The organism is Burkholderia sp. HI2714 (genome assembly GCF_002223085.1).
GTDB lineage: Bacteria > Pseudomonadota > Gammaproteobacteria > Burkholderiales > Burkholderiaceae > Burkholderia > Burkholderia lata_D.
In genome coordinates this window covers 1-112,657 of the sequence record NZ_NKFM01000066.1, presented here as the reverse complement: position 1 = coordinate 112,657, position 112,657 = coordinate 1, and the positions used below count along the sequence as shown (strand labels likewise).

108 protein-coding genes (1 of these 108 cut by a window edge) are annotated in these 112,657 nt (G+C 67.8%); 64 read left to right on the top strand and 44 right to left on the bottom strand.

Translation table 11 applies throughout. The features are described 5' to 3' along the window. The 5 genes from moaD to fdhD all read right to left on the bottom strand — a co-directional run. On the bottom strand, positions 1-77 hold the 5' portion of the coding sequence (gene moaD, locus CFB82_RS36620) for a molybdopterin converting factor subunit 1 (RefSeq protein WP_069249441.1). It extends 181 nt beyond the left edge of the window; the window shows 77 of its 258 coding nt (coding positions 1-77); the start codon lies at positions 75-77; its stop codon lies beyond the left edge, outside the window. Between the two features lie 51 nt (positions 78-128). After that, positions 129-698, bottom strand: coding sequence for a molybdenum cofactor biosynthesis protein MoaE (locus CFB82_RS36615; protein WP_089487223.1), 570 nt, complete (start codon positions 696-698; stop codon positions 129-131). Between the two features lie 46 nt (positions 699-744). Next, positions 745-1,869, bottom strand: a complete 1,125-nt coding sequence (gene moaA, locus CFB82_RS36610; protein WP_089487222.1) for a GTP 3',8-cyclase MoaA — start codon at positions 1,867-1,869, stop codon at positions 745-747. 211 nt (positions 1,870-2,080) lie between these two features. After that, entirely contained in the window at positions 2,081-3,295 is a 1,215-nt protein-coding gene (locus CFB82_RS36600; protein WP_089487221.1) for a molybdopterin molybdotransferase MoeA, read from the bottom strand. Beyond that, positions 3,295-4,173 carry a formate dehydrogenase accessory sulfurtransferase FdhD gene (gene fdhD, locus CFB82_RS36595; RefSeq protein WP_089487220.1) on the bottom strand — a complete coding sequence of 293 codons (879 nt, stop codon included), beginning with the start codon at positions 4,171-4,173 and terminating at the stop codon, positions 3,295-3,297. Before fdhD ends, CFB82_RS36600 begins: the two co-directional genes overlap by 1 nt. Positions 4,174-4,598: 425 nt before the next feature. Here fdhD and CFB82_RS36590 point away from each other — a divergent pair, with 425 nt between their 5' ends. From CFB82_RS36590 to CFB82_RS36565, 6 genes are all read left to right on the top strand, one after another. Then, the gene (locus CFB82_RS36590; RefSeq protein ID WP_089487219.1) at positions 4,599-5,999 is read left to right on the top strand and encodes a cytochrome ubiquinol oxidase subunit I; all 1,401 of its coding nucleotides are present in this window, start codon (positions 4,599-4,601) and stop codon (positions 5,997-5,999) included. A gap of 2 nt (positions 6,000-6,001) precedes the next feature. Further along, entirely contained in the window at positions 6,002-7,009 is a 1,008-nt protein-coding gene (gene cydB / locus CFB82_RS36585; RefSeq protein ID WP_089433623.1) for a cytochrome d ubiquinol oxidase subunit II, read from the top strand. Between the two features lie 160 nt (positions 7,010-7,169). Beyond that, positions 7,170-8,090 (top strand): bestrophin family protein, encoded by a 921-nt coding sequence (locus CFB82_RS36580; protein ID WP_089487218.1) that lies wholly within the window; start codon positions 7,170-7,172, stop codon positions 8,088-8,090. A 78-nt stretch (positions 8,091-8,168) separates the two neighbouring features. After that, positions 8,169-8,762: an SMI1/KNR4 family protein gene (locus CFB82_RS36575; RefSeq protein ID WP_089487217.1), complete on the top strand. Its 594-nt coding sequence runs from the start codon at positions 8,169-8,171 to the stop codon at positions 8,760-8,762. Between the two features lie 37 nt (positions 8,763-8,799). Beyond that, positions 8,800-9,186: a VOC family protein gene (locus CFB82_RS36570; RefSeq protein ID WP_089487216.1), complete on the top strand. Its 387-nt coding sequence runs from the start codon at positions 8,800-8,802 to the stop codon at positions 9,184-9,186. Positions 9,187-9,382: 196 nt separating this feature from the next. After that, positions 9,383-9,793, top strand: a complete 411-nt coding sequence (locus tag CFB82_RS36565; RefSeq protein ID WP_089487215.1) for a VOC family protein — start codon at positions 9,383-9,385, stop codon at positions 9,791-9,793. A gap of 106 nt (positions 9,794-9,899) precedes the next feature. Here the strand turns inward: CFB82_RS36565 and trpS are convergent, their stop codons facing one another. Then, positions 9,900-10,910: a tryptophan--tRNA ligase gene (gene trpS, locus CFB82_RS36560; RefSeq protein ID WP_089487214.1), complete on the bottom strand. Its 1,011-nt coding sequence runs from the start codon at positions 10,908-10,910 to the stop codon at positions 9,900-9,902. 208 nt (positions 10,911-11,118) lie between these two features. Beyond that, a complete protein-coding gene (locus CFB82_RS43510; RefSeq protein WP_166890929.1) occupies positions 11,119-11,274 on the bottom strand; it encodes a hypothetical protein in 156 nt (51 codons plus the stop codon). Between the two features lie 1,170 nt (positions 11,275-12,444). Between CFB82_RS43510 and CFB82_RS36555 the strand changes: the two genes are divergently transcribed. The 3 genes from CFB82_RS36555 (at position 12,445) to CFB82_RS36545 (ending at position 15,363) form a co-directional block, all read left to right on the top strand. After that, complete coding sequence (locus CFB82_RS36555) at positions 12,445-14,073, top strand: tyrosinase family protein (protein ID WP_089487213.1); 1,629 nt, start codon at positions 12,445-12,447, stop codon at positions 14,071-14,073. A gap of 87 nt (positions 14,074-14,160) precedes the next feature. Next, positions 14,161-14,592: a hypothetical protein gene (locus CFB82_RS36550; RefSeq protein ID WP_089487212.1), complete on the top strand. Its 432-nt coding sequence runs from the start codon at positions 14,161-14,163 to the stop codon at positions 14,590-14,592. A gap of 6 nt (positions 14,593-14,598) precedes the next feature. Beyond that, complete coding sequence (locus tag CFB82_RS36545; protein ID WP_143751027.1) at positions 14,599-15,363, top strand: hypothetical protein; 765 nt, start codon at positions 14,599-14,601, stop codon at positions 15,361-15,363. A 468-nt stretch (positions 15,364-15,831) separates the two neighbouring features. Here the strand turns inward: CFB82_RS36545 and CFB82_RS36540 are convergent, their stop codons facing one another. After that, on the bottom strand, positions 15,832-16,131 hold the full coding sequence (locus tag CFB82_RS36540; RefSeq protein ID WP_089487251.1) for a hypothetical protein: 300 nt from the start codon (positions 16,129-16,131) through the stop codon (positions 15,832-15,834). A 296-nt stretch (positions 16,132-16,427) separates the two neighbouring features. Between CFB82_RS36540 and CFB82_RS36535 the strand changes: the two genes are divergently transcribed. The 4 genes from CFB82_RS36535 (at position 16,428) to argE (ending at position 20,141) form a co-directional block, all read left to right on the top strand. Continuing rightward, the gene (locus CFB82_RS36535; protein WP_089487210.1) at positions 16,428-17,786 is read left to right on the top strand and encodes a flavin-containing monooxygenase; all 1,359 of its coding nucleotides are present in this window, start codon (positions 16,428-16,430) and stop codon (positions 17,784-17,786) included. A gap of 75 nt (positions 17,787-17,861) precedes the next feature. Next, positions 17,862-18,299 carry a RidA family protein gene (locus tag CFB82_RS36530; protein ID WP_089487209.1) on the top strand — a complete coding sequence of 146 codons (438 nt, stop codon included), beginning with the start codon at positions 17,862-17,864 and terminating at the stop codon, positions 18,297-18,299. Positions 18,300-18,307: 8 nt separating this feature from the next. Beyond that, the gene (locus CFB82_RS36525) at positions 18,308-18,985 is read left to right on the top strand and encodes a DUF1028 domain-containing protein (protein WP_069249466.1); all 678 of its coding nucleotides are present in this window, start codon (positions 18,308-18,310) and stop codon (positions 18,983-18,985) included. Further along, positions 18,978-20,141, top strand: a complete 1,164-nt coding sequence (gene argE, locus CFB82_RS36520) for an acetylornithine deacetylase (RefSeq protein WP_089487208.1) — start codon at positions 18,978-18,980, stop codon at positions 20,139-20,141. Before CFB82_RS36525 ends, argE begins: the two co-directional genes overlap by 8 nt. An 80-nt stretch (positions 20,142-20,221) precedes the next feature. Here argE and CFB82_RS36515 read toward each other — a convergent pair whose 3' ends face one another. Continuing rightward, positions 20,222-21,145, bottom strand: coding sequence for a LysR substrate-binding domain-containing protein (locus tag CFB82_RS36515; RefSeq protein WP_069249468.1), 924 nt, complete (start codon positions 21,143-21,145; stop codon positions 20,222-20,224). Between the two features lie 394 nt (positions 21,146-21,539). Between CFB82_RS36515 and CFB82_RS36510 the strand changes: the two genes are divergently transcribed. Beyond that, positions 21,540-22,961, top strand: coding sequence for a purine-cytosine permease family protein (locus CFB82_RS36510; RefSeq protein ID WP_089487207.1), 1,422 nt, complete (start codon positions 21,540-21,542; stop codon positions 22,959-22,961). Positions 22,962-23,018: 57 nt separating this feature from the next. Here CFB82_RS36510 and CFB82_RS36505 read toward each other — a convergent pair whose 3' ends face one another. The 5 genes from CFB82_RS36505 to CFB82_RS36485 form a co-directional block, all read right to left on the bottom strand. Continuing rightward, on the bottom strand, positions 23,019-25,298 hold the full coding sequence (locus CFB82_RS36505; protein WP_089449425.1) for an FdhF/YdeP family oxidoreductase: 2,280 nt from the start codon (positions 25,296-25,298) through the stop codon (positions 23,019-23,021). Positions 25,299-25,423: 125 nt separating this feature from the next. Beyond that, positions 25,424-28,270, bottom strand: coding sequence for an ATP-dependent Clp protease ATP-binding subunit (locus tag CFB82_RS36500; protein ID WP_089487206.1), 2,847 nt, complete (start codon positions 28,268-28,270; stop codon positions 25,424-25,426). Between the two features lie 621 nt (positions 28,271-28,891). Next, positions 28,892-29,161 (bottom strand): hypothetical protein, encoded by a 270-nt coding sequence (locus CFB82_RS36495; RefSeq protein WP_089487205.1) that lies wholly within the window; start codon positions 29,159-29,161, stop codon positions 28,892-28,894. Positions 29,162-29,265: 104 nt separating this feature from the next. Then, on the bottom strand, positions 29,266-30,081 hold the full coding sequence (locus CFB82_RS36490; protein WP_089487204.1) for a family 1 encapsulin nanocompartment shell protein: 816 nt from the start codon (positions 30,079-30,081) through the stop codon (positions 29,266-29,268). Positions 30,082-30,555: 474 nt separating this feature from the next. Further along, on the bottom strand, positions 30,556-31,617 hold the full coding sequence (locus CFB82_RS36485) for a Dyp-type peroxidase (RefSeq protein WP_089487203.1): 1,062 nt from the start codon (positions 31,615-31,617) through the stop codon (positions 30,556-30,558). Between the two features lie 364 nt (positions 31,618-31,981). Here CFB82_RS36485 and CFB82_RS36480 point away from each other — a divergent pair, with 364 nt between their 5' ends. From CFB82_RS36480 to CFB82_RS36455, 6 genes are all read left to right on the top strand, one after another. Further along, entirely contained in the window at positions 31,982-32,362 is a 381-nt protein-coding gene (locus tag CFB82_RS36480; protein WP_089487202.1) for a LysR family transcriptional regulator, read from the top strand. Continuing rightward, positions 32,359-32,808: a phosphate-starvation-inducible protein PsiE gene (locus tag CFB82_RS36475; protein ID WP_089487201.1), complete on the top strand. Its 450-nt coding sequence runs from the start codon at positions 32,359-32,361 to the stop codon at positions 32,806-32,808. The genes CFB82_RS36480 and CFB82_RS36475 overlap by 4 nt, the downstream gene beginning before the upstream one ends. A gap of 54 nt (positions 32,809-32,862) precedes the next feature. Continuing rightward, positions 32,863-33,060 (top strand): hypothetical protein, encoded by a 198-nt coding sequence (locus CFB82_RS36470; protein ID WP_089487200.1) that lies wholly within the window; start codon positions 32,863-32,865, stop codon positions 33,058-33,060. A gap of 68 nt (positions 33,061-33,128) precedes the next feature. Continuing rightward, on the top strand, positions 33,129-33,584 hold the full coding sequence (locus CFB82_RS36465; RefSeq protein ID WP_089487199.1) for a DUF1269 domain-containing protein: 456 nt from the start codon (positions 33,129-33,131) through the stop codon (positions 33,582-33,584). Positions 33,585-33,618: 34 nt separating this feature from the next. Continuing rightward, entirely contained in the window at positions 33,619-33,873 is a 255-nt protein-coding gene (locus CFB82_RS36460) for a hypothetical protein (protein ID WP_089487198.1), read from the top strand. A gap of 393 nt (positions 33,874-34,266) precedes the next feature. Continuing rightward, the gene (locus tag CFB82_RS36455) at positions 34,267-35,691 is read left to right on the top strand and encodes an aminotransferase-like domain-containing protein (protein ID WP_069249479.1); all 1,425 of its coding nucleotides are present in this window, start codon (positions 34,267-34,269) and stop codon (positions 35,689-35,691) included. 50 nt (positions 35,692-35,741) lie between these two features. On the opposite strand, the gene CFB82_RS36450 is transcribed toward CFB82_RS36455, so the two are convergent. Next, the gene (locus CFB82_RS36450) at positions 35,742-36,902 is read right to left on the bottom strand and encodes an NAD-dependent formate dehydrogenase (RefSeq protein ID WP_089487197.1); all 1,161 of its coding nucleotides are present in this window, start codon (positions 36,900-36,902) and stop codon (positions 35,742-35,744) included. A gap of 234 nt (positions 36,903-37,136) precedes the next feature. Between CFB82_RS36450 and CFB82_RS36445 the strand changes: the two genes are divergently transcribed. Next, positions 37,137-38,669, top strand: a complete 1,533-nt coding sequence (locus CFB82_RS36445) for an FAD-dependent oxidoreductase (RefSeq protein ID WP_089487196.1) — start codon at positions 37,137-37,139, stop codon at positions 38,667-38,669. A 37-nt stretch (positions 38,670-38,706) separates the two neighbouring features. Beyond that, positions 38,707-39,084: a DUF5594 family protein gene (locus CFB82_RS36440; protein ID WP_089449437.1), complete on the top strand. Its 378-nt coding sequence runs from the start codon at positions 38,707-38,709 to the stop codon at positions 39,082-39,084. A gap of 38 nt (positions 39,085-39,122) precedes the next feature. On the opposite strand, the gene CFB82_RS36435 is transcribed toward CFB82_RS36440, so the two are convergent. Then, positions 39,123-39,341: a DUF6566 family protein gene (locus CFB82_RS36435; protein WP_027810598.1), complete on the bottom strand. Its 219-nt coding sequence runs from the start codon at positions 39,339-39,341 to the stop codon at positions 39,123-39,125. Between the two features lie 134 nt (positions 39,342-39,475). Here CFB82_RS36435 and CFB82_RS36430 point away from each other — a divergent pair, with 134 nt between their 5' ends. The 4 genes from CFB82_RS36430 (at position 39,476) to CFB82_RS36415 (ending at position 44,793) form a co-directional block, all read left to right on the top strand. Continuing rightward, entirely contained in the window at positions 39,476-40,114 is a 639-nt protein-coding gene (locus tag CFB82_RS36430) for a MarC family protein (RefSeq protein ID WP_089487250.1), read from the top strand. Positions 40,115-40,159: 45 nt separating this feature from the next. Further along, complete coding sequence (locus CFB82_RS36425) at positions 40,160-40,624, top strand: DUF1269 domain-containing protein (RefSeq protein WP_089487195.1); 465 nt, start codon at positions 40,160-40,162, stop codon at positions 40,622-40,624. A gap of 457 nt (positions 40,625-41,081) precedes the next feature. Then, positions 41,082-42,449 carry a sigma-54-dependent transcriptional regulator gene (locus CFB82_RS36420; protein ID WP_089487194.1) on the top strand — a complete coding sequence of 456 codons (1,368 nt, stop codon included), beginning with the start codon at positions 41,082-41,084 and terminating at the stop codon, positions 42,447-42,449. Positions 42,450-42,486: 37 nt separating this feature from the next. Beyond that, positions 42,487-44,793 (top strand): PAS domain-containing hybrid sensor histidine kinase/response regulator, encoded by a 2,307-nt coding sequence (locus CFB82_RS36415; protein ID WP_089487193.1) that lies wholly within the window; start codon positions 42,487-42,489, stop codon positions 44,791-44,793. 109 nt (positions 44,794-44,902) lie between these two features. Here CFB82_RS36415 and CFB82_RS36410 read toward each other — a convergent pair whose 3' ends face one another. Then, positions 44,903-45,334, bottom strand: coding sequence for a CBS domain-containing protein (locus tag CFB82_RS36410; RefSeq protein WP_089487192.1), 432 nt, complete (start codon positions 45,332-45,334; stop codon positions 44,903-44,905). A 491-nt stretch (positions 45,335-45,825) separates the two neighbouring features. On the opposite strand from CFB82_RS36410, the gene CFB82_RS36400 reads away from it, so the two are divergent. The 6 genes from CFB82_RS36400 to CFB82_RS36375 all read left to right on the top strand — a co-directional run bounded on the left by CFB82_RS36400 (position 45,826) and on the right by CFB82_RS36375 (position 49,130). Next, complete coding sequence (locus tag CFB82_RS36400; protein ID WP_069249488.1) at positions 45,826-46,131, top strand: hypothetical protein; 306 nt, start codon at positions 45,826-45,828, stop codon at positions 46,129-46,131. A gap of 160 nt (positions 46,132-46,291) precedes the next feature. Next, positions 46,292-46,600, top strand: a complete 309-nt coding sequence (locus tag CFB82_RS36395) for a hypothetical protein (protein WP_069249489.1) — start codon at positions 46,292-46,294, stop codon at positions 46,598-46,600. Between the two features lie 212 nt (positions 46,601-46,812). Continuing rightward, on the top strand, positions 46,813-48,273 hold the full coding sequence (locus CFB82_RS36390) for an RNA polymerase factor sigma-54 (RefSeq protein ID WP_089487191.1): 1,461 nt from the start codon (positions 46,813-46,815) through the stop codon (positions 48,271-48,273). A 77-nt stretch (positions 48,274-48,350) separates the two neighbouring features. Further along, a complete protein-coding gene (locus CFB82_RS36385; RefSeq protein ID WP_089487249.1) occupies positions 48,351-48,539 on the top strand; it encodes a DUF3008 family protein in 189 nt (62 codons plus the stop codon). 46 nt (positions 48,540-48,585) lie between these two features. Next, complete coding sequence (locus CFB82_RS36380) at positions 48,586-48,747, top strand: DUF1328 domain-containing protein (RefSeq protein ID WP_011349711.1); 162 nt, start codon at positions 48,586-48,588, stop codon at positions 48,745-48,747. Next, complete coding sequence (locus CFB82_RS36375) at positions 48,744-49,130, top strand: DUF3022 domain-containing protein (protein WP_089449447.1); 387 nt, start codon at positions 48,744-48,746, stop codon at positions 49,128-49,130. The genes CFB82_RS36380 and CFB82_RS36375 overlap by 4 nt, the downstream gene beginning before the upstream one ends. Before the next feature lie 153 nt (positions 49,131-49,283). Here the strand turns inward: CFB82_RS36375 and CFB82_RS36370 are convergent, their stop codons facing one another. Beyond that, positions 49,284-50,603 carry a cation:proton antiporter domain-containing protein gene (locus tag CFB82_RS36370; RefSeq protein WP_089487190.1) on the bottom strand — a complete coding sequence of 440 codons (1,320 nt, stop codon included), beginning with the start codon at positions 50,601-50,603 and terminating at the stop codon, positions 49,284-49,286. 40 nt (positions 50,604-50,643) lie between these two features. Next, positions 50,644-51,000 (bottom strand): DUF3175 domain-containing protein, encoded by a 357-nt coding sequence (locus CFB82_RS36365; protein WP_069249493.1) that lies wholly within the window; start codon positions 50,998-51,000, stop codon positions 50,644-50,646. Between the two features lie 185 nt (positions 51,001-51,185). Between CFB82_RS36365 and CFB82_RS36360 the strand changes: the two genes are divergently transcribed. The 3 genes from CFB82_RS36360 (at position 51,186) to CFB82_RS36350 (ending at position 52,562) form a co-directional block, all read left to right on the top strand. Beyond that, on the top strand, positions 51,186-51,557 hold the full coding sequence (locus CFB82_RS36360) for a DUF3022 domain-containing protein (RefSeq protein WP_089487189.1): 372 nt from the start codon (positions 51,186-51,188) through the stop codon (positions 51,555-51,557). 207 nt (positions 51,558-51,764) lie between these two features. Continuing rightward, positions 51,765-52,106 (top strand): DUF1488 domain-containing protein, encoded by a 342-nt coding sequence (locus CFB82_RS36355; RefSeq protein WP_089487188.1) that lies wholly within the window; start codon positions 51,765-51,767, stop codon positions 52,104-52,106. Positions 52,107-52,334: 228 nt separating this feature from the next. Further along, positions 52,335-52,562 carry a hypothetical protein gene (locus CFB82_RS36350; RefSeq protein WP_089487187.1) on the top strand — a complete coding sequence of 76 codons (228 nt, stop codon included), beginning with the start codon at positions 52,335-52,337 and terminating at the stop codon, positions 52,560-52,562. On the opposite strand, the gene treY is transcribed toward CFB82_RS36350, so the two are convergent. From treY to CFB82_RS36305, 10 genes are all read right to left on the bottom strand, one after another. Further along, on the bottom strand, positions 52,549-55,323 hold the full coding sequence (treY, locus tag CFB82_RS36345) for a malto-oligosyltrehalose synthase (RefSeq protein WP_089487186.1): 2,775 nt from the start codon (positions 55,321-55,323) through the stop codon (positions 52,549-52,551). The genes CFB82_RS36350 and treY overlap by 14 nt on opposite strands. Next, the gene (gene malQ / locus CFB82_RS36340) at positions 55,320-57,548 is read right to left on the bottom strand and encodes a 4-alpha-glucanotransferase (protein WP_089487185.1); all 2,229 of its coding nucleotides are present in this window, start codon (positions 57,546-57,548) and stop codon (positions 55,320-55,322) included. The genes treY and malQ overlap by 4 nt, the downstream gene beginning before the upstream one ends. Further along, positions 57,545-59,416: a malto-oligosyltrehalose trehalohydrolase gene (gene treZ / locus CFB82_RS36335; RefSeq protein ID WP_089487184.1), complete on the bottom strand. Its 1,872-nt coding sequence runs from the start codon at positions 59,414-59,416 to the stop codon at positions 57,545-57,547. Before treZ ends, malQ begins: the two co-directional genes overlap by 4 nt. Further along, on the bottom strand, positions 59,413-61,539 hold the full coding sequence (gene glgX, locus CFB82_RS36330; protein ID WP_089487183.1) for a glycogen debranching protein GlgX: 2,127 nt from the start codon (positions 61,537-61,539) through the stop codon (positions 59,413-59,415). The genes treZ and glgX overlap by 4 nt, the downstream gene beginning before the upstream one ends. Positions 61,540-61,571: 32 nt before the next feature. Next, a complete protein-coding gene (gene glgB / locus CFB82_RS36325; protein ID WP_089487182.1) occupies positions 61,572-63,779 on the bottom strand; it encodes a 1,4-alpha-glucan branching protein GlgB in 2,208 nt (735 codons plus the stop codon). Continuing rightward, positions 63,776-67,189, bottom strand: coding sequence for a maltose alpha-D-glucosyltransferase (gene treS, locus CFB82_RS36320; protein WP_089487248.1), 3,414 nt, complete (start codon positions 67,187-67,189; stop codon positions 63,776-63,778). Before treS ends, glgB begins: the two co-directional genes overlap by 4 nt. Next, the gene (locus CFB82_RS36315; protein ID WP_089487181.1) at positions 67,189-70,581 is read right to left on the bottom strand and encodes a maltotransferase domain-containing protein; all 3,393 of its coding nucleotides are present in this window, start codon (positions 70,579-70,581) and stop codon (positions 67,189-67,191) included. The genes treS and CFB82_RS36315 overlap by 1 nt, the downstream gene beginning before the upstream one ends. A gap of 148 nt (positions 70,582-70,729) precedes the next feature. After that, positions 70,730-71,218 carry a phage protein NinX family protein gene (locus CFB82_RS36310; protein WP_089487180.1) on the bottom strand — a complete coding sequence of 163 codons (489 nt, stop codon included), beginning with the start codon at positions 71,216-71,218 and terminating at the stop codon, positions 70,730-70,732. 28 nt (positions 71,219-71,246) lie between these two features. Further along, positions 71,247-71,381, bottom strand: a complete 135-nt coding sequence (locus CFB82_RS44275; protein ID WP_256990639.1) for a hypothetical protein — start codon at positions 71,379-71,381, stop codon at positions 71,247-71,249. Positions 71,382-71,472: 91 nt separating this feature from the next. Further along, complete coding sequence (locus CFB82_RS36305; RefSeq protein WP_089487247.1) at positions 71,473-71,757, bottom strand: hypothetical protein; 285 nt, start codon at positions 71,755-71,757, stop codon at positions 71,473-71,475. Positions 71,758-72,102: 345 nt separating this feature from the next. On the opposite strand from CFB82_RS36305, the gene CFB82_RS36300 reads away from it, so the two are divergent. Beyond that, positions 72,103-72,345, top strand: coding sequence for a DUF6566 family protein (locus tag CFB82_RS36300; RefSeq protein WP_089487179.1), 243 nt, complete (start codon positions 72,103-72,105; stop codon positions 72,343-72,345). Positions 72,346-72,454: 109 nt separating this feature from the next. Here CFB82_RS36300 and CFB82_RS36295 read toward each other — a convergent pair whose 3' ends face one another. Continuing rightward, a complete protein-coding gene (locus CFB82_RS36295) occupies positions 72,455-73,129 on the bottom strand; it encodes an HAD family hydrolase (protein WP_089433660.1) in 675 nt (224 codons plus the stop codon). Between the two features lie 214 nt (positions 73,130-73,343). Between CFB82_RS36295 and CFB82_RS36290 the strand changes: the two genes are divergently transcribed. Further along, positions 73,344-74,528, top strand: a complete 1,185-nt coding sequence (locus CFB82_RS36290) for a sugar transporter (RefSeq protein WP_089487178.1) — start codon at positions 73,344-73,346, stop codon at positions 74,526-74,528. Positions 74,529-74,565: 37 nt separating this feature from the next. Here the strand turns inward: CFB82_RS36290 and CFB82_RS36285 are convergent, their stop codons facing one another. Continuing rightward, positions 74,566-75,342 carry an SDR family NAD(P)-dependent oxidoreductase gene (locus tag CFB82_RS36285; RefSeq protein WP_089487177.1) on the bottom strand — a complete coding sequence of 259 codons (777 nt, stop codon included), beginning with the start codon at positions 75,340-75,342 and terminating at the stop codon, positions 74,566-74,568. 184 nt (positions 75,343-75,526) lie between these two features. Between CFB82_RS36285 and CFB82_RS36280 the strand changes: the two genes are divergently transcribed. The 14 genes from CFB82_RS36280 to CFB82_RS36215 all read left to right on the top strand — a co-directional run bounded on the left by CFB82_RS36280 (position 75,527) and on the right by CFB82_RS36215 (position 89,546). Continuing rightward, the gene (locus CFB82_RS36280) at positions 75,527-76,429 is read left to right on the top strand and encodes a LysR family transcriptional regulator (protein WP_089487176.1); all 903 of its coding nucleotides are present in this window, start codon (positions 75,527-75,529) and stop codon (positions 76,427-76,429) included. A 234-nt stretch (positions 76,430-76,663) separates the two neighbouring features. Continuing rightward, a complete protein-coding gene (locus tag CFB82_RS36275) occupies positions 76,664-77,101 on the top strand; it encodes a hypothetical protein (RefSeq protein ID WP_143751026.1) in 438 nt (145 codons plus the stop codon). Positions 77,102-77,406: 305 nt separating this feature from the next. Further along, a complete protein-coding gene (locus CFB82_RS36270; protein WP_089449571.1) occupies positions 77,407-78,120 on the top strand; it encodes a helix-turn-helix transcriptional regulator in 714 nt (237 codons plus the stop codon). Positions 78,121-78,222: 102 nt separating this feature from the next. After that, positions 78,223-79,707 carry an indoleacetamide hydrolase gene (gene iaaH, locus CFB82_RS36265; RefSeq protein ID WP_089487174.1) on the top strand — a complete coding sequence of 495 codons (1,485 nt, stop codon included), beginning with the start codon at positions 78,223-78,225 and terminating at the stop codon, positions 79,705-79,707. A 421-nt stretch (positions 79,708-80,128) separates the two neighbouring features. Next, entirely contained in the window at positions 80,129-81,265 is a 1,137-nt protein-coding gene (locus CFB82_RS36260) for a muconate/chloromuconate family cycloisomerase (protein ID WP_089487173.1), read from the top strand. A gap of 53 nt (positions 81,266-81,318) precedes the next feature. After that, positions 81,319-82,263, top strand: a complete 945-nt coding sequence (catA, locus tag CFB82_RS36255; RefSeq protein ID WP_089487172.1) for a catechol 1,2-dioxygenase — start codon at positions 81,319-81,321, stop codon at positions 82,261-82,263. A gap of 114 nt (positions 82,264-82,377) precedes the next feature. After that, positions 82,378-83,736, top strand: a complete 1,359-nt coding sequence (locus CFB82_RS36250; protein ID WP_089487171.1) for a Rieske 2Fe-2S domain-containing protein — start codon at positions 82,378-82,380, stop codon at positions 83,734-83,736. Next, positions 83,733-84,221 (top strand): benzoate 1,2-dioxygenase small subunit, encoded by a 489-nt coding sequence (gene benB / locus CFB82_RS36245; protein WP_089487170.1) that lies wholly within the window; start codon positions 83,733-83,735, stop codon positions 84,219-84,221. The genes CFB82_RS36250 and benB overlap by 4 nt, the downstream gene beginning before the upstream one ends. Before the next feature lie 45 nt (positions 84,222-84,266). Continuing rightward, on the top strand, positions 84,267-85,289 hold the full coding sequence (benC, locus tag CFB82_RS36240; RefSeq protein WP_089487169.1) for a benzoate 1,2-dioxygenase electron transfer component BenC: 1,023 nt from the start codon (positions 84,267-84,269) through the stop codon (positions 85,287-85,289). A gap of 2 nt (positions 85,290-85,291) precedes the next feature. Beyond that, entirely contained in the window at positions 85,292-86,062 is a 771-nt protein-coding gene (gene benD, locus CFB82_RS36235) for a benzoate diol dehydrogenase BenD (protein WP_089487246.1), read from the top strand. A gap of 101 nt (positions 86,063-86,163) precedes the next feature. Continuing rightward, on the top strand, positions 86,164-86,562 hold the full coding sequence (locus CFB82_RS36230) for a RidA family protein (protein WP_089487245.1): 399 nt from the start codon (positions 86,164-86,166) through the stop codon (positions 86,560-86,562). A 231-nt stretch (positions 86,563-86,793) separates the two neighbouring features. Further along, a complete protein-coding gene (locus CFB82_RS36225; RefSeq protein ID WP_089487168.1) occupies positions 86,794-87,606 on the top strand; it encodes a creatininase family protein in 813 nt (270 codons plus the stop codon). Positions 87,607-87,667: 61 nt separating this feature from the next. Beyond that, a complete protein-coding gene (locus tag CFB82_RS36220) occupies positions 87,668-88,843 on the top strand; it encodes a YncE family protein (protein ID WP_179255502.1) in 1,176 nt (391 codons plus the stop codon). A gap of 220 nt (positions 88,844-89,063) precedes the next feature. After that, on the top strand, positions 89,064-89,546 hold the full coding sequence (locus tag CFB82_RS36215) for a hypothetical protein (protein ID WP_089487167.1): 483 nt from the start codon (positions 89,064-89,066) through the stop codon (positions 89,544-89,546). A gap of 1,095 nt (positions 89,547-90,641) precedes the next feature. Here the strand turns inward: CFB82_RS36215 and CFB82_RS36210 are convergent. Next, on the bottom strand, positions 90,642-91,352 hold the full coding sequence (locus CFB82_RS36210; protein WP_089487166.1) for a response regulator: 711 nt from the start codon (positions 91,350-91,352) through the stop codon (positions 90,642-90,644). A gap of 634 nt (positions 91,353-91,986) precedes the next feature. On the opposite strand from CFB82_RS36210, the gene CFB82_RS36205 reads away from it, so the two are divergent. Together CFB82_RS36205 and CFB82_RS36200 are read left to right on the top strand one after the other, a co-directional pair. Further along, complete coding sequence (locus CFB82_RS36205) at positions 91,987-92,352, top strand: hypothetical protein (RefSeq protein WP_256990637.1); 366 nt, start codon at positions 91,987-91,989, stop codon at positions 92,350-92,352. Positions 92,353-92,365: 13 nt separating this feature from the next. After that, complete coding sequence (locus tag CFB82_RS36200) at positions 92,366-92,626, top strand: hypothetical protein (RefSeq protein ID WP_256990636.1); 261 nt, start codon at positions 92,366-92,368, stop codon at positions 92,624-92,626. 66 nt (positions 92,627-92,692) lie between these two features. On the opposite strand, the gene CFB82_RS36195 is transcribed toward CFB82_RS36200, so the two are convergent. Genes CFB82_RS36195 through CFB82_RS36170 form a run of 6 tightly spaced genes read right to left on the bottom strand, consistent with a single transcriptional unit; the run spans position 92,693 to position 98,473 of the window. After that, a complete protein-coding gene (locus tag CFB82_RS36195; RefSeq protein ID WP_089487164.1) occupies positions 92,693-93,232 on the bottom strand; it encodes a GNAT family N-acetyltransferase in 540 nt (179 codons plus the stop codon). A 33-nt stretch (positions 93,233-93,265) separates the two neighbouring features. After that, on the bottom strand, positions 93,266-94,078 hold the full coding sequence (locus CFB82_RS36190; RefSeq protein WP_235986515.1) for a DeoR/GlpR family DNA-binding transcription regulator: 813 nt from the start codon (positions 94,076-94,078) through the stop codon (positions 93,266-93,268). A 34-nt stretch (positions 94,079-94,112) separates the two neighbouring features. Next, complete coding sequence (locus CFB82_RS36185; protein WP_069249523.1) at positions 94,113-95,087, bottom strand: N-acetylglucosamine kinase; 975 nt, start codon at positions 95,085-95,087, stop codon at positions 94,113-94,115. Continuing rightward, complete coding sequence (locus CFB82_RS36180) at positions 95,084-96,256, bottom strand: SIS domain-containing protein (RefSeq protein ID WP_089487163.1); 1,173 nt, start codon at positions 96,254-96,256, stop codon at positions 95,084-95,086. Before CFB82_RS36180 ends, CFB82_RS36185 begins: the two co-directional genes overlap by 4 nt. 22 nt (positions 96,257-96,278) lie before the next feature. After that, positions 96,279-97,574, bottom strand: a complete 1,296-nt coding sequence (locus CFB82_RS36175; protein WP_089487162.1) for a D-tagatose-bisphosphate aldolase, class II, non-catalytic subunit — start codon at positions 97,572-97,574, stop codon at positions 96,279-96,281. Beyond that, a complete protein-coding gene (locus tag CFB82_RS36170) occupies positions 97,571-98,473 on the bottom strand; it encodes a DMT family transporter (protein WP_069249526.1) in 903 nt (300 codons plus the stop codon). The genes CFB82_RS36175 and CFB82_RS36170 overlap by 4 nt, the downstream gene beginning before the upstream one ends. A gap of 362 nt (positions 98,474-98,835) precedes the next feature. Here CFB82_RS36170 and CFB82_RS36165 point away from each other — a divergent pair, with 362 nt between their 5' ends. From CFB82_RS36165 to CFB82_RS36155, 3 genes are all read left to right on the top strand, one after another. Further along, a complete protein-coding gene (locus CFB82_RS36165) occupies positions 98,836-100,971 on the top strand; it encodes a glycoside hydrolase family 36 protein (protein ID WP_089487161.1) in 2,136 nt (711 codons plus the stop codon). A gap of 116 nt (positions 100,972-101,087) precedes the next feature. Beyond that, positions 101,088-101,969 (top strand): endo alpha-1,4 polygalactosaminidase, encoded by an 882-nt coding sequence (locus CFB82_RS36160; RefSeq protein WP_089487160.1) that lies wholly within the window; start codon positions 101,088-101,090, stop codon positions 101,967-101,969. 194 nt (positions 101,970-102,163) lie between these two features. Continuing rightward, positions 102,164-103,279 (top strand): porin, encoded by a 1,116-nt coding sequence (locus CFB82_RS36155; protein ID WP_256990634.1) that lies wholly within the window; start codon positions 102,164-102,166, stop codon positions 103,277-103,279. 33 nt (positions 103,280-103,312) lie between these two features. Here the strand turns inward: CFB82_RS36155 and CFB82_RS36150 are convergent, their stop codons facing one another. Continuing rightward, positions 103,313-103,534 carry a hypothetical protein gene (locus tag CFB82_RS36150; RefSeq protein WP_069249529.1) on the bottom strand — a complete coding sequence of 74 codons (222 nt, stop codon included), beginning with the start codon at positions 103,532-103,534 and terminating at the stop codon, positions 103,313-103,315. Between the two features lie 63 nt (positions 103,535-103,597). Next, positions 103,598-103,861 carry an HPr family phosphocarrier protein gene (locus CFB82_RS36145; protein ID WP_174944072.1) on the bottom strand — a complete coding sequence of 88 codons (264 nt, stop codon included), beginning with the start codon at positions 103,859-103,861 and terminating at the stop codon, positions 103,598-103,600. A gap of 91 nt (positions 103,862-103,952) precedes the next feature. On the opposite strand from CFB82_RS36145, the gene CFB82_RS42675 reads away from it, so the two are divergent. Genes CFB82_RS42675 through CFB82_RS36135 form a run of 3 tightly spaced genes read left to right on the top strand, consistent with a single transcriptional unit; the run spans position 103,953 to position 105,449 of the window. Beyond that, positions 103,953-104,228 carry a hypothetical protein gene (locus CFB82_RS42675; RefSeq protein ID WP_143751025.1) on the top strand — a complete coding sequence of 92 codons (276 nt, stop codon included), beginning with the start codon at positions 103,953-103,955 and terminating at the stop codon, positions 104,226-104,228. Beyond that, entirely contained in the window at positions 104,225-104,569 is a 345-nt protein-coding gene (locus CFB82_RS36140; protein WP_021158207.1) for a zinc ribbon domain-containing protein YjdM, read from the top strand. The genes CFB82_RS42675 and CFB82_RS36140 overlap by 4 nt, the downstream gene beginning before the upstream one ends. Before the next feature lie 43 nt (positions 104,570-104,612). Continuing rightward, entirely contained in the window at positions 104,613-105,449 is an 837-nt protein-coding gene (locus CFB82_RS36135; protein ID WP_089487159.1) for a spermidine synthase, read from the top strand. 44 nt (positions 105,450-105,493) lie between these two features. Here CFB82_RS36135 and CFB82_RS36130 read toward each other — a convergent pair whose 3' ends face one another. Together CFB82_RS36130 and CFB82_RS36125 are read right to left on the bottom strand one after the other, a co-directional pair. Continuing rightward, entirely contained in the window at positions 105,494-105,679 is a 186-nt protein-coding gene (locus CFB82_RS36130) for a ribbon-helix-helix protein, CopG family (protein ID WP_021158209.1), read from the bottom strand. Between the two features lie 87 nt (positions 105,680-105,766). Next, on the bottom strand, positions 105,767-106,525 hold the full coding sequence (locus CFB82_RS36125) for a YoaK family protein (RefSeq protein ID WP_089487158.1): 759 nt from the start codon (positions 106,523-106,525) through the stop codon (positions 105,767-105,769). A gap of 269 nt (positions 106,526-106,794) precedes the next feature. Here CFB82_RS36125 and CFB82_RS36120 point away from each other — a divergent pair, with 269 nt between their 5' ends. From CFB82_RS36120 to CFB82_RS36110, 3 genes are all read left to right on the top strand, one after another. Beyond that, positions 106,795-107,145, top strand: a complete 351-nt coding sequence (locus CFB82_RS36120) for a hypothetical protein (protein WP_089444220.1) — start codon at positions 106,795-106,797, stop codon at positions 107,143-107,145. Further along, positions 107,142-107,354, top strand: coding sequence for a twin transmembrane helix small protein (locus tag CFB82_RS36115; RefSeq protein ID WP_006489184.1), 213 nt, complete (start codon positions 107,142-107,144; stop codon positions 107,352-107,354). The genes CFB82_RS36120 and CFB82_RS36115 overlap by 4 nt, the downstream gene beginning before the upstream one ends. 472 nt (positions 107,355-107,826) lie before the next feature. Then, positions 107,827-109,269 (top strand): sensor histidine kinase, encoded by a 1,443-nt coding sequence (locus CFB82_RS36110; RefSeq protein ID WP_089487157.1) that lies wholly within the window; start codon positions 107,827-107,829, stop codon positions 109,267-109,269. A 13-nt stretch (positions 109,270-109,282) separates the two neighbouring features. On the opposite strand, the gene CFB82_RS36105 is transcribed toward CFB82_RS36110, so the two are convergent. Then, entirely contained in the window at positions 109,283-109,756 is a 474-nt protein-coding gene (locus tag CFB82_RS36105) for an acyl-CoA thioesterase (RefSeq protein WP_089487156.1), read from the bottom strand. Positions 109,757-109,987: 231 nt separating this feature from the next. Between CFB82_RS36105 and CFB82_RS36100 the strand changes: the two genes are divergently transcribed. Beyond that, positions 109,988-110,926 carry a response regulator gene (locus tag CFB82_RS36100; RefSeq protein ID WP_089487155.1) on the top strand — a complete coding sequence of 313 codons (939 nt, stop codon included), beginning with the start codon at positions 109,988-109,990 and terminating at the stop codon, positions 110,924-110,926. A 526-nt stretch (positions 110,927-111,452) separates the two neighbouring features. Here CFB82_RS36100 and CFB82_RS36095 read toward each other — a convergent pair. Next, on the bottom strand, positions 111,453-112,373 hold the full coding sequence (locus tag CFB82_RS36095) for an AraC family transcriptional regulator (RefSeq protein WP_089487154.1): 921 nt from the start codon (positions 112,371-112,373) through the stop codon (positions 111,453-111,455). A 50-nt stretch (positions 112,374-112,423) separates the two neighbouring features. On the opposite strand from CFB82_RS36095, the gene CFB82_RS36090 reads away from it, so the two are divergent. Next, a partial coding sequence (locus CFB82_RS36090) for a hypothetical protein (RefSeq protein WP_218829056.1) occupies positions 112,424-112,657 on the top strand: 234 nt, incomplete at its 3' end.

Genomic DNA, 112,657 nt, shown 5'->3' with positions numbered 1-112,657 from the left:
GCATCGATCTCGACGATTTCCTCGTCGAGATCGAGTTGCTCGCGAATGCTTGCGAAGTATTTGATCGTCAGTTTCATTGCGTTGTCTTTAGACGGAGCGGCGGAATCGGAAACACGAAGCGAACGCAATCAGCCCCAGCGCCGCATCGCCTGGTCGTCGTGCGCCTTCGCCTCGACCCAGCCGGATACGCCGTCATGGCGGATCTCCTTCTTCCAGAACGGTGCGTGGGTCTTCAGGAAATCCATCAGGAATTCGCATGCGTCGAACGCGGCCCCGCGATGCGCGGCGGCCACCACGACCAGCACGACCGCCTGGCCGAGCGGAATGCGCCCGACGCGATGCACGATCCTGATCGTTTCGAGCTGCCAGCGCGCGCTGGCTTCCTCGACGATGCTCCAGAGCGCCTGTTCGGTCATCGTCGGATAGTGCTCGACCTCGAGCGCGATCACGTCGTCGACGTCGCCTTCGTTGCGCACGACGCCGAGGAAATTCACGACCGCGCCGACATTCGGATTGCGAACGATCGGCGCGAGCTCGGCGCCGGCATCGATCGACGCATACTGCACGCGCACTTCGAAGCCCGCGGCAATCGACGGTGGCGGTTCGGGATGCGGGTCGGTCGCGTTGTCGGGAGCGGTGCTGCCCGCGTGCAACGGATCGTCCGGCAGCCCGGCACGGGATTCGGTGAAGCTCGTCATGACGATTCTCCTGTAGGCGGTGCGTCCTGGGTCGCGCGGCGGCCCGTCAGCCGCCGACCAGCGACATGCGCACGGTCGGATAGGTCTTGCCCGGCACACGGGCAGGCCGTGCGGCCCGGCGCTCGGAATAGCGGTCGTCGCGGTGCGTCCAGCGATCGCGCACGGCGGCGGCGAGGTCGGCGGTCGACGCGGCGTCGTCGAGCCACGGCCGCAGGTCGGTGCCTTGCGTCGCGAACAGGCACGTATAGAGCTGCCCGTCGGCCGACACGCGGGCGCGCGAGCAGGTGCCGCAGAACGGATGCGACACGCTCGCGATGAAGCCGACTTCGCCCGCGCCGTCGATGTGCGCGCAACGGATCGCGGTCGCGTCGTGCCTCGGTTCGCCGATGAGCACGAGCGGATAGTGTTCGTCGATCAGTTCGCGCATCCGCGCGGCCGTCACGACCTTGTCGCCGGACCAGAAGCTCGCGCCGCCGACGTCCATGTATTCGATGAAGCGCACGGCCACGCCGGAATGCCGGAAGTGCCGCACGAGCGGCAGGATCTGGTCGTCGTTCGCGCCGCGCTCGATCACCGCGTTGACCTTGACCGGCGCGAGCCCGGCCGCCTGCGCGGCTTCGATGCCGGCCAGCACGCGCGACACGGGCACGTCGGTGTCGCTCATCCGGCGGAACACCGCGTCGTCGAGCGCATCGAGGCTGACCGTCACACGCGACAGGCCCGCGTCGCGCAGCGTGCGCGCCTTCGCGGCCAGCAGCGAGCCGTTGGTCGTCAGCGCGATCTCGACGGGCTTGCCGTCGACGGTCGTCAGCGCGGCGAGGCGTTCGATCAGCGCTTCGAGGTTGCGGCGGAGCAGCGGCTCGCCGCCCGTGATGCGGATCTTTTCGACGCCGAGCGACGTGAACGCACGGGCGATCTTTTCGAGTTGCGCGAACGACAGCCGCTCGGACGACGGCATGAACGCATAGTCGGCGCCGAAGCTTTCGCGCGGCATGCAGTAGCCGCAGCGGAAATTGCATTGATCGATCACGGACAGGCGCAGGTCGCGCAGCGGGCGGCCGAGCGTGTCGGACGTGCGGGGGAAAGCGCCGGGCGATGCGCCGCCGGAAAGTGCGGCAGCGGCCGGCGCGGCGGAAACGATGGCATTCACGATCGGGTCGTCGGCCTGCAAGAAGTAAGCGGTGGGGCGTCGCCGGTCGGCCGTGCGTGTGCGGATGGGCAGGCGCACGGCGCGTGACGAGCCTCATCGTGAGGATAGTCCGCCGGGTTTTCACGGCAGGGACACAATCGTGCCCGAATTGCAGGAATACAGTTCGCCGGGCGGCCGGCGTGGCCGGCGCGGCGGCGAATGCCGTGAATCGGGCGGGTGAGCGGCGTCGCGCTCATGCGAGCCAGTGCGCGAATTCGTAATACGGTACCGCGTCGCCGCACGCGATGCGCTGCCCGGCCGGCAGTCGCGCCAGCCCGCTCGCCTGCACGAGCGATTGCAGCGTGCCGGCGCCTTGCTGGCGCAGCGTGTCGAGTGAGGGCGTGCCGTCGAGGCCGACGGTGCAGTGCACGCGCACGAAGCGTTCGCGCTGCGCATCCGGTTCGAAGTCGGCGTCGATCGGCAGCGACGGCACGATCGGCACGCGTGTGTGGCGCCCCTGCAGGCGGCGGATCAGCGGCGCGACGAACAGCGCGAACGCGGTCATCGCGGCCCCCGGATTGCCGGGCAGCAACACCACCGGCCGCGTGTCGAGCCGGGCGAGTGCAACCGGCTTGCCCGGCTTCATGCGCACGCCGGCGACGATGAACGACGCACCGAGCGCGTCCAGCGCGGGGCGCAGCAGATCCTTGTCGCCGACCGATGCGCCACCGACGCAGATCACCAGGTCGCAACCCGCGTGCAGATCGCGCAGCGCGCGATCGACGGCGGCCGCGGTGTCGGCCGCATGCAGGCACATCGCGACCTCGGCACCGGTCCCCAAGACCAGCGCGGCGAGCATCGGCGCATTGCTGTTGTAAATCTGTTGAGGCGCGCGCGGCTGCCCGCACGCGACGAGCTCGTCGCCGGTGGTCAGGATGCCGACGCGCAGCGCCGGGCGCACGTCGACGCGCGCGAACCCCTGCGCGGCGGCGACGCCGACATGCATCGGGCCCATGCGCACGCCGGCCGGCACGAGCAGGTCGCCGGCGCGCACTTCCTCGCCCTGGCGGCGGATATGCGAGCCGCTGCGCTGCGGTGCGTCGAACGCGACCCAGCCGTCCTGCTCGCGTGCGTGCTCCTGCATCACGACGGTGTCCGCGCCGGGCGGAATCACGCTGCCGGTGAAGATCCGCGCGGCCGTGCGCGGGGCCAGCGGCGCCGGCGTGTCACCCGCATAGCAGCGCTGCGCGACGCGCAGCGGCTCGCCGTGCGCGAGATCCGCGTGACGCACGGCGTAGCCGTCCATCGCGCTCTGGTCGGCCGGCGGCTGGTCGAGCACGGCGGTGAGCGGCGCGGCCAGCACGTGGCCGGCGGCTTCCGCGACCGGGAGGGACGTGGTGGCGCCGAGCGGCGCGAACGCACTGGCGAAATGCTGCTGCGCGGTATCGAAATCGGTCAGGGGTTTCATCAGGAGAGCGCCGGATGCGCTTGAGCGAGCACTGGTTGATCGGGGTGAGCGGGCTGAGCGGCGTCGGGCGACACGTACTCGACGAAGCCGTCGTTGCGGCAGAAGCCGACCAGCCTGACGCCGGCTTCGCGGGCGACGTCGATCGCGAGCGAGGTCGGCGCCGAGATCGTCGCGATCATCGGGATGCCGACCCGCGCGGCCTTGCGCACCAGTTCGTAGCTTGCGCGGCTCGACAGGAACACGAAGCCGTCGTGCAGGTCGGCGCGGCGCCGCGCGAGCCGGCCGATCAGCTTGTCGAGCGCGTTGTGGCGGCCGACGTCCTCGAACACGTCGAGCACGTCGCCGTCGCGGTTGCACCACGCGGCCGCATGGATGCCGCCCGTCTCGCGCATCAGCGTCTGGTGGGCCGGCAACGCGCGCGCGGCACGTTCGATCGCCGCCGCGCCGATACCGGCGGCCATGCCGGCGGCGGCGATGCGCGGCGGGTGCAGGTCGAGCTGCGCGATGCTTTCGATCCCGCAGACGCCGCAGCCGGTGCGGCCGGCCAGCGCGCGCCGGTGCGCCTTCATCGCCATGAACGCCTGCTGCGACACGGTCAGCCGCACTTCGGCGCTGCCGGCCCGGCATTCGCTTTCGATGTCGAAAACGTCCGATGCGCGCTCAACGATGCCTTCGCTCAGCGCGAAGCCGAGGCCGAACACGTCGAGGTCGATCGGGGTCGCCATCATGACCGTGTGCGCAATGTCGTTGAACACGAGTGCAACCGGCGTTTCCTCGACGACGCGGTCGACGGTGTCGCGCGCTTCGCCGGCACGGTGACGCGTCACATGACACGCGGTGCTGCCGGTCGGATCGTCGCGGCGGATGCAGGACTCCATGCGGTTTGCTCCAGGCGGATCGGCCGGCGGGCCGGCCGGGTCGGGCGCGGGCGCCGGACCAGGGGAATCGGGAGGCTGCCGGGCGGGCGGCCGAGAGGGCGCGCCGTCGCTTCAGGCAGGCGTTCATGGGATGTTAAGGGGGATGACAGGCACACCGGAGGCACAGCGCCGCAACGCGGAAAGCAGTACAGCTGACCATCCCGCAGGCACGAAATGTGTTTTCCGTGCACACATCTTCGGCGGCGTAAGCAGCACAGTTTCAACGCACGTTCGAACGATTGCGAGTATCGTTGCAAACGCGATATCGTCATTCACGCTTCGATGCCATGCGAGTGACCGTTTGTCTTCGCATGTGTTGTCGCCAAGCCGTCGCGCGATTTCCTGCTTCGAGCGTACGTCCTCACAACCACGAGCAAATTACGGTCATGGAAATCTTCGATGCGTTCCATCTCGCCCGATTGCAATTCGCATTCACGGTGTCGTTCCACATCGTGTTTCCCGCGATCAGCATCGGTATGGCGAGCTTCCTGGCAGTGCTGGAATGGCGCTACCTCGTCACCGGCGATGCCGCCTACAAATCCATGTTCCAGTTCTGGTCGAAGATCTTCGCGATCGGCTTCGGGATGGGCGTGGTCTCCGGCGTCGTGATGGCGTACGAGTTCGGCACCAACTGGGCCGGCTTCTCGCGCGTCGCGGGCAACATCACGGGCCCGCTCCTCACGTATGAAGTGCTGACGGCGTTCTTCCTCGAAGCCGGCTTCCTCGGCGTGATGCTGTTCGGCTGGCAGCGCGTGAGCCCCCGCGCACACTTCTTCGCGACGCTGATGGTCGCGGTCGGCACGCTGATCTCGACGTTCTGGATCCTCGCGTCGAACAGCTTCATGCAGACGCCGCAGGGCTACAAGATCGAGAACGGCCTCGTCGTGCCGGTCGACTGGTTCAAGGTCGTCTTCAACCCGTCGTTCCCGTACCGGCTCGTGCACATGACGATCGCGGCGTTCATCGTCGCGGGCTTCATCGTCGCCGCGTGCGGCGCATGGCACCTGCTCAAGGGGCGCCGCGACGAGCCGGTGAAGCGCAGCTTCTCGATGGCGCTGTGGATGCTGCTGATCCTCGCGCCGATCCAGATCGTCGTCGGCGATGCGCACGGGCTGAACACGCGCGAATACCAGCCGGCGAAGATCGCGGCGATCGAGGGGCTGTGGGAAACCGAGAAGGGCGGCACCGCGCTGAACCTCGTCGGGCTGCCCGACATGCAGGCCGAAACCACGCGCTATGCGATCCAGGTGCCGCACCTCGGCAGCCTGATCCTCACGCACAGCTGGGACGGCGAGATTCGCGGGCTGAAGGAATTCCCGCCGCAGGACCGCCCGTATTCGCCGATCATCTTCTGGACGTTCCGGATCATGGCCGGCCTCGGGATGCTGATGCTGCTGACCGCCGTGCTCGGGCTGCTGCTGAGAAAGGGCGGGCGCCTGTATGAAACGCGCTGGTTCCAGTGGTTCGTCGTATGCATGGGGCCGTCGGGCATCGTCGCGCTGCTGGCCGGCTGGATCACGACCGAGGTCGGGCGTCAGCCGTGGACCGTGTACGGCGTGCTGCGCACCATCGATTCGGTTGCGCCGCTGAGCGCGCAGCAGGTCGGCGTGTCGCTGCTGGTCTTCGTGGTCGTGTACTTCCTGGTATTCGGAACGGGGATCTACTACATGTTGAAACTGATGAAGCACGGGCCGGCGGCCCAGGCCGGCTACATCGAGCTGCACCGGCATCCGGGGCTGCGCAAGAGCGCGCTGTCCACGCCGCTGAACGTCACCGAGGCGGAGTAACCATGCATATCGATCTTCCTGTCATTTGGGCCGCGATCATCGGCCTCGGCGTATTCATCTACGTGATGCTGGACGGCTTCGATCTCGGCATCGGCCTGCTGTTTCCGTTCTTCGATGCGAAGGCCGAGCGCCAGGTGATGCTCGACACCGTCGCACCGGTATGGGACGGCAACGAGACGTTCCTGGTGCTCGGCGGCGCGGGGCTCTACGGCGCATTCCCGGTCGTGTATTCGACGCTGCTGCCGGCGAACTACCTGCCGCTGGTGCTGATGCTGGTCGGGCTGATCTTCCGCGGCGCGGCGTTCGAGCTGCGCGCGAAAGCCACGCGCACGCAACACATGTGGGATCTCGCGTTCATCGGCGGCTCGGCGCTGGCCGCGTTCTGCCAGGGGATCGTGCTCGGTTCGCTGCTGCAGGGCATCAAGATCGAGAACAACCAGTTCGCGGGCGGGCCGTTCGACTGGCTGTCGCCGTTCAGCCTGCTGTGCGGGATCGGCGTGCTCGTCACGTATGCGACGCTCGGCTGCGGCTGGCTGATCCTGAAGGTCGACGGCGAACTGCAGCGCAAGATGCGCCTCCTGATGAAGCCGCTCGCGGGCGTGCTGCTCGCCGTGATGGGCGTGGTCAGCCTGTGGACCGTGATCGGGCTGCCGGCCGTCGCGCATCGCTGGTTCGGCAGCGGCAACCTCGGCTGGTTCCTGCCGGTGCCGGTGCTCGTCGTCGCATGCGTGTGGGGCATCTTCCACACGGTGAAGCGCGAGCACGAGGCCACGCCGTTCCTGCTGACGCTCGCGCTCGTGTTCCTCGGCTACACGGGGCTCGTGATCAGCATCTGGCCGAACATCGTGCCGCCGTCGCTGTCGATCTGGGACGCGTCGTCGAGCCACTCGAGCCAGCTGTTCGCGCTCGTCGGCACCGTGATCGTGCTGCCGATCATCCTCGTTTACAACGCGATGCAGTACCGCGTGTTCCGCGGCAAGGTGCGCGAGGGCGATATCGGTTATCACTGAACGCCGCATGACGTGACGGGCATGGCGGGCGCGGGCGTATCATCGCGCGCAGCGCGTGGCCCGGCCCGGCCTTCACCCGACAGCGGCCCGCCACGCGCGGGCCGTTGCGCATCGGGCGCCGGCGCGCGTTTGATGCATTCCCTGCAGTCGAGAAAACACCATGATCGTCCGACCACAACAAAACTGGCTCAGGATGCTGTTCGTCTGGAACGGCTCCGTGCTGCAATCGATCATTCCGCAGCTCGTGTTCATGGCGGTCGTCAGCACGCTGGCGGTCTTCACGAACGGGCGCATCTTCGGCGAGAAGATCCCCCTCAACACCGCGCCGTTCACGCTGTTCGGGCTCGCGCTCGCGATCTTTCTCGGGTTTCGCAACAGCGCGAGCTTCGAGCGCTTCAAGGAGGCGCGGCATCTGTGGGGCAACCTGCTGATCGCGGCGCGTACGCTGACGTCGCAGTTCAACCGCTACCTGCCCGACAGCGTGAGCGACGCCGAGCGCAACCGGCTGGCCGATCTGCTGATCGCGCTCACCTATGCGCTCAAGCATCAGCTTCGTCATACCGATCCGACCGCGGACCTGCAGCGCATTCTCGGCCCGGAACGCACGGCCGAGCTGGGCGGCAAATGCTTCAAGCCCGTCGCGATCCTCGACGAGCTGCGCGGCAGCATCGTCCGTGCGCTGGGCCGTGCGCCCGGCAGCGACGCGACCTGCTGGATGTTCGAGGCGCAGCTCGACGAGGTCGGCAAATCGGTCGGTGGTTGCGAACGCATCCTGTCGACGCCGATTCCGTTCTCGTACAGCGTGCTGCTGCATCGCACCGTGTACGCCTATTGCGTGCTGCTGCCGTTCGGCCTCGTCGATTCGACGGAGTTCTTCACGCCGCTGATCTGCGTGTTCATCTCGTACACGCTGATCGCGCTTGAAGCGATCGCCAGCGAGGTGGCCGAGCCGTTCGGCCTCGCGCCGAATGCGCTGGCGCTCGATGCGATGACGCGCACGATCGAGCGGTCGGTGCTCGAACTGGGCGACCGCCCGCTGCCGGAGGAATTCGTGCCGGCGTCGACGTACCAGATCACGTAAGCAAGGGCGCGCAAGCGCGAAAGGGGGCAGCGCGTCGGGCGCTAGAATGGCGCTTGCCTGTTCTTCGGACCTGACGCAATGACCCTCGTCGACACCTATCTCGGCGGCCTGCGCGCCGCGCTTCCCGACACCGACAACGCGGCGCTTGCCGCTGCAACGGGCGCGACGCCCGCGCAGCTCGACGCGTTGCGCGCCGCGTATCCGCAGTGCCCGGCCAGCCTGCTCGAACTGCTCGGCAAGCTCGACGGGACCTACTGGCGCGACTACGGCGGTACGACGGTCAACGTGCTGGTGCTGGGCTCCGACGTCTACGAATACCCGTACTACCTGCTGTCGGCCGGGCAGATGCTCGAGGAAGCGACGAAGTACACCGACAGCATCGCGCAGATCTATGGCGACGATGCGAACGACGACGGCGAACTCGTCGACCCGCGTATCGACATCGCGCTGCCGATGAACCGGCGGCTGTGCTTCTCGCACTGCATGAACAACGGCGGCACGTCCCGGCTCTACCTCGATTTCGAGCCGGCGCCGGGCGGCAAGGTCGGGCAGGTCGTGCGTTTCCTGCACGATCCCGACAGCTACGCGGTGATCGCCGACGACTTCGACGGCTACCTGCGCAAGCTGATCGACGACGGTTATGCGTTTGTCATCGATTTCGACGAAGAATAGGGGCGGGGCGGTGGCTGCCGCGACAGGAGAGATTGACATGCGAATCTACGTGACGAGTATCTTCGTCGACGACCAGGACGAGGCGTTGACGTTCTATACCGACAAGCTCGGGTTCAAGCTGAAGAACAACGTGCCGGTGGGCGAGTATCGCTGGCTGACGGTGGTGTCGAAAGACCAGCCGGACGGCACCGAGCTGCTGCTCGAGCCGAGCAACCATCGCGCGGTCGGGCCTTACAAGCAGGCGCTGTACGAGGACGGCATTCCGGCGGCATCGTTCCAGGTCGACGATCTCGATGCGGAGTTCGAGCGGCTCAGGGATCTCGGTGTGCGCTTCATGCTGGAGCCGATGGATGCCGGGCCCGTGCGCGTCGCGATCATCGACGATACGTGCGGGAACCTCATTCAGTTGATGCAAATGAAGTGACGCAACGCGCCGGTCGCGGGGTGCTCAACGCACCGCGACCGGCGGCGCATCGAGTATCCCGCTACGCCCGTCGGCACGCACGAGATCGCCCGCGACGGTGCCGCGTGTTCACGTATCGCCCACGGCCGGTAGGGGGACTTCCATGAAAAATGCCGTGCTCCGGTAGACTCGTGTGCCCTTCGACGGAGGAGATGCGATGCAATTGCTGGATCACGTTTCAATCAGCGTGCCGGATATCGACCTGGCGCGCCCGTTCTACGATGCCATCATGGCCGCGCTGGGCGCAGCCAAGGTCTATGACCGGCCGACCGCGCTCGGCTACGGCGAACGCTGCAGTGCGAACGACACCGCATCGACGTTTCTGGCGGTCTATCTGGATCCCGCTGAAATCGGCGCGAGCAAGCGGCACTGGTGTTTCAAGGCCGCGAGCCGCGAGCAGGTGGAGGCGTTTTTCGAAGCCGGCCTGGCGACGGGCGGACAGTCCGACGGCGAGCCCGGCTTGCGGCCGCAGTACCACGGCGACTACTACGGCGCGTTTCTCGTCGACCCGGCCGGCAATCGGGTCGAGGCAGTGTGCCACACGTCCGTGCCGGCGCATGCATCGTGATGAAGGCGCGGTTCACTCGACGCTCGCTCGCGCGCGTGACGCGGTGAACGCCACGCGCCGGCCCGATACCGACCGGCGCGCCACGCGCGTTCGCTGCCTGCGTCGCTCAATCGAAGTAGTTCAGCCCCATCGCGCCCTTCACCTCGGCGAGCGTCGCGCCGGCCACGTCCCGTGCGTGCATCGTGCCGCGCTTCAGGATCGCCATCACCTCGGCCTTGTCGGCCTCGAATTCGCGACGGCGCGCGCGGATCGGCTCGATCAACGCCTGCAGCCGCTCGTTCAGCACGCGCTTGACGACGCTGTCGCCGAGCCCGCCGCGACGGTAGTGCGCCTTCAACTCGTCGACCTTCTGCACGTCGGGTTCGAACGCATCGAGGAACGTGAACACGACGTTGCCCTCGACCTGGCCGGGATCGCTCACGCGCAGGTGGTTCGGGTCCGTGTACATGTCCTTCACGGCCTGCGTGATCTCGTCCGGTGTCGAGCCGAGCGTGATCGCGTTGCCGAGCGACTTGCTCATCTTCGCCTTGCCGTCGATCCCCGGCAGCCGCGTGACCGCCGACAGCACGGCCTCGCATTCGACCAGCACCGGCTGCTCGACGGTCGCGTTGAAGCGGCGCACGAGTTCGTTGGTCTGCTCGATCATCGGCAGTTGATCGTCGCCGACCGGCACGTGCGTCGCCTTGAACGCGGTGATGTCGGCCGCCTGGCTCACCGGGTAGGTCAGGAAGCCGGCCGGGATGTCACGCTCGAAACCGCGCAGGCGAATCTCTTCCTTGATGGTCGGATTGCGTTCGAGCCGCGCGACCGTGACGAGGTTCAGCAGGTATTGCGACAGCTCGGCGAGTTCTGGCACCTGCGACTGCACGACGATCGTCGAGATCGCCGGATCGATGCCGACCGCGAGATAGTCGAGCGCGACTTCGATCACGTTCTCGGTGACGCGCTGGCGGCGGCCCATGTTGTCGGTCAGCGCCTGCGTGTCGGCGAGCAGCAGGAACTGCTTCGCTTCGTGCTGCATCTGCACGCGGGCGCGCAGCGAGCCGATGTAGTGGCCGAGGTGCAGCGGGCCGGTCGTGCGGTCGCCGGTGAGGATGATCGGTCGGGTCTGGGTCATGTTGGTCGTTGCTCCGGGTTATCGAAGCCGCCAGCCATGGTGTCTGCGCAGAAACGCAAATGCCGCCATCGCTGGCGGCATCACGTTTGGGACATGCAAAAGGAAACGGGCCGCCTGGGTCAGGCGCGCCACCAGCAATGCACGTTCGGCGAGGCAGGTCGGGTTTCCATTGCGTGAGTATAGCGTAGTGCGGGGAGGGCGTGCCGCGTCAGCGGATGACCGACTCCATCGCGAGGTACGCGGTTTCGGCCGACGGCCACAGCAGGTACAGCAGGCCGGCCATCAGCAGCAGTGCACCGGCGCGCGCCAGCGACGTGCGGTCTTTCTCGCGCGGAGGGCGGGTGGACGGATTCGACTTCTTCATGCTTGCTGGCGCACGAGGCGCCACTCCAACGGTTGCTGCAACGGGTCGCGCGGGGCGACGCCGGGGTGTTGCGGGTTTCACGGGGGCTGGGGTGCGGTTCAGTGCACCGATGCGCGCGGGCGGGGTGAGCCGGCCGCGCGGCATCAAAAAAAGGGACGGTTGAATGTCCGGCTGCCGTCGATACCGAGGCGACGTGCATCCTACCAAATCATCGGCACGGGCACAGTCAAGAATTATCGGGGACGGGTGTGGCGTGATCCCGACAATGTCATTTACGCACGGCGTCCGATTTCACGGATGCGTCTCCCGGTTCGTCCCTGCAGCGGTCCTGCCGAACTTTCCGGCGAGGCCGTCGCACGTCCATTCCCGGGAGAACACCATGCGATCTCCATTGCGGCCTGCCGGCCGGCGCGCCTCGGCGCCGCGTCCGTCCGCCCCCGACCGCACGCATCGGCGCCGCGGACGGACATCGAGAGGAGGTAAGTCATGAGCCACGACGCACTCGGCGGTACAGCTGCCGACCTCGACCAACGTGGGCACGATGCAGCTGTACGTGCTCGGGCCGGCGAGTGATGGACGCGGTGGGCCTGCTGTTGACCGATCTGTTCGATCGTAAGGTCGCCGTCGGCCGATCGTATTAATAAACTCCGTGACGCACATGTGATTATCCGGCGTCCGGTTTTTTACGATATCGTCGTAAATCAGCAAGATTATTCATGAAAACAAAACGAGCTAAGGTTTGCTTCTGTATTCGCATTTTTTTAATAATTCAGGCCGCCTTTTCCTTGCTAAAACCAGTGGCATCTGCTTTATTTACTCATACCAAATCAGGATAAAACGTTACGGGGTATCTCGGCTGCTTTGCCAGGCATGCGTGCCTGGCGAATCGGCATCGATTCACCACGGCATCCCTGCGATCTGAAGGCGCAGCCCCTTTTCAGAGGCCGTGCTGTGCCTGTTGCGCGTGTCCACGCCACCCATGGAGGCGATCAGGTGACCACGCGGGCCCGCGCCTATGGTCCGCCGGTTAATGCTTTCAAAATGCCAAACGCTATTTAAATAAAACGAATTCAATTGAACGCGAGTTTGAGTGATTTATGAATTACCTGCTTACGTTCAAAACCTGGTGGTCAAACCTTAACGCTATCCACGAAGGGGACTGGGCACATCATGAATAACGCACCTGGGGTCAGAGTTCGTCCGTCGATCGAATCGTTGCAAGCCGAATATCGGAAAGGCAACAAAAAGCCGCTGGAAGACGTGATGCGCGCGTGGAAAGGCATCAAGGCGTTGCCGCCCGACGATCCGAACTCGTTCTTCATGATCGGCGGCTTCCACGGCGAGCCGTTCCGCGGTGCCGGCTGGGGCTCGGCGTCTTACTGGGGCGGCTACTGCAACCACGGCAACGTGCTGTTCCCCACCTGGCACCGCGCTTACCTGCTGCGGCTGGAACAGGCGCTGCAGAGCATCCCCGGTTGCGAGGAGGTGATGCTGCCGTTCTGGGACGAAACCAGCGAAGAGTCGCTGACGAAAGGCATTCCGTGGGCGCTGACCGACCCGGATTTCGAGCTCGACGGCGAAAAGATTCCGAACCCGCTGGCGTCTTTCGCGTTCAACCGCGCGATCACCGACAACATCAACGGCGACAATCCGAACTACAGCAAGCCGCTGCCCTACGTCACGGTGCGCTACCCGTTGTCGGGGCTGGTGGGGACCGACAAGGACAAGGCCGCCACCGAGAAGCACAACGCCAAGTTCCCCAACGCCAAGGAGAACGTCGTCATACTGAACCGCAACATCGTGGACTGGCTCACGTCGTACATCGTCGTGAAGGGCGACGTGGTGCCGACCAACGTGAAGAGCAAGTTCGAGCAGTGCCTGGATGCGCCGAACTACACGGTGTTTTCCAATACGTCGTCCGCGGCCCAGTGGAACGAGAATCTTCCGGACGGCGCGATTCCCGTGGTCCCGCTCGAGTCGCCGCACAACGATATTCACCTTGCGGTCGGCGGGTTCGACGTGCCGCACGGCCCGAACAAGGGCGATTTCTCGCCGATTCCCGGCGCCAACGGCGACATGGGCGAAAACGACACGGCGGGCCTCGACCCGATCTTCTATTTCCACCACTGCTTCATCGATCGCGTGTTCTGGCTGTGGCAGAAGCGGCATGGCTTCACGCAGCACCTCGACGTCATCGCCGAGTATCCGGGCACCAACTCCGTCGATGCGCAGGGGCCGACGCCGGGCATCGTCCCCAACTCGTGGCTCACGCTCGACACGCCGCTCGATCCGTTCAAGAAGAGCGAGAACGGCAAGGAGCGCGCCTACACGTCGCTCGACTGCATCAACATCGAGGAACAGCTCGGCTACACGTACGGTCCCGGTTCGCTGGAAGACCTGCCGAAACGCTCGCTCGCGGCGTCGACCGTGCCGGCCGGCAACAGCAGCAAGGTCGTGCGCGTCTCCGGGCTGAATCGTGCGCCGATTGCCGGGTCGTTCCTCGTGTCCGCGTACATCAACGTGGACGGCGAACGGCAACTGCTCGGTTCGGAGGCCGTGCTGAGCCGCTGGAGCGTGCAGTCCTGCGCGAACTGCCAGACGCACCTCGAAGTGAAGGCGTTCTTCCCGCTGAATCACTTCGCCGAAAGCGCGGTGCAGGATGCGCAGTACGACGTCGAAATCCATACGCGCGAGGGCGTACGCCTTCAGACGCAACCCGCGTCGCCGCCCGCTTCGCAAGCCGTCGCCGGCGCGGCGCCGCAACCCGTACGGAAACTGTTCCGGCTCGAGGTCCGGTAGCGTCGGCGCGTGACGAACCGGCGCCGTTGCCCGGCGCCGGTTCACCTCGGTACTTCGACAACGCGGACATGACGGGGAGACGCGGGCATGAGCTACACACCCGAAACCGGCAGCCTGGTGGGGCTGTGGACCTATCGCAGTTTCCTGAACGATCCCGACCCGGCCACCGCATTCAACGACCTTGAATTCGGCCTCGGCACGATCGAGATCGCGCACGCGCCGGCGGGCATTTTCAAGGGGCGCATTTTCGGACCGGGGTGGGAGCTGCAGCTCAACGGCTGGATTACCTACGGGAATCCGGGCACGGTGCGGTTCCAGGGGCGCGGCGTGGTCAGCGGCGAGGAATGGGTCTACGACTATGTCGGCTACGTGAGCGCGCCCTGGCCCAACGGCATCGATCAGCGCCCGGCGCTGACCGGTTCGATCGTCCGAACGGTGCCGCATGCGAGCGGCACCGGCGGCGTCGCACCGGCCGGGGTGGTGTGCTCGTGGTATGCCGTCATGAGAGATCCCGCCTGAACGGCCATGACTGCGCCGACTGCACCGCCGGCTGACCCGGCCAGGCGTCCGGCGACGGTGACGGACGCGATTCGCGCCTGCGTCGGGATCGGGCCTGCGCGAACGGCTGTTATTTCGCTATCCGAACGGGTGGGCGGCGCGATGGCATTCGCGCTTCTCGGCTACCTGGCTTGCGACTTGCCGACCCGGCTGCACGGTGCCCCTTCCAGCTGGATATGGAACGGCGTCGGCGCAATGGTTTGCGGCATCGCCGGCTATTCGATGAAAGGCGGAGCGTCCGGCGGGTGCGCGCGCAGGGCGATGCTCCAGTGCATGGCGGCCATCTGCGCGGGATTGACGCTCGATGCCATACGGTCGCCCGTCGAAGCCATTCTCGACATCTGCGGTGGAACGCTCGATGCCGGCGCGATGTGGAACACGCTCGTGCTGCATCTCCAATGGTTCCCGATGTCGATGCTGGCCATGCTGGCGCTGCTGATCTTGCGCGAGGCCGACCGCAAGGATGGGCAGCGGCGCAGCACGGTACGAGCGCTGGTTCGGACTCCGGCTCGGGTCGCGCTTGAATTTGCGGCGATGTTGCTCGTCATGGCGCTCGGCATGACCGCGATCAGGGCATTGGCGCTCGGTCTGGGGCTGCGTTGGGACACGAGCGGCGTGGCGGTTGCGATGCTCGTCAGCATGCTGGCGAGCATCGCATTGAGCGATCGGGCGGCGCGCGCAGGGCGGGCGTTGAATGGTCGATTACGAAATAAAAACATCCATATTACTTAGGATGACAAAAAACCGGAGATCGTATTCGACGAAACATGATCGTGGCGTGAGTCGATTGCAATAACGAAGATCACGCGTTCGGCGGCAAGCGAATGGCGCGCAACGGTATCGGCCGGCATGCGCGGGACGACTGCTTGCCCGCGAATCGCCGCGTTGGACGTCGGGTCGTGCGCGCAGTGGCGTTCGCGCCGGCGCCGGGCAAACGTGCATGCGCCGGCAGCGAGTACACGGCTACTTTCGATGTGACGGCGTGGAAGGTCGCAGGGATGCAGTTGATCAGGCGATCATGCAACTGCGCAATAGCAAAAGAGGCGCGGCCATCTCTTGTCAGACGAGGCCGCGTTCAAGCTGATCTGGAAAAGTGTGATGACGCGGTTTGCGCTCATTTACCGGAGCGCTTTGGCATCCGAATCCGGGTTTTAACCCGCGTCACACGGAAGTTGCGCGTACGCCAGGCGGCGGTCGTCACTATTCACGATGCTCGCCCTCGTGCTCATGCTCGTGCTCATGCTCGCGCCACGGATCACGATCGCGCGGATGACGATGCCTCCACTCGTCGCGTTCCCAGTAGCGATGGCCGTCCCAGTAGCGGTCTCCGTGCACGCCGATCTCGACCGATACACCGGCCCCCGGGGCGGGCGCTCGCTCTTCGACCCTCGGTGGCGGTGCACCGTAGCCTTGCGCGAAGGCCGTGCTGGTCGCGGCGAGTGCGCCGCCTGCCACGAGGGTCGCCAGAATTCGACGCGTTGCAATTGTCAGGGGTTTCATCGAGCCGTCCTCCATTGAATGCCGACCATGACTCACGCGCATGATTCGTTCCCGTATGGCGCGGCAGATGCCTCGCTCGCCATTTCGACCCCGCCGCCGCGTCACCTCGCAGCCAGTGCTGACCCGGTGTGGGAGCGCATGATGTCTCCGTTGATCCCCCAGCTTTTTTCTCGTCAACAACGACAAAAAACATCATTTCGCCCACGCCGGGCTGTCAGCAGAATGTCTCCATTCCCACTCGCGCGACGACACGGGCATACGAGCCTCGCAGCGAGCCGCACCTCAAGGAGACAGCCGTGGCAGTCGAAACAACTTCAATCGATACGCTCATCGTCGGCGCCGGCCAGGCCGGCGTGGCCATGAGCGAGCACCTGGGCAAGCTGGGCGTACCGCATCTCGTGCTGGAGCGCAGCCGCATCGCCGAGCGCTGGCGCACCGGGCGCTGGGATTCGCTGGTCGCGAACGGCCCCGCGTGGCACGACCGCTTTCCCGGCCTCGAATTCGACGGCCTCGATCCCGATGCGTTCGCAACGAAAGACCAGGTCGCCGACTACTTCGAAGCGTATGCGCGCAAGTTCAACGCGCCGATCCGTACCGGCGTCGAGGTGAAGCAGGTCGTGCGCAATGCCGGCAAGCCGGGTTTCATCGTCGAGACGTCCGACGGCACGATCGAGGCGAACCGCGTGGTCGTCGCGACCGGGCCGTTCCAGCGCCCGGTGATTCCGCCGATCGCGCCGGACGACGCGCGCGTCGTGCAGATGCATTCCGCCGACTATCGCAACCCGGAGCAGCTTCCGGAAGGTGCGGTTCTGGTGGTCGGCGCGGGGTCGTCGGGCGTGCAGATCGCCGACGAGCTGCAACGCGCGGGCCGGCAGGTGTACCTGTCGGTCGGCCCGCACGATCGGCCGCCGCGTGCGTATCGCGGCCGGGATTTCTGCTGGTGGCTCGGCGTGCTCGGCGAATGGGACAAGGAAGTCGCGACGCCCGGCCGCGAACACGTGACGATCGCGGTGAGCGGCGCGCGCGGCGGCCATACGGTGGATTTCCGCAAGCTCGCGAACCAGGGCGTGACGCTCGTCGGGCTGACGAAGTCGTTCGACGGCGGCGTGGCCGTGTTCGAACGCGACCTGGCGATCAATCTCGCACGCGGCGACGACAACTACCTGTCGCTGCTCGACGCGGCCGACGCCTATGCGGCGCGCAACGGCCTCGACCTGCCGGAAGAGCCGGAGGCCCGCCGCATCCTGCCGAACCCCGACTGCGTCGCGCATCCGATCCTCACGCTCGACCTTGCCGGCGCGGGCGTCACGTCGATCATCTGGGCGACCGGCTACGCGGTCGACTACGGCTGGCTGAAGGTCGACGCGTTCGCCGACAACGGCAAGCCGCAGCACCAGCGCGGCGTGTCGAAGGAGCCGGGCATCTATTTCCTCGGGCTGCCGTGGCTGTCGCGGCGCGGCTCCAGCTTCATCTGGGGCGTGTGGCACGACGCGCGGCACATCGCCGATCACATCGCGATCCAGCGTACCTACCTCGACTACCACGACGCAGCGCAGCGCCGCTCGACTGCGCACGCGGAGCAGGACGGCGCCGCGCCGCACGCCGACACGCAGCCGCACGCCGACCCGCAGCCGCTCGCCGACGCGGTGAACTGACCGAACCCATGCCGCTTGCCGTACCGCGTCTGCTGCCGGTGCGGCGGCGTGGCCCCTGACGACTGAAGGATTCCGATGAGCCAACCCACCCATACCCGTATCCGCATGTTCAACACAAAGGATACCTACCCGAACCAGACGCTCGACAACGACCTGTGCCAGGCCGTGCGGGCCGGCAACACCGTCTACGTGCGCGGCCAGGTCGGCACGGATTTCGACGGCAGGCTGATCGGCCTCGGCGATCCGCGCGCGCAGGCCGAGCAGGCGATGAAGAACGTCAAGCAACTGCTGGAGGAAGCCGGCAGCGACCTCACGCACATCGTGAAGACGACGACCTACCTGATCGACCCGCGCTATCGCGAACCCGTGTACCAGGAAGTCGGCAAGTGGCTGAAGGGCGTGTATCCGATCTCGACGGGGCTCGTCGTGTCCGCGCTCGGCCAGCCGCAGTGGCTGATGGAAATCGACGTGATCGCCGTGATCCCGGACACCTGGCAGCCGAACCGCGCGTAGGAGGCGATATGACTTTCTCCATCGTCGGGCGTTGCCCGGAGACGGGCCAGCTCGGCATTGCGATCAGCTCGTCGAGCATCGCGGTGGGCGCGCGCTGCCCGTGGGTGCGCGCGGGCGTCGGCGCCGTCGCGACGCAGAACATCACGCTGCCGGCGCTTGGGCCCCAGATCCTCGACCTGATCGAGCACGAGCAGCTCGCGCCCGCCGCGGCGCTCGACCGCGCGCTCAGCGCGAACGGCTGGAGCCAGTACCGGCAGGTCACGGTGATCGACGGGCAGGGGCAGACGGCGTGCTTCACCGGCAAGGAAGCGCTCGGCACGCATCACGCGGTGCAGGGCGACCAATGCGTGGCGGCCGGCAACCTGCTGGCCGCGCCGGCCGTGATCGACGCGATGGCGCGCGCCTTCGAACAGGCGCCCGGCCTGCTCGCCGATCGGCTGCTGGCCGCGATGCACGCGGCGATGGCCGCCGGCGGCGAGGCGGGGCCGGTGCATTCGGCCGCGCTGAAGGTGGCCGGCGACGTGACCTGGCCGATCGTCGACCTGCGTGTCGACTGGGCCGACGCCGATCCGATCGGGCAGCTCGATGCGCTGTGGCACGCGTATCGGCCGCAGATGCAGGACTACCAGACGCGTGCGCTGAACCCTACCGCCGCGCCGAGCTACGGAGTGCCGGGCGATGAATGACACGTCGAGCCGCGCACTGCTGGAACGGCTGGTCGGTTTCGCGACCGTCAGCCGCGAGTCGAACCTCGAGATGATCGGTTTTATCCGCGACTATCTCGCGGGCTTCGGCGTCGAGAGCGAACTGTTCTACAACGCGGAGCGCACGAAGGCGAGCCTGTACGCGACGATCGGGCCACGCGACCGCGGCGGCATCGCGCTGTCGGGCCATACCGACGTGGTGCCGGTCGACGGGCAGGCGTGGACGGTCGAGCCGTTCAGGCTGACCGAGCGCGACGGCCGCCTGTACGGCCGCGGCACGGCCGACATGAAGGGCTTCATCGCGTCGGTGCTCGCGGCCGTGCCGGCGTTCGTGGCCCGGCCGCTGAGCGTGCCCGTGCATCTCGCGTTCTCGTACGACGAGGAAGTCGGCTGCCTCGGCGTGCGGCCGATGCTCGACGCACTGGCCGCGCGCGAGCACCGGCCGCGCCTGTGCCTGATCGGCGAGCCGACCGAGCTGAAGCCGGTGCTCGGTCACAAGGGCAAGCTCGCGATGCGCTGCCACGTGAAAGGTGCCGCATGCCACTCGGCGTACGCGCCGTCTGGCGTCAACGCGATCGACTATGCGGCGAAGCTGATCGGCCGGCTCGGCGAGATCGGCGCGGCGCTCGCGCGGCCGGAGCGACACGACGCACGATTCGATCCGCCGTTCTCGACCGTGCAGACGGGGTTGATCAGGGGCGGCCGCGCGCTGAACATCGTGCCGGCCGAATGCGAGTTCGATTTCGAGGTGCGGGCGCTGCCGGATTTCGATGCGCACGACGTGCCAAGGAAGCTGCAGGACTACGCGGAATCCGAACTGTTGCCGAGAATGCGCGCGGTGCAGGCCGATACCGACATTCAACTGCAGCCGCTGGGCGCCTATCCGGGGCTGGCGACCGCGCCCGACAGCGAGGCCGCGCGCCTGCTCGCGATGCTGAGCGGCTCCGATGCCTTCGGCACGGTGGCGTTCGGCACCGAGGGCGGGCTGTTCGGGCAGGCCGGCATTCCGACCGTGGTGTGCGGGCCCGGCAGCATGGACCAGGGGCACAAGCCCGACGAGTTCGTCACGCTCGACCAGCTTCACGGCTGCGACGCGATGCTGGGGCGGCTGGCCGCCCATCTCGCCGCGGCCGCCTGACGCGGCGCGCCTGACCGACACGACCGACACGCACGCACCGCATCCCGCGGCGCGTGCGTTTTCGTGTTCCTTCCGGTTCCTTATCGCGCCGCTTCCGCGACGATCTGCGCGAGCCGCTCGCGGCAGAAATCGACGAACGACTGCGCCTGCTTCGTAAGTTGCCCGCGCTTCAGCCGTGCGCTCACGAGCCCCGAGGGGCTCACGGTTTCGCTGAGGCCGATCGTCACGACGCGCTGGCCGTCGTACGTGTATTCGGAATGCGGGCGTGTGACGAGCAGCGAGAAGCCGAACCCCTGGCCGACCATCCCGCGCACCATCTCGATCGACGGCGACCCGAACACGATGTTCGGTGTGAGCCCGAGTTCGTGAAAGAGGCTGACGAAATACGTGCGGCTCGGCTGCACGTCGAGCAGGATCATCGGTTCGACGCAGAGGTCGCGCAGCGATACGTGCGTCTGGCCCGCGAACCGGTGGTTCTCCGGCAGCAGCACGTACGGCTGCTGCGGCGGCATCAGCGGCTCGGTCTCGATCGTGCCGTCGAGATCGTGGTCGTACATCAGCGCGAGATCGAACGTGCCCGACGTCAGCCCCTGCACGAGTTCCTGCTGGTCGCCGTCGCGCAGCCGGATGTTCACGCCCGGGTAGCGCTCGCGAAAGCCCGCGATCAGTTGCGGCAGATAGAGCGGCGCGACCGTCTCGAAACAGCCGATGTCGATCTGCCCGGTGATCACGTCGTTGTCGGCGAGTGCGTTCTGTTCGAATTCGTGCGCGATGCGCAGCAGTTCCTGCGCTTTCCGATAGAAGCGCGTGCCGCTCGGTGTCAGCGATACGCCCTGCGCGTGATGGCGGATGAACAGCTTCACGCCGAAGCTTTCCTCCAGGCCCTTGATCGCGCTGGAGATCGACGGCTGCGCGATGAAGAGCTGGCGCGACGCCTCGGCGACACTGCCGGATTCCACCGTCGTCACGAAGTATTTCAGTTGCCGCAAAGTGTAATGAGCCACAAGCGCCTCTGATGCACGGCCCCGGCGTGCCGCCGCGGGCGCAATCTGTCCATGGTTTGCGTAGCACCTTACCTGAAAGCCCCCCGGCGCCGAAATGTCCGCTGCAGAGCTTTTTCGTATGTCGCGAAAATATTTTTAGTATTTTCCGGTCGCGCGGGTCGTGGCGCACCATCGTCTCCAACCTGGATCAAGCAGCAAACGAAGCGGCCGCGCACGCACCGCCAGGACCTGTCATCCGTCCCCGCACGCGCATCGTCCGCTTCGTTCGACCCCGCCGCGCGTGCACGCGGCGCGTCGTCGCTCGCGTATCCGGACCCGATTGCAGGCGCGTCCCCCAACGCGCGCCGGCTGACACGGCAAGCGCGCATCGCCGCGCAGGACAGGAGACATCACCATGACGAACGTGGACCGCAACGCGTCCCCGATGATAGAGAAACACACGATCGGCTACGTGCCGCCCGCGGAGCGCCACGGCAAGGTGCGCGACCTGTTCACGCTCTGGTTCGGCGGCAACATCGCGCCGCTGCCGATCGTGACCGGCGCGCTCGGCGTGCAGCTTTTCCACCTGAACCTGTTGTGGGGCATCGTCGCGATCGTCGTCGGCCAGGCGGTCGGCGGCGTACTGATGGCGCTGCATTCGGCGCAGGGGCCGCAGATGGGCATCCCGCAGATGATCCAGAGCCGCGCGCAGTTCGGTTCGTGGGGCGCGCTGCTCGTGACCGTGATCGCGGCCGTGATGTACGTCGGCTTCTTCGCGTCGAACATCGTGCTGGCCGGCAAGTCGGTGCACGGCATCGCGTCGTCGGTGCCGGTGCCCGTCGGCATCGTGATCGGCGCGGTGGGCTCGGGGCTGATCGGGATCGTCGGCTACCGGTTCATCCACATCCTGAACCGGATCGGCACGTGGGTGCTCGGCATCGGCATCCTGGTCGGCTTCTGGATGATCCTCACGCACGTGACGACCGACGATTTCCTGACGCGCGGCGGCTTCAACTTCGCCGGCTGGCTCGCGACGGTGTCGCTGTCGGCGTTGTGGCAGATCGCGTTCGCGCCGTACGTGTCGGACTATTCGCGCTATCTGCCGGAAAACGTCGGCGTGGCCTCGACGTTCTGGGCGACCTATCTCGGCTGCACGATCGGCTCGACGCTGGCGTTCATCTTCGGCGCGGTCGCGGTGCTCGCGGTGCCCGCGGGCGCGGACGCGATGGATGCGGTCAAGCAGGCGACGGGCCCGCTCGGCCCGCTGATGCTCGTGCTGTTCCTGCTGAGCGTGATCAGCCACAACGCGCTGAACCTGTACGGCGCGGTGCTCGCGGTGATCACGTCGGTGCAGACGTTCGCGTACCAGTGGATTCCGACCGCGAAGGCACGCGCGGTGGTGTCGGTCGTGATCTTCGTCGCCTGCTGCTACGCGGCGATCGGCGCGTCGACGAACTTCGTCGGCAACCTCGTGGACCTCGTGCTCGCGCTGCTCGTCGTGCTGGTGCCGTGGACGGCGATCAACCTGATCGACTTCTACGTGATCCACAAGGGCAAGTACGACATCAAGTCGATCTTCATGGTCGACGGCGGGATCTACGGCCGCTTCAACCCGCAGGCGCTGCTCGCGTATGCGATCGGCATCCTCGTGCAGATTCCGTTCATGAACACGCCGATGTATGCGGGCCCGATTCCCGCGCATCTCGGCGGCGCGGACCTGTCGTGGCTCGTGGGGCTCGTGCTGACGTCGCCGCTGTACTACTGGCTCGCGACGCGCGACAGCGCGTATCGGCGCCGGCAGACGGGCGCGACGATGCCGCCGACGGCGGCGCGGTAACAACGGGGAAGGAAGGGGGCCATCGCGTCCGTCGAGACACGGTGGCCCGTCAGTCGGTCAGACCACCGCCGAGCGCGCGACGCGCACCGGCACCGACTTGTACGACGGCGTGCCGCTTTCCTTGTCGATGTAGTCGAGCGGCACGAGCACGTTCGCTTCCGGGTAGTACGCGCCGACCGACCCCGGCGCGATGTCGTACTCGATCGCGGTGATCTTCTCGAGGCGCAGCGCGCGACCCGATGCGGTGACCGTCTCGATGTCGACGAGGTCGCCGTGTTCGAGCCCGTACTTCGCGAGGTCGGCAGGGTTCATGAACAGCACGTCGCGCCGGCCGAACACGCCGCGATAGCGGTCGTCGAGCCCGTAGATCGTCGTGTTGTACTGGTCGTGGCTGCGCAGCGTGATCAGCCGCAGCACCTGCTCGGCGCCGAGCACGTCGGCGTCCTCCTTGACGCCCTTGTAGACCGAGAACATCGCCTTGCCGGTCGGCGTCGGCCACACGCGCTCGGTGGGCGGCAGCGGCAGGCGGAAGCCGCCCGGCGTGCGGATGCGTTCGTTGAACGCCTCGAAGCCGGACACCGTCTTGTCGATCAGGTCGCGGATGCGGTCGTAGTCGGCGATCAGGTCGAGCCACGCGACCTTGCTGGCCGGCAGCGTCGCATGCGCGATGCCCGCGACGATCGCCGGCTCCGAGCGCAACTGGTCGGACGCCGGCTTGAGCTTGCCGGCCGACGCGTGAACCATCGACATCGAGTCCTCGACGGTGATCGACTGCCGGCCGGTGGCCTGCATGTCGAGCTCGGTGCGGCCGAGCACCGGCAGGACGAAGGTTTCCTTCGCGACCAGCAGGTGCGAGCGGTTCAGCTTGGTACCGAGATGCACGCTCAGGTCGAGCTTCGCCATCGCCGGGAACGACTGTTCCGGATCGGGCAGCGCGACCGCGAAGTTGCCGCCGAGGCACAGCAGCGCCTTCGCGGTGCCGTCGATCATCGCCTGCATCGCCTGCACGGCGTCATGCCCGTGATGCGCGGGCGGCGTGAAGCCGCACACGTCCTCGATCTTCTTCAGGAACTCGGCCGACGGCTTCTCGGTGATGCCGACCGTGCGGTTGCCCTGCACGTTCGAGTGGCCGCGCAGCGGACACACGCCGGCGCCGGGCTTGCCGATGTTGCCGCGCATCAGCAGCAGGTCGGCGATCAGGCGCACGGTTGCGGTGCCCTTGTTGTGCTGCGTGACGCCCATCCCGTACGTGACGATCGTCGCGTTCGACTTCGCATACGCGAGCGCGACCTGTTCGAGCTGCGCCTGGCTGAGCCCGCTCGCGCGCTCGATGTCGTCCCACGACGTGGCTTCGAGGTCGGCCGAGAACGCGTCGAAGCCGTTGGTGTGCTGCGCGATGAAGTCGCGGTCGAGCACGTCGCCGCGCTCGGCTTCGAGCTGCAGCAGCGCCTTCATGATGCCCTTCAGCGCGGCCGCGTCGCCGCCGGCGTCGACCTGGTAGTACGTCGACGCGATCCGCGTCGAGCCGAACGACGCCATCTCGATCATGTCCTGCGGATCGGCGAAGCGTTCGAGCGCGCGTTCGCGCAGCGGGTTGAACACGATGATCGGCACGTTGCGGCGCGAGCACTCGTGCAGCGTGCCCATCATCCGCGGGTGGTTCGTGCCGGGGTTGTGGCCGATCGAGATGATCAGCTCGCAGTGGTCGAAATCCTCCAGCGATACGGTGCCCTTGCCGATGCCGATCGACTGCGGCAGGCCGACGCTGGTCGGCTCGTGGCACATGTTCGAGCAGTCGGGGAAGTTGTTGGTGCCGAGTTCGCGCGCGAACAGCTGGTACAGGAACGCGGCTTCGTTCGACGCGCGGCCGGACGTATAGAACTCGACCTGATCGGGCGGCAGCGCGCGCAGCACTTCGCCGATGCGCGCGAACGCGTCGTCCCATTCGATCGCGCGGAACGTGTCGGTCGCGCGATCGTAGACGAGCGGATGCGTGAGCCGGCCCATGTTCTCCAGCTCGTAGTCCGACATGCGCAGCAGCGACGACACGGTGTTCGCCGCGAAGAACTCGGGCGTTACGCGCTTGGTCGTCGCTTCCCACGTGACGGCCTTCGCGCCGTTCTCGCAGAACTGGAACGTCGACTTGTGTTCCTTGTCGGGCCACGCACAGCCGGGGCAGTCGAAGCCGTCGGGCTGGTTGGTCCGCATCAGCACGATCGGTGCCTCGATGGTTTCCATTTGCGTGCGCACCGCATCGGCTGTCGCGCGAAGCGCGCCCCAACCACCGGCGGGCCCGTCGTACTTCCTGATGCCTGGCACTTCGCGTCGATTTGTCATTTGAATCTCCATCTGCCGTTCCCGGTGCGGGCGGCTCGGTTTGCGCCGTGTCGCGGCGTGGGGCGACTCCGTCCGGTGGACGGAGCCGGTCATGCATGCCCCGTGCGTGCGGGGCGTGCGGGTTTTCAGTGCGCGTCCTTCTTCGCGCCGGACGACTTCTTGCCGGACGCTTTCGCGGCAGGCGCGGGCGGCGGTGCATCGGCGGGCGTGTCGCCCGTCTTCGCATCGTCGGTGGCCTTGGCCGCCTTGCCGTTCGGTTTCGCCTTGCCGTCGGCGTCCTTCTTCGCGTCCTTGGTCTCCTTCGCTTCAGGCGCCGCGAGCTTGGTGAACTTCACTTCGTCGCTGGCCTTGTCGTAGTCAACCTCGCACCGGTCGCCCGACTTCAGCCGGTCGGCGAGGATCTCCTTCGCGAGCCGGGTCTCGATGGTCTGGCGGATCTGGCGCTTCAGCTCGCGTGCGCCGAACTCCGGCTGGTAGCCGGCTTCGGTCAGGTGCTCGACGAGCGCGTCGCCCATCACGAGCGTGATGTCCTGCGCCGCGGCCGTGCGCACCACGCGGTCGAGCTGGATCTGCACGATCGCGCGGATGTTCTCCTTCGACAGCGCGTGGAAGACGATCACCTCGTCGATCCGGTTCAGGAACTCGGGCCGGAAATGCCCCTTCAGCACCTGCATCAGTTCCTCGCGGATCGCCTTGTCGGTCTTGCGCGCGGCTTCCGGTTGCGTGAGGTTGTCCATGATGATCGCGGCGCCGAGGTTGCTCGTCGCGATGATGATCGTGTTGCTGAAGTCGACCACGCGGCCCTTGCCGTCGGTCAGGCGGCCGTCGTCGAACACCTGCAGCAGCACGTTGTAGACGTCCGGATGCGCCTTCTCGATCTCGTCGAGCAGGATCACGCTGTACGGGCGGCGCCGCACGCGCTCGGTGAGCTGGCCGCCTTCGTCGTAGCCGACGTAGCCGGGCGGCGCGCCGATCAGCCGCGCAACGGCGTGCCGCTCCATATACTCGGACATGTCGATGCGGATGATCGCCTGCTCGTCGCCGAACACGGTCTCGGCGAGCGCCTTCGCGAGCTCGGTCTTGCCGACACCCGTCGGCCCGAGGAACAGGAACGTCGCGATCGGCCGGTGCGTCTGGCCGAGCCCCGCGCGCGACAGCCGCACGGCATCGCTGACGGCCACCACCGCGTCGCTCTGGCCGACCACGCGCTCGCGCAGCTGCTCTTCCATCTTCAACAGCTTCTGGCGCTCTTCCTGCGTGAGTTCGGACACGGGGATGCCGGTGAGCCGCGACACGACCTCGGCCACCGATTCGACGGTGACTTCGAGCGTCTCGGAGCCGGTCTTGCGCTGCCACGCCTCCATCATCTCGTCGACGGATTTCTGCTTCGCGTTGATCTGCTCCTCGAACTGCTTCGCTTCGTCGAAGCGCTTGCGCGACGTGGCGTAGTCCTGCTCGCGCTTCAGTTGCGCGATCTGCGCTTCGCCTTCCTGGATGTCGACCGGGCGCGACGTCGCACCGATCCGCACGCGTGCGGCGGCCTGGTCGATCAGGTCGATCGCCTTGTCGGGCAGGAAGCGCGACGTGATGTAGCGATCGGCGAACTCCGCGGCCGCGACGAACGCGTCGTCGGCGAACGTCACCTGATGGTGCGCCTCGAGGCTGTCGCGCAGCCCGCGCAGGATCACGATCGTCTGCTCGACGCTCGGCTCCGGCACGAACACCGGCTGGAAGCGCCGTTCGAGCGCGGCATCTTTCTCGATGTACTTCTGGTATTCGTTGAGCGTCGTCGCGCCGATCAGGCTCAGCTCGCCGCGCGCGAGCGCGGGCTTCAGCACGTTCGCGATGTCGAGGCCGCCTTCGCCGCCGCCCTGGCCGGCGCCGACGATCGTGTGCAGCTCGTCGATGAACAGGATCAGTTCGTCCTGCTTCGCAGTGACTTCGTCGATCAGCTGCTTCGCGCGCTCCTCGAACTCGCCGCGATACTTCGCGCCGGCCACCATCGAGTTGATGTTGACTTCGACGAGCCGCTTGTCGCGCAGCACCTCGGGCACGTCGCCGTTGACGATCCGCTGCGCGAGCCCTTCGACGATCGCCGTCTTGCCGACGCCCGGCTCGCCGATCAGCACCGGGTTGTTCTTCTTGCGGCGCGCGAGCACCTCGATCGTGCTCTCGATTTCCTGCGCGCGACCGAGCACCGGGTCGAGCTTGCCCTGACGCGCGATCGCGGTGAGGTCGCGGCCGAACTTGTCGAGGTTCGGCGTGCCGGTCGGCGCATCGACGCGGCCGTCCTCGGCGCCTTTGCCGACCACCTTCACGACTTTCTGGCGCAGCGCCTCGGGCGTCACGCCGTATTTCTTCAGCAGCGTGCCGGCGACGCTGTCCGGCACCGACGCGAGCCCGATCAGCAGGTGCTCGGGGCCGATGTACGAGTGGCCGAGATCGCGCGACGCCTGGAACGCGTACTGCACGGCCTTCTTCACGCGCGGCGAGATCGACAGCTTGTCGAGCGGCGCATCGGGATCGGCCGTGCCGGTGTGCGCATGCGCGTCGATGTACGACTTGATGTCGTCCGGCGACAGCTTCAGTTCCTTCAGCAGCGCGGCGCACACGTCGGTGTCCGCGAGCGCGTACAGCAGGTGTTCGGAGTCGAGCTCGCTGCGGCGCAGCTCGTGCGCCTTCTCGGCCGCGCGCTGCAGCAGCTCCAGCGTCTGCTCGCTGAACGCGTCGGTCGGGTCGACCGATTCGCGCGGAATCTCGGCGGCGAGCGGCGCGTCGTCGTCGAGCCCGCCGAACAGCGACGACGAGCCGCCGCCCAGCAGCGAATCGAACGGGTTCAGCATGCTCTGATGCCGCATCAGCTGACGGAAGTGGTAATCGCAGATCGAGATCGTCTTGCGCTCGCCGTCCTGCATCACGGTTGCGCGCGCGACGGCCGGCCGGGCGTGGCAGATATCGCAAAGTGCGGGCATGGTGGTCTGGCTCCTGTCGGTGAAAGTGGGTCGAAGGGTGAAGTCCCGATGCGGTGCGGCGCTTGGGCGCGTCCGACCGCGAACGCACGACACGCGGCACGGCGGCGCGCGGGCGGCACCGGTGCTGTCACGCGGCGCGCGTCGGCGTCGTGCACGGTCGCGGTCAGGGCGGCAAGCGTGCGTGCCGGGAGGAGCCCACGGCATCGCTTCGACTGCGTTCAAAATAGCGAATCGGCGGAGGCTATCCAAGGCACAGTTCTGCACCGGCCCGGCCGTGAATTGCACCCTCGCATGCGCTCGCGCACGGGTGGCAAGGAGTACAGACGGGCGGGCGCACGGCGCCACGGGCGTGCGCGGCGTGCGCAGCGTGGGATGACAGGAAGCGGAAGCGGGCGGAACGCGAACGGATCGCGGTGCGACATCGGCGCGCAGGGCGCCGGTAATCGGGGGACGAAAGGCAGCGCGGATGGAGAGGCGCGACGCAAGCGCCACAGGGGGCGCGTGCCGCGAGCGGTCAAGCGTCGCCCCACACGCACCGCAGACGATGCGTGTGTGGCGGCCGCAGGCGAGGGCGGGTTGCACGGTCCGGGCCGGACACGTCGCAACCGTGGTGTGCCGCGGTCAGTCCGGGAGGGTCATCGCGAGCCGCTGTCGGGCGATCCGCTTCACGTCCGTTGACAGTGCCGCATCCGCCAGGCCATTGGCCCAGACGGAGAACGAATCCTCGATCAGGTTGCGCGTGTCGGGCGGCAACTCCGCCAGGACCAGCGACAAGACGGTGAACAGCACGGCGGTGTCGCCGGCCTGGCTGCTCGCGTTCGCGTCGACCGCCTGCTTCAGGTGGTCGACCGACGCCTGCAGCGCTTGCAATGCTTCATTCGACTCGCTCATCACACACTCCATGCAAGATGGGTTTGATCGGCGACGAATAGGCGGCCGGCGGTGCGGCCGCTCGCGCGCGACGCCGGGTGGGCACCGCGCGCAGGCAACCGCGGTCAGGCCGCCGTGGTGCCCTGCGGCGCCACGGCCACCGATGCTTCGCTCGTGAGCATCAGGAACGTGAACGTTTCGCGCAGGTACAGGCGGACGACCTTGTCGGTATGACTCGTGTAGCCGATCGATACGTCTTCCCCGAGGTGCAGCTCGTAATCGCCGCCGCGCGTGGACAGCACGCAGCCGCCGCTGATCGCCGGCGCCCAGATGATCTCGCCGCTGACGATCCGCTTGATATGGCCGAGGACCGGATAGCCCTGGTCGCGCGCTTCACTGAGCGCCGTGTACGCATCCGAGCCGAGCACGACCGAGTACGGGCCGTCGACGCCGGCAAGCCGCAATGCCTCGAGCGCGTCGCTGATCGCGTCGGGGTAGGCGGCGACGTCCGCCGGCAGCGTGAGCTTGCGGTTCGACGTGCCTTCGCGGATGCCGAGAATGCCGGCGGCCGGGTAGCCGTCGAAAATCGCGCCGTCTTCGGCGAACGCGAGCCGCTGCGCGGCATCCTTCGCCGGTTGCCAGTCGGCGTCGCGCGCGCCGCGCTCGACGCTGTCGATCGCATCGCGGCTCAACTCGAACGGCACCGTCAGCTCGACGATCGTGCGGACTTCGCGCAGCCGCGCATTCACCAGCTCGCGCGGGGCGGCGACGTCGACGAGGTGCCCGGTGCCGACGGCCGACAGCTCGGGGCCTTCGGGGCCGTCGACGTCGACAACGCGGCGGCCGGCCACCGATCGTTTGAACGTGCGTGCCACTTCCTCCTCGATTTGCTCCCAGGCGGAGGACGAGATCGGGGCGAGTTCGCGGTGCAGGTTGTTCATGGGTTTTGGTTGCCTCACGTCAGCGAAAACACTTCATGGTTGGCCGATCGGCTGACGGACTGCGCCTGAGCCCGGCAAGCCGATCGCGGACGAAATGCATATTAGCAGGCTCTATTGACACCGCTGCAGCACAAATCGAAGCGACACCCTGCTGCGGCGCAACTGTTCTGCAATTCACGTGAGGGGAGAGGGAGTGCGCGGGTGCGGAACGCCGCGACCGTCGCTCGGGTCGCGCTCGATGGTGCGCCGAACCATTTCCGGTCGCGGGCCCATCGCGTGTCGTGCATTCTTACTAACATTCATCCGGCAGGGTTTCCGGACGCCGGGGCTCGGCGGCGTTCCGTTGCCCGGACCGAGCCCGGATGAATCATAGGCGCAGTCTATTGAAGCTTCACAACGAGTGGAGGTCGTTCATGGCACGCCAACCCGTCTCGCCCGGCGCGGGGTGGGCGCGCCGGACTTTGGCGATGTGCGTTACGACGGCACGCCTTTCAGCGAGCCGATTTTCAGCGAACCGTCGCGATGCGGCGCGGATGATGCCGGTTCCGGCTCCGCGGCATCGGCCGCCGGCGCCGCGCGATCGGCGAGCGCTTCGAGCAGGTCGGCGGACGGCACGAAGAACAGCGAGCCGGTGACCGCGCGGCTGTAGTCGAGCAGGCGGTCGTAGTTGCCGGGCGGGCGGCCGACGAACATGTTCTCGAGCATCTGCTCGATCGGCGCCGGCGAGCGCGCGTAGCCGATGAAGTAGGTACCGAATTCGCCCGCGCCCGGGCGCCCGAACGGCATGTTGTCGCGCAGGATCTTTACTTCCTTGCCGTCCTCGTCGAGCGTGGTCAGCGAGCTGTGCGAGCACGACGGCTTCACGTCCGGCGCGAGCTCGATGTCGGCGAGCTTGGTGCGGCCGATGATGCGCTCCTGCGTCTCGACCGCCAGCGCGTTCCAGCCGGCCATGTCGTGCAGGTACTTCTGCACGATCACGTAGCTGCCGCCCGCGAATTCGGCGTCCTCGTCGCCGATCACCGTGAAGTCGACCGCGTCGCGGCCTTCCGGGTTCTCGGTGCCGTCGACGAAGCCGATCATCGCGCGCTGATCGAAATTGCGGAAGCCGTGCACCTCGTCGACGACCGTGACGGCATCGCCGAGCGCGCCGAGCAGCTGCGTCGCGAGTTCGAAGCACAGGTCCATCGCTTCCGCGCGAATGTGCAGCAGGATGTCGCCCGGCGTCGCGACCGCGACGCGCTGGCCCGCGCCGAATTCACGGAACGGATGCAGCGCGGCGGGACGCGGGTTGCCGAACAGCGCATCCCATGCGTCGGCGCCGAAGCCGCACACGCAGGTGAGGTTGCCGCCCGGCACGCGCTTGCCGACCGAGCGCACGAGCGCGGCGATGTCGCCGCACCACGAGCGGATCGTATCGGCGTGGTCGGCGCCGGGATTGATCGTCGCCACGAGGAAGATCGCGCTGCGCGTGATCGTGCTGTGTACGTTTTGGGGGATCGGGGGAGGTGTCTGCATCGTGGCTTGCCGGTCAGTCATGTCGGGACGGTAGTGCCGTGGCGCGCGAGGGCGAACGGTTGAACTGTGTCATGCGACTGTTCTCTTGGTGTCATGCGGATGAAGGACGTTGCGCGGGCCTCGCGCAACGGGCCGCAGCGGTGGCGGCCGCACGGGGCGCGTGACCTGCCCGCGCCGCGTCACGTCGTCGAGCAAGCAATCTAGCAGCTTCGGCCGGTCTTTGGAACACGAATTGCGAAACTGTCATGCGAATGCGTCAAACAGGGCCGGATTTTGGCCGGCGCCCGCGCAGCTGTACTCCTGGCGCATGCGGCGCTGTGCTCTTGAGCGTGCGTGCCGCGTGCAGTAGATTAGGTCCCGCTGCGCCGCCACGAGGAGCGTCATCATGAACCTGCTGGAAGCGATGCGTGTGTATGTCGCGGTGGTCGAGCATGGCGGCCTGTCCGGTGCGGCGTCCGCGTTGCAACTCGACGAAGCGCAGGTGAGCGAACGGATCGACGGCGTCGAACGGTATCTCGGCTGCCGCCTGCTGCTGTGCCGCGACCACGACGACGTCGCCTGCACCGATGCGGGTGACGCGTTTCACGTGTGCTGCCGCCGGACGCTGTCCGCGGTCGAGCAGGCGACCGGCGCGGCCGGCCCGCATGCGCCCGATATGCCGGACAGGCCCGCTGCGCACGATACCGTGCATGTCGCCGCGCGCGACGCGACTTTCCCGCCGCCGCCCGGCGCCGTTCAAGCCTCATCACAGCGACTGTCACCTTGAATACGACCACCATTCCCTGCTCGCCCGCCGAGCGCATCCGCCGCCGCTTCGGCCATTTCCTGCACGCGGCCGAACTGGCCGGGCTGATCGTGATCGGGCTCGCGACCGCGTTCGCGATGGCGCAGGAGGCGTGGAAGGTCGTGCTCGCGGGCGAGGTGTCGCTGACCGACCTGCTGCTAATGTTCCTGTATCTGGAAGTGCTCGCGATGGACGTGCGTTACCTGCGGCTCGGCCGGTTGCCCGTGCGGTTTCCGCTGTTCATTGCGATGACGTCGCTCGCGCGCGACCTGATCCTGCGCGGCGCGACCGACAGCCCCGAACGGATGCTGATGACGACGTTCGGGATCGTGCTGCTTGCGGTCGGCGTGCTGATCCTGAGTTTCGGCCAGCACCGCTTCCCGGCCGACGTCGCCGATGTCGAGGACGATGCGCATGCGCGCAGGTAACGCGCGGGCGGCCGGCCGCATGCATGTTCGCTGTCCCTGCAAGGAGAGTGCCGGATGAGCACACATTCCGTCGAAACGAAACAGGCGATCGAGCTGCAGCGCGCGGCGTCGGACGCCTACCGGCTGGCGCGCGACACGCGCGATGCCGATCCGGCGCTCGCACGCGCGCCGTCCGTCGCCGGGTTGCAGCGAGAAGCTGCGTACGCGTATGCCGACGCGGCGCGTGCACGCGAGGCGGCCATCGGCGTCTGAATCGAACCCCGGCGTGCCGCATCGGGTGCGGCCGCTGCCCCTGACCATTCAACCGAGCGAGGTATCGCATGACCAAGCAACTGATCGTCGCCGTGTTCGGCAGCGTCGACACGGCCCGCCAGGCCGCGAACGATTTCGAGGCGCTGTCGGAGAAGGACGAAGGATTCCACGTCGAGAACGGCGTCGTCGTCGAGAAGGACGCGACCGGCAAGCTCGCGGTCCTCCACGCCGAATCGCGGCCGTTCAAGGGCGGCGTGATCGGCGCGATCGCGGGCGGCTTGCTCGGCCTGCTCGCGGGGCCGCTCGGCGTGGTCACCGGCATGGCGGCCGGTGCGGGCGCCGGCATTCTCGCGGAAGCGGCCGGTAATGCGCTGCTCGACGGCACGTTCGTCGAGACGGTGGCCGCGCGGCTCGTGCCCGGCAGCGTCGCGGTCATCCTGGAAGCGAAGGAGGACACGCCGTTCTCGGTAGACAACGTCGTGACGGGATTCGGCGGCAAGGTGTTTCGCCAGTCGCTCGACTGAGCGTGTCGTTGTCGAACCGTAACGGGAGAACCGCATGCGCATCGAACAATCGTACCGTCGCTTCGACATCGCGGCGACGCTGTCGCCGCTGCCCGGCCACGGCAACCGCGCGATCGCGAGCGTCGATGTGACGACCGACGATCCGGTCCGCCTCGCCGATCTCGGCACCGGGCAATTCCTGCAGATCCGCAAGTGGGTCGAGTCGAACGACATTGCACTGCTGACGGTGGTGTTCGACGAGTGCAAGGTCGCGATCGATCACTACGCGGACAACGTCGACGACGCTTGAGCGCACGCGGGGCCCGCGTGTGACCGGGCTTCGCATGACTGGCCGCCCGATGGCCGTCGGCAAACCGCGACGCCGCGCGTCGGCACCGCGCCCGGCGAATGCCTGCCACGCGATCGCGCGGGGCCGTTTGACGTCGCGTTTCAATCTGTTCACCACGCCGGCCGGATTTCACGTTTCCTCGCCAAACTGTCACTTACATTCGTCGAAATGACGCAGTAGGATGCCGAACCTTGTCTTGATGAGATTCGCATTGCTATCCGCCTTCAATTTCGATAACGGACGAGGTTCGCACCGGGACGCCCGCGCCCGGGCACGGCTATCCGGCTTCGTGCACCGGCGCGGCCACGCCGCCCGTGCATCGCACGCCGGTTCACCGTTGGCGGGGCGAGGCGGATGAAGCTCTACGAGAAATTTGCAAACGACATAGAGAGACTCATCCGGCAGGGCGTATATCGACACGGCGATCGTGTCCCTTCCGTGCGGCAGGCGAGCCAGCAGCACCGGATCAGCATCACGACCGTGCTGCATGCGTATCTGCTGCTGGAAAGCCGCGGGCTGCTCGAAAGCCGCCCGCAGTCGGGCTATTTCGTGAACCTGCGGCGCGACGACAGCCATGCGCCGGTGCGTGAGCTGCGGCCGTCGAAGCCGATCGCGATCTCGTCGTCGGTCGACGTGAGCCGGCTGGTGCTGTCGACGCTGCGCTCGATCGGCACCGACGACGCGGTGCCGCTCGGCTCGCCGTATCCGGACCCGAGCCTGTTTCCGTTCGAGAAGCTGAACCGCTATGCGTATGCGGCCGGCCGCGACAAGTCGCTGTGGGGTGTGACGGACGGGCTGCCGCCGGGCCATCCGCGGCTGATCCGGCAGATCGCACGCCGCTACCTGGAAAACGGGATGTCGGTGGACCCGAACGAGATCATCGTGACGGTCGGCGCGACGGAGGCGATCAACCTGTGCCTGCAGGCCGTTGCAAAACCGGGCGATACGATCGCGGTGGAGTCACCGACGTTCTACGCGATGCTGCACGCGATCGAGCGGATGGGAATGAAGGCGATCGAGGTGGCGACGCATCCGGAATACGGGATCGACATTGCCGCGTTGGCCGCGATCGCGAAGTCGCAGCCGATCGCCGCATGCATGGTGATGCCGAACTTTCAGAACCCGCTCGGCTTCCAGATGCCCGACGAGCGCAAGCGCGAGCTGGTCGAGTTCGCCGCGAAAGCCGACCTGCCGATCATCGAGAACGGCGTGTACAACGAACTGTACTTCGGCAACATGCATCCGAGCACGCTGAAGTCGTTCGACCGGCACGACATCGTGCTGCACTGTTCGTCGTTCTCGAAGAGCCTGACGGCCGCGTACCGGATCGGCTGGGCGCTGCCGGGCCGCTATCGCGAGCAGGTCGAGAAGCTGAAATTCCTGAACACGCTCGCGACGCCGTCGTTGCCGCAGCTCGCGATCGCGGAGTTTCTCGAACGCGACGGCTACGAGCATCACCTGCGGCGGATTCGCAAGGCGTATGCGCAGCAGGCGAACCTGATGCGCACGATGGTGTCGCGGTTCTTTCCAGAGGGCACGCGCATCTCGAGCCCGGCGGGCGGGTACGTGCTGTGGATCGAGCTGCCTGCGCAGATCGACGCGATGCGGCTGTACCAGCTCGCGCTGGAGCAGGGGATCACGATCGGGCCCGGCTACATGTTCTCGATCACGGACAGCTACCGGAACTTCATCCGGCTGAACTACAGCAGTCCGTGGTCGCCGGAGATCGAGCAGGCGGTGATCGCGGTCGGCAAGCTCGCCGCCTACTGCCTCGACTGAGTGATCCGCCGCGAGCCGCGCGTCGTGCGGCGTGCGGCGCGTGCGCAGCGTCAGGTCAGCCGGTACGACTGCGCGCCCGTTCCCGCGAGCGTGCCGCCGTCGACGATCAGGTATTCGTTGCGGATCGGCTTGCCGTCGAACCAGCATTGCAGGATCTCCAGCGTGCCGGCCGCGTAGCGTGCCTGCGCGGACAACGACGTGCCGGAGATGTGCGGGGTCATCCCGTTGAACGGCATCGTGCGCCACGGGTGATCGGCCGGCGCCGGCTGCGGAAACCACACGTCGCCGCCGTAGCCCGCGAGATGCCCGGACGTGACGGCATTCACGACCGCGTCGCGGTCGACCAGCTTGGCGCGCGCGGTGTTGATCAGGTACGCGCCACGCTTCATGCGCGCGATCATCGCCGCGTCGAACAGGTGCTCGGTCGACGGGTACAGCGGGATCTGTAGGTTGACGATGTCGACGGCGCTCGCGAGCGACGCGGCATCGGCATGATACGTGAGCCCGAGTGCCTGCTCGACCGACGCATCGAGCCGGTGGCGCTGCGTGTAGTGCAGATGCAGCCCGAACGGCTGCAGCCGGCGCAGCACGGCGAGCCCGATACGCCCCGCGCCGACCGTGCCGAAATGCATGCCTTCGACGTCGTAGCTGCGCGACACGCAGTCGGCAATGTTCCAGCCGCCTTGCTGCGCGATCGCATGCGACGGCAAGTAGTTGCGCACCAGCGCGAGCGTCGTCATCACCACGTGCTCGGCCACGCTGATGCTGTTCGAGCCGGTGACTTCGGCGACGGTGATGTGCGCGCGCGCGGCGGCGTCGAGATCGACGTGATCGGAGCCGATGCCGGCCGTCAGCGCGAGCTTCAGCTTCGGCGCGCGGGCGATCCGTTCGGCCGTCAGGTACGCGGGCCAGAACGGCTGCGAGATCACCACGTCCGCTTCGGGCAGCCGGCGCTCGAATTCGGAGTCGGGGCCGTCCTTGTCGCTCGTGACGATCAGCGTGTGGCCGTGCGCCTCCATGTAGGCGCGCAAGCCGAGTGCGCCGGACACCGAGCCGACGAGTTCGCCGGGACGAAAGCCGGGCAGCCCGGCCGGCGTCGGCGCGGTCTGTCCGTCCGCGTAGTGCGTGATGACCGGAATCGCATCGCGCACGTAGCGCGGCGGATAGCCGTCCACGGGATCGGGGTACAGCACGCACAGGACGGTGGCCATCGGGTAGTACTCCTGGTGACGGGGGAAGGCGGCACGCGGCTTGCGCAGGAGGCGTGGCGTGCGCCGCCGGCCGCTGCCGTGTTGCGCCGCAACGTTGATGACGTTCTACGCCCGTCATGGGTCTCGTACAAGCTACAGTGCGTGTTTGCGTGCGCTGCGGGGACGTCTGTACCTGTTCTTTTCAGGAGGGATGTCGATAATGGGATCGTTACCTGACTTTTCGGGAGCCACGTCATGACTGCTAGCGACGATTCGTCGTCACGCCCCGATCTCACGCAAGGCATCGCGCTCGACGAGCTCGCCGACGGCGCAATGATCGAGGGCCATGTCGGCGACGCGGCGGTGCTGCTCGTGCGCCGCGCCGATGAACTGTTTGCCGTGGGCGCGCAGTGTCCGCACTATGGCGCGCCGTTGGCCGACGGCCTGCTGGAGGGCGACACGATCCACTGCCCGTGGCATCACGCGGCATTCTGCCTGCGCACCGGCGAGCTGCTACGCGCGCCGGCGCTCGACGGGCTGCCGTGCTGGCGCGTCGAACGCCGCGACGGCCGCGCCGTCGTGCTCGATGAACGGCCGGCCGCCGTGCCGCCGGTGCTCAATGCGGCCGGACTGCCCGCGTCGGTGGTGATCGTCGGCGGCGGCGCGGCGGCCATCGCGGCCGCGGTGACGCTGCGGCAGGAAGGCTATCCGCATCCCGTCACGCTGCTCACGGCCGATGCCGATCCGCCGTACGACCGGCCGAACCTGTCGAAAGACTATCTCGCCGGCACGGCCGATGCCGACTGGCTGCCGCTGCGTGCGCCGTCGTTCTATGCGGACCATCACATCGACGTGCGGTGCGGCACGCGTGTCGTACGAATCGATCCCGCGCAGCAGGCAGTCGAACTGGCCGACGGCAGCCGCGTCGGATACGGCGCGCTGCTGCTTGCAACGGGGGCCGAGCCGAACCGGCTGACGGTGCCCGGTGCGGATCTGCCGCACGTGTGCGTGCTGCGCTCGCGCGCCGATTGCGACGCACTGATCGGCAAGCTGAAAACGACGCGTCGCTGCGTCGTGGTCGGCGCGAGCTTCATCGGGCTCGAAGCGGCCGCCGCGCTGCGCACGCGCGGGCTCGACGTGCAGGTCGTCGCGCCTGATGCGCATCCGATGGCGCGCGTGCTCGGCGAAGCGCTCGGCAACACGATCCAGACACTGCACGAGTCGCACGGCGTGGTGTTCCATCTCGGTGCGACACCCGCGCGGATCACGCCCGACAGCGTGACGCTGTCGACCGGCGACGTGCTGCCGGCCGATCTCGTGGTGGTCGGCATCGGCGTGCATCCGAACGTGGCGCTCGCGCAGGACGCGGGGCTGGCCGTCGACCGCGGTGTGACGGTCGACCGCTTCCTTCAGACGAGTGCGCCCGGTATCTATGCGGCCGGCGACATCGCGCGCTGGCCCGATCCGCTGACGGGCGAGCGGATTCGCGTCGAGCACTGGGTCGTCGCCGAGCGGCAGGGCATCGCCGCCGCGCGCAACCTGCTCGGACAGCAGCGGCCGTTCGACGCGGTGCCGTTCTTCTGGACCCAGCATTACGACCTGACGGTCAACTACGTCGGGCATGCGGAGCAATTCGATCGTGTCGAGATCGATGGCGACCTCGGCGCGCACGATTGTTCGATCGCGTACTGGCGCGGCAACACGCGGCTCGCGGTCGCGACGGTCGGCCGCGATCTCGACAGCCTGAAGGCGGAAGCGGCATTCGAGCGGCGGATTGCGGCCGCGTGACAGCGGTGTGACGACATGATTCAAACCTGGAGGCGAGATGAATCCCGATGTGCGTGCACGTTTCGAAACCGAGTTTGCGCCGCGCATCGCGGCGCGCGTGCTCGGCCTGTATCAGCCTGGCGAAGTGAGGGTGGACGTCGTGCCGCACGACGGGCAGGGCAGCCCGACCTGTGTCGACGTGATCGGCCTCACGTCGACGGTCGGATTGCCGAACCGGCTGAACGCACGGCTCGCGTGGCGTGACGACGCGATCGATGCGTTGCTGGCCGAGCCCGACCGCAGCCGCTTCGACCGCTATCTCGCGGCGCTGCCGGTCACGATCGAACGCTGGCAGATGGAGCTGCCGGTCGATTTCAGCACGCGCACCCAGCGCGATCGCGAGATCCTGATCGGCGATCTGGATTTCGATGCGTGAAACGCGCCGTGCGATGCGCGCGGATGAGCCGGTTGCCGCTACCGGTCGCGTGTCTTGATGATCACGCGGCCCTGGTCGATGCCGCCGCGCAGTGCTTCGTCGCACGTGAGCCATTCGGGTGTGACGAGCTCGGGCGCGGGCAGGTCGACCGGCGCGCCGTCGCGGAAGATCCGCACCTGCGCGACCCACGCGCCGTTCGCGTTGCGCGTCGCGTCGACGCGAATCTCGTGACCCATGAAGGTGTCGGTGGCTTGCATCGGTCGGGGCCCTCCGTCGTACGTGAACGCGGTGCGTCGATCGTAGCAGCATGGCGTGCGCCGTGCATCCGAAACGAAGCGGAACCTGCGCGCGATTCGATGCACGTGTCGACGCGCGAGACGGGAGCGAACCTGTGGCCTTCGACCTGACCTTTTCGATCAAGGTGTTCGCGGCGCTGTTCGCGATCATGAACCCGATCGCGAACATTCCCGTGTTCCTGTCGCTGACCGACGGCGCGGCGGACGGCGAGCGCCGCAAGGTCGCGCTGACGGCCGCGATCGGCGTGACGGTCGGCTGCATCGTGTCGGCGGTCGCGGGTGGCGCGATCCTGCATGTGTTCGGCCTGACGATCGACGATTTCCGCCTCGCGGGCGGGCTGCTGGTGCTGCTGATCGCGCTGTCGATGCTGCACGGCGCGCCGAGCCGCCAGCATTCGCCGGGCGACGACGAAGGCGCCGATCCGGCCGCGGCCGAGCGCGTCGCGATCTATCCGCTGACGATCCCGCTGCTCGTCGGCCCCGGCACGATCGCGACGATGATCGTGCTCGGGCACAGCGCGTTCTCGACCGGGCAGGAAATCGCGTTCGCGCTCGGGCTCGCCGCGTTTCTCGTGTTGCTGGCCGTCTCGCTGCTGTCGGCACCGCTGATCGGCCATTACCTGTCGCCGCGCGTGACGGCGGTGACGCAACGACTGATGGGCATGATTCTCGCGGCGATCGCGATGCAGATGATCGTCGCGAGCCTGAAGGCCGCGTTCGGGCTGCCGCATTGAGCGCGGCGCATCCGGAAGCGGCCGCCTGAATTCACGGAGTGGCTGATGAATACGTTGATCGTGTTGTCCTATCCCGACCTCGCGGCCGCCCATCGCGCGCTCGCCGAACTCGATACGTTGCGCGACCGGCACGTCGTCGCGCTGTCGGGGGTGGCGATCGTTGAATGCGCGACCGATGGACACTTGCACGCGCATGCGGTCGACCCCGATCGCTCGCCGCCCGCGTCGCTGCTCGACAGCGTGGTCGAGCACATCGAATCGTCGCTCGATGCGTGGCGCGAGAAGCCGGTGGACGACGCACTGATCGACCGCGTCGCGCGCAAGGCGCGCCCCGGCACCGTGTCGCTCGGGCTGGCCGCGACGCAACTCGATATCTACGCGCTGAGCACGGCGCTCGCACCGTTCGGCGGAGACGTGATCGACACGACGCTGTCGATCGACGACGAACTGAAGCTCGTCGAAGCGATTTCGAACGCGCGCGACGGCGGCAGCCAGGCCACAATCGACTGACGGATCGACGAATCGGATAGAACGCCCGATGCGCGGCAAGTGACGCAGCAGGGTCGGAATCGAACGCCATCGAGCGGCCACGATCGTCATCCGACGATTTCGACATGCGAAAAATCGGACCGGAAACTTTGACCGCTCGGCGCGTCGAAGCGCGCAAAAGACGCGATGGGGACGACTTCACGCCGCATGACCCCTTTTAAACGATGACGTTCTTACCGATTGCGGTGCATTGAATCCGGCAATGCAGGTGGCGTGCGCGGATAGATTTATTCGATGATCGACGAATGCGCGACATGCCTCTCCTATACTGACAGGGACAGCTTTTCACGGGAGGACAGCCAATCGGCACGAGTGCATCGATCATGCCGTATCGTCGTGCGACCGGTGGCCAGACCTCGCTGCAACCTGCCGCGGTCCCGGCAGCTACGCGCGCCGGGCCGCTTCACAAGGAGCCACGATGCCCTACGTCCTGATCGTCGAAGACGATGCCGATACGCGGACGATGCTCGCAACGCTCGCACGCACGCAGCAGCTTGCCTGCGATACGGCCGCGACGCTCGAGGAAGCGCGCACGCTCGTGTCGACGAATACCCCCGATCTCGTGCTCTGCGATCTCGTGCTGCCAGACGGCAACGGGATGGATCTGTTCGATGCGTTGCCGAAGCATTCGCACTGCGAAATGGTGCTGACCACCGGCCACGCGAGCCTCGAAACCGCGATCGACGCACTGCGGCGCGGCGCGACCGACTACCTGGTGAAGCCGCTCAACATGCAGCGGTTGAACAGCATCTTCGCGCGCGTGCCGCGCACCACCGCGCTGCATGAAGAGATTGCCGAACTGCGCTCGGAACTGCAGCGGCTCGGCCGCTTCGGCCGCATGCTCGGCAGCTCGCCGGCGATGCAGACCGTCTACGACGCGATCGGCCGCGTGGCGCGCACCGAGGCGTCGGTGCTGCTGACGGGCGAATCGGGCACCGGCAAGGAGCTGGCCGCGCAGACGGTGCACGACCTGAGCCTGCGCCGCCGTGGTCCGTTCCTCGCGGTGAACTGCGGCGCGATTGCCGCGAACCTCGTCGAGAGCGAGATGTTCGGCCACGACCGCGGCAGCTTCACGGGCGCGGAGCGCCAGCACAAGGGCTTCTTCGAACGCGCGGACGGCGGCACGCTGTTTCTCGACGAGATCACCGAGATGCCGCTCGAGTCACAGGTCAAGCTGCTGCGCGTGCTCGAGACGGGGCGCCTCACGCGGCTCGGCTCGACGCGCGAGATCGATGTCGACGTGCGCATCGTCGCGGCGACCAACCGCGACCCGGAGGCCGCGATGGCCGACGGCAAGCTGCGGCCCGACCTGTTCCACCGGATCAACGTGTTCCCGATCCCGCTGCCGTCGCTGCGCGAGCGCGGCGACGACATCCCGATGCTGGCCGATGCATTCCTGCAGCAGTTCAACGCCGAAAGCGGCCGGAACCTGCGCTTCGCGCCGGCCGCGCGCGACGCGCTGAAGACCTATGCGTGGCCCGGCAACGTACGCGAGCTGCGCAACTTCGTGCAGCGCGCGAGCATCTTCTGCGACGCGGACGTAATCGATACGCTGCCGCCGCCGATCATGGACGAACTGTCGAACCTGGCCGATTCGCACGAGGATCGTGTGACCGTGCCGTTCGGCACGTCGCTCGAGGAAGCCGACCGCAAGCTGATCCTCGGCACCATCGCGCAATGCGGCGGCGTGAAGGCGCAGGCGGCCGACGTGCTCGACGTCAGCCTGAAAACGATCTACAACCGGCTCGCGCAGCTCGAAGACGAGGCGGACAAGCCGGAATCCTGATGCCGTCGCGACCGACCCGCCAGCAGGAGCGTGATCGATGATCGATATTTCGCGGACCCGCGCCGGCAACTACGTCACGGCCGTGATGCTGGTTGCGATCGCCACCGTGCTGCAGGCGCTCGCGATCCGCTTCGGCGGCGTGAACCTGCCGCTCGTCCTCTACTATCCGCTGCTCGCGGGCGCCGCGTGGGCGACGTCGTTCCTGTTCGGGATGGGCGCGACCGTCGTCAGCGGCCTGCTCGTGTGGACGCTGTTCCTCTCGGATCCCGCGGCCTATACGCAGCCGCTGCCCGATCGGCTCGTGCAGCTCGGCACCTTCGTGCTGATCTGCGCGCTTGTCTGCGCGATCGCGGCGATGCTGCGCCACGCGCGCTTCACGAACGATGCGGCGGTGCGGCGCGAAGCGGCCGCGCGCCGGCGGCTCGAAGCCGTGCTGCAGGCGCTGCCGCATGGCGTGATCGCCACCGATACGAACGGGCGGGTCACCTACATCAACGCCGCCGCGGCCGCGCTCGTCGGCTGCCGGCCGGACGATGCGATGGGCCGCGCCGCGCGCGACGTGCTGCGGATCGTCGATCGCGACGGCCGGCGCATTCAATCGACACCGCTCGATCTCGCGCTCGGCGGCGAGGGTGTCGTGTCGGATCGCCACTGGCTGCAGGCGGAGGGGAGCGAGCCGGTGCCGATCGTCGAGGTGGCCTCGCCGCTCCGCGATTCGGACGGCAACGTCGATGGCGCCGTGCTGCTGCTGCGCGCCGCCGAAGCGGACCGTTCGCGGGTCGATGCGTCGCGGTTGCAGCGCGCCGTCGTCGATGCGTCGCCCGACGCGATCGTGGGCATCGATATCGACGGCCGCATCGTCAGCTGGAACCCGGCCGCGCAACGCATGTTCGGCTATGACGAAAGCGCTGCGCATGGGCGCACGTTCGAATCGCTGGTGGCGATGCGCTGGCTGAAACGCAAGCCGCTCGTCCAGTCGTTCGACGACATGCACGCAGCGGTCGGGCCGATCGACCTGCTGTGTGTGCGGCGCGATGGCCGGCGCTTTCGTGCGACCGTGTCGGCGGGCCCGGTACGCGGCGACGCGCGTGCCGCCGTCGCGCTGTCGCTGACGCTGCGCGAGGCCGGCGCGCAGCGCCGTCATGACCTGCGCGCGCAGCGGTCGCTGCAGGGTGCACGCGATGCGCGCGACCAGGCCGATACGTCGAACCGGCTGAAGGACGAACTGCTCGCGACGGTGTCGCACGAGCTGCGCACGCCGCTGAACGTGATCTACGGCTGGGTCGAGGTGCTGCGCAATTCGGGCGACAGCGCGCTGCAGCAGCAGGCGATCGACGCGATCGACCGCAGCGCGCGCTCGCTCACGCGGATGGTCGGCGACATCCTCGACGCGTCGTCGCTCGCCACCGGCAAGCTGCAGCTCGACGCGATGCCGGTGGACGTCGTGCGGCTGTTCTCCGATTCGGTCGGTGCGTTCCAGACGGCCGCGGCGTCGGCCGGCATCGTGCTCGAATTCGACTGTGCGGCGCCGACCTGCGTGGTGTCGGGCGATGCCGAGCGCTTGCGGCAGATGCTGTCGAACCTCGTGTCGAACGCACTCAAGTTCACGCCGTCTGGCGGCAGCGTGACGGTCGGGCTCGCGCGCAACGACGCGCGGGTGGTGCTGACCGTGCGCGACACGGGGCAGGGCATCGTGCCGGCGTTCCTGCCGTACGTGTTCGACATGTTCCGCCGCGCGGATGATTCGCCGGCGTCGTCGCGGCGCGGGCTCGGCCTCGGCCTGTCGATCGTGCGGCATATCGCCGAGCTGCACGGCGGCGGCGTCACGGTCGAGAGTGCGGGCCGCAATCGCGGTGCGACGTTTACGGTGACGCTGCCGGCCGGCTGGCCGCCGGTCGGCGCGATGGCGTGGGGGAGTGCGCACATGGACGGCCTGCGCGCGCCGCTGACGCTCGCTACGCAACGCATCCTGATCGTCGACGACGATCCGACGACACGCGAGAGCCTCACCGCCGCGCTGACGACGTTCGGCGCGGCCGTCGCGATCGCGTCGACGGGCCGTGAAGCGCTCGCGGTGGCCGCCGACCTGCGGCCGACCATCGTGCTGTCCGATCTCGCGATGCCCGATGGCGACGGCTTCTGGCTGCTCGACGCGTTGCGGCGCGCCGGCATGAACGGCGGCGGCGGGCCGCCCGGCATGCGGGTGCTCGCCGTGACCGCGCATGCGGGCCTGGCCGACGAACGCCGCGCGCTCGAGGCCGGGTTCGACGGCTATCTGTGCAAGCCGGTCGACGTGCGCGAACTGGCGGACAAGATCTCGCGCGTGACGAAGCAGGACGGCTGACGCGGCGGCCGTTCGTCGTTGCCGTGTTGCAACGGCCCGTTCCGGTGATGCGGGGCCGACCTCGACCGGAGGCCGGCAGGCTGCATCCCACGCGGCATTCGATGCGCGATCACGTCCGCTTCGGCTGCGACACGCCTTCGAGCGTGTTCGCCACGTCGTCGCGCGCCGGGCCGGCCGAGCGCGTCGCGATGTCCGCGAGCGACAACATGCCGACCAGCCGCTTGTCGTGGTCGACGACCGGCAGGCGCCGCAACTGCGCATCGGCCATGTAATGCTGGACTTCGTCCAGCGAATCGTCCTCGAAATACCATTCGATCGGGCCCGACGCGACTTCCTGAATCCGCGTCTCCGGCGGCTTGCCGACCGAGATCGCGCGCACCGCGAGGTCGCGGTCCGTCACCATCCCCACCAGCCGGTCGTTGTCGCACACGGGGAGCGCGCCGACGTCGTAGCGCTCCATCAGTTGCGCCGCATGGCGGATCGAATCGGTCGGCGCGATGCGCACGACGTCCTGCGACATGATTTCGTTGACGCGATGCATGACGACCTCCTGGCGGGTTGGATGGGGTGATTCCTCTGCGGATTCGGCAAACCGCATGCCGTCCGGCACGGGCGGCCCGTCATTCGCTGCTGCGTTTGCGCGGGATCTGCCGAGGGCTTTCGTCTTTCGTCATGCGTATCGCGTAACGCCGCCCGTCGCGGGCGGGTCGCTCGCGGGAACGTGTCTTCGAGCTGCGGGTCGACAGGGCATTCCGAATGACGAATGACGCGTGCGCGTGTGGTCCCGATGCTTCCGCGACCGCGACGGATCGGCTCGTCGTTCGTGCACCGGCGCGTCATGGCCGGGCCGGGCCGAATCCTTCATGGCAACGCGCCCGCGGACGACGATGACGCGAACGTTTCCGCAACGACCATGCCCGGGATTGGCACGCGGCACGGGACTTGCCGTATCGACGGGGATGACGACGAAGATGACGACGACCACGCGCGCCGCGACCAGTGCCGGCCGTGCGCACATCACACGGAGGCACGATGTCGATTCCAAAACGGCGAGAGGGCGTGCGCTACGAGCTCAACGTTTGCGGCGGCGGGTTCGATTCGGTGAAGAGCCACTTCAAGGAATGGAAGAGCGAACCGCTGATCTACCGGCCCGAGCGCCGGATGTTCGAGGGCAAGGCTGATGTACGGCCGCTCGGAGAAGAGACGTTCGGCTCGACCGAGCCGGCGAGATTCGCGCTGCAGCGTGCGTGCGAGCCCGCCGACACGTATGCGCTCGCGGCACGCGTGCGCGACGACGGCCGCGAGCTGTGGCTCGTGATGGCCGCGTACGACGCATAGCGGCGCGCGGGCAGGCATCGCAGCGAACGACGGTGGTTCGAACGCCCGGCGCACCGCGGGACGATGTGCTCGACGCGTGAGCGGATGGCACGTGGATTGCGGATCTGCCGGCACCTGCCCAACCGATTCCGCGGCTGCCGCGGACTTCAGGAGGTGTTCAATGAAACGGATCCGCACGATACGCCCAGGCGCATGCCTGATGACCGTGGCGTGCGCGCTGGCCGCATGCACGCAACCTGCTCCCTACGGCGCGCGAGGCGCGCCGCCCGCGCCGCCCGGCGTCCACGCGCCGTCGCCGGGCACGACGATGCCCGATGCCAATACGCGTTACGAGACGCGGCCGTCGCCGGGCAACACGATGCCGCCGGGCGCGAATGCCGGCGACCCGGTCGACGTGCCGCCACCGGGCCCGAACGGCACGCCGGGTGACCCGCCGCTGCCGGGCACACCGCCGCCGACGCAGTACTGAAACATTCCAGGGCCGGCGCGTGGCGGGACGGTGCGCGAAATGCGTGCCCAAACTTGCCGACAGCTTGTAAAAAAGCGGCCCCGACGGTCTGCAGGACGGGGTGCGAACCCGCGTGACCCGCGACGCGGTGCGACCGGCCCGCCTGGCATGGAAGCTGCATTGATCCTGACCGAATACGAAACGAAACCCGTGAAACGTCAGGAGGACCATCGATGTCCGTCTCGCTTGCGCTGCAGATGCGACAGCATCTGGCACTTACGCCGAGGCTTCAGCAGTCGCTGCGGTTGCTGCAGTTGTCCTCGCTCGAATTTCAACAGGAATTGCGACAGGCGCTCGATCAGAACCCGTTCCTCGAGGATGGCCAAGGAGACGAGGAGGGTGCCACTGACGCGACCGGGCAGCCGGCCGAAGCCGCCGCGCCCGAAGCGGCACCCGAGCCCGACGACGCTCACCGGCAGGACGGCGAAGTCCCCGAAGTGCCCGAGGTGTCCGAAGTGTCTTTGACGGCCGCGCCCACGCCGCGCGGCACGAGCCGCCAGGGCGACGATGCGGGCGGCCAGTCGCCCGGCGAATGGCTGGCCGCGGAGCCGTCGCTGAATCAGCAGTTGCACGATGCATTGCGGCTCTATCCGTTGAACCGGCGTGACCGCGAAGCCGCGCGCGTCGTGATCGACGCGCTCGACGACGACGGCTACCTGCGCCAGGAACTGGCCGAACTGCTGGTCGCGGCCGACCCCGCGCTGCTGCTGTCGGAGCAGGATCTCGCGGTCGCGCTGCGGCTCGTGCAGATGCTCGACCGCCCGGGGCTGGCCGCGCGCTCGCTGTCCGAGTGTCTCGTCCTGCAACTCGACGCGATTCCGGCCGGCACGCCGGCGCTCGCGGAAGCGAAGGCAATCGCGCGCGAGCATCTCGAGCGTCTGGCACGCCGCGAGACGGCCGAGATCCAGCGGCGGATTGGCTGCGACGCGCCGACGCTGCAGGCGGCCTGCGCGCTGGTGCGCGGGCTCGACCCGCGCCCCGGCAATCATTACGGCAGCACGCGCGGCGACTACGTGGTGCCCGACGTGATCGTGCGCCAGGTGCGCGACGAGTGGATCGTGACGATCAACCCGGCCGTGCTGCCGCGCGCGCGGCTGCATGAACGTTATGCGACGCTGTTCGCGCAGTCGAGCGGCGAACGCGATTCGCCGCTCGGCCAGCAGCTGCAGGAAGCGCGCTGGCTGATCCGCAACGTGCAGAAGCGCTTCGAGACGATCCAGCGCGTCGGCGAATGCATCGTCGCGCGGCAGCGCGATTTCTTCCGCTACGGCGAGATCGCGATGAAGCCGCTCGTGCTGCGCGACATCGCCGAGGAACTCGACCTGCACGAATCGACCGTGTCGCGTGCGACGGGCAACAAGTACATGGCCACGCCGCACGGCACGTTCGAGTTCAAGCATTTCTTCCCGCGCAAGCTCGAGGCGGCCGGCAAGGGCGTGTGCTCGGCGGCGGCCGCGAAGGTGCTGATCCGCGACATGATCGCGTCCGAACGGCACACCGATCCGCTGTCCGACGTCACGCTTGCGCAGAACCTCGCGGGCCGCGGCATCCTGCTTGCGCGTCGCACGGTGACGAAGTATCGCCAGGCGATGAAGATTCCGCCGGCCGACCTGCGGCGCCGCGACGCCGCATGACGGTGGCCCGGGCGAGCCTGTCGCGGGCACGTGTCGACCGTCGCGTCGACGCGTGCGCCCACGACGGGCGCGCAACCCTGTCGGCTACGTCCCGGGCCCGGCAGCGTGCGGCGAGCGCCGCGCTGTCGGCCAGACGCGGCAACACGAAAATGCAGGACCTCATGCCGCCGGCGAAGCCGATGGCCAGGTCGATGAGCGAAAAGGAACGTGAAAAAATGGCGTCCACGCCGAGACGCGGCAACCCGGAGCACAAGCACGATGCGTGACCGGCGACGACGTATATTGACCACTGCTGCCATCCAGGAGGTATCCATGCTGCGATACGCCGTCATCTTCTTCATCATCGCGATCGTTGCGGCCGTGTTCGGCTTCGGCGGTATCGCGGCCGGCGCGGCCGAGATCGCGAAGATCCTGTTCTACATCTTCGTCGTGATCTTCCTCGTCACGCTACTGCTGGGCGTGGTGCGACGATGAGCGGCGCACTCCGCCGGTCGCAGCGCATCGAGGAACTCGAGCATGCGCTCGCGAACGGTTTCCCGTCGGAATCGACCGTCGTCGTGCATGCGGACGACGCGTCCGGGCGGCTGACGATCCAGGTGTCATGGGTGCGCGTGCCGTCCGACGAGGACGCGCGCGAATGGCGTTGCACGGTCGACCTGCGGTTCGATCCGGACGTGATCACGCGCTATGCATCGCTCGGCGCGGCCGACCGGCTGCGCGTGCGCACGGTTCTGTGCGACCGCGCGCGGCGCGCGGTGGACGAGCGCAAGCCGCGCGTCGAGGAGGAGGCGATCGAATGCAACGTCGCGCTCGACGTGACGCGCGCCGAACTCGACGCGGCGCTGCGCGCGCCCTGACGCCGCTGCTGCTCGCGGGGGGCGACGCGGCGATCCGCGTGGCCGCTGTATCCCGAGCGCGGCGAGCGCATGTCGATGCTTCCCTCACACCCCCCGGCGCCGGCGCCTGCGTGGCGACCCAATCGCGTGGCCGCGTGCATCGTCATGCACGCGTCAGCGCCGATGCTGCAGCCGGTGATACCAGTTCATCAGCGGCGTCGCGGTGATCCCGTGCGCGATCACGGATGCCGACACGACGGCCAGCACGGGGGCCACGAGCGGGCGCACCGTGCCGGAGGGCCCGTGTTCGAGCGCGAACAGCAGGTAGTAGAACGATCCGATGCCCCGGATGCCGAACCACGCCATCAGCCGTCGCTGCGCATGCGTCGCGCGCGAACCGGTGAGCGTGACCAGCACCGCAAGCGGGCGCACGGCGACGAACAGCACGACGACCAGCGCGGCCGCGCCCCACGTCAGCAGCGGGCCCGGCAGTTTCATGAGCACGCTGCCGATCATCGTCATCACGAGGGCTTCGGCGATCCGTTCGAGTTCGATCGTGAAGCCGAGCACCGATTCGGCCATGAACGCGTGCGCTTTTTTCGGATGCTTCTCGGTGGCGACGACGTCGGACGAATCGATCTTGCCGATCACGTCGCGTGGCGCGCGGTCGCCGCTCGCGCGGTGCTCGACCCGGCGCATCGCGACCCCGGCCGCGAACGTCGCGATGAACCCGAATGCATGCGCGTACTGCGCGGCGCCGAACGACAGCACGATCAGCGCGAGCGCGAAGAAGCCTTCGAGGCCGAGCGCCTGGGCGTGGCGCGTGCGCAGCCAGCCGATCGTCTTCGTCGTGATCCAGCCGAGGCCGCCGCCGATCGCGGCCCCACCGGCGATGCCCCACAGCGCGGTGAGCGCGAACGCGCCCGACAGCGGCGGCAGCCCGTGCGTCGTGCCGGGCGCGCCGCACAGCGCGAGCCCGGCCAGCGCGAACGGCAGTGCGATCCCGTCGTTCAGGCCGCCTTCGCCCGACAGCGCGAAGCGCACGAGATCGCGATCGCCCGGGTCGTGCACCTGCACGTCGTGCGCGAGCACCGGGTCGGTCGGCGCGAGGATCGCCGCGAGCAGCAGCGCGGGGCCCAGGTCGAGCCCGAGTACGAGCATCGCGCACGCGGCCAGCAGCGGTACCGTGAGGCCCATCGCGAGCAGGCCGAGGCGGCACGGCACGCGCCACAGCGGGTCGTTGAGCGGCACGCGCAGCCGCAGCCCGATCGCGAACAGCGAGACGAGCAGCGCGATCTCGACGATTTCACGCAGCAGCCGTGCGTCGCGTTCGAGATCGAGATCCAGCAGGCCGGCGCCGGCCGGGCCGAGCAAGACGCCGAGCACGAGATAGATCATCGCGCTGCTGACGGGCAGGTGGCGCAGCGCGGACGTCGCGACGCCCATGCCCATCAGCACCGCGCCGACGATCAGGTACCAGAGCGTCTCGTGCATGTGTGCCGTCGCGGCAGGCCGGTCACGTGGTCGCGCGCCGTCAGGGCTTGCGGCCGAACGCCTCGCGCAGCTTCCGCTTCGCGCGTTCGAGCGTCGTGCGGCGCGTTTTCGGCAGGTTGCGGCCCGCGCGGTTCACGTAGAAGTTCAGCATCGACATCGCCGACTGGAACGGCGACGCATGGCGGCGGCGGCTGTGTTCGGCCGAACGCTTCAGCGACGCGGCGATCGCGGCCGGGTCGTCGGACTTGAAGATGTCGGGTTCGATGTCGAGCGCATCGCTTTTTTGCGTGACCTCGGCGGACCAGCGCTTGCGGTGGTGCGGGTCGGTGCCGCGGGTGCGGCCCGGGCGCCGCGTCAGGCGCTTGCCATGCGCGTGGGTAGCGGTAGCGGAAGGCATTAAGTCGGCTCCATTGGGGTGACAGGGACGTAGTAACGGGGTTGGCGGCGCAAACCGCGTGCCGCGCGGCGTGCCTCATCCGTACGACGAACCCGTGCCGGGCGCGGCACGGGTGTTGCTCCAAAGGACAGGCTGGACATGCCATCCCGCCACCCCGCCATCACGCCATCACGCAGGAGGACATCATGGAATCGCATTCCCGGATCTGGCTGGAAAACGACGAGTTCGACAACGATGCCGATGGCGACATGATCGACGCCGACGATCTCGATACGACGGTCCATGTCGACGTCGCAACGGGCAGGATCGTGTTTCAGGCGGCGTGGGCGGAGGCGGCCGATCCGCCGCCGGAGACCGCGCGGCATTCGGTCGTGCTCGTGCTCGATTGCGACACGATGGAGCGCTATGCGGATCTCGACGAAAGCACGCGGATGCGCGTGCACGCGCTCCTGCACGCCACGGTGGAGGACCTGCTCGACCGCCTGCCCGACGAACACGTGACGTTGACGGTCGAGCTGACCGACGCGATGCTCGACGCCGCGCGCAGTCTGCAGTAGCCGCGCCGATCGGCTTTCCGATACTCGATTGGCGCGCGCGAACGGGGCGGCAGGCACGCCGCTTGCTGCGCGACTGGCATGGCGCGTCACGCGCCACCACGCGGACGGAGGGTCTCATGAGCAGCAGATTGGAGCATTGCAGGCTAGCCATTTTCGCGATCGGGGACGCGCCGGTCGATCGCCTCTCGGCGCGGGGCGCCTGAGATCATGGCCACCGATTCCGCACGCCGTGTGACGCTGGTCGACGAGCCGCCCGTGTTCGACGGGGCGGAGCTGCAGTTGTGTTTCGTCGTCGATGTCGATGGCGAGCCGCAAACCTGGGCCATCACGGTCGAAGCGCTGGAAGATCATTTCGGCGCACGCTCCGCGCTGGAGGCCGACTTGCGCGATGCGTTCGAACAGGGCCGCGCGCGCATCGAAGCCGCATGCGCCGACGTGCTGGGCGACAGCAACGACAACGGTAACGGCGGCATGGTGCTGCACAGCGGCTATTTCCGCGCGCCGGCCGGTCGTGCGCGAGCGGGCGTGTCCCGGTCTCGGCGATTCTGACCCCGGCTGGCTTTCCCGGTGCGTGCGTGCCGGTTTGCTTCCCGCGGTTTGCCTCCCGCATTACACACCGTTGAAAACTTTGCACCGCGCACGGGCCGCCGTGTGGTGCCACATCGCGCCGCGCGTATGCGGCACGGATGGCGGAGGCGCCATGCAAACCGGCATGGTCCGTGCATGCATTGCTGCTCGCCGGCGCGCATCTCGCGCAGCCGCCAACGGGGAACGAGCATGCTGACCGCACATGAATTCGCCACGCTGCTCCTGGTGCATCGCGCACCGGAGCAGATCCAGAACGACCGCGAGGATGTCTTTGCGCTGGTCGAACAGCACCTGATCGTGATGCAGCACGACGACGCGTCCGGCAAGCGCCGGCCTGCGTTGACGGCCGACGGACTGTCGGTCGTGCAGTGCGTGCAGCGCAACGACGCGAGCGAGCCCGACGTCACCGACGCGTGACGGGCGGATGCGCGGCGACGAGCACCGCGACGGGCAACGCGGCCAGGCAGCGGTCGAGCGGCAGCATGCGTCCCGGCACGTCGATCGCATCCCGCGCATTCAGCCCGTCCGTCCATGGCCCGTCGATATCGCGCGGCAGCACGACCGCCGTTTCGCCCCATTGCGCGGGTTCCACGCGCGGCACTTCCGGTGCTTCGCCGAGCAATCGGCCCGCGAGCCGCGTCGCGACCACCACCACGGTGGCCTCGTCGCTGCACCGTGCGAACGCCACCGCATGACGACCGAGCGGGCCGCGTACGCGCAGCGGCACGTATGCGCCGTTCGCGAACGTCACCGGCCATCGCGCGCGCAGCGCCAGCATGCGCTCGACCAGCGCCCGCTTCACGCGCGCATCGGGCCACGTCGCCAGATACGACGCGACCGGCTCGTCGACCCGCTCGGCCGCGAGCGCCGCGAACGGCACGTCACGGCGGTTGTCCGGATCGACGAGCGAGTGATCCCATGATTCAGATCCTTGATACAGGTCGGGCACGCCGGGCGATGCCATCCGCAGCACGGCCTGCGTCAGGCTGTTGACGACGCCGGCCGGCGCGATCCGCGCGACGAACGCATGCAGCCGATGGGCGAAGTCGCCTGGGCCACGCGGAGTCAGGATCGCGCGGACGAACGCTTCGCAATCGCGCTCGTAGCGCATATCGGGCGCGAGCCAGTCGGTGTGCCGCTTCGCCTCGCGCAGCGCTTTCGTCTGCCACTGCACGACGCGTTCGGTGAGCGCCGCGAGCCCCGCCGCGTCGTCGGGCGCGAGTCCAGGCGGCCAGCAGCCGACGAGCGTCTGGTACAGCATCGCCTCGGCCGCCGGCCCCGGCGCCCATGCGAGGTCGCGATGCGCGCTGCCGCGATTCGGCCGGTTGAGCGCGGACCAGTCGAGCGACACCGCGCGCCACGCGTCGGGTATTTCACTGAGCACGGCCAGCCGCGCCCGGGCATCCTCGCCGCGCTTGTGGTCGTGCGTGGCGGTGGCGACGAGCCCGTGCGGCACGGTGCGCGCGCGGCGCCGGTTGCGCGCATGGAACGCGCCGCGCGACAGGCTGAAGTCGCCCGCGTCGGCGCCGACCTCGTTGCGCGACAGCAGCCGGCCGTAACGATAGTGAGCCGTATCCTCGACGCCCTTCGCGGCCAGCGGCGCGGTGAGCTGCGCGAACGCGACGCGCGCCGCGTGCAGCGCGGCGGCGTCCGCGCGCGGCACGCGTGCGACCGGCAACCCGAGCCAGGTGGCGACGTGATCGAGTGCGAACCGGTCGGCAGGATCGATGGCCGCGACCGCACGTTCGTACGCCTGCGCGAGCACGCGACGATCGGCGTCGGCCGGTTCTTCGTCCTGCACCGGATACATCCGGTATACAGGCAACTGCACCGCGAGTTCCCCCAGTACGCGCCGAATCGCGATCCGGCTCACGTCGCGCGTAGTGGGTGCCGCACGCGCAACGCCGTGCAACGCCCGCGCGGCGCGCGCATGCTCGACGGCGAGCTGGCGCATCAGCACGCGCCGCTTGCCGTCGAGCGCCTCTTGCGCGAAGGTGCGCGACGAACCCGACACGTGCGCCCAGTGCGCGGCGAGCGGCGCGGCGCCGGCCGGATCGTGCAGCAGCGCGCCGACGTCGTTCATGAAGTCGTAGCCGGTCGTGCCGTCGACGGCCCAGTCGGCGCGCAGCGTTTCGCCGGGCGCGAGGATCTTCTCGACGACGATGTACGGCCGCGCGTCGCGTTGCGCGACAAGCCGCTGATGCAGCCGCCGGCAATACGCGCGCGGATCGGCGAGGCCGTCGACGTGATCGACGCGCAGGCCGTCGATGTAGCCGGCCGCATGAAGCCGCAGCGGCAGCGCATGGACGGCATCGAACACCGCATCGTCGTCGACGCGGACGGCCGCGAGCGTCGCGATGTCGAAGAAGCGCCGCCAGTTCAGTTCGTCGGCGGCCGTGCGCCACCACGCGAGCCGGTAGTGCTGGCGTTCGAGCAGCCAGTGCAGGCAGGCGCGCGAGCGCGCGCGGCGCGGATCGGCGCCGCGCAGCACCGCGTCGAGCGCATGCGGGCCGTGCGTGGCCGCGTGATCGCGCAGCGCCGCATGCGCGGCGGCGAGGCGCGTGCTGTCGCGCAGGGGCGCAGCGTCGAAGCGTTCGGCGAGCGCGTTCAGGTCCGCGCGATTCGCGATGCGCAGGAGGTCCGCGTAGGTGGCGGCGGCCACCGGCAGCCGTCGCCCGGGGCACGACACGAAGAAGCGTCCGGTGGCCGGATCGGCGTCGAGCGTGATGTCGCCGGCCGCGAGCGCTTCACCGTACGGCGAGCCGAGGCAGGGCAGCAGCACCTTGCCGTCGAGCGCCGCGTCCGGCGGATGCCAGTCGATGTCGAAGTGGTGCGCGTACGGGCTCGCGGGGCCCCATTCGAGCACGTCGTTCCACCAGCCGTTCGACGAACCGCCGACGCCCATGTGGTTCGGCACGATGTCGACGATCACGCCCAGCCCGTGCGCGCGCAGCGCTTCGACGAGCCGGACGAAACCGGCTTCGCCGCCGAGCTCGGGGTTGAGCGTGCCGTAATCGACGGTGTCGTAACCGTGTCGCGAACCGGGTTCGGCCGTCGCGACCGGCGACAGGTACAGGTGGCTCACGCCGAGCCGCGCGAAATAGCCGGCGTGCGCGGCCGCGTCGTCGAACGTGAAGCCCGCATGCAGCTGCAGTCGCAGCGTCGCGCGTGGCGTCATGGTCCGGGCTCCCGCGAACCGCGTGCGCGCACCACGGCCGCAATGCGGTCGCGCACGTCGGCGTCGAACAGCGTGTCGATCGCGCGTGGCAGGCGCTGCCGCCAGTTCGGATGTCCGCAGGGCGGCCCCGGCAGGTTCGGCTGCATGTCCAGCGCGAGCAGGTCCTCGAGCGGCAGGATCGCGAGCGGCGACGAGCTGCGCGCGACGTACGCGAGTATCGCGGCGACCGGCGGCGCATCAGCCGGCGGGGTGGCGTCACCGGCCGGCGCGCAGCCTGCGTGCTGTAGCGCGCGCCACAGCGCGGCGCGTTCGGCGGCGCGCGCGGCATGCGCGGCGACGACGTCGGGATCGACGGCGGGCGGCGGGGCGGCGGGGCCGGCTTCCGGGGGCGGCGGGGTGTCCGCAGCGTCGGGCGGGGCGGCTGCGCGGGGCACGATCGTGTGCCGATCATCCGCGCTGGCTTCATCCGGCGGTGCGGGCGGCGCTGCGTTGCGCGCCTCCGCGTCGCCGGACTGTTGTGCCGCCTCGGCCGCGATCCGCCGCCAGGCCAGATCGACCCCGCGCCACCAGCCGGCCACGGTCGGCAGATCGTGCGTCGACGTCATCGCGATCGCGTCGCGATCCCATGCCGACGGCGGCCGGAAGGCGCCGCCGGCGTCGCGCTCGAACCACAGCACGCGCATCCCGGCGATGCCCTGCGCGCCGAGCCGTTCGCGGAAGCCGGCCGGCACCGTGCCGAGATCCTCGCCGATCGCGAGCGCGCGATAACGGGCCGCCTCGAGCGCGACGAGCCGCACGAGATCGTCGACCGGATAGCGCAGGTAGGCGCCGTCGCGCGGCGAGCCGCCGTCCGGCACGATCCACATCCGCGCGAAGCCGAGCACGTGATCGATGCGGATGCCGCCCGCATGCGCGAACGCCGAGCGCAACAGTTCGACGAACGGCACGAAGCCTTCCGCCCGCAGCGCGGCGGGCGTCCAGGTCGTCACGCCCCACGCCTGGCCGGCCGCATTGAACAGGTCGGGCGGCGCCCCGAGCGACACCCCGCGCAGCAGCGTCGCGCCGTGCGTCCACGCGTCGCTGCCCGCGCGATCGGAGCCGACCGCGAGATCGGCGATCAGCCCGGTGGCCATGCCCGCGCCGCGCGCCGCGTGCTGCGCGTCGCCGAGCGCGCGCGACGCGCACCATTGCAGGTACGTGTGGAACGCGACCGTGTCGGCATGGGCGTGCGCGAACGCGTCGACTTCAGCCGATCCCGGCTCGCGCCACGGCGCCGGCCATTTCCGCCAGTCAACCCCCGCCCCATGCTCGAGGCAGAACGCCTGCAATGCGTCGAAGCGCGCATGCGCATCGAGTGCCGCACCGCCCGTCGCGCGAAACCGCTGGAATGCGTCACGCGACGGATCGTCGCTGGCGCGCCACGCGTCGAAGCACGCACGCAGGCGCCGCAGTTTCAGCGGCAGCACGTGCGGCCAGTCGATCAACGGTGCGTCGGCCGCGGCACCGGTAGCGTGAGGCACCGCAGCGGCACCCGGCACCGCGTCGCAGTCGAGATACGCGACGTTGTGCCAGCGCCGCGACGACGGCGAATACGGGCTGTCGTGCGCGGGCAGCGCCGGAAAGCCGGCGTGCGTCGGGCTGATCGCCACCGCCTGCGCGCCGTGCCGTGCCGCATGTGCGGCCAGCCGCGCCAGCGCGGTGTAGTCGCCCGCGCCGTCGTCGCCGGTGCGGCGCAGGCTGTAGAGCTGCGCCGCGATGCCCCAGCGGCCGCCCGCATCCGCCGCGCGCGGGTCGACCGGTTGCGGGCGCGGCGGCGCGATCGTGAGGCCGATGCGCTGGTCGCCGACGTCGAGCGCGTGATAGCCGGGGATCGCGAGCGGCGGCAGCGTGCCGTGTTCGCCTTCGCCGCCCACGCGCCCGTCCACATGCCCGCCCGCTTCGAGCGTGATCCGGAAGCGCGCGCCCGGCGCGGCGATCGCGGCCGGCAGGGTCAGCGGCAGGCCCGCGTCGCCGGTGACGATGCGCGGTGGCGCCGCGTTCGCGTCGGCGAGTGCGGCGGCGCTTTCCACCCGCTGGGTCGCCGTGCTGCACGGCCAGCCGAGCGCGTCGACCAGCGCGACGAGGGCTTCATCGTCCACCCGCCGCGCGATGCCGCCCGCATCGGTCCAGTCGGGTTCCAGGCCGGCCGCGCGCGCGAGTTCGGTGATCGACACGTCGGTCGTCATGATCGGCCCTGCCCATTCATGCGGTGCTGCCGCGCATCCTGGTTGACCTCGCCGTCGCGCCACGCGATGCACGCGCGGGGCGGCAGCCGCAGGTCGCGCAACCGGTCGCGCGCACGTGGCGGCGTCTCGAACACGATCTTGCCGACCGGCAGCGCGGGCAGCACCGCGTCGTACGAGCCGAGGTTCAACGCGATCGTCAGCGTGCTGCCGTCGCCGAGGCGCCAGCGCGCGGCGAGCGCCTGCGGGTCGCCGTCGCCCGGGAGCAGGTCGACGCCGAGTGCGCTGGCGCCGGGCAGGTTCGGCGTCACGAGCGCCGCGCGCACGGTCAGCGCGCTGCGGTAGAAGCGTCGCCATGCGTCGGTGTCGGGCGTGGTTTCGTCGCTGCTGCCGTGCAGCGTCGAACGCACGAACGTCGCGATGTCGTTCGGATCGGGAATCGCGTTGCGATGCGCGGCGTCGGCGAACGCCGGAAAGGCCGCGAATTCGCGGCGCCGGCCTTCGCGCACCGCGTCGGCGAGCAGGCCGCGATAGTCGGTGAAGAACTGGAACGGCTGCGTGCTGCCGTCTTCCTCGCCCATGAACAGCAGCGGGATCGACGGTGCGAGCAGCAGCAGCGCGGTCGCCGCGCGCACCGCGTCTTCGTTCGCGAGCGTGCGCAGCCGTTCGCCGAATGCGCGGTTACCGACCTGGTCGTGGTTCTGCAGGAATGCGACGAACGCGGTCGGCGGCAGGTGCGCGCTCGGTTCGCCGCGCGGGGCGCCGTCGTGCAGCGGCGACGGTTCGCCCTGGTACGCGAAGCCTTCGCCGAGCGTGCGCGCGAGATGGCGCAACGGCGCGTCGGCGTACGCGCGGTAGTAGCCGTCGCGCTCGCCGGTCAGCAGCACGTGCGCGCTGTTGTGGAAGTCGTCGTTCCATTGCGCGTCGAAACCGCCGGGCCCGAGCAGGCTCGCCGCGTTGCGCTCGTTCTCGAGCACGAGGTGAACGTGGCGCGTGTCGCCGGCGTACGCGCGCACGCGGCGCGCGAGTTCGCGCAACCATATGTCGTCGTCGATCGCGTGCGCGGCATCGATGCGCAGCCCGTCGAAACGGAATTCGTGGAGCCAGTACAGCGCGTTCTCGATGAAGAAAGCGCTCGTCTGCTCCCGCGAAAAGTCGATGGCCGGCCCCCACGCGGTCTGCCGGTCCGCGCGGAAGAACGCGGGCGCGTAGCGCGGCAGCAGGTTGCCTTCCGGGCCGAAGTGGTTGTAGACGACGTCGAGAAACATCTGCAACCCGAGCCCGTGCGCGGTATCGATCAGCGCCTTCAGTTCCTCGGGCCGCCCGTACGACGCATCGGGCGCGAACGGCAGCACGCCGTCGTAACCCCAGTTGCGCGCGCCGGGAAACGCATTGACGGGCATCAGCTCGACAGCGGTCACGCCGAGCGCGGCGATGTCCGGCAGCCGCCGCTCGACGCTCGCGTGGCCGCCGCATGCGCCGATGTGCAGCTCGTACAGGACGGTCTCGTGCCACGGGCGGCCGCGCCACGCGTCGTGGCGCCAGCGGTACGCAGCCGGATCGACGACCTGGCTCGGGCCTGCCACGCCGCCGGGCTGGAAGCGCGACGCGGGATCGGGCACCGCGAGATCGCCGTCGAGCCGGTAGCGATACAGCGTACCGGGGCCGCACGGCACGACGGCCTCGAACCAGCCATCGCCCACCGCGGTCATCGGGACGGTGGGGAGGTTTTCGCCTTCGATTTCGACGGCGGCCGTGCGGCTCGCGGGCGCCCACAGCCGGAAGCGCGTGCGGTCGACGTCGACGCAGGTCGCGCCGAACGACGCGTCGAACGCGTGCGAATCCGATGGACGGGCGGGGCGTGATCTCATGTCGGGTCTCCCGGAGACAGGTCGGGCGGCACGGCGGCCACCGCGATCGCGGCCGCGTGCGCGGCGACGTCGAGACCGCTGGCCGGCCACGGGCGCGGGCCGGCGTCCGGCGTGGCCGTGTCGACCAGCACGCGATAGTCGAGCACCGGCGCGGGCGGCGCGAACACGACCGTCTCGGACGACGCGTTCAGCATCACGAGCAGCGCCTCGGTGCGCCCGGTGCGGCCCGTGCCGACGCGGCGCATCGTCAGCGCGCGGCGCTCGTGGTCCTGCCACGCGGGCACGGTCATCGCGTCGCCGTGCTCGTCGAACCAGCCGAGCTCGGCCATGCCCGGCGCGGCCTCGCGGTCGCCCGACGGGTAGCGCGGCGCGGACATCACCGGATACATGCGCCGCAGCGCGGCGAGCCGCGACACGAAGCGCATCAGCGTCACCGCTTCGTCGCTGCGCGCCAGATCCCAGTCGAGCCACGACAGCTCGTTGTCCTGGCAGTACGCGTTGTTGTTGCCGTGCTGCGTGCGGCCGAACTCGTCGCCGGCCACCAGCATCGGCGTGCCGAGCGCGGTGAACAGCGTCGCGAGCATCGAGCGCGCGACGCGCGCGCGCACGGCGCGGATCGCCGCATCGTCGGTCGGCCCTTCGACACCCCAGTTCGCGGTGCAGTTGTCGTCGCGACCGTCGCGGTTGTCCTCGCCGTTCGCGTCGTTGTGTTTCTTCGAATACGACACCAGATCGGCGAGCGTAAAGCCGTCGTGCGCGGTGATGAAATTGACCGACGCCCACGTATGGCGCCGCTGGTGATTGAACAGGTCGGCCGACCCCGCGAGGCGTGCGGCGAGCTCCGGCCGCTGGCCCGGGTCGCCACGCCAGAAGCGCCGCACGGTGTCGCGAAAGCGGTCGTTCCATTCGGCGAAACCGGGCGGATGGCGGCCGAGCTGGTAGCCACCGGGGCCGAGGTCCCACGGCTCGGTGATCAGCTTGCGCTGCGAGAGCACCGGGTCCTGCCGCAGCGCGTCGAAAAAACCCGCGCCCGGATCGAAGCCGTGTTCCTCGCGACCGAGCGTCACGCCGAGGTCGAAACGGAAGCCGTCGATGTTGAACGCGGTGGCCCAGTAGCGCAGCGAATCCATCACCATCTGCACGACGCGCGGATGCGACAGGTTCAGCGTGTTGCCGCAGCCGGTCTCGTCGACATGAAAGCGGCGGTCGTCCGGCATCAGCCGGTAGTAGCTCGCGTTGTCGAGGCCGCGCCACGACAGCGTCGGGCCGAGCTCGTTGCCCTCGCACGTATGGTTGTAGACGACGTCGAGCACGACCTCGATGCCGGCCGCATGCAGCTGGCGGATCGCGATGCGCATCTCGTCGAGCCGCCGCGTCGCGAGATACGCGGGCTCCGGCGCGAAGAACGCGGCCGTGTCGTAGCCCCAGTAGTTGCGCAAGCCACGCTGCACCAGCGCGCGCTGCTGCAGGAACGCGTGGACAGGCAGCAGCTCGACCGTCGTCACGCCGATCGACAGCAGGTGATCGATGAACGCCGGATGCGCGAACGCCGCGAACGTGCCGCGCTCGGGCGGGCGCAACCCGGCACGCCGCATCGACGCGCCGCGCACGTGGGTCTCGTAGATCACCGTGTTGCGCCACGACACGCGCGGGCGCCGGTCGGTGCTCCAGTCGAACGCTTCGTCGACCACCACGCACTTCGGCATCGCGGGCGCCGAGTCGCGCCGGTCCATCGACAGGTCCGCGCGGTTCGAATGCAGGCGATAGCCGAACAGCGCGTCCGACCAGCGGAACTGGCCGACCAGCTTGCGCGCGTACGGGTCCAGCAGCAGCTTGGTCGGATTGAACCGATGGCCGTGCTGCGGCTGGTACGGGCCGTCCGCGCGAAACCCGTACACGGTGCCCGGATGCGCGTTGGGCAGGTAGCCGTGCCATATCTCGTCGGTGCATTCGGGCAGGTCGAGGCGCGCAAGCTCCTTGCGGCCGGTCGGATCGAACACGCACAGCTGGATGCGGTGCGCGTGCGCGGAAAACACCGCGAAGTTGGTCCCGAGGCCGTCCCAGGTCGCGCCGAGCGGATAGCTGCGGCCGGATTCGAGACGGGTGGGCAGGGCGGTCGGCATGGGGCGGATCTCCGTGTCCAGGGTGCGGGAAATCAGGTAGGGCGCAGCCATAGCGTCGCGAGCGGCGGCAGGCGCAGGGTGGCCGACCACGCCTCGCCGTGCGCGGGCACGGCTTCGGCCCACACGGCGCCGTCGTTGCCGGCGTTGGTGCCGCCGTACGGTGCGGCATCGGTGTTCATCAGTTCGCGCCACTGTCCGGGCGCGGGCAGGCCGACGCGATAGCTCGCGCGCGGCACCGGCGTGAAGTTGCAGATGGCGACCACCAGGTGCCCGGCGTCGTCGCGGCGCGCGAACGCGAACACGCTGTTGTCGCGGTCGTCGCCGATCAGCCAGGAGAAGCCGGCCGCGTGGCAGTCGAGCGCATGCAGCGCGGGCTCGGCCGCATACGTGCGGTTCAGGTCGCGCACGAGCCGCTGCACGCCGCGATGCGCGGGTGCGTCGAGCAGATCCCAGTGCGGCGTCGCGTCATGCGCGAACTCGGCCCATTGCGCGAATTCGCTGCCCATGAACAGCAGCTTCTTGCCGGGGTGGGCCCACATGAAGCCGAAGTACGCGCGCAGCGTCGCGAGCCGCTGCCACGCGTCGCCCGGCATCTTCGCGACGAGCGAGCCCTTGCCGTGCACGACCTCGTCGTGCGACAGCGGCAGCACGAAGCGCTCGGAGAACGCGTACACGAGCCCGAACGTCATCCGGTCGTGGTGATAGCGGCGATGCACCGGGTCTTCGCGCAGATACGCGAGCGTGTCGTGCATCCAGCCCATGTTCCACTTGAAGTCGAAGCCGAGCCCGCCGTCGCCGGTCGGCGCGGTGACGCCCGGCCACGCGGTCGATTCCTCCGCGACGGTGACGACGCCCGCCGGCGCAGCCGCACCGTGCAGCGTGTCGTTCATCATGCGCAGGAACGCGACCGATTCGAGGTTCTCGCGGCCGCCGTGCACGTTCGGCACCCATTCGCCTTCGGCGCGCGAATAGTCGCGGTACAGCATCGACGCGACCGCGTCGACGCGGATGCCGTCGACGTGATACCGGCGCGCCCACGCGAGCGCCGACGCGGCGAGGAACGCGCCGACTTCCGTGCGCCCGACGTTGAACACGCAGGTGTGCCAGTCGGGATGCAGCCCTTCGCGCGGGTCGGCGTGCTCGTACAGCGCGGTGCCGTCGAATTGCGCGAGGCCATGCGGATCGTCGGGGAAGTGCGCGGGCACCCAGTCGACGAGCACGCCGATGCCGGCCGCGTGCGCACGGTCGACGAAGCGCGCGAAACCTTCGACCGGCCCGAAGCGCGCGGACGGCGCGAACTGCGCGAGCGGCTGGTAGCCCCACGAGCCGCCGAACGGGTATTCGGCGATCGGCATGAATTCGACGTGCGTGAAGCCCATGCCCTTCACGTACGGAATCAGCCGCTCGGCGAGTTCGTCCCAGGTCGCGCTGCGGTTCATTTCCTCGGGCACGCGTTGCCACGATTCCGCATGCACCTCGTAGATCGACCACGGCACACGGTAGCGGTCGGCGTGCGGCCGCGCGTGCATCCAGCCGTCGTCGTGCCACGCGAACGCGTCGAGCGCCGCGACGTCGGCGACGACCGACGCCGTGCGCGGCGGCGCCTCGGTCGCGCGCGCACAGGGATCGGCCTTGTGCGGCAGCACGCGCCCGTCGGCCGCGCGCACCTCGTACTTGTAGCATTCGCCCGCGCCGATGCCCGGCACGAACAGCTCCCACACGCCCGACGGCCGCCGCAGCCGCATCGGATGCCGGCGGCCGTCCCAGCCGTTGAAATCGCCGACCACCGACACGCGCTGCGCGTTCGGCGCCCAGACCGCGAAGCGCACGCCGTCGGTGCCGTCGATGCGCGCGGGCGCGGCGCCGAGGCAGTCGAGCACGGCGGCCGGGTCGCCGGCCGACAAGCGGGCGAGCACGGCGTCGTCGAGCAGCGTGCCGAACGCATACGCATCGTCGATCACCTGCCGCGCGTCGGGCCAGTCGATCGCGAGCAGGTAGTGGGGCGCGCCGCCGTTGCGCGGGATCGTCCCCGCGAAGCAGCCGGCGCGATCGACGCACGCGAGCGCGCCGAGGTCGGCGCCTTCCGGCGACAGCGCGTGCACGCTTTTCGCGCCGGGCAGCAGCGCGCGCACGACGACCTGGTCGGCCTGCCCGTGCGGGCCGAGGCACGCGAACGGATCGGGATGGCGGCCGGCGAGCAGCGCATCGATATCGGATCGTTCGAACAGCGTTCCGGTCATTGCGACCCTCCTTCGGCGGATGCACCGCCGTCACCGAGCAGCCGTTCGACCAGTGCGGCGAGCCCGCCGACCGGCACGCTCAGCCAGTCGGGCCGGTTCGCGGCTTCGTAGCACAGCTCGTACGACGCCTTGTCGATCAGGAACAGCGCGAGCAGGCGATCGGCGTAGCGCGGGTCGACGAAACGCGCGGGGGCCTGCTCGGTGGCCGTGCGATAGCAGTCGACGAAGCGGTCGGCGGCGGCTTGCCCGAAGCGATCGAACAATGCGCGCTTGCGGCCGGCCGCCTGCGGCGGCGCCTTCTCGATCGCGAACTGCGCGGTCGCGCTCACGTACGACAGCGAACGCAGCAGGCCGGCCACGTCGCGCAGCGGATGCGATTTCGCGCGGCGGTGTTCGAGCGGGCGCGCCGGCTCGCCTTCGAAGTCGATCAGCAGCGCGTCGCCCTGCACGTCGAGCACCTGGCCCAGATGGAAATCGCCGTGTATCCGCATGCATTGCGCCTCGAGCGTGCGCGGCACGAGCTCGCCGAGCGCGCGGACGGCCGCGTCGCGCGACGCGAGCAGCGTGTCGGCCGCCGCGCGCATTGCAGGGTCGAGCGCATCGAGCCGCGTGCGCAGCACGTCGAGCGCGTGCTGGAACGACGCGATCGCGTCCGCGCACCAGCCGTCGACATGGCCGGGCGTCGCGGGCTCCGGCGCGAACGCGGGATCGTCGGACGGCTGCGCGAGCGCGACGTGCAACTGGCCGAGCCGCGTACCGATGATCCCGGCGAACGCCGCATAGCCGAGCAGCGCTTCGGGTTCCTCGTCCGTGTCGCCGGTGTCCTCTTCGTCGGCGGCCGGCAGCGCGAGCTCGTCCACCGCGCGCCGCAGGAAGTCGAACGAGCGCGTCCACGCGTCGCCCTGGTTGTCGACGTAGCGCTGCAGGATCGCGACCGTGTGCGGTGTGCCGTCCGGATCGACGTGCACGACTTCGCCCGCGAGCGTCGCGGTGTTCGGGTAGCCGATCCGCGTCAGGTAGCGGCTCATTTCCGCTTCCGGATGTATGCCGTGCGCGACCTTGCGCACCAGCTTCAGCACGATCGCGTCGCCGATCACGAGCGAGCTGTTGCTCTGCTCGGCCGCGAGCCAGCGCACTTCGGCGTCGTCGCCGGGATCGAGTGCGGCGAGCGCGTCTTCCGGCAGGAACGCGAGCCGGCCGCCGTCGGCGGTCGGCACCGTCGCGCTGTCGCGCAGCTTGCGCAGCATCCCGTGCGCGAACGCCGGCAGCGCGAACGCGTCGGTCAGGTAGCCGACCGAATGGCCGCGCCGCACGCGCGCCAGCGCCAGCTGCGCAAACAGCGGCTGCGAGGTTTCACCGCCCCACGCGACCGCGAGCGGCACGACGTAGCGTTCGACATGGCCCGTCTCACCGGATTCGACCCAGGCTTCCGCATACTGGAACGGTTCGCCCGACACCGGCGTGACGACGTTCAGCCTGGCCGTGCCGATCGCGCGGTCCTTCGACGCGAACCAGCGCCGCCGCGCGAGCCACGAGGGCAGTGCGTCGTGCGCGAGCACGTGCAGCTGTTCGACGTCCGGCCACGTATCGCCGCGCCGCATCACGAGCGTCACGTATTCGGGCAGCGGCTCCGCATGGGGCTGCCGCCACGACGGCTCGCGGCCGTGCTCGGCCAGCACGAACCATAGGAATCCGTAGGGCGGGAAGGTCAGCAGGTACGTGAGCTGCCCGATCGGCGGAAACGGCGAATCCGACGTCATCTCGATCGGCACGCGGCCCGCGAATTCGGACAGGTCGAGCTCGACGGCCTGCGACGCCCGCGACAGGTTCGCGACGCACAGCACCGGATCGTGGCCGTCCAGCTCGCGCAGGTACGCGAGCACCTTGCGGTTCTCCGGACGCAGGAAGCGGATCGTGCCGCGGCCGAACGCCTGCGACGCGCGGCGCGTCGACAGGATGCGGCGCGTCCAGTTCAGCAGCGAATGCGGGTCGCGCGTCTGCGCCTCGACGTTGACCGCGTCATAGCCGTACAGCGCGCCCATCACCGGCGGCAGCACGAGCTGTTCGGGGTCGGCGCGCGAGAAGCCGCCGTTGCGGTCCGACGACCACTGCATCGGCGTGCGCACGCCGTCGCGGTCGCCGAGGTGGATGTTGTCGCCCATCCCGAGCTCGTCGCCGTAGTAGATCACCGGTGTGCCGGGCATCGACAGCAGCAGCGAGTTGATCAGCTCGATGCGGCGCCGGTCGCGTTCCATCAGCGGCGCGAGCCGGCGCCGGATGCCGAGGTTCAGCCGCGCGCGCCGGTCGGTCGCATAGGTCTGCCACAGCAGGTCGCGCTCGGAGTCGGTGACCATCTCGAGCGTCAGCTCGTCGTGGTTGCGCAGGAATACGGCCCACTGATTGCTCGGCGCGAGTTCCGGCGTCTGCCGCATGATGTCGACGATCGGGAAGCGGTCCTCGCTCGCGATCGACATGTAGATGCGCGGCATCAGCGGGAAATGGAACGCCATGTGGCATTCGTCCTCGTTGCCGAAATATTCCTGCACGTCTTCCGGCCACTGGTTCGCCTCGGCGAGCAGCATCCGGTTCGGATACTCGGCGTCGATCGTCGCGCGGATCTGCTTCAGGATCGCATGCGTCTCGGGCAGGTTCTCGTTGCTGGTGCCTTCCCGCGCGACGAGATACGGCACCGCGTCGAGCCGCAGCCCGTCGATGCCGAGGTCGAGCCAGAAGCGCATCACCTGCATCACCTCGCGCACGACGGCCGGGTTGTCGAAGTTCAGGTCCGGCTGGTGCGAATAGAAGCGGTGCCAGTAGTACTGGCCGGCGATCGGGTCGTGCGCCCAGTTCGACGTTTCCGTATCGAGGAAGATGATCCGCGTGCCCGCGTATTTCGTGTCGGTGTCGGACCACACGTAGTAGTCGCGATGCGTGGAGCCGCGCTTCGCGCGGCGTGCGCGCTGGAACCACGGATGCTGGTCCGACGTGTGGTTGATCACCAGCTCGGTGATCACGCGAATGCCGCGCGCATGCGCTTCGCGGATGAAGCGCCGCACGTCGGCCAGCGTGCCGTAGTCGGGGTGCACGTCGCGGTAGTCGGCGATGTCGTAGCCGTCGTCGCGACGCGGCGACGGGTAGAACGGCAGCAGCCAGATCGTGTCGACGCCCAGTTCGGCGATGTAGTCGAGCTTCGCGATCAGGCCGGGGAAATCGCCGATGCCGTCGTTGTTCGAGTCGTAGAACGACTTCACGTGCACCTGGTAGATGATCGCGTCCTTGTACCACAGCGGATCGTCCGCGCAGAGCGCCGGCGCGCGACGGCGTGCGCGGCGCCGGCGCGGGGTGCCGGCCGGCGCCAGCGACGGGAATTGCGCGCGGCGTACGTCGTCGAGGGAATCTTCGCGTTTCATCATCCATGGGCTCCCGAGGATGGCCGGGCGTCGCCCGGTCCGCGCGCCGCCGCCCGCGCGGCGCCTGTTGACGGCGTGAGCCGCCAGATCGCATACGGGCGCACATGCGGATCGAGCGAGACGTACTGGCGATGTCCGCGCCAGGTTTCCGCATGCGTGGCGTCCTGTTCGAGCGCGTCGAGCGGTTCGCCGTCGACGAGCCCCAGGCCGCGCCACAGCGACGCATCCAGCGTGAAGTTCGCGACCTGCGGATGCCACGGATCGGTGCTGATCGCGACGACGACCACGCTGTCGAACGCCGGCGTCGCCTTCACGAACACGAGCACCGAGTCGTTGTCCGCGTCGGCGAACGTGAGGCCGAGATGCGTCTGCAGCGCCGGGTTGGCGCGCCGCGCGCGGTTCAGCCGCGCGACCTCGGCGCCGATATGCGCGGCCTTGCTCCAGTCGCGCGCCCGCAGCTCGTACTTCTCCGCGTCCGCGTATTCCTCGCTGTCGGGCAGCGGGGCCGATTCGCCGAGCTCGAAGCCCGAGTACAGGCCCCACGAGCCCGCCAGCGTCGCCGCGAGCGCCGCGCGGATCACGAACTGCGTGCGCGGCGCGTTCTGCAGGTGGCGCGGATTGATGTCGGGCGTGTTGACGAAGAAGTTCGGCCGGAAGAATTCGCGCGCCGGGCCGGTCGTCAGCTCGGTCAGGTAGTCGATGAATTCGCGCTTCGACTCGCGCCACGTGAAGTACGTGTACGACTGCGAGAAGCCGACCTTCGCGAGTCGGTACATCATGCCCGGCCGTGTGAACGCTTCGGACAGGAACACCACGTCCGGGTGCCGGCCGCGCACGTCGTCGATCATCCACGCCCAGAACGGCAGCGGCTTCGTGTGCGGGTTGTCGACGCGGAAGATCCGCACGCCCGCGTCGACCCAGAACAGCACCGCGTCACGCAGCGCGAGCCACAGGTCGGGCAGTGCGTCCGGCGCGTAGAAATCGGGGTTCACGATGTCCTGGTAGCGCTTCGGCGGATTTTCCGCGAAGCGCAGCGAGCCGTCGGGCCGCCACGCGAACCAGCCCGGATGCGCGGCGAGCCACGGATGGTCGGGCGAGCACTGGATCGCGAAATCGAGCGCGATCTCGAGCCCGTGGCCGCGCGCGGCATCGACCAGCGCGCGGAACGATTCGAGCGTGCCGAGCTGCGGATGCACGGCCGTGTGGCCGCCGTCCGGCGAGCCGATCGCGTAAGGGCTGCCGACGTCGTCGGGCCCGGCCTTCAGGCTGTTGTTGCGCCCCTTGCGCGCGGTCGTGCCGATCGGGTGGATCGGCGGGAAATACAGCACGTCGAAACCCATGTCGCGGATGCGCGGCAGGTGCGCGATCACGTCGTCGAACGTGCCGTGCCGGTGCGGATCGTCGCTCGCCGAGCGCGGAAACATCTCGTACCAGCTGGAGAAGCGCGCCGCGCGGCGCTCGACCTCGACCGGCCAGGTCGTTTCATCGTGCGTGACGAACGGGCGGTAGCGCAGCGCCGCGAACGCATCGGCAAGCGGCGCCGCGCCGAGCTGCGCGAGCTGCGTGTCGGCCGGCGCGTCCTTGAATTCGGCGATGCACTGTTTCATCTGCGTGAGCGCGCGTGCGTCGAGCGGATGGGCGAACTTGAGTGCGGTCGCGAGCAGCAGCTGCGCTTCGCGCAGTTCGAGCGTTACGTCCTGGCCGGCCGCGTGTTTCTTCGCGACATCGTCGACGAGCGATGCCCAGTCGTCGCGCCAGGCAATCACGCGAAATTCATGGCGGCCGAGCCGATCGAGCGTGACGCGTGCGTGCCAGCGGTCGTTCGGTTCGGCTTCGAACGGGATTTCGCGCCAGTCGTCGTCGCCGGCGGCGCGCCACTGCAGCGCGGCCGCGAGATGCGCGTGCCCGTCGGTGAAGATCGATGCGTGGACGACGAGCGTCTCGCCGATCACGCGCTTGACCGCGAAGCGGCCGCCGTCGACCGACGGCTCGACGCGCTCGATCGCGATCCGGTCGGCCGCGAGCGCCGCGGACACCATGCCGCGCTCGTGTGCGGCGTCGTGGCGGGTCGTGACGGGCGGCGCCCGCCATGCATGCAGCAGCGCGTACGCGCCGGGTTCGAGCGTGAACGGTTCGAGCGCGGCCGGCGGGTGGGTTGGCGTGCCGCCGTGCGTGGCGACGCGCGTGAATCCGCCCGGCACGCCGGGCAGGATCGTCGCGGGGTCGACCGTCACTGCTGCATCGAGATCGGGATTCAACGCGATCAGCAGCGCGGCGGTGTCCTGTTCGAGCGACGGCCCGGTGCCGCGCAGCAATGCGGTTGCCGGTGCGCCAGGCGCGCTCAACTGCGCGATTTCGCCGCGCGCGGCCGCAACGGGCGTGGCGCGGCGCCACGCGTTCGCATCGGCGATCGTGCCCGACAGGTCGAAGCGCGCGCGCTCGAACGCGGCGCGGTAGCGCGCCGCATCGGCGTCGCGCGCCATCAGCGGCACCGTGACGCCGCGCTCGAAGCCCATCGGCACGAGCCAGCCGGTGCCGACGGCGGCAGCGGTCCACAGTGCGCGGCGATAGGCGCGGGCGACGGTGTCGTCCGGCGCATCGGGCCAGTCGTCGGCGAGGCGCGTGCCGTCGAGCGCGTCGGGAAACGCGATCGGCGAGCCGATGCGCCGCAGCAGCCGGTGTTCGTCGACGAACCACGGGGCACGCAGGTCCCACCAGCGCACCGATGAAAACACCGCGTCGAACCCGGCGCCTTCGAGTTGCGCCAGCGCGTCGCGCGCATGGCCGGGCACGCCGGCGAGCACCGCGACGTCCGGGCGCGTACGGCGCAGCGCCGCGCGCCAGCCGGGCCACCAGTCGGCCGGCAGATGATGCGGCGCGTCGATCAGGAAGCCGGCCGCGCCCGCATCGGCGAACGCGGCGAGGTGTTTGCACCACCACGCGGACAGCGCGTCGCGCGCGGCTTCATCGCCGAGGTTCGCATGGGCGACATCCAGCGCGTGCGCGGTGCCGCGCGGATCGATCAGCGCGTCGTCGTGCGTGTGCTCGACGTACCAGTCCGGATGCTCGGCGCGCAGCGGGTTCTCGCGCGCGACACGATCCGGCACGACTTCGAGCAGCAGGCGCAGCCCGTGGCCGTGTGCAAGCTGGGCGAGCCGGGAGAAGGTTTCGAGCGCGCTCGCGCGTGTCGCGAACGATTGAGCCGGACGCCGGAAATCGGCCACGTGGCGCGGAAAGCCGGCGACGCTCGCGGCCCAGAACGCGCCGACGAGCACGTGATCGAAGCCCAGGCCGGCGGCCTGCGCGAACGTCTGCGGCCATGCGTCGAGCGGTCCGACGAGGCGGGCGTCGCAGAACTGGATATGCGGAGCGAAGATCGGCGTGGAGTCCATGGCGCGGGTGTACGGGCGGCGGTCGGTGACGCCGGTTCGCCGCAACGCGCGTGCCTGCCGGGTGGTTTCCCGTGGGGCAAGGGCGGGTGCGCGACCCGCGGCGGCGGGGACTGTCGTTTTTACATGCCCGCTGGGTACCTGCATGCACTTATATGCGCGGCACCGAGCGGATATCCGTGCTGTCGCCCGTGGCACGATCGTCATCGGCTTCGGGAAGCAGCACGCCGGGATCGCAGCGCACCACCGCACCGTGTTCGATCCGGTGCGGGAACGGCGGCGGTGCATCGATTTCGTCGCCAAAGCGTGCGCGCACGAACGCCCGCAGCAAGGCCACGCGCGCATCGCGCCCGTGCGCGCCGCAGGTGCACGGGCCGTCGACGAAGGTCGCGTCGCATTCGACGTCGTCGCCGTGCCGTGCGATTCGAAGATCGTCGACACGGTCGAGCACCGCGCCCGCGTCGGACCACGACGCCGACGGCACGAAACACGTGTCGAGCCGCCTGAGTGCGTCGCACGCAGCCGTCACGACCAGGTGCGGTGCGACGGCGGTGAAACGCAGCGTGTCTTCGTCGTCGGCGCACAGCGCGCGTGCGCACCAGTAGTCGAGAGCGTTTCCGTCGAGTGCGTCGGTTCGCATGGGCCGGCTCCGTCGGATCAAAACGGGCTCACCGCGCAAGCGACGTGCCCGCTGCGGGCGTCGCGCGCAGCCGCGCGACCGGCGGATCGCGATCGAACGCCGGCCAGCCGCTCACGTTGCGATGCACGGCTCCGTCGAACAGCCGCTCCCGGAGCCCCCCCATCCGGGTCCGGCGAGCTTGCCGGGCATACGCTCGGGAACGTGCGCGACACCTGCGGCTCTCTCGTCGGCGCATGTCGCGCGGTCTGGCACGATCACCATGCGTCGACGTCCCGGTTGCCGTCGATCCGCTGCAGCAGCGCGTCGCACCGTTCGCGCAGCGCGTTCAGTTCCGGTGAATCGGCGTCGAGCCGCACACGTTCGCCGCTGTCGGGATCGCGGTTCGCGATCGCGATGTCGTAGATCCCCTGCGCGATCGTCGCGGACGCGTCCGCGATCCTGACTCGCGCAAGCCATCCGCATTCGGCGTGATGGCACGCGAGCCACATACGCTGCACGTCGACGAGCTGACCGGTCGTGAGCCATGCACCGGACCGCATGCGCGCAGCCAGTTGGCTCGTCACGAGATAGGAGAGCAGATCGGTCGTTTGATTCACACGAGGCTCCTGGGCGAAGGGTCGGGACGTTCGATCCGCGAGCCGGGTCGCGGGAGCGGAGCCGGGGAAGGCGTCGGTGCGCGGATCGTCGTCCGGTTGCAGGGGGGAACCGCTTCGCGGGCTCGCGATGCTTGCCCATGGGCGGTTCGACACGCGATCGGCGCGCAAACCGCGTGCCAGCGGGCGGGCACCGGGCACGGCGCGTGCGCATCGGGCCGACGGGGCGCGCGGCGATCATGCGGCGCGTATTTTTTGCATCGTCATCGCAGATAGGTACAGGAGGCCACCGTGCAAAATCAACAGGACGCACAGGTTCGTGACCCGTATCGCGGGCACGAGATCCGCGTGTGGGCGCGGCGCAACGACAGCGGTGCGTGGCGCGACGAGGTGCAGGTGTATGTCGGCGGCAAGCGCATCGAGCTGCTCGCGCCGGCGGCCGACGGCCCCGACTGGATGACCGAGAACGAAGCGCTGCTTGCGGGCGTCGAGCGGGGCCGTTATCTGATCGACAAGCGCATCGACGACGATTGAGGTGCTCGGCGGCCACGTGCCGACATGGCGGAGGCGTGGCCGGTGGTCGCTCGCGACCTGACGAAACCGACGGCGATCCGGCGAAGGTGCCGTCGGCGAAGCAGGCGTTTCAGGGCCGCGCGGCAATCTCGTCGAGATGCCACAGCAGATCGGCCGGATCGTCGTACACGCGCAGTGCGCCCGCGCGTTCGAGTTCATCGCTGCCGTAACCGCCGGACAGCAGCCCGACGCCGAGCGAGCGGCAGCGGGCGGCGGCGAGCATGTCCCAGATGCTGTCGCCGACCACGACCGTGTGTTCGATCGGCACGTTCAGTTGCGCGGCGGCCGTCAGGAACAGGTCGGGGTCCGGTTTCGCGTACTTGACCTGGTCGCGCGTGACCACCACGTGCTTCGCCGGATCGACGCCGAGCGCCTCCAGATTGATGGCGGCCGTTTCCATCCGCCCGCTGGTCGCGATCGCCCAGCGAATGCCCGCTGCTGATAGCGCGGCCAGCAGTTCGCGCGCACCCGGCAGCGGCCGGACCTGCGCACGCAGCCGCTGGTACGCGGCTGCATGGAGGCGCGCCAGCCGCTCGACGCGCTCGGCGTCGAGGTCGCCCGACGTCTCGCGCAGCAGCTGATTCAGGAACAGGCCGCCGCTCATGCCGATCTTGCGGTGGATGCGCCACACCGACAGTTCGATACCTTCGGCATCGAGCGCTTCCTTCCACGCGAGCACGTGCTGGTAGACGCTGTCGACGAGCGTGCCGTCGAGATCGAACAGAAAAGACGTTTCAATGCGCATGTAACTCTCCTGGCTCGATGGGGCTCGAGCGAACGGGGCGTGAGAAGCCGGTCGGCACATTATCGGCGCATGGCGATGTCGTGACCATGTCCCGCGGCCCGCCGACGCCGCCCCGCGCCGCGCCGCGTCATGTGCCGCTGGTACAATCGCGGCGATCGCCGGGCCGGGTTCTCCGCGCCGCGCGCCCCCAACCCTCGTCTCGCCGATTCCAGGTATGGCTACACCGGACGCCGTCAGTTCCAAGCACTCGTGGTGGGGTGTCCTGACCCTGGCACTCACCGCCTTCATCTTCAATACCACCGAATTCGTGCCCGTCGCGCTGCTCAGCGCGATCGGCGACAGCCTGCACATGCAGCCGACCGACGTCGGCCTGATGCTGACGATCTACGCATGGGCCGTGGCCGTCGTGTCTTTGCCGCTGACACTGGCCACGCGCCATGTCGAGCGCCGCAAGCTGCTGACGGGGGCGTTGCTGGTGTTCATCGCGAGCCACGTCGTGACCGGTGTCGCGTGGAATTTCGCGGTGCTGATGGTCGGCCGGCTGGGCATCGCGTGCGCGCATGCGGTGTTCTGGTCGATTTCCGTGCCGCTGGCCGTGCGGCTCGCGCCGAGCGACCGGAAAAGCCGCGCGCTCAGCCTGCTGGCGATGGGCACGGCGATCGCGATGGTGGCCGGCATTCCGCTCGGGCGCGTGGTCGGCGAGACGTTCGGCTGGCGCGTCACGTTCCTGATCATTGCCGGCGCGGCGGGCGTCGCGTTGCTGCTGCTGCGCGCGACGTTGCCGGTATCGCCGAGCCAGGGCGCCGGGTCGCTCGGCAGCATCGGCGTGTTCCTGCGCAAGCCCGCGCTGGTGGCGCTGTACGCGATCACCGTGCTCGTCGTGTCCGCGCACTTCACGTCGTACACGTACATCGAGCCCTTCGTCCAGCGCGTCAACCATGCGAGCAGCAGCCGGATCACGTATGTGCTGATCCTGTTCGGCGTCACCGGCATACCGGCCGCGATCTGCTTCAACCGCATCTATCCGCACCGGCCGGACGACTTCCTGCTCGGGTCGATCGTCGCGCTGGCGGGATGCCTGCTGATCCTGTTCCCGTGCGCGCTGAACATCGTCACGCTGTCCGTGCATACGCTGGTCTGGGGCGGGGCGATCGTCTGCTTCGGGCTGGCGATGCAGGCATGGGTGCTGAAGCTGGCGCCGGAGGGAACCGACCTCGCGGTGTCGATCTTCTCCGGGCTGTACAACGTCGGGATCGGCGCGGGCGCGCTGATCGGCAACCATATCGCGAGCGACTTCGGGCTGCCGTGGGTCGGCACGTTCGGCGGCGTGGTCGGCGCGGTGGCGGTCGGGATCGCGTGGCTGGCGCTGCGGCTGCATGCGAGGCAGGCGGTGGCCTAGGGCCTGTTCACGCTAATAACGGACTTGCGCTTGCCCGTCATGCCACCGAGTAACCGCCGTCGGCCACGAGCGCATGCCCCGACACATAGCTGGAGTCGTCCGACGCGAGGAACGCGACGATCGTCGCCATCTCCTCGGCGGAGCCCCAGCGTCCTGCCGGCGTCGATGCGGCAAACGCCTGTTGCGCCTCTTCCGACGGCCAGATGCCGCGATGATGGAACGGCGTCTCGATCAGCCCCGGGCACAGTGCGTTCACGCGCACGCCACGCTTGAACCATTCGATCGAAGCAGTCTTCGTCATCCCGATCACCGCGTGCTTGCTCGCGATATAGACCGATGCATTCTCGAAGCCGATCAGCCCGCCCATCGATGCGTTGTTGATGATGCTGCCCGAACCCTGCCGCAGCATGATTTGAGCGGCGTACTTCATCGAGTTGAACACGCCGCGCACGTTCGGTTCGAACACCCTGTCGAACCGCTCGGCATCCTGCTCGAGCAGCGGCGCGAACACGCCTTCCGTGCCGGCATTGTTGAAAGCGATGTCGAGGCGTCCGTAGGTCGCCACCGTGAAATCGAACAGCTTGCGCAGATGGTCTTCGTTCGCGACGTCCGCGACGAAGGCCCGGGCTTCGCCGCCGGCGGTCACGATGGCGTCGGCCAGCTGATCGAGTTCGGGCTTGCGCCGCGCGGAGACGACGACCTTGGCGCCGCGACGCGCGAGTTCGATCGCGGACGCGCGGCCGATGCCGGAGCTGGCGCCCGTCACCAGGGCGATGCGGCCGTCGAGTGGGGCGGGTTTCGTGCTTGCGTTCATGATGAGATTCTCCAGAGTGAGGGATGAAAGCGGCGCATGTGGCTGAGTTGAATCGGTTGCGATGCACGCCTGATGGGCATTGTGGTCGCTCGCGCGTCGTAAAAAAATGGAACAATGGCGCATTCAGAATTCCCGTTTCGGGAATGAAAAGCGCTGCCGCATGCGCGTGCCACGAGGGTTCTCCATGCTCAACCGACTCGACATCCTGAAGATCTTTTCCGCGGCCGCCGCGGCGCCCACGTTCCGCGAGGCGGCGGCGCGCCTCGGCGTGTCGCCGCAGGTCGTGACGCGCGCGGTGCGTGAACTGGAGGAGATGCTCGGCGAAACGCTGTTTCACCGCACGACGCGGAGCATCCGGATCACCGCGTTCGGGCAAGCCTTCGCGCGTGATGCGCAGACGGCGCTGGCTGCCGTCGACGGGCTGTTCGGGCCCGCGACGGGCCAGGCCGACGAGCCGGTGGGCGTCGTCCGGATCACGGCGCCGTCGGGCATGGGGCGTCATTACGTCCAGCCGATCCTGAGCGATCTCATGCAGCGGTATCCGGGGCTCGTGCCCGACCTGCGGCTGTCGGACGTGCCGTCGCCGGTGGTCGACGAGCAGATCGACATCGGCGTGCGCGTCGGGGCGATCGGCGACAATCGTTTCGTCGCACGCATGGTCGGGCCGTTGCCGATGTGGATCGTCGGCGCGCCGTCGCTGATCCGGCGGCTGGGTGAGCCCAGGAACCGCAAGGAACTCGAATCGATGCCGGTCACGTGCCTGATCGATCGCGCGAGCGGCCGCGCGTGGCCGTGGATGTTTCGGGGGGAGCACCAGTTCGTCCCGTCGTCGCCGGCGTATCTGACGGACGATACCGAGGTGGAGATCGAGGCCGTATGTGCGGGGGTGGGGCTGGGGCAGTGCTCGGAATACCTCGTCCGGCCGTACGTCGACAAGGGGCGCCTCGTGAGGCTGCTGCCCGGCCTCGAACCCGAGCCGTGGAAGCTGCACGTCTATCGGCCGCGGCGCGGGCCGATGCCCCGGCGCATCCGGGTCGTGTACGACGCGCTGGTGGCGAAGCTCGCGGACGCGACGTGGCGAGGGTAGGCGGTGCGGCCCGGCCGCGGGGCGCGTTGGCGCGAAGCGGTGTCGACCACCGCTCGCCGCCGCCGGCACACCTGCGAAACAGTCACCTGCGAGTCACGTGCTTGGCGCGCGGCCATCCGGCCTGGCGTGGTCGCGCCATTCGCCGCCATGCACGCGGCAAGCCGACATATTGCGGCATCATCATGGAGCCGACGCACCGGCGATCGGTGCCCGATATTCGACAGGAGACTGTGCATGCCGATACCCCGGATTGAAACCCGCGACGCAATGGGCGACCCCGATGTGGTCTATCTCAACCCGGATCACGTGCTGTGGATGTCGCAGCCGACCGCTGCGCAGCGGCGGCCGGGCGGCACGGCCATTCGCGTGGACGACCGCGTGAAGGGCGGATCGTTGCTGATGGCCGACAACCCACCGGCCGCTCGACTGCTGCAGGATCTCGGGCCGTTCGTGACGGTGACGCTGGCGAACCCGTCGTCCGACTATCCGGACGGTCTCGTGCATGTGCGTGCGCAGGCGATCGTCAAGATCGCGACGGACGACCACGACAAGCCGCTCGCCGAGCGCACGCTCGGCTGGGTCCACGTGCAGGACGGCTCCGCGTTCAAGATCAGGGATTACGCCGGCGTGGCCGCGCAATGGCAGGCGTCGTTGGCGGCGGTCGGCCGCTGAGCGGGGGCTCCACTTGGCGCCATGACGCAGCGGCCGGCGTGCCGCAGTGGGCCGGCCGTGGTTCGCCTCGGGAAAAAGGCCGTTTTGCCTCGTGCTCCCTGGCGAACCGCTCAGGTGCCGGCGGGCCGGGCGAACCATGAGCCCGCTCGGCGCCGTAGTCGATATGCGATACGCAGTACGTCGATCAGCCGGGTAACATGGCGCATCGCGACGCACCCATGCCCGTTCGGGCCTTCGCCGCGAAAGCGCTCGTCGCAGCGCTCGATGCAGGTGTTCTCCACCGGCTTGCCGAGGAACCGTCCGTCATGAACCTTTCCGTGTCCGATATCACGCCGGCGGAACTCCGGCTGTTCGGCGACATCGTCGCCCGCCTGGAAGAGCTGGGGCCGGCCGTCGACGTGAGGACGGTCGTGCTACCCGCGATCACGCAGCTGCTCCGCGCCGATTTCGCCGCGTCGTTCGATTGCGACGAACACACCGGGCTGTGGCGCAACGGGTTTTCGTACAACGTCGATCCGTTGCAGATCGCCCGGTACGAAGCGTGGTTCCAGCATATCGATCCGGTCACGTCGCCACTGCGCGCGCGCCGCGTGGCGACCTGCGTCGACGAGGTGGTCAGCCGGCGCGAGCTGGAGCAGACCGAGTTCTACAACGATTTCCTGTGTCGCGACGGCATGCACCACGGCATCAACGTCTATGCGTTCGACGGCGCGACCCATGTGGGCGACCTGCGCATCTGGCGGGCGCAAGGGCGGCCCGATTTCACCGAGCGCGACAAGCTGCTGCTGAACGGCATCGAGCCGTTTTTCCGGCGCGCGCTGCTGCGGCGGCGCCATGCGTGCGCGGGGCTGACCGAGCGCGAGAGCGACGTCGCGCGGCTGGTTGCCGCCGGCTATACCGACAAGGACGTCGCGCGCACGCTCGGCATCGGGGTGCCGACGGTCCGCACGCACCTGCGGCGCGTGATGGCGAAGAAGGGCGTCGCCAACCGCGCGAGCCTCGCGGCCGCGCTGGCGTAACCGGTCGCGCGGCTGGCGGCCGGGGTCATCCATTGTGATGATGGGCGTCAAAATCGGCGCGCCCTACCTTGTGACGATCACCCGTTACGAGGAACGACGACGATGCCCACCCTGGGAACCTTGACACTGACCGAAGCCCGGAACGCGCTCCTGCGCCGTGAGTTTTCCTGTGTCGAATACGCGTACGCAACGATCGAGCGGCACGCACGCTGGCGCTACCTGAACGGCTTTACGTGCGTCGACGATGCGCGGCTGCTTGCCGAAGCGGCCCGCTGCGACCGCGACCTCGCGACATCGGCCACCCGGCACGCGCTGCTGGGCCTGCCGATCGCGATCAAGGACAACATCGACACCGCGTGCCTGCCGACCGGCAACGGCACGCTGGCGCTGCACAACCGCGTGCCGCCGCAGCATGCGCCGGTCGTCGCGCGGCTGCTGGCGCAAGGGGCGCTGATCGCGGGCAAGGCCAACCTGCACGAACTGGCGCTCGGTGTGTCCGGCAACAACCGCGTGACGGGCGCGGTACGCAATCCCTATGACTTCAACCGGATTCCGGGCGGCAGCAGCAGCGGCTCGGGCGCGCTGGTTGGCGCGGGCGTGGTACCCGCCGCGCTCGGGACGGACACCGGCGGCTCGGTCCGGATTCCGGCGGCGCTGTGTGGTGCCGTCGGTCTTCGCCCGACCGTGGGGCGCTACCCGTCGGCCGGCGTGGCGCCGATTTCGCGCACGCGCGACACCGTCGGCCCGATCGCGCGCTCGGTCGAGGACATCGCGCTGCTCGACGCGATCCTGTCCGGCGCCGGCACCGGTGCCGGTGCGCCGCCGGCGCTGCCGGCCCGCAGCGCGACGCGCCCCGTGCGCCTGGCGGTCCCGCGCACGACGTTCTGGCGAGGCCTCGCACAGGATGTCGAAAGGGTGGCCCATGCCGCGGTGGCGAAGCTGGAGCAGGCGGGATTCGAGTGCGTCGACATCGACCTGAACGACTATCCGGGGTTCTTCGACGACGAGCCGGCCGTCATCGCCATGTACGAATTCCGGTCGTCGATGCACGCCTATCTGGTCGAGAACGGCTACGACCTGTCGGTCGACGACATCGTCGCGAACGTGGGGAGCCCGGACGTCGCGAAGATCGCCCGCCATATCACCGGCCCGGACGGTATCGGCGAAGCGGCGTACCGCACCGCGCTCGACCGGCGTACGCGGTCGCGTGCCGCGTATCGGCAGTGCCTCGCCGACAGCGGAGCCGATGCGCTGGTGTTTCCGACCACGATCGCGACCGCGTGCCCGATCCCGGCGGGCGACACGATGATGCTCAACGGCGAGACCGCGTCGGTGTTCTCGACCTACATCCGGAATACCGAGCCGGGCAGCAATGCCGGCGTACCGGGCATGACCGTCCCGGCCGGCCTGACGGCGGCCGGGCTGCCGGTCGGCCTCGCACTGGACGGGGCGGCCGGCACCGATCGCGAACTCATCGCGGTCGCGCTGGAGGTCGAGCGGGTGCTCGGGCGGCTGCCGGCGCCGGACGACGGGTATGGGGTGGAGGGCAGGCTGGGCGGTTATCCGGGCGTCGATGGCGAAGCGTGACACGGTGCCGCCGCGCCCCGGGGCGCGGCGGCGGTTGAATTGCCGGAGCCGGTGACGCTCGCCACGAATCCGGCCGCCAACCGCGCATATCGAGAAACTCGCCCACGAGCCCCCGGCGAGGCATCAGGAAAACCCTGACAGCGGCCCACCAAGGCCGCTTTTTTGCGTCGCCGCGCGCGTGGCGACCGATGCCATTCCCGTCTCCGGACATCCGTATCCCGGGTAACCGCTCCCCTCGATCCAGCGCGGCTTCCCGGCCGTATTGCCTGTCATCGTGGGTATGGTAACCAGCGATATCCAGCGAATATTCTCGAATTTCAATACCTGTCAGGTATTGAAATGACCGCCTAAAAGTATTGGACGCTCGATTCGGCCGAGACGTATAAATCGCCTCAAGAACTTCACCCCCACGGCGAGCCCCATGTCCTCCGTCACCATCGAACGCATCGAAACCCGCCTCGTCGACCTGCCGACGATCCGCCCGCACAAGCTGTCGGTGGCCACGATGCACGGCCAGACACTGATGCTCGTGAAGGTGCTCTGCAGCGACGGCGTGACGGGCCTCGGCGAAGGCACCACGATCGCCGGCATGGCGTACGGCCCGGAAAGCCCCGAGGCGATGAAGCTCGCGATCGACACGTATCTCGCGCCGGCGATCATCGGCAAGGACGCGACGCGCATCCAGACGCTGATGGCGTTCGTCGGCAAGCTCGCGAAGGTCAATCACTTCGCGAAGAGCGCGCTCGAAACCGCGCTGCTCGACGCGCACGGCAAGCGGCTCGGCGTGCCGGTGAGCGAACTGCTCGGCGGCCGCCGCCGCGACCGCCTGCCGGTCGCGTGGACGCTCGCATCGGGCGACACGGCCACCGACATCGCCGAAGCCGAGCGGATGCTCGACCAGCGCCGCCACAACGTATTCAAGCTGAAGATCGGCGCGAAGTCGCCCGACACGGATATCCGCCACGTGGCCGAGATCAAGAAGGCCGTTGGCGATCGCGCGTCGGTACGTGTCGACGTGAACATGGCGTGGAGCGAAACGCAGGCGGCCCGCGCGATTCCGGCGCTGGCCGATGCCGGCTGCGAACTGGTCGAGCAGCCGGTGGCCTCGGCCGCGGCGCTGGCGCGCCTGATGCGCCGCTTCCCGATCGCGCTGATGGCCGATGAAATCCTGCAGGGCCCCGACAGCGCCTTCGACATCGCGAAGTATCACGGCGCGGACGTGTTCGCGATCAAGATCGAACAGAGCGGCGGCCTGTTCGCCGCGCAGCGCGTCGCCGCGATCGCCGATGCGGCCGGCATCGAGCTGTACGGCGGCACGATGCTCGAAGGCGCGTTCAGTACGGTGGCGTCCGCGCACCTGTTCGCGAGTGTCGCGAACCTGCAGTGGGGCACCGAACTGTTCGGGCCGCTGCTGATCACCGAAGAGATCCTGACGCAGCCGCTCGACTACAGCGACTTCGAACTGACCGTGCCGGACGGCCCTGGCCTCGGCATCGAACTCGACGAGGACAAGGTCAGGCGTTTCACCCGCGACGGGCTGACGAAAGTCGCGCGATAACCCGGGCCAGGCAAAGGCCGTCATTCCCCCCCAATACACGTGGAGACACCATCATGAGCGTCAAAGTTTTCGAGTCCCGGGAAGTGCAGGACCTGCTGAAGGCCGCGTCGAACGCGGGCGCGAACGGCACGAAGGGCGGCAACGCGCGCACGCAGCAGGTCGTGCTGCGGCTGCTCGGCGACCTGTTCAAGGCGATCGACGATCTCGACATCACGCCCGACGAGGTGTGGGCCGGCGTCAACTACCTGAACAAGCTCGGCCAGGACGGCGAAGCGGCGCTGCTCGCGGCCGGCCTCGGCCTCGAGAAGTATCTCGACATCCGGATGGATGCCGCGGACAAGGCGGTCGGCCTCGACGGCGGCACGCCGCGCACGATCGAAGGGCCGCTCTATGTGGCCGGCGCACCGGTGCGCGACGGCGTGTCGAAGATCGACCTCGACGCGGACGACGGCGCGGGCCCGCTCGTGATCCACGGCACGGTGACGGGACTCGACGGCAAGCCGGTCGCGGGCGCGCTGGTCGAATGCTGGCACGCGAATTCGCACGGCTTCTATTCGCACTTCGACCCGACCGGCAAGCAGAGCGATTTCAACCTGCGCGGCGCGGTGAAGACGGGCGCCGACGGCAAATACGAATTCCGCACGCTGATGCCGGTGGGCTACGGCTGCCCGCCGCAGGGCGCGACGCAGCAGCTGCTGAACGGCCTCGGCCGCCACGGCAACCGCCCGGCGCACGTGCACTTCTTCGTCGACAGCCACGACCACCGCAAGCTGACGACGCAGTTCAACATCGCCGGCGACCCGCTGATCTGGGATGACTTCGCGTATGCGACGCGCGAGGAGTTGATCCCGCCCGTGGTCGACAAGACCGGCGGCACGGCGCTCGGCCTGAAGTCCGATGCGTACCAGGACATCGAGTTCAACTTCGTGCTGACGCCGCTGGTGCAGGGCAAGGACAACCAGATCGTCCACCGCCCGCGCGCAGCCGCGACGGCGTAACCGCCCGCCGGCGCGGCGCCGATGCGCCGCCGCCGGCCGGGTTCCCGCGAGATTCAACCGATTACCGATGCGAGCGTGCTTGCAGGACGCGGCACGCGCATGGGAGGAGCCAACATGTCCGCCACGATCGACCAAGCCACCGACCTGGATCACCTGCTCGCCACCGCCGTGCAGGACGACAAGGAGGCCGGCGTATTCCGCTGCCGCCGCGACATCTTCACGAACGCCGAGCTGTACGAACTGGAGATGAAACACATCTTCGAGAGCAACTGGGTGTATCTGGCGCACGAAAGCCAGATCCCGGACAACAACGACTACTACACGACGTGGATCGGCCGCCAGCCGATCGTGATCACGCGCGACAAGACCGGCGAGCTGCACGCGGTGATCAATGCCTGTGCGCACAAGGGTGCGATGCTGTGCCGCCGCAAGCACGGCAACAAGGGCAGCTTCACGTGTCCGTTCCACGGCTGGACCTTCTCGAACACCGGCAAGCTGCTGAAGGTGAAGGACGAGAAGACGACCGAGTATCCGGTGCAGTTCAACACGAACGGCTCGCACGACCTGAAGAAGGTCGCACGCTTCGCGAACTACCGCGGCTTCCTGTTCGGCAGCCTCAGCGCCGACGTGCTGCCGCTCGAGGACTACCTCGGCGAGGCGCGCGTGATCATCGACCAGATCGTCGACCAGGCGCCGAACGGGCTCGAAGTGCTGCGCGGCAACTCGTCCTACATCTACGAAGGCAACTGGAAGATGCAGATGGAGAACGGCTGCGACGGCTACCACGTCAGCACCGTGCACTGGAACTACGCGGCGACGATGGGCCGCCGCAAGGAAGACGGCACCAAGGCCGTCGATGCGAACAGCTGGAGCAAGTCGGTCGCGGGCGTGTACGGCTTCGACAACGGCCACATCCTGCTGTGGACGCAGACGATGAACCCGGAAGTGCGGCCGGTGTATCAGCACCGTGAAGAGATCAAGGCGCGCGTCGGCGACGTGCAGGCCGACTTCATCGTCAACCAGACCCGCAATCTGTGCGTGTACCCGAACGTGTTCCTGATGGACCAGTTCAGCACGCAGATCCGCGTGGTGCGGCCGCTCGGCGTCGACAAGACCGAAGTCACGATCTTCTGCTTCGCGCCGAAGGGCGAGAGCGAGACCGACCGCACGATCCGGATCCGCCAGTACGAGGATTTCTTCAACGTGACGGGCATGGGCACGGCCGACGATCTCGAAGAGTTCCGCGCGTGCCAGGCCGGTTACGCGGGCATTACGGCGATGTGGAACGACCTGTCGCGCGGCGCGCCGTTGTGGGTCGACGGGCCCGACGAGAACGCGAAAAAGATGGGACTGAACCCGCGCATTTCCGGCGAGCGCAGCGAGGACGAAGGGCTGTTCGTGTGCCAGCACGAACACTGGGTGCACGTGATGCGCGATGCGCTGAAGAAGGAACGCGGGGAGGTGGCAGCATGAGCTTCGATTACCGGATCATTTGCGCGGCGCTGTATCGCGAAGCGCGCCTGCTCGACGATCGCCAGTGGGATGAGTGGTTGACCTGCTACACGGAGGACGTCACGTACTGGATGCCCGCATGGGACGACGACGATCGGCCGACCGACGATCACCAGCGCCAGATCTCGCTCATGTACTACCCGGACCGCGGCGGTCTCGAGGATCGCGTGTTCCGGATCAAGACCGAGCGCAGCGGCGCATCGACGCCCGAGCCGCGCACCAGCCACAACGTGACGAACGTCGAGGTGCTGGCCGAACGCGACGACGAGGTGGACGTGCGCTACAACTTTCACACGCTGAACCACCGCTACCGCGTGACCGATCACTTCTTCGGCACGATGTTCGTCACGTTGCGCCAGGTGGGCGATGAACTGCTGATCTCGTACAAGAAGATCGTGCTGAAGAACGACTACATCCGGCAGGTGCTCGACGTCTATCACGTCTGACGCCCGTTGTTTCGTCATGAAAGACAAGGAAGTGGAGGCGACGCCATGTCCAGCTACAAGATTGCACTGAACTTCGAGGACGGGGTAACCCGCTTCATCGGCTGCAAGGCCGGCGAGAAGGTTCTCGACGCGGCCTTCCGCGCGAAGATCAACCTGCCGATGGATTGCTCCGACGGCGTGTGCGGCACGTGCAAGTGCCGCGCCGAAAGCGGCAGCTACGATCTCGGCGACGATTACATCGACGACGCGCTCACCGAAGACGAAAAGGACAGCGGCCTCGTGCTGACCTGCCAGATGGTGCCGCAAGGCGATTGCGTGATCGCGGTGCCGACGTCGTCGGTCGCGTGCAAGACGGGCCAGAGCGGGTTCGCCGCCACGGTGACGAAGGTCGAGCAGCACAACGACGCGGCCGTCGTGCTCGAACTCGACGTCGGCGCGGCCGCGCCCGCCTTCCTGCCGGGCCAGTACGTGAACATCGACGTGCCCGCGAGCGGGCAGCACCGGTCCTACTCGTTCTCGTCGGCGCCGGCCGATGCGAAGGTCAGCTTCCTGATCAAGAAGATCCCCGGCGGCGTGATGAGCACGTGGCTCGAATCGGCGCAGCCCGGCGACACGCTGGAACTGCACGGGCCGCTCGGCAGCTTCTACCTGCGCGACGTGCAGCGGCCGCTGCTGTTCCTCGCGGGCGGCACCGGGCTTGCACCGTTCCTGTCGATGCTCGAGGTGCTCGCACGCACCGGGTCGCAGCAGAAGGTGCACCTGATCTACGGCGTGACGCGCGATCTCGACCTCGTGCTGGTCGACGCGATCGAAGCCTACGCGGCGAAACTGCCCAATTTCAGCTTTGCGACGGTCATCGCGGATGCCGCGTCGAGCCATCCGCGCAAGGGCTGGGTCACGCAGCACATCCCGGCCGATGCGCTGAACGACGGCGACGTCGACGTGTATCTGTGCGGGCCGCCGCCGATGGTCGACGCGGTGCGCCAGTATTTCGACGACGAAGGCGTGAAGCCGAACAGCTTCCACTACGAGAAGTTCACCCCCAACGTCACGGCAAAGGCGGCGTGATCATGCAACGATTCTCTGGCAAGGTCATCGTCGTCACGGGCGCTGCGCAGGGCATCGGCCGCGGCGTCGCGCTGCGCGCGGCGGCCGAAGGCGGCAGGGTGCTGTTCGTCGATCGCGCGGATTTCGTCGCCGAGGTCGCGGCCGAAGCGACCGGTGGCGAGACGGCCGGCTTCGTCGCCGATCTCGAAACGTACGACGGTGCGCATGCGGCGATCGCGCACGCCGCACAGACGTTCGGCGGCATCGACATCCTGATCAACGGCGTCGGCGGCGCGATTCGCATGCGCCCGTTCACCGAATTCGAACCCGCGCAGATCGATGCGGAAATCCGCCGCTCGCTGATGCCGACGCTTTATACCTGCCACGCGGTGCTGCCGCACCTGCTCGCGCGCGGCGGCGGCACGATCGTCAACATCTCGTCGAACGCGACGCGCGGCATCCGCCGCGTGCCGTACTCGGCGGCGAAAGGCGGCGTCAATGCGCTGACGGCGGCGCTCGCGATGGAATACGCCGAGCACAACATCCGGGTCGTGGCCACCGCGCCGGGCGGCACCAGCGCGCCGCCGCGCCGCGTGCCGCGCAATGCCGCCGGCGACAGCGAGCAGGAACAGGCATGGATGGGCGAAGCCGTGCGCCAGGTGACGGAGTCGACGTTCTTCAAGCGCTACGGCAGCCTCGACGAGCAGATCGCGCCGATCCTCTTTCTCGCGTCCGACGAGGCGAGCTACATCACCGGCACGGTGCTGCCGGTCGCGGGCGGCGATACGGGTTGAGCGGCGTGTCGTGACGACGCTTGCAAGTGTCCAACGAGTTTCAACGTGTGTTCATCGACAACCAACCGGCCGGCACGAAGACGCCGGCCACGGAGACCCCCATGCGTGATCGCAAAGCCATCGTTCCGGCGGGAATGGAAGCGGTGTACGAGAAAATCGGCTATGCACCGGGCCTGAAGGCCGGCGATACGCTGTACGTATCCGGCCAGATCGGACGCGATGCGGCGATGCAGCTCGTCGAAGGCCGTGAAGCGCAGATCGTGCAAGCGTTCGAGAATTTGAAGCGCGTGCTGGAGGCGGCAGGTGCATCGTTCAACGACGTGGTCGACCTGACGACCTTCCATACCGACATGCGCGACCTGCCGTTGTTCATGCAGGTGCGCGACCGCTATCTCACCGCGCACCCGAAACCGGCGTGGACGGCGGTCGGTGCGCACATGCTGGGCGGCGCGCCCGGCTATATCGTCGAGATCAAGGCGGTGGCCGTGTTGCCGGCGTGATTCGGGTTGGCGAGGTGCTGTCGGGAAGCACCGCAGTCCGTGCATCGAATCGACCCGGCGCGCGATGAAATGGCGCGAGAGACTTCGCGGCGCAACATGGAATCCTGACGAAAACCTTTCTCTCGACCTTCGGCGTGAATCGTCGTGCGGCGGTCAGCGACAAGTCGCGCGAGTTCGTTTATGGTGCGAGGGAACGCCGCGTCGTTTCTTTCCTTCCGCCGGGAATCCGCGATGAAATGCCTGCCACGCGCCATCTTCGCCGCCCTCGCTGTCACCGTCGCGCAAGCCGCGCTCGCCCAGGCGCCGGGCACGGTGCAACTCGAAGACATGACCTGGACCGAACTGCGCGACAGCATCCGGGCCGGCAAGACCACCCTCCTGATTCCGATCGGCGGGACCGAGCAAAGCGGGCCGTACGTCGCGCTCGGCAAGCACAACGCGCGGGTCAGGGTACTGTCCGAGCGGATCGCGGAAGGTCTCGGCAACGCGATCGTCGCGCCCGTCATCGCCTATGTGCCCGAGGGCGGCTATGCGCCGCCGACGTCGCACATGCGCTTCCCGGGCACGATCACCGTGCCCGACGACGTCTTCGAAAAGACCCTCGAATCCGCGGCCAACAGCTTCCGCATCAATGGCTTCACGAACATCGTGTTCCTCGGCGACCACGGCGGCTACCAGAACGACATCAAGCAAGCCGTCGCCCGGCTCAACAAGTCGTGGGCCGGCACGGGTGCGCGCGCGTTCGTGCCGGCCGCGTATTACGGCACCAGCTCCGACGGTTATGACCAGATCCTGCGCGAGCACGGCGTGCCGGCCGCGGATATCGGCACGCATGCGGGGCTGGCCGACACGGCGCTGCTGCTGGCGGTCGAGCCGCGCATGGTCAGGGTCGACAAGCTGCGCAACGCCGCGAAGCCCGGCGCCGGCGACGGCGTCTACGGCGGCGATCCGCGTCATGCGAGTGTCGAACTGGGTCGGCTGGGCACCGACGCCATCGTGTCGCGCACCGTCGATGCGATCAAAAAGGAAATCGCCGGCCGCTGACGCAGCCGCGCCATCGCGCTACCTTTGCCGTCGTTCCCTTCAATCGAACCGGGACATCGTCATGCAACCGCGCTTTCGCCGTCACCTCCGCTTCTCCCGTCCCGCGATCGTCATCGTGGCGGCGCTGGCCGTCGGTGCCCGCGGGGCGATCGCGGCCGCCGCCGTCGCGGCCGTACCCGGCATGCCGCCCGTCGTCCATCCCGACAACCTGTACAGCGAGGCGCAGGCCGGCCGCATGAGCGCGGCGGTAGCGGGCGCGTTGCCACGCATCTACGTGCCGAACCTGAGATCGAACGACGTCTACGTGATCGACCCGGCCACGGACAAGGTCGTCGACAGGTTCGCGGTCGGCCGCAGTCCGCAGCACGTCGTGCCGGCGTGGGACCTGCAGACGCTGTGGATCGCGAACAATGCGGAAGGGGGAACCGACGGCAGCCTGACGCCGGTCGACCCGAAGACGGGCAAGCCCGGCCAGGCCGTGAGCGTCGACGATCCGTACAACATGTATTTCACGCCCGACGGCAAGGACGCGATCGTGGTGGCCGAAGCGCATGCGCGGCTCGACTTCCGCGACCCGAAAACGATGGCGCTGAAATCGAGCCTTGATGTGCCGCAATGCAAGGGCATCAACCATGCCGACTTTTCGATCGACGGCCGCTACGCGCTCTTCACGTGCGAGTTCGGCGGCAAGCTGGCCAAGATCGATTTCGTGAACCGCCAGGTGGTCGGTTATCTCGAGCTCGACCGGAAAGGGATGCCGCAGGACATCCGCGTGTCGCCCGACGGCAAGGTGTTCTATGTCGCGGACATGATGGCGGACGGGGTCTACGTCATCGATGGCGACGCCTTCACGAAGATCGGCTTCATCCCGACCGGCGTCGGGACGCACGGCCTGTACCCGAGCCGCGACGGCACGAAGCTCTATATCGCGAATCGCGGCTCCAATCGGGTCCATGGGCCGCGTCACGGCAAGGGCAGCGTATCGGTGCTCGATTTCGCGACGCGCAAGGTGGTCGCAACCTGGCCGATTCCCGGCGGCGGCAGCCCCGACATGGGCAACGTCAGCGCGGACGGCAACACGCTGTGGCTGTCGGGCCGCTTCGATGACGTCGTCTACGCGATCGACACCACGAGCGGCGCGGTCCGGTCGATTCCCGTCGGCATGGAGCCGCACGGCCTGACGGTGTGGCCGCAGCCGGGCCGCTATTCGCTGGGCCATACGGGAAACATGCGGTAGGGCGGCGGCCGGTCAGCGCGTACCGGCACGGCCGCTCGACACGCGGGCCGCATGGCTCGCCGATGAAACCCGCGCACGCAACCGCCGCGGCGCAAGCGGCGCGCGGTGGGCGCACGCGCCCGGCCTGCCGCCGGGCAGGCGGTGTCAGACGAACGAGACGCAACCGGCGCGCGTGGCCGCCATCGCGGCGGCCACGTGGCGTCCCAACCGGAGAAAGCCGATGACCGAACGTCAGTCCCCCGATACGACGCCTCCGCACACGGAGCCCAGCGCGCACGATGCGCTCGAACATTTGCTCGGCAGCCTGCACCGGCATGGATTCCTGCATTTGGCGACCGAGGTCGTCAGCGCGAACGCGCGGCTGGCCGACACGTTCGTCGACACGCTCGACAAGCCGGGCATGCAGAGCGGCATGCAGAATCTCGCGGTGCTGTTGATGGCGCTGTCGCGCATTCCGCCCGAACAGTTCAGCAAGGCCGCGTTCGCGGCCGCCGACGCGCTGCACCACGTCGGCGCGTGGCGGCCGGAGCAGCACGCGCATGTCGCCCCCGGCGTGCGCGGCGCGTACCGGCTGCTGCACGACGAAGCGCTGTGGGACGCGCTGACGCCGTTGCTGGAAGGGTTGAAGGTGTTTGCGCAAGGGCTTGCGCGTGACCCGGAGACGCCCGTTACCGCGCTCGGCGGGAAGACGACGGCAACGTGACGTAGGCCAACATAAACGGGTTATCGCTCGCCGAGCATCTACGATCAGATCCACCTTGAACGAAGACACGGGGCGAGTTGCCCACCGCCGGCCAGCGTCATGGTCGTGACAGGCGACCCGCCGACCGGCCGTGAACAACTCGTCCGCACCACGATAAACGGAGGAACTCCGCCTGCGTGGAAGTTAACTGCCCAACCGCTCGCGGAAACGGGGCAACCTCATTCACCCGTTGGCCACACGAATTCCGCCCAACCTCGGGCTGAACGCGTGACTTCGAGTTGTCCGTCGTTTCTTCCGCGCGTCGTTTCGCGAATGGGCACGATTTCGTTGTGGCCAAATCCCGTGGACACCGCATTCAGCCTCAACAAAAAACACTTCATGGAAGCGTGATGGTTCTCCCTTCCGTGACAACTGCAGAACCAGGTGCGCCTGAACCATTCTGCCAAACAATAAAAAGGCACTTGTCGTGACCGGGGGACGGATCGCCCCAATTTCTGTTGTCGGCAGGAAAACTCCTTATACCGTCCGCATACATTTTCGTTACCTGGCTTGTCACGTCGTATGTGTCAGTATTTACGCCATAACCTGCAAAAGATACCTTGATCATTATTTCACCCCGTTAGGCAGTAAGGCGAGTCGTCAACACAATCGAAATTATCGACATGAATCCGAGGCTCGCAGGTGCGAAAAGGCCAGTCTGGCGGCCGAAGCGACAGGAAAATTTGTAACCCGCGACCGCGCCGAAAAACTCACCATTTATTTCACGCTCTTTACTACTCGCGACGCCATTTCCTCAAGCGGAAATTGCAAACGCCGATTGGGTTTTGCTCAAGGTGAGTGAATAAAAAATAAGCCACTTTTTCGGAAAATTCCAGCCCGACACAGTCTTTTTCGGTGGGTGGGGTGTATTAGGACGTCACCGCCGGAGCATTTGATCCACTACGCGCGTTGATCAATTTAATGCGGATATGGGCGAGTGGACGACATCGTTTCGGCGAGATGGTCGATAAAGCCATCAATTCGCGCGTCGCGCCCCATGTGCGATGCGCGTCTCGTACGACACCTTCAATTTGCTCTACGCGTGACGGCAGCGCGTCATTCCCATGCGTGCTTGCTGAACTGATAGCCCTTGCAGCGGATCGTCTTGATTCGCTTCGGCTCCGTCAGGTCATCACGCAGCTTGCGGCGCAGCTTCGAAATGCGGCCGTCGATCGAGCGGTCGAAGCCGTCGAACTCGATGCCGCGTAGCAGCAGTGTCAGGTCTTTTCGGCTGACCACCTCGCCGGCACGGCAGACGAGCGCCCACAGCAGGTCGAACTCGGTCGACGTCAGGCGGGGTGCGCTACCGTCGGGAAGACGAACCTTGCGATCGGCCCGGTCGATCGAAAACTTGCCGAACTCGAAACGGTGAGGCGATGCCGGCTCGACATCGTCCGGGCGCATGCGCACCCGTCGCAGGTGGGCCTTGATCCGTGCGAGCAGGATGCGCGGCTCGATCGGCTTGTGGAGAAAGTCGTCCGCGCCGAATTCCAGGCCGAGCAACTCGTCGAACTGTTCGTCGCGGGCCGTCATCATGATGACGATGCCGTCGTACTGCATGCGTGCCTGGCGACAAATCTCGAAGCCGTCCTTGCCCGGCAGGTTGATGTCGAGCAGCACCAGGTCGGGGTGACGCGCGACGATCGTGGCGACGGCGTCGGTGCCGTCGAACAGGCGGTCCACCTCGTACTGATGCGTGCGCAGATAGTCTGCGATCAGTGCGGACAAGTGGACGTCGTCTTCGACGAGCAGGATTCGGATGGGCATCGCTAAACGAGGGGATGAAACGGGAAAGGGGCGAGCGCTCACGCCCGGTCCGAACATGGGGTAGCTGAAGAGACGCGCATGATACTTCCAAGCATTCCGGTGGAATGTGGCGAAATCTGCATCGCCCGGCCGCCCCGTCCGCACGCGAATCACCACTCCCGGGCAGCCAGGCAAATGAGCGAAGATGTGAAATCGTGTCGTCGCGGAACGGGGCGATGTTTGGGCGACAAGGTCAGGCGAGGTATCCGTTTCGTGGCCGGCAGGGACGGCGGGCGCGGTGTCGTGCGCGCGAAAACGTTTGCGGAAAAACGGCGCGTGGAACGCACGCCCGCCCGGGCCGCAATCCGGTAAAGATTGCTCGACATATCATTACAAAATATTACGAAACGGGCAACGGACAGGTCCTTACAATCGTGGCGACTCGGTGGCGAGCATGACGCACACCGGCTCCCGGCTGGCCGCCGAAGGGAATGCAAATGCGAAGGCGGTGACCGACAGCGTGCAAATGCTCACCCGGTGCGTCCGCTCGGCGCGGCACTGCCGGTGCTCGACGCGTGCGAATCGATGTCGACGTCACCCCCGCCTTCCAGGCGGCAAACGTGTGGCCGGTACGATGTTCTGATAGGAATGCGAAATGATACCGCTTCAAATCATCCGGAGTCTCGATTCACTCACGAACGCGATCGAAGTCGCGGTCGCCCACGCCGACTGGAGCGAGGCCGTCCGGGCAGCAGAAACACGTTCGGCGTTCCTGATGGCGCTGTCACCCGATCAACCCGACGAGGTTCACATGGCGATCGCGAGAATGCGGGAGATCGATATCCGGATCTCGATCACCGCACGGGAAACGCTGGAGGCACTCGTCTCGGAAGGCCGGAAGGCGTTGCACGAAACCCGGCTGGCGACACAGCCGCCGTCGCCCGGGGAAGAGGTCATGGCCTCTCGATCCCCTTCGTGGCGCTTATCCATTTCACGGCGCATCGCGCCGCACATGCATTGACACGGACAAGTCCTTGAACGTACCGGTCAGGTCTCAACATTTCGGTGGCGGTATGCGATTTCGAAAACGCATCAGTTATGTCGATGCAACACGGTGGTTCGCCGATGGCGACCATGAACGGGTGGAAACCCGTGAAGGCGGACGAGCGATCGCCACACCGGAAGGCTGGCGTTCGGTAAAGTCGGGGGACTGGATCTTGCGCGATGATTGCGGCAACTGCTGGCCGATGGACCACGGGCTCTTTACGAGCCTGTATGAACCGGACGTGGCGTGAGCGGCGAGGGCGCGCCGGCACCGTCTGCCGATACGGCACGCTCACGCCACCCGTACGCCGGCGAGCCTATCGGCTCGCGCGCGAAAACAGCAACGAATCGGTGTCGTTGAACCGGATCAGCACCGGCTCCCCATAACCCGCCTTTTCCGCGACGCGGATCGACGCGACGTTGGTCGGCGCGATCAGGCACACGCTGCGCTCGAACCGGTGTTGCCCGTCGAGCCATGCCAGCGCGGCCGCGAGCGCCTCGGTCGCGTAACCCTTGCCGTGCGCCCACGTCGCAAGGGCCCAGCCGGCTTCCGGCACGTCGCGAATCGACGGCTCGATGAGCCGGTGGAAGTCGGCGAAGCCGAGATCGCCGACATAGCGGCCCGACGCCTTCTCGCGAATCGCCCAGTAGCCATAGCCGAGCAGCGGCCACAGCCCGCGATACGCGAGCATGCGCATCCACGAGTCGCGCGGCGCGGACGGCGCGCCATTGAAGATGTGTTCGACGACCTTCGGCTCGGCCCACATCGTGGCGAGCGCTTCGAAGTCCCCCAGCGGATGGCCCTCGAGGATGAGACGCGGTGTGTCGAGAACGGGCGGGGAGGAGACGGGTGGCATCGGGGCGGTCGAAAAAGGGGGGAGGCCGGGCGGCTAGACCGTCAGCACGTCGATGCCGCGCTGACGCAGGTCGTCGACCACGGCGGCGTCGGCGCCCGTATCGGTGATCAGCATGTCGAGTTGCTCGACGCTCGCGATCACGGAGAGGTTGCGCTTCATCAGCTTCGACGAATCGGCAACCGCGATGACCTGGCGCGAGATCTTCAGCATCTGCGCGTTCAGCTGCGCTTCGAGCAGGTGCGGCGTCATCAGGCCGATCTCGGGATCGAGGCTGTCGACGCCGAGAAACAGCCGGTCCGCATACAGCCCCTGCAGCGCGACGACGGCCTGCGGCCCCGACAGCGAATAGGAGTTCGGCCGAAGCTGCCCGCCGGGCATGATCAGGTTGATGTGCGGCGCAGCCGCGAGCAGCACGGCCACGTTCAGCGCATTCGTGATCACGTTCAGCGACTGCAGCTTCATCGTGACGATCTGCTTCGCGATTTCCTCGGTCGTGCTGCCCGAGTCGAGCAGGATCGTCTCGCCGTCGCCGATCAGCGCGGCGGCGGCCATCGCGATCCGCACCTTCTCCGCGTGACGGAGCTTCTGCTTGACCGCGATCGGCACCTCGTCGCTTTCGCGCAGCACGAGCGCGCCGCCGTGCGTGCGCAGCACCGCGCCGGCGGCCGCGAGCGCGTTCAGGTCGCTGCGCACCGTGACGAGCGAAATGCCGAACCGCTCGGCCAGCTCCTCGACGGTGACTTTCTCCCGTTCGCGCACCAGCTCGCAGATCAGGCGGCGGCGTTCCTCGACGAGCAACGGCGCGTGATCGACGGCAGGCGACGGAGGCACTCTGTGAGCGGGCATGTCCATTTCGGCAAGACAGGGAGCCGAAATGATATCAAAACCCCTGCCCGGGCTGGAGCGCGCGCAGCGCCGGCGGATCGAGCGGCCGGCCTGCCAGCCGGGCCGCGTGGACGGCTGCGCCGACATGCGGGTCGAGCCGCGGCGCGGTGAGCACCGCATGCGGCACGCTGCGGGCGAGCGCGTCGCGCAACGGATCGAGCACGAGCGCGCCCGCATTGAACACGCCGCCCGAATACGACACGGGCAGCAGCTGGCCGGGCGGCCAGCCGAGCGCGCGCGCGACGCCGGCCGCGAGCCGCGCGAGTTCGTCCGCCGCGCGCAGGATCAGCGTATGCGCTTCGGTGTCGCCCGCGTGCGCCGCGTCGATCACGAGCCGCGACAGCTGGGCGAAGCGGCTGCGCACGGCGCCCGCATTCACGGCCGCACACAGGTCGAGATCATGGTCGAGCGAAAAGTGCGCGCGCACGATGTCGAACAGCGGCCCGCGCGCGGTGCGGCCGTCGGCCATCCGCGAGAACGCGGCGAGCCCTTCGCGCGCGAGCCAGTAGGCCGAGCCTTCGTCGCCGAAGATCTCGCCCCAGCCGCCGCAGCGCGCGGCGCGGCCGTCGCGCTGCCCGTACGCGATCGACCCGGTGCCGGCGACGATGCTGATGCCGTCGGCGCCGGCCAGCGTGCCGGCCCAGCTGCACACCATGTCGTTGCCGATCCGGTAGCGCTCGCGCGCCAACAGCGGGGCGAGCAGGCCGTCGAGCTCGGGCAGCAGGCGGCTGTCTTCGCCATACGCGGGCAAGCCGGCGAACGCATACGCGATCTCGTCGCGCGCGACGTTCGCCGCGGCCAGCACCGCGTGCACGCCGTCGGCGAGCAGCGTGCGCAGCGCGTCCATGCCGATCTCGAGGTAGTAGCTGGTGGTCGTTTCATGGCGCGCACGCACGCGGCCTTGCTGGTCAATCACCATGAACGCGGTTTTCGTGCCGCCGCCGTCGATGCCGAGAAAGAGTGGAGTCATGTGGGCTGCCCCGCATACGGATGAATGGTGACGCCGGCGACGACCCGGTTGACCGTGCCGGACGCGCTCGGGTTGTCGGGCGTGAGCCCGAGCCGCAGCGACGCGAGCAGCGCGAAGCACTGCGCGAGGATCAGCGCGACGGGCGCCAGTGCGAGATCGGGCAGGCCGGGCGGCAGCGGCACCGCGAGGTCGTCGTCGGAGGGCGGCCACGCGCCGGCGCCGTCGGTCGATGCGACGCCGATCGACAGTATGCCGGCTGCACGGTTTTCGCGCCGCAGTTCGCGCAGCAGGTCGAGATCGTAGCGGCGCGTATGCGGATCGCCGGACAGCAGCACGACGACCAGCGTGCGCTCGTCGAGGAACGTCTTCGGGCCGTGCCGGAAGCCGAGCGGCGATTCGGCCATCGAGACGATCAGCCCATCGGTCAGTTCCAGCAGCTTCAGCGCGGCCTCGCGCGCGAGCCCGAGCAGCGTGCCGCTGCCGAGATACACGACGCGCTCTGGCAACTGCCGCACGTGCGCGGCGATGCGCGACGCCTGTTCGCGCAGCAGCGTCCGCGCCGCATCGGCCAGCGGCCCGACCGGCATGCCGGCCACGCCGAACGCCCAGGCCGCGGCGAGCAGCATGCCGCTGAAACTGGACGTCATCGCGAACGCCTGGTCGTGCGTGGCCTCCGGCAGCAGCACGACGTGTGCACGCGGATGCGCGCCGAGGCGGCGGTTCAGCATGCCGTCGGCCGCGCAGGTCAGCACGAGATGGCGGCAGCCGTCGACGAAGCGGTCCGCGAGATCGACGGCCGCGACGCTTTCGGGGCTGTTGCCCGAGCGCGCGAACGAGACGAGCAGCGTCGGCACGCCGGGCTGCAGCGTGTCGCCAGGGTTCGCGACGATGTCGGTGGTGGCCACGGCTTCGACGCGGCCGCCGAAGCGGTGCCGCAGCGCGGGCACGAGGCATTGCCCGATGAACGCCGAGCTGCCGGCGCCCGTCAGGACGATGCGCAGGTGCGGGTCGGCGAGCAGCGGCGCGAGAAATGCGTCGAGCGCCGCGCGTTGCGCGTCGACGACGGCATGCACGTCGGGCCAGACGTCGGGTTGCTGGGCGATTTCGCGGGCCGTGTGGGCGGCGTGGCGGCGGGTGAGGTCGGCGGGATCGAGGTCGAAAAATTCCATGGGCGGATCTGAGGAGAGTCGGTCACGCGGCACACGCGTGGAGATACGGACGGACGGCCGCGGCCGTGCCGTCTTGCAACAGGGCGCTCGCACGCAGCTCGAGCCGCCCTTCGCGGACGGCCTCGTACTGGCGCGGCAGGTGCTGGCTGACCAGCGTGAGCGGCGGCGGCGATGCGTCGAGGCGCGCGAGCAGGTCGGCGCACGCGCGCTGCACGGCCGGATGGGCCCAGTAGTAGCGGATGCGGTCGCTCAGGCTGTAGGCGAGATCGAGTTCGAGCTGTGCGCCTGCCGCGTAGTAGTCGCGCCAGTGCGCGGGTTCGCTGTGCATCACGCCGAGCACGGTCGCGACGAAGCCGGCGTCGCCGCCGAGCCATTCGCGCTCGATCGCGGCGAGCGCCCACAGCGTTTCGCGCATCGCGAAGGTCACGCCGGGGCCGACCTTCAGGATCGCGAAGTGGTCGCGCGCGAGTTGCGCGAGATTGTCGGGCGTCTGGTAATCGGTCGAATGCGCTTCGAACACGAGCGCGGGTTCGCTTTCGATGAACGCACTCAGTGCACGCGCGTTGCCGGCATCGTAGTCGATGACCTTGTGATGATCGAACTCGACACCCGGCTGCACGACCATCGCGATCACGCGCGACCACGCATCGTCGAGGCCGGCGCGCGCGAACGCGTCGCGATGCAGCGCCAGCGTCGAGCCGGCCGCGTCGGGCGTCGTGACGGCCAGCGCGTCGAGCGTCTCGTGCGCACCGCCGGGCACCGGCACCTCGGTGCCGATCACGTAGACAGGCGCCTCGCCGCGCGGCGAGGTGGCCGCCCACGCGGCTTCGGCGGCGCGGCACAGGCGCACCGCACGCGCGGCGATCTCGGCTTCGGGCAACGGCGACGGATCGTCCGCGCACGACATCGAGCAGTCGAGATGCAGCTTGCGGAAGCCGGCCGCCACGTATTGCGCGACCATTATCTCGGCCTTGTCCATCGCGTGCGCGGCCGGCAGCCGGCGCCAGGCGTTCGGGCCGAGATGGTCGCCGCCGAGCAGGATCGCATCGGGGCTGACGCCTTCGCGTGCGGCGATGTCGAACACGTAGCGGCGGAAGTCGTGCGGCGTCATGCCCGTGTAGCCGCCGTCCTGGTTGACCTGGTTGCAGGTCGCTTCGATCAGCGCGGGGCGCTCGCGCGCCGCGCATTCGCGCAGCGCCGCGGCGATCGCGACCGGGTGCGCGGAGCACACGGACGGGATGCCGATCGCGGGCGCGCCGTGCGACGCGTGACGGGAGGCCTGCTTGTGACGGCGGACGAGATCGAGCAGGGTGTTCATGCCGATTCCCCCGCCGCGTCAGGGGCCGCCGCGCCTTCCGGCTGCAGCGCGAGCAGCAGCGCGGCGAGCAGCGCCAGCGCGATGCCCGTCAGCTTGCTGCCGGTCGGCGTCGTGCCGGTGACGGCCATCGAGATCACCGACGTCAGCAGCGGCGCGCCCGCGTTGACGAGCGGCGACACGACGATCGCCTTGCCGAAGCGGAACGCATACACGAGCGTCAGCGCACCGATCGCATTCAGCACCTGGATCACGGCGGCAAGGCCCGGCCCGCTGATTCCGTAGTTGATCGTGTGGCCGAAGTCGGTCATCCACAGCGCGAACGGCACGCAGAGCAGGCCCGTGAGCGCCATGTAGAAGAAGATCGATTCCGCGTCCATCGTCGCGTTCGCGATCTTGATGAAATACGCCTGCAGCCCCCACGCCACGAGCACCAGCAGCGCGAGCGCGAACCACAGCCCGAACCGGGCGGGCCCCTGGCCCGACTGGAAATCGAACAGCGGCAGCGAGCACAGCGCGAGCAGGATGCCGGCCACACCGAGCTTGCCCGTGCGTTCGCGCAGCAGCAGGAACGACAGCGCGATCGTCAGCGCCGGGGACAGCGACACGATCGGGAACACGAGATACGGCGGCCCCGATTCGACTGCGCGGAACAGCAGCATCTGCCCGCCCGCGCCGAGCAGCCCGATGGCGAGCCCGAGCGCGAGCGACCGGCCGTCGTGCCGCACGCGCCAGCCGGCGCGTCCGAGCGCGACCAGCGCGGGCGGAATCATCGTGAACGCCCAGACCACGTAGATCAGCGTATCGGGGAAGCCCTGCTCGGCGGGCAAGCCGGTGAATGCACCCCACACGCCCCACAGCAGGGTCGTGACGAGCGCGTGAACGAGCCAGTTGTTTTGCATCGGTCGCGTTTTTCGAAGTGGGTTCAAATTCGTCGAATGCTTTCGTTTTCTGCCGTGCGAGGCGAAGCCGGAGGCGTTCGGCGGGCCGCCACGGAGACGTGTCCGGAAAAATAGCCGAATCACGCGCCGTGAGTCGCCAATCTATGCGCTTTCGATTTCTTTCGTTATTAGCGTAAACCACAAACGAAAGAATACGAAAGATAGACTAGATTGCCGATCTGCGCGAGGCGGATGCGTCGGCGCACGGCCCTTCTTCACGAGGAATTCCGTATGAACGCTTGCTTTTTCTTTCGATTTCTCAGGCCCGCCCGGCTTGCCGGCGGGCCTGGGCGGTACGTGCCGTTTCGTCGCGAGGTGCGCCCATGACCACCCGGCGCGCGTTCGTGCAGTGGCTGGCCGTCGGCGCGGCGAGCCCGATCCTGGTCTGCGTCGGCGTGCGCGATGCACACGGCGCCGTGCCGCAGCGTGTCGCGCTGCGTGACGACCGGCTCGTGATCGAGTTCGACCCGGCGATGCGCAGCCGGCTGGCCATGCGTCGCGGTGGCGGCACGCGCGCACTGACCCGGTTCGATGCAAGCGAGACGCTCGAACAGCTGATCGGTCCGGCGCCGGCGCCGACTTCGGATGGCCCCGCGCCCGACACGCGGCCGGTGCGCACGATCGACCGTTTCGCGATCGTCGACGCCGCGCACGCCGACGTCTCGACCGTGTTCGGGACGGGGCGTCAGCTGCGGCTGGTCGGGCGCTCGGCGAACGGCTTCGAGAAGACGGTGCGCGTCACGCTGCTCGACGCGCGGCCGGGCGTCGCGTTGATCGACACGCAGTTCCGCAACGTCGGCACGCAGGCGGCCGACATCCGCGCATGGAACGTCGGCGCGCACCGGCTGCTGCCGGCCGCCGCCGGCGCGGGCGGCTACTGGACCTATTCGGGCGCGAGCCATGCGGACCGGCGCGACTGGGTGCAGCCGGTGAAGGCCGGCTTCGACCAGCGCAATTTCATGGGCATGAACGCGTCGGATTACGGCGGCGGCACACCGGTCGTCGACGTGTGGCGGCGCGACCAGGGCATCGCGCTCGGCCATCTCGACACCGTGCCGCGCCTGGTGTCGCTGCCGGTGAAGGCTGTGCGCAACGAAGTGGCGCTCGGCCTGCGCGGCGAGAAGACGGTCACGCTCGCGCCGGGCGCGACGCTCGACGCGCCGACCGCGTTCGTGATGCTGCACGACGGGGATTACTTCGTCGCGCTCGACACGTACCGGCAGATGATGGGCGCGCAGGGTTTTCATTCGCCGCAGCCGCCGGCCAGCGCCTACGAGCCGATCTGGTGCGCGTGGGGCTACGAGCGCCAGTTCAGCCTCGACTACGTGCGCGCCACGTTGCCGAAGGTGCAGGAACTCGGTTTCAAGTGGGCCGTGCTCGACGACGGCTGGCAAGTCCGGACCGGCGACTGGGTGCCCGACCGCGCGAAATTCCCGGCCGGCGACGCGGACATGAAGGCGCTCGTCGACGACATCCATGCACGCGGGCAGAAGGCGCGGCTCTGGATCGCGCCGCTCGCGGTCGCGCCGGGCAGCGACGCGCTGCACGACCACACCGACATGCTGCTGCTCGACGCGGACGGCGCGCCGCAGGCGATCACGTGGTGGAACAGCTTCTACCTGTGCCCGGCCTACGAGAAGACGCAGGCGCACGTCGCCGCGCTCGTGAAGAAGGTGATCGGCGAGTGGGGCTTCGACGGGATGAAGATCGACGGCCAGCACCTGAACGGCGTCGCGCCGTGCTACAACCCCGCGCACGGCCATGCGCGGCCGGAGGATTCCGTCGAGCATCTCGCGGATTTCTACCGCACGTTCTACGACGCCGCGCATGCGGTCAAGCCGGATGCGGTCGTCGAAGTGTGCCCGTGCGGCACCGCGTACGCGTTCCACAACATGCGCTACATCGACCAGGCACCCGCGTCCGACCCGTTGTCGAGCTGGCAGGTGCGCCACAAGGGCAAGACGCTGAAGGCGCTGATGGGTGCGTCGTCCGCGTATGCGGGCGATCACGTCGAACTGAGCGACGGCGGCCGCGATTTCGCGTCGGCAGTGGGCGTCGGCGCCGTCATCTCGACGAAGTTCACGTGGCCCGTCGATCCGAAGCCGAAGGATTCGTTCCTGCTGACGCCCGAGCACGAGCAGGCATGGCGGCACTGGGTCGAGGTCTACCACGCGCACCGGCTCGCCGAGGGCCGCTATCGCGGCGAGCTGTACGACATCGCATTCGACAAGCCCGAGGCGCACGTCGTGGAAAAGGACGGCGTGCTGCATTACGCGTTCTACGCCGACCGCTGGAGCGGCCCGGTCGCGCTGCGCGGCCTGCAGCCCGACCGGTCGTACCGGATCGTCGACTACGCGAACGGCCATCGCGAGGTCGGCCGCATCGTGCCCGGGCACGATGCGATCGCATTGCGCTTCGAGCATGCGGCGCTGCTGCGCGCCGAGCCGCTCGACGCGTGAGTAGCAACCGGCATCACCGCGTACCACCGCCCGGCAGCGTACATCTCCGGGCAACCGGCAGTTCCGCAACGCGCAGTTCCACTCGTCATTCCGATCCCTCCACTGGAGATGCTTCGATGAAAAAGACCGTACGCAACCTTTCCTGTGTCGCGGCGCTCGCGCTGTGCGCATCGATCCTGCAGGCCTGCGGCGACGGGTCGTCCGACCCGCTGTCGGCCAAGGCCTTTGCCGCGCCGCCGCCGGCCGCGGCGGCGCCCGCGCGCGCCGCGTCGCACTGGACGCCCGTCGCGTCGGACACGTGGCAATGGCAGCTCAAGGGCAAGCTCAATACGTCGTACAACGTCGCGATCTACGACATCGACCTGTTCGATACCGATCCGTCGACGATCGCCGCGCTCAAGCAGGCCGGGCGCAAGGTCGTCTGCTATTTCTCGGCGGGGAGTTCGGAGAACTGGCGGCCCGATTTCTCAAAGTTCAAGGCATCCGACCAGGGCAACAAGCTCGACGACTGGGAGGGCGAGCGCTGGCTCGACATCCGGTCGAGCAACGTGCGCGACATCATGACGGCCCGCCTCGATCGCGCGGTGGCGAAGGGGTGTGACGGCGTCGAGCCCGACAACGTCGACGGTTACGCGAACGATACCGGTTTCCCGCTGCAGGACACCGACCAGTATGCGTTCAACGTGTTCATCGCGAACGAGGCGCACAAGCGCAACCTGGCGGTCGGGCTGAAGAACGACGTCGACCAGCTCGTGGCGCTCGAGCCGTCGTTCGATTTCGCGGTGAACGAGGAGTGCAACGAGCAGAAGGAGTGCAGCGGCTACAAGGTGTTCACGTCGAAGAACAAGCCGGTGCTGAACGCCGAGTATGCAGGCAAATACCGCACGCCGAGCGGGCAGCGCACGCTGTGCGATGCGGCGCGCGCGCTCAACATGCGCACGCTCGTGCTGGCGAAGAAGCTCGACGACAGCTACCGGTTCAGCTGCGACGCATCCTGATCGAGCCGCGCCCGTCGTAGCGGGCGAACCTGAGTGACCGATGTTCGCGCGCGCATGCCATGTGCCCAAGGCGTGCGCGCCGCGAGCGTCGCGATGCCGCGACCCGGCACGGCGCACGGCGCACGTCGGATGTCGTGTGGGAGCCCGTTCAAATCGATTCGCAGTACTTATCCATGATCATGATGAAAAATTGCATGCTGATTGCAGGCGCTGCCGTGGCGGCCGCGCTTTCCGTCGCCGCGCGCGCGGAGGGCTCGGTCACGCTCTACGGCACGATCGATACGGGAATGGCCTACCTGAACCATGCGGAAGGAGGGAAGTCGCGCGTGTCGATGTCGTCGGGCGCGCTGTCGGCGAACGAATGGGGGTTGACCGGCAACGAGGAGCTCGGCGGAGGGATGAACGCGATCTTCACGCTCGAGAACAATTTCGACGTCGCGACCGGCCAGCTCGACGAAGGGCGGCTGTTCGGTTCGAAAGCGTTCGTCGGCGTCGCATCCGACAGATGGGGCACGCTGACGCTCGGCAGGCAGAACGATCCCGTGACGGATCTCGTGCAGCCGATCACGGCCGACGCATTCAGCGGGCTCTTCGCGCCGCCCGGCGACGTCGACAACTACGACAGCAGCGTGACGTTCAGCAACGCGGTCAAGTGGACGAGCGCGACGTGGCGCGGCGTGACGATCGCGGCGATGGTCTCGCCGGGCGGTGTGGCCGGCGCGTCGGGGTCGGGCCTCGTGTATGCGGGGGCGGTCGGCTATGCCGACGGTCCGCTGAGCGCCGCGGCCGGCTACCTGCACGTCGACAACGGCAATGCGATTCGTTCGACGCGCGGCGCGTCGTCGGCCGATGCGTTCTTCAAAAGCGCCGTCAGTCGTGCGTATGCCTCGGCCCGGTCGATCGGGATCGCGCGCGCCGGCGCGCAATATGCGATCGGCAACGTGACGGTCGGCGCGGCGTTCAGCTTCAGCGAGTATCGTCCCGACGCATCGTCGACGTTCGTGCGGGCGGAGCGCTACCGGAACGGTTCCGCGTTCGCGCAGTGGCAGGCGCTGCCGTCGCTGCTGGCCATCGTCGGCTATAACTTCACGTGGTCCGGCGGCGATTCGTCCGCGCGCTATCACCAGGTCAACGTCGGCGTCGACTATCTGTTGAGCAAGCGCACCGACTGCTATACGACCGTCGGCTACCAGCACGCGAACGGCTTCAACGGGGCGGGGCCGGCCCAGGCGGTAATCGGCTCGTACAACGTCGATGCCGGTACGAATTCGCAACTGCTTGCGATCGTCGGTATCCGGCACCGGTTCTGAGTTCGCCGCTGAGCGCGCCGGCCCGTTTGCGCGTTACTTCCGGCTTTTCAGGAAGGTCCGCCCTTCGGCGGTGATCGACGCGCCGGAGCGGCCGTGTGCGGCATGGCTGACGAAGCCCGCGCTGACGAGTTCGCTCGCGATCGACCAGCCGAGCGCCGGTGCGTCGCGCCCGTAGCGGACGTCGGCGAGACGTTCGAGCGCCCAGATGGCGGAGGCCGACAGGTTCGGGGTGTTGGACGTGAAGTTGTCGCTCATCGCTTCCTCGTGAAAAGGGGATTCGGGGTGGGCGGGATGCCGTGACATCGGGTGGCGCGCCGGTCAGCGCGCTTGCAGCACGGGCAGCAGCGCCTGCAGTGCCGCCTCTTCGTCGGGGCCGGTGGCCAGCACCTGTGCGGACGTGCCGCCGTGCACCTGCAGCGCCGCGACGGCGGCGCTGTCCTTCGCATCGCTGCTGATCCCGTTCGCGATCAGCAGGATGTCGCTTTCGAAGCCGCGCGCAGCGTCGACGGCTGCCGCTCGTGCGGCGCAGCCGCGGTTGCGGTTCCACGCGGGGCCGATTTCAACGAACACAACGGTTGCCACGATGTCGGAGAGCCTCTGGACGGAACGTCGGGATCGGTGTGCGGCGCCGGGCCGACGGTGCGCCAGGCATACGAGAAACGCGCTTTTGCGCATGACTCCGGAAAGCCGGCAGCGCAGCCGGGGCATGCACATCCTGCGCGGATGTGCCGGCATTCTCGGTGAAACGGGCTGCAAGTCCGGCGAACGGCGCGAAAACGCCCATTATAATACAGCAGCCAAGATATGTGTATTGCATTATAATGCCGTGTGCGCCGAAGGCGGTTCGCCGACCCGTCGGCGCGTGCCTGCAGGCGGGCCGGGTGACGCTGCCGGCGCGCCCGGCCTTTTTATCGACGACTCAACTCCCCCTGAATGGAAGCTGCAATGAACGCCGCCCCCGCCTGCCCGCAATGCGCGATGGAAAACACTTACCCGGACGGCACGCTGACCGTGTGCGCGGACTGCGGCCATGAATGGTCGGCCGGCGCCGGTGCCGAAACGGGCGACGAACCGGCGGGCGACGTCGTCAAGGACGCCAACGGCAACGTGCTGTCGGATGGCGACTCGGTCGTGCTGATTAAGGATTTGCGCGTGAAAGGCTCGTCGATCACGCTTAAGATGGGCACCAAGGTCAAGAGCATCCGGCTCGTCGGCGGCGATCACGAGGTCGACTGCAAGACCGACATGGGCGGCTTCATGCTGAAGGCCTGCTACCTGAAGAAAGTCTGAGCGCACACGCTCCAATCGACCGTCACCCACCGACTGCCCGTTCATGGCCGAGGATCGAATTTCCTATGACGCGTTCGTCAGGTTCCTGGCGACGCCGCTGAACGACGGCCGGCCGTTCGTGCTGGAGACGCAGCACGCGCTTTCGCTGCACTTCGATCATTTCGGCACGCAAAGCTTCATGTCGCTCCGGGATCCGGGCCGGCTCGAGCTCGGCTATACGCGCGTGATGATGGCCTTTCTGCTGCTGCAGCCCGAGCCCGTGCACATTTGCATGCTCGGGCTCGGCGGCGGTTCGCTGGCGAAGTATTGCTACCGGCACTTGCCCGGCGCGACGATCGACGCGGTCGAGATCAACCCGGACGTGATCGCGCTGCGTGACGTTTTCAGGATTCCCGCCGATGACGAGCGGTTCACGGTGGTGTGCGCCGACGGCGCGGATCATCTGGACAGGGCGGATGTCCGGACGGACGTGATCCTGCACGACGCGTTCGTCGCCGACGGCATGCGGGGCCGCTGTACGGGCGCCGCATTCCTCGCCGCCTGTCACGCGCGCCTGAGCGAAAACGGCGTGCTGGCAATCAACTTCATGGACGACGATCCGGCGCTGCCGGCGCATCTCGAGCAGTTGCGATCGGTGTTCGGTGTGTCGTATACGCTGGTGCCGTGCGGCGACGACAACAACTTCATCGCGTTCGCATGGAAGGGTGGCAACCGGCTGCCGTCGCTGCGGATCCTGCTCGAACGCGCACTGGCGTGTGCACGGGCCGGCGAGCTCAAGCTGGCGGCCACCGCGAGGCGGATGAAGGCCGGGGAGAGCGTCGACCCGCAGCGGCTGGTGATGCGTGCGCAGCCGCACGGGCGATGGGAAATCGGCGCGTAGCCGGCATGCTGGCGCCGCCCCCGGCGCGGCCTGTACGGCCGCCCTTACTTCACGCGCTTGCCGAGCGCGCTCTTGGTCTTGTACGTCACGCCGTGGCGGTCGAGATACTCGCGGATCAGTTGCCGCACGACTTGCGACGGCGTGAGATCCTGCTCCGCGCAGAGCATTTCGAAGGCTTCCTTTTTCGCGGGGTCGATCAGGACGGTCAGGCGGGCGGTTTTCGTTTCCATTGCGAGGCGAGGGTGGTCGGTATGTTAATCAAATTATAATCGATCCGCCTTCGGCGCCACCGCCGAAAGCACGCTCCCGGTGCGCGATCAGCGCTTGCTGCGGAGCAACACGAGCAGGTCGTCGATCACCGGCACGATCGCGAGCGTGACGAGCACCGCGGCGAGCGGCACGGTCGATACGTAGCCGACATGCTTGAAGCCGATCGCGCCGGCCAGGCCGCCGATGAAGAACGACGCGAGCATCGTCGCGTGAATCCGCAGTTTCGAGCGGTTGGCGACGACCGCATGCGCGTCGACGTCGACCGCCGACCGGTTCCAGTAGAACAGCTTCCCGAGCTCGATGCCGAGGTCGGTCACGATGCCCGTCATGTGCGTCGTGCGGATCTCCGCGCCCGACAGCTTCGTGATCGTCGCGTTCTGCAATCCCATGATGAAGCACAGCAGCGTCACGGTCACCGGCACGAAAAAGGTTTCCCACAGCGCGAGGTGGCTGCCGAGCAGCCCGAACAGGAGCAGCAGCGCGGCCTCGACCAGCAGGGGCAGCATGAACTGGCTGTGCAGGCCGCGGCGGCGGCCCCAGTTGACGAGGATCGCCGAGCAACTGGCGCCGATCAGGAACGACCCCAGCGAGCTGATGCCGGCCAGCGCGAGCCGCACGTCGCCGAGCGCCGTCTGGTCGGCGATCGCCGACACGATGCCGCTCATGTGCGACGTATATTGCTTGACCGCGAGAAAGCCGCCGGCATTGGCCGCGCCGGCGACGAACGCCAGCGAAAACCCGAGCTGACGATTCGCGGTCGCGCTGCGGTGTTTTCCCGTCAGGTTTCGAAAGTACTGCGCTGGCATAGGGGCTGGGGGCTTCGTTCAATCGCCGCGAATCGCGGGCACGGACGTGACGACCGGCACCGGACGGCAGGGCGGGCACACCACCTGCGCACAGGTGCCGGGTCTCTCGAATCATGTGACGAACATGATAATGACATTATCATACTCTGTTAGTCGAATAGGGCTTTCAGTACAATGTCGTCCGGCGCGGCCCGACCGTGACCCGATTGCGGCTTCGCTGCCGCAGGGCCGCGCCGCCCGCATTCGCGATCACTTCTGCCCACCGTTTCATGACCCCGATCAAGTTCATTCTTCGCTACACGGCGATCCCGTTCACGGCCATCGTGGCTGTGGTGATCTGGACCGTCATACCATCGTCGAAAGAGATCGATGCGAGACAATATGCGGCGCTGTCGCGCGCGTACGCGAGTTTCCCGCTGCCGTTCCGGCGCGAGATCTCGGAAACGATGGACCACGGCCGGATCAACGACCGGCGCTACCAGGCGCTCGTGCGCGATTCGCTGGGCAATGGCGTCGCGCTGGACTGGCCGGCGTCGGGCGTCGGTGCGCTCGCCGACGAGCGGCACAAACTGGCCGAACTGATTCAGGCCGATTCCGATCTTCAAGGGCATCACCAATGAAAACTCTGCTGGTTTCCGTGGCATTCGCGATGATCATCGCGAGCCTGATCTTCGCGCTGTATTTCATGAATCACGATCGCGGCAAGTCCAAGCGGATGGCATGGTCGCTCGCGGCACGCGTCGGGCTGTCGGTCACGCTGTTCCTGTCGCTGCTGATCGCTTACAAGCTGGGCTGGATCGAGCCGACCGGGTTGCCGATCGGGCGCTGAAAGGCGAACGCCCCGTTGCATGCGGGGCGTTTGCGCAAATACGAGTTCGGCTCTCTGATCGAGCTATTGTGATAAGAAAACTTATCGTCACGGTGGCGTTGTGTGATCCAAAACCAGGTTTCGCACGACGCGCGACAGAGACTGCCAACGCTGCAACGGCACTGCAGGGGAAACCACGGCCAGTGACAACGTGAATTCGCGACGTCCAGCCTCATGAATTCACGAGGCCTTCGCACCTTCCGGCCAACGTTGAACGGCGAAGTGACAACCTTGCTTCGCAAACCGCGACAATTTCATTCTGGTCAACGCTACCCGGCACCCAGCACCGCGCGAGCAACAGTCGTGATGCGCGGAGGCCCCGTGGACAAAGCCGCCGCGCTCGCTCGCCTACCGCGGCGTGCTACTCTCGCGACTGGCACCGGCCAGGACAGTTCAGTGGTGCGCGACCAGTGAACATGGTGGATTCACGCATATGTATTCGATCTTGCCCGCGTTTGTATCTGCGTTGTTTCTCGGATTTGGCCTCTACGTGCTGGCCACCAAGGGGCTCACGCGGGTATCCGTCCCGTTCGCCCTGATGTGCGCGACGACCTTCGTCTGGCAGGGAACGTGGGCCTTCCTGTTCCAGACGACCGACGCGGACGTCGCCAACGTGTTGGTCAAGGCAGGCTACCTGTTCATCCTTTTTCTGCCGACGACCTTCTATCATTTCATGACGGAGATCGTGTCGCGTCGGGACGAGCGGCCGATCATATTCGCGTCCTACGGACTCTGCGTCCTGCTGGCCGTGCTGCTGGTCACGAGCAATGCGGTCGTCGATGGATTCCGCCTGCATTTCTTTGGCCCGTATCCCAACGCGGGCCCACTGCATCCGTTGCACGTCGTGCAGACGGTACTCCTGGTCGGCCGCAGTGGTTGGCTCCTGATCGAGGCTAGACGTCAGGGGCGGGCGCGAGACGTCCGGCAGTTGCTCACGCAATGTCTCGTCAGCCTGGGCCTCTACTCGCTCGCGGCGACCGACTATGCGGTGAACTACGGCGCCGAGTTCTATCCGGCGGGGGTGCTGTTTATCGCGATCAGTCTCGGGATTCTCGCGACGTCGATCGTCCGCTATGGCCTGATGGGCCCTTATCTCCTGGCCGCGACGGTCGCGCACGAAGTGGCCACGCCGCTGGCGGCGATCGGCCTGCACGCGGACGAGCTGCGCACCGTCCTGCCGGTGCTGCTGCGCGGATATCGGCTGGCGGTGGAGCACCGGTTGTGCGCCGACGATTTGTATCCTGGACAGCTGGAGCGGCTACCGACGCTCGCGTCGTCGATCCGGCGCCAGGTCGACACCACGAGTACGGTGGTCGAGATGTCCCTGGCGTCCTTTACGCTGGACCGACTCGATCGCCACAGCTTCGCGACCTATCCGATACGGGCCTGTGTCGACGCCGCCGTGGATCGCTTTCCCTTCCGTCCGGGTGAGCGGGACCGCGTATCGGTCGACGCGATCGATACCGACATCCGGTTTTTCGGATCCGACTCGCTCGTGATCTTCGTCATCTTCAACCTGCTGAAAAACGCCCTGTACGCGATCCACGCAAACGGCCGTGGGCAGATCGAGATCGACGCGCATCGCAGCGACGGTTACTGCGTGGTGCGTTTCAGCGATACGGGCCCGGGCATTGCCCCCGATGTGCTCCCTCGAATCTTCGACGCCTTTTTCTCAACCAAGTCGCACGGTCGCGGCGCCGGCATGGGCCTGAGTTTTTGCCGCCGCGTATGTGAAGCGCTCGGTGGCAACATCACCTGCGAATCCGTCCCCGGCGTCCGGACCACGTTCACGATTCGGCTGCCGGAACCCGGTGCGCCGGCGGACCCGACATTGAACGGTCCGCCGGCGCTCCCCCCGCGCTATCGCGTCGGGTAGGGCGGTCTCACATTCACTTCGCGGTGGACGGCAGGATCAGTTCATACGCCTTGACCCGCTCGATGATGCCCGGCGGAAACCGGCGGATCCGCTTGTCGGAACCGGCAAATACGATCTGCTGATACCCCAGCGACACCTGCCGTCCGTCAACGTAGAAGCGAAACAGCAGATAGGCCGAACACTGCCGAACCTCGAACGTATTGAGATAGCAATCCACGCGCTGGAACGGAAACGTCTCGTGGACGTATTCCTGATGCGCGCGCTTCGTCACGAATGCCCCGCCGGCCCCCATCAGGTTGTTGTGGATGCATTCGTGAAACCAGCGTTCACGGCACACGCCCTGCCATTCGAAATAGCGTGCGAAATAGGTATTCATGAAGGCATTGGAATCCTTGAGGTAAATATCGACCACGTGGTGGAAGGTTTTTTCGGACAGATGTGCCGTTTCGTTGGAAAGGACGTGAAGAATTGCGTCTCGCGTCAACATGGATAACTCCTTGAATCGCTACTGGCGGTAGCGGCGCATTCCTTCAACGAGAAGGAATGGCCCGATTCTCCCCGTGCAATTCTGCCGAGCGGCGTGATCGAAACATGCCGAATTCGAAAATGAGAAGCAGTTGATGTGCGTCCCACTTTCGCCGGATAATTGCCGCGATAATTATTCGCGGTGAAGCGTCTCCGATACCGCATCCTCTTCTGCTGATTTATCGAGACTCTTATGCAACCCTTCGTTAGGCAGCCGGTGCTTTACCCCGTGTCCGTGGTATTTGTCGACGACAATCCGGATTTCCTGCAGGCGCTGCGGGGCGCATTTCCGGACGAACGCCTGAACCGCTTTTTTACGCATCCCCAGGCGGCGCTCGACTTCGTGTCGTCGCGTGACGCGGAGACGCCACCCACGGCCGCGGACTATTTCGGTGCGGAGAAATCCGGCGGGAATGCGATCGGCGAGGATGCGCTCGCCGATCCCGCCCGATTCGAGGCGGTGGGCGCGGTGGTCGTCGACTATTCGATGCCGGAGGTCGACGGCATCCAGTTTCTGACCTCCATCCGCAACGCGAACTGCATGAAAATCCTGCTCACCGGCATCGCCGACGAGCGCGAGGCGGTGGCCGCCTTCAACGCGGGGCTGATCGATTGCTATCTGAAGAAAACCGACGTCGAGATGGCGCGCAAGCTGGCAACCGTGCTGGACGACGCGAAACGCAAGTGCTGCGCGGCCCGCGGGCACATCAGCCTGCATGAAGCGGGGGCGACCTACCGGGATCCACGGATCGTCAAACTGATCGATGAGGTGGCCGCGCGGGAAGGCATCGTCGAATACTACTGGCGCCCCAATCAGGACGCGGTGCTGATGTTCGATGCCGTCGGCGCGCCCAGTGTATTTCTCGCCTGGAGCGAAGAGGACTGGGCGTTCCAATGCGATATCGTGTCCGACGCGGGCGGACCGGCCGAATTGCGCCAAGGCATGGAAGCGCGCCGCATCATGCCGCTATTCTGGCCATTTCAGGCCTATCGGCCGGGCCTCGCGGACATTCGCTGCGCGGCCCCGCTGCCCGTTCCGGGATGGCACGGCACGTTTCATAGCTGGATCCGCCTGGATGATCCGGCCGCCGAGCACGAACTGCCTACATTGGCAAAATGGCGTCACGCGTAAAAGATCATCCGCCCATTTTCAAACGGAAAGAATCGGCGAGGCGGTGCTGTCGTCGACTCGGTAACCACTCAAATTGGAACAACCCCTGTCAATATTGACAGTTATCAGCGGCGCGGAATTTTGTTCCAATTGCGCCTTGTTCCGAGGGCCGCCCACTTTTCCTATATTCCAATAGACGGCACATCCTTTCAGTGCAGACCGTTGACCAGCGGTCTGCACGCGCTCCCAATATCGATCGATTCTCGATCTGATGTTGTCATTACGCTTCACAAAAGCTGCAGCGACAAACGATCCGCAAATTTCCGACTGGCGTATTGAAGTTCGTTTTCACGTCGCGTCGATTAAGATCGTTCGCCGCATTGCGTCCGCCGGGCGCGTCATGCATTGAAATGGACGCCCTCAGACGCCCAACGCCATTGATACGCGCGGGAATGCAGCTATCGAACTGAAATCGAGAGCGTCGCCGTGATCGCCGCGAAACGCGGGATCAAACAGGCATCCGACCGAGCGCTATTTCAACGGCCTGCTAACCGCCGGACTCGCTCGCAAAGTCATGGCGATACGCGCGGGGAGAGCAGCCCACGATGCGCTTGAATGCATGCCCGAACGCGCTATCCGAGTCGTAGCCGAGCATCTGCGCGATCGCCGATATCGACGCGTTCGAGCGTCGCAGCTCCCGCATCGCGAGCTGCACGCGCCAGCGCAGGACGTACTCGAGCGGCCCGAATCCCAGTCGCCGCTTGAAATGCAGCGCGAACGTCGAACGCGATACGTGGCAGCAGGTCGCGAGTTCGTCGACCGTCCAGCGTCGCGCGGGCTCCGCATGAATGGCGACGAGTGCCGTGCTCACCCGGGAATCCGCGAACCCGGCAAGCCACCCGACATCGCTGTTCGCGCCGTCGTCCACGTAGCGCCGCAGGATCTCGACCAGCATCATGTGACCGAGATGCCGAACCATCAACGACGCTCCCGGCGATGGCTTGCCGAACTCATGCGCGAGCCGCTGCAGCGCCCAGCGCAGCACCGCTGCCTGCTCCGAGTCACCGCTCACGACCACCACGGGCGGCAGGCTGCCCAGCAGCAACGGCATACCTTCCTCGTATGAGAAGCGCCCCCCGATCAGGAAGCAGTTCACCGGTTCGCCATAGTGCGCGATACCGCGTTCGACGTTCCGGTACACGTCGGCTGCAGGCACCGGCGTAACCGATGGATCGCTCGCCAGCGAAAATGCCCGCGGCGAGGCGAGCAGGAAGCAGTCTCCCGTGCGCAGCTGGATGGGCGGTCCGGCGCCGTCGACGGTCAGCCAGCAACTTCCTTCGACAACCGCGTTGAACTTGATTCCCTCGGGCGGTGGAATGGCAACCGCCCACGCGCCGCCTGCTCTCAAGCCGGTGAAATACGAATCGCGCGTTTCCAGCAGCGACAGCACTTCCGATAGAGGATCCACGCTCACGCTCCGGACGATCTCGACGAAAAACCGGATTCTAAGCCTTCGACATGAAATGTCTCTACAATCATGGTTCGAACTGGACGGGACGAGCAACGAAGCTGATGGCATTGAAAGCGCTGGAACTGACGCAGGAAGAACGTACAAAGCTTGAAGCGATGGCGAGAAGCCGTCGTGATTGGCGAATACGAGACCGGTCGCGGACGATTCTGATGTTCAGCGACGGCGTGCGAGCGAAAGAGATCGCCAGACGACAGGAACTGACGTTGGAGGCGGTGTATGAG

Coding starts and splice junctions, on each gene's coding strand:
- CFB82_RS36615 (WP_089487223.1), bottom strand. CDS start 698: ATGACGAGCTTCACCGAATCCCGTGCCGGGCTGCCGGACGATCCGTTG.
- CFB82_RS36600 (WP_089487221.1), bottom strand. CDS start 3,295: ATGAAACCCCTGACCGATTTCGATACCGCGCAGCAGCATTTCGCCAGT.
- fdhD (WP_089487220.1), bottom strand. CDS start 4,173: ATGGAGTCCTGCATCCGCCGCGACGATCCGACCGGCAGCACCGCGTGT.
- CFB82_RS36590 (WP_089487219.1), top strand. CDS start 4,599: ATGGAAATCTTCGATGCGTTCCATCTCGCCCGATTGCAATTCGCATTC.
- cydB (WP_089433623.1), top strand. CDS start 6,002: ATGCATATCGATCTTCCTGTCATTTGGGCCGCGATCATCGGCCTCGGC.
- CFB82_RS36580 (WP_089487218.1), top strand. CDS start 7,170: ATGATCGTCCGACCACAACAAAACTGGCTCAGGATGCTGTTCGTCTGG.
- CFB82_RS36575 (WP_089487217.1), top strand. CDS start 8,169: ATGACCCTCGTCGACACCTATCTCGGCGGCCTGCGCGCCGCGCTTCCC.
- CFB82_RS36570 (WP_089487216.1), top strand. CDS start 8,800: ATGCGAATCTACGTGACGAGTATCTTCGTCGACGACCAGGACGAGGCG.
- CFB82_RS36565 (WP_089487215.1), top strand. CDS start 9,383: ATGCAATTGCTGGATCACGTTTCAATCAGCGTGCCGGATATCGACCTG.
- trpS (WP_089487214.1), bottom strand. CDS start 10,910: ATGACCCAGACCCGACCGATCATCCTCACCGGCGACCGCACGACCGGC.
- CFB82_RS43510 (WP_166890929.1), bottom strand. CDS start 11,274: ATGAAGAAGTCGAATCCGTCCACCCGCCCTCCGCGCGAGAAAGACCGC.
- CFB82_RS36555 (WP_089487213.1), top strand. CDS start 12,445: ATGAATAACGCACCTGGGGTCAGAGTTCGTCCGTCGATCGAATCGTTG.
- CFB82_RS36550 (WP_089487212.1), top strand. CDS start 14,161: ATGAGCTACACACCCGAAACCGGCAGCCTGGTGGGGCTGTGGACCTAT.
- CFB82_RS36545 (WP_143751027.1), top strand. CDS start 14,599: ATGACTGCGCCGACTGCACCGCCGGCTGACCCGGCCAGGCGTCCGGCG.
- CFB82_RS36540 (WP_089487251.1), bottom strand. CDS start 16,131: ATGAAACCCCTGACAATTGCAACGCGTCGAATTCTGGCGACCCTCGTG.
- CFB82_RS36530 (WP_089487209.1), top strand. CDS start 17,862: ATGAGCCAACCCACCCATACCCGTATCCGCATGTTCAACACAAAGGAT.
- CFB82_RS36525 (WP_069249466.1), top strand. CDS start 18,308: ATGACTTTCTCCATCGTCGGGCGTTGCCCGGAGACGGGCCAGCTCGGC.
- argE (WP_089487208.1), top strand. CDS start 18,978: ATGAATGACACGTCGAGCCGCGCACTGCTGGAACGGCTGGTCGGTTTC.
- CFB82_RS36510 (WP_089487207.1), top strand. CDS start 21,540: ATGACGAACGTGGACCGCAACGCGTCCCCGATGATAGAGAAACACACG.
- CFB82_RS36505 (WP_089449425.1), bottom strand. CDS start 25,298: ATGACAAATCGACGCGAAGTGCCAGGCATCAGGAAGTACGACGGGCCC.
- CFB82_RS36500 (WP_089487206.1), bottom strand. CDS start 28,270: ATGCCCGCACTTTGCGATATCTGCCACGCCCGGCCGGCCGTCGCGCGC.
- CFB82_RS36495 (WP_089487205.1), bottom strand. CDS start 29,161: ATGAGCGAGTCGAATGAAGCATTGCAAGCGCTGCAGGCGTCGGTCGAC.
- CFB82_RS36490 (WP_089487204.1), bottom strand. CDS start 30,081: ATGAACAACCTGCACCGCGAACTCGCCCCGATCTCGTCCTCCGCCTGG.
- CFB82_RS36485 (WP_089487203.1), bottom strand. CDS start 31,617: ATGACTGACCGGCAAGCCACGATGCAGACACCTCCCCCGATCCCCCAA.
- CFB82_RS36480 (WP_089487202.1), top strand. CDS start 31,982: ATGAACCTGCTGGAAGCGATGCGTGTGTATGTCGCGGTGGTCGAGCAT.
- CFB82_RS36470 (WP_089487200.1), top strand. CDS start 32,863: ATGAGCACACATTCCGTCGAAACGAAACAGGCGATCGAGCTGCAGCGC.
- CFB82_RS36465 (WP_089487199.1), top strand. CDS start 33,129: ATGACCAAGCAACTGATCGTCGCCGTGTTCGGCAGCGTCGACACGGCC.
- CFB82_RS36460 (WP_089487198.1), top strand. CDS start 33,619: ATGCGCATCGAACAATCGTACCGTCGCTTCGACATCGCGGCGACGCTG.
- CFB82_RS36455 (WP_069249479.1), top strand. CDS start 34,267: ATGAAGCTCTACGAGAAATTTGCAAACGACATAGAGAGACTCATCCGG.
- CFB82_RS36450 (WP_089487197.1), bottom strand. CDS start 36,902: ATGGCCACCGTCCTGTGCGTGCTGTACCCCGATCCCGTGGACGGCTAT.
- CFB82_RS36445 (WP_089487196.1), top strand. CDS start 37,137: ATGACTGCTAGCGACGATTCGTCGTCACGCCCCGATCTCACGCAAGGC.
- CFB82_RS36440 (WP_089449437.1), top strand. CDS start 38,707: ATGAATCCCGATGTGCGTGCACGTTTCGAAACCGAGTTTGCGCCGCGC.
- CFB82_RS36435 (WP_027810598.1), bottom strand. CDS start 39,341: ATGCAAGCCACCGACACCTTCATGGGTCACGAGATTCGCGTCGACGCG.
- CFB82_RS36425 (WP_089487195.1), top strand. CDS start 40,160: ATGAATACGTTGATCGTGTTGTCCTATCCCGACCTCGCGGCCGCCCAT.
- CFB82_RS36420 (WP_089487194.1), top strand. CDS start 41,082: ATGCCCTACGTCCTGATCGTCGAAGACGATGCCGATACGCGGACGATG.
- CFB82_RS36415 (WP_089487193.1), top strand. CDS start 42,487: ATGATCGATATTTCGCGGACCCGCGCCGGCAACTACGTCACGGCCGTG.
- CFB82_RS36410 (WP_089487192.1), bottom strand. CDS start 45,334: ATGCATCGCGTCAACGAAATCATGTCGCAGGACGTCGTGCGCATCGCG.
- CFB82_RS36400 (WP_069249488.1), top strand. CDS start 45,826: ATGTCGATTCCAAAACGGCGAGAGGGCGTGCGCTACGAGCTCAACGTT.
- CFB82_RS36395 (WP_069249489.1), top strand. CDS start 46,292: ATGAAACGGATCCGCACGATACGCCCAGGCGCATGCCTGATGACCGTG.
- CFB82_RS36390 (WP_089487191.1), top strand. CDS start 46,813: ATGTCCGTCTCGCTTGCGCTGCAGATGCGACAGCATCTGGCACTTACG.
- CFB82_RS36380 (WP_011349711.1), top strand. CDS start 48,586: ATGCTGCGATACGCCGTCATCTTCTTCATCATCGCGATCGTTGCGGCC.
- CFB82_RS36375 (WP_089449447.1), top strand. CDS start 48,744: ATGAGCGGCGCACTCCGCCGGTCGCAGCGCATCGAGGAACTCGAGCAT.
- CFB82_RS36370 (WP_089487190.1), bottom strand. CDS start 50,603: ATGCACGAGACGCTCTGGTACCTGATCGTCGGCGCGGTGCTGATGGGC.
- CFB82_RS36365 (WP_069249493.1), bottom strand. CDS start 51,000: ATGCCTTCCGCTACCGCTACCCACGCGCATGGCAAGCGCCTGACGCGG.
- CFB82_RS36360 (WP_089487189.1), top strand. CDS start 51,186: ATGGAATCGCATTCCCGGATCTGGCTGGAAAACGACGAGTTCGACAAC.
- CFB82_RS36355 (WP_089487188.1), top strand. CDS start 51,765: ATGGCCACCGATTCCGCACGCCGTGTGACGCTGGTCGACGAGCCGCCC.
- CFB82_RS36350 (WP_089487187.1), top strand. CDS start 52,335: ATGCTGACCGCACATGAATTCGCCACGCTGCTCCTGGTGCATCGCGCA.
- treY (WP_089487186.1), bottom strand. CDS start 55,323: ATGACGCCACGCGCGACGCTGCGACTGCAGCTGCATGCGGGCTTCACG.
- malQ (WP_089487185.1), bottom strand. CDS start 57,548: ATGACGACCGACGTGTCGATCACCGAACTCGCGCGCGCGGCCGGCCTG.
- treZ (WP_089487184.1), bottom strand. CDS start 59,416: ATGAGATCACGCCCCGCCCGTCCATCGGATTCGCACGCGTTCGACGCG.
- glgX (WP_089487183.1), bottom strand. CDS start 61,539: ATGCCGACCGCCCTGCCCACCCGTCTCGAATCCGGCCGCAGCTATCCG.
- glgB (WP_089487182.1), bottom strand. CDS start 63,779: ATGACCGGAACGCTGTTCGAACGATCCGATATCGATGCGCTGCTCGCC.
- treS (WP_089487248.1), bottom strand. CDS start 67,189: ATGAAACGCGAAGATTCCCTCGACGACGTACGCCGCGCGCAATTCCCG.
- CFB82_RS36315 (WP_089487181.1), bottom strand. CDS start 70,581: ATGGACTCCACGCCGATCTTCGCTCCGCATATCCAGTTCTGCGACGCC.
- CFB82_RS36310 (WP_089487180.1), bottom strand. CDS start 71,218: ATGCGAACCGACGCACTCGACGGAAACGCTCTCGACTACTGGTGCGCA.
- CFB82_RS44275 (WP_256990639.1), bottom strand. CDS start 71,381: ATGGGGGGGCTCCGGGAGCGGCTGTTCGACGGAGCCGTGCATCGCAAC.
- CFB82_RS36305 (WP_089487247.1), bottom strand. CDS start 71,757: ATGCGGTCCGGTGCATGGCTCACGACCGGTCAGCTCGTCGACGTGCAG.
- CFB82_RS36295 (WP_089433660.1), bottom strand. CDS start 73,129: ATGCGCATTGAAACGTCTTTTCTGTTCGATCTCGACGGCACGCTCGTC.
- CFB82_RS36290 (WP_089487178.1), top strand. CDS start 73,344: ATGGCTACACCGGACGCCGTCAGTTCCAAGCACTCGTGGTGGGGTGTC.
- CFB82_RS36285 (WP_089487177.1), bottom strand. CDS start 75,342: ATGAACGCAAGCACGAAACCCGCCCCACTCGACGGCCGCATCGCCCTG.
- CFB82_RS36280 (WP_089487176.1), top strand. CDS start 75,527: ATGCTCAACCGACTCGACATCCTGAAGATCTTTTCCGCGGCCGCCGCG.
- CFB82_RS36275 (WP_143751026.1), top strand. CDS start 76,664: ATGCCGATACCCCGGATTGAAACCCGCGACGCAATGGGCGACCCCGAT.
- CFB82_RS36270 (WP_089449571.1), top strand. CDS start 77,407: ATGAACCTTTCCGTGTCCGATATCACGCCGGCGGAACTCCGGCTGTTC.
- iaaH (WP_089487174.1), top strand. CDS start 78,223: ATGCCCACCCTGGGAACCTTGACACTGACCGAAGCCCGGAACGCGCTC.
- CFB82_RS36260 (WP_089487173.1), top strand. CDS start 80,129: ATGTCCTCCGTCACCATCGAACGCATCGAAACCCGCCTCGTCGACCTG.
- catA (WP_089487172.1), top strand. CDS start 81,319: ATGAGCGTCAAAGTTTTCGAGTCCCGGGAAGTGCAGGACCTGCTGAAG.
- CFB82_RS36250 (WP_089487171.1), top strand. CDS start 82,378: ATGTCCGCCACGATCGACCAAGCCACCGACCTGGATCACCTGCTCGCC.
- benB (WP_089487170.1), top strand. CDS start 83,733: ATGAGCTTCGATTACCGGATCATTTGCGCGGCGCTGTATCGCGAAGCG.
- benC (WP_089487169.1), top strand. CDS start 84,267: ATGTCCAGCTACAAGATTGCACTGAACTTCGAGGACGGGGTAACCCGC.
- benD (WP_089487246.1), top strand. CDS start 85,292: ATGCAACGATTCTCTGGCAAGGTCATCGTCGTCACGGGCGCTGCGCAG.
- CFB82_RS36230 (WP_089487245.1), top strand. CDS start 86,164: ATGCGTGATCGCAAAGCCATCGTTCCGGCGGGAATGGAAGCGGTGTAC.
- CFB82_RS36225 (WP_089487168.1), top strand. CDS start 86,794: ATGAAATGCCTGCCACGCGCCATCTTCGCCGCCCTCGCTGTCACCGTC.
- CFB82_RS36220 (WP_179255502.1), top strand. CDS start 87,668: ATGCAACCGCGCTTTCGCCGTCACCTCCGCTTCTCCCGTCCCGCGATC.
- CFB82_RS36215 (WP_089487167.1), top strand. CDS start 89,064: ATGACCGAACGTCAGTCCCCCGATACGACGCCTCCGCACACGGAGCCC.
- CFB82_RS36210 (WP_089487166.1), bottom strand. CDS start 91,352: ATGCCCATCCGAATCCTGCTCGTCGAAGACGACGTCCACTTGTCCGCA.
- CFB82_RS36205 (WP_256990637.1), top strand. CDS start 91,987: ATGATACCGCTTCAAATCATCCGGAGTCTCGATTCACTCACGAACGCG.
- CFB82_RS36195 (WP_089487164.1), bottom strand. CDS start 93,232: ATGCCACCCGTCTCCTCCCCGCCCGTTCTCGACACACCGCGTCTCATC.
- CFB82_RS36190 (WP_235986515.1), bottom strand. CDS start 94,078: ATGCCCGCTCACAGAGTGCCTCCGTCGCCTGCCGTCGATCACGCGCCG.
- CFB82_RS36185 (WP_069249523.1), bottom strand. CDS start 95,087: ATGACTCCACTCTTTCTCGGCATCGACGGCGGCGGCACGAAAACCGCG.
- CFB82_RS36180 (WP_089487163.1), bottom strand. CDS start 96,256: ATGGAATTTTTCGACCTCGATCCCGCCGACCTCACCCGCCGCCACGCC.
- CFB82_RS36175 (WP_089487162.1), bottom strand. CDS start 97,574: ATGAACACCCTGCTCGATCTCGTCCGCCGTCACAAGCAGGCCTCCCGT.
- CFB82_RS36170 (WP_069249526.1), bottom strand. CDS start 98,473: ATGCAAAACAACTGGCTCGTTCACGCGCTCGTCACGACCCTGCTGTGG.
- CFB82_RS36165 (WP_089487161.1), top strand. CDS start 98,836: ATGACCACCCGGCGCGCGTTCGTGCAGTGGCTGGCCGTCGGCGCGGCG.
- CFB82_RS36160 (WP_089487160.1), top strand. CDS start 101,088: ATGAAAAAGACCGTACGCAACCTTTCCTGTGTCGCGGCGCTCGCGCTG.
- CFB82_RS36155 (WP_256990634.1), top strand. CDS start 102,164: ATGCTGATTGCAGGCGCTGCCGTGGCGGCCGCGCTTTCCGTCGCCGCG.
- CFB82_RS36150 (WP_069249529.1), bottom strand. CDS start 103,534: ATGAGCGACAACTTCACGTCCAACACCCCGAACCTGTCGGCCTCCGCC.
- CFB82_RS42675 (WP_143751025.1), top strand. CDS start 103,953: ATGACTCCGGAAAGCCGGCAGCGCAGCCGGGGCATGCACATCCTGCGC.
- CFB82_RS36140 (WP_021158207.1), top strand. CDS start 104,225: ATGAACGCCGCCCCCGCCTGCCCGCAATGCGCGATGGAAAACACTTAC.
- CFB82_RS36135 (WP_089487159.1), top strand. CDS start 104,613: ATGGCCGAGGATCGAATTTCCTATGACGCGTTCGTCAGGTTCCTGGCG.
- CFB82_RS36130 (WP_021158209.1), bottom strand. CDS start 105,679: ATGGAAACGAAAACCGCCCGCCTGACCGTCCTGATCGACCCCGCGAAA.
- CFB82_RS36125 (WP_089487158.1), bottom strand. CDS start 106,525: ATGCCAGCGCAGTACTTTCGAAACCTGACGGGAAAACACCGCAGCGCG.
- CFB82_RS36120 (WP_089444220.1), top strand. CDS start 106,795: ATGACCCCGATCAAGTTCATTCTTCGCTACACGGCGATCCCGTTCACG.
- CFB82_RS36115 (WP_006489184.1), top strand. CDS start 107,142: ATGAAAACTCTGCTGGTTTCCGTGGCATTCGCGATGATCATCGCGAGC.
- CFB82_RS36110 (WP_089487157.1), top strand. CDS start 107,827: ATGTATTCGATCTTGCCCGCGTTTGTATCTGCGTTGTTTCTCGGATTT.
- CFB82_RS36105 (WP_089487156.1), bottom strand. CDS start 109,756: ATGTTGACGCGAGACGCAATTCTTCACGTCCTTTCCAACGAAACGGCA.
- CFB82_RS36100 (WP_089487155.1), top strand. CDS start 109,988: ATGCAACCCTTCGTTAGGCAGCCGGTGCTTTACCCCGTGTCCGTGGTA.